The following is a 90,944-nucleotide window of genomic DNA, read 5'->3' on the forward strand; positions in this document are numbered from 1 at the left end:
CTGCACGGCGTCGGCGTCTCCGTCGTCAACGCGCTGTCGAGCAAGCTCGGCCTGCGTATCTGGCGCGACAACAAGGAGCATTACATCGAGTTCGCCCATGGCGATGCGGTCGCGCCGCTGAAAGTGGTCGGCGATGCGCCGGGCAAGCGCGGCACGGAAGTCACCTTCCTCGCCTCGACCGAGACCTTCAAGAACATCGAATATGATTTCGCGACGCTGGAGCACCGGCTGCGCGAGCTCGCCTTCCTCAATTCCGGCGTCAATATCGCCCTCACCGACATGCGCCACGCGGTCGAGAAGCGCGAGGAGATGTACTATTCCGGCGGCGTCGAGGAATTCGTCAAATATCTCGACCGCAACAAGAAGGCGATCGTGCCGGCGCCGATCATGGTGCGCGCGGAAAACAACGGCATCGGCGTCGAGGCCGCCTTGTGGTGGAACGACAGCTACCACGAGAACGTGCTGTGCTTCACCAACAACATCCCGCAGCGTGATGGCGGCACCCATCTCGCCGGCTTCCGTGGCGCGCTGACACGCCAGGTCAACGGCTATGCCGAGGCCAATGCGAAGAAGGAAAAGATCGCGCTGACCGGCGACGACTGCCGCGAAGGCCTCACCGCCGTGCTGTCGGTCAAGGTGCCGGACCCGAAGTTTTCGTCGCAGACCAAGGACAAGCTGGTGTCCTCGGAAGTGCGTCCCGTGGTCGAGAACGTCCTCAACGAGGCGCTCCAGGCCTGGTTCGAGGAGCACCCGAGCGAAGCCAAGATGATCGTCGGCAAGGTGATCCAGGCCGCGGCCGCCCGCGAAGCCGCGCGAAAAGCGCGCGAGCTGACGCGCAAGAGCCCGCTCTCGGTGTCCTCTCTGCCCGGCAAGCTTGCCGACTGCCAGGAAAAGGATCCGGCCAAATCGGAACTCTTCATCGTCGAGGGCGACTCGGCAGGCGGCAGCGCCAAGCAGGGCCGCAACCGCGAATTCCAGGCGGTCTTGCCGCTCCGCGGCAAGATCCTCAACGTCGAGCGCGTCCGCCCCGACAAGATGCTGTCGTCCGAGCAGATCGGCACGCTGATCACCGCGCTCGGCACCGGCATCAGCGACGAGTTCTCGGTCGAGAAGCTGCGCTATCACAAGATCATCGTGATGACGGACGCCGACGTCGACGGCGCCCACATCCGCACGCTGCTGCTCACCTTCTTCTACCGGCAGATGCGCGACATCATCGACGGCGGCTATCTCTATATCGCCCAGCCGCCGCTCTATAAGGTTTCGCGCGGCAAGTCCGAACAGTACCTCAAGGACGAGCGGGCGCTGGAAGATTATTTGATCGACGCCGGCCTCGACGACTGCGTGTACGTCCCCGGCACCGGCGGCGACCGTTCGGGGCGCGATCTGCGTTCGCTGGTCGACGACGCGCGCGTCGTTCGCAGCATCCTGCGCAACCTGCACAGCCGCTATAACCGCAAGGTGGTCGAGCAGGCTGCGATCACCGGCGTACTGAACAAGTCGGTCTATGGCAACCTCGAGAACGCCACCGCCGCGGCCCAATACATCGCAACCCGCCTGGACAACCAGGCCGAGGAGGTCGAGCGCGGCTGGACCGGTCAGTTCGTCGAGGGCCAGGGTTTTGTGTTCGAGCGCACCGTGCGCGGCGTCAAGGAATCGGCGATCATCGACGACGCGCTGCTCGGTTCGGCCGAGGCCCGTAAGCTCGACGAATACACGCCAAAGCTCCAGGACGTCTATGCGCGCTCCGGCAAGCTGCGGCGGAAGGACAGCGAGCACGTGGTGCACGGCCCATCCGACCTGTTCGAAGCGGTCACGGACGCCGGCCGCAAGGGCATCACGCTGCAGCGCTACAAAGGCCTCGGCGAGATGAACCCCGAGCAGCTCTGGGAAACCACGCTCGACACCGAGGTGCGCTCGCTGCTGCAGGTGAAGGTGAAGGAGGTCGACGAGGCCGACGACATCTTCACCAAGCTGATGGGCGACGTCGTCGAGCCGCGCCGCGACTTCATCCAGGAACATTCGCTCAGCGCGACCATCGATATTTGAGGCGTGTCGGCTTGATCGGTGCCAACCGCGGACGCAGATCACCTCTCCCGTAGGGAGAGGTCGGAGCGCATCGTCAGATGCGATCCGGGTGAGGGTTATGGTCCCACCGAATGCTGCGGCCCCTCACCCGGATTGCTGCGCAATCCGACCTCTCCCCTCCGGGGAGAGGTAATCGAGACAGCCTCCTGAACCTCAAGATCCGCCATCGCGACGAAATGGCATCAACTCAGAGGCCTGTTCCGGCCGGGAAGCAGCACGCCATGACCAGCTCGGCGACCACCAGTCCCGTCCTGCCGTCCCGCCGCCTCGGGATCATCGGCAGTATCGTCGGCGTGCTGGCGCTGATGGCGGCCGTGCTGCCGCACTGGGTGGTGCCGATCGTGTTTCCGCCGCCGCCGGCGGATAAGGTGATTGTCGATACCGGTCATCGCATCAAGGATCGCGTCATCGCACACGTGAAGGGCGTGGAGTATCAGGCGCCGAAGGTCGAGAAATCGGCTGGACGAAGCTGGAGTGAAACCGCGTCCGTCACAGCGATCTCGCTCGGCCTGCTCGCCATCCTGCTTGCGGTGCTCTCGCTGATTTTCCGGGAAGAGCGCCTGCTGGCGGGCGTAGCCGCCATTCTCGGCACCGGCGCCATCGCGATCGAAATCTCCTTCGTCATGATCGGCGCGCTGATCCTGATCGCGATCCTCTACGTGGTCGGCAATATCATCGGCCTGTTCTAGGCCCCGGCCGCCGCACGGGCGCGGGCTGCAGCCAGGCACAATTGCTCCCGCGCCCAAATCTCTGTAGTTTCCGCCAGAAACCGGCTGCCTCACCCAACCACAGAGCGAGAATCCATTTGGCGCCCATCCAGTACATCGTCGAGGGCGGTCACCGGCTCTCGGGCTCGATCGAGCCGTCCGGCAACAAGAATTCGGCACTCCCGATCATCGCCGCCGCCCTGCTCACCGAACACCCGGTGACGCTGGAGAACGTGCCGCGGATCCGCGACACCGAGACGCTGGTCGAGCTGATCCGCTCGGTCGGCGCGTCCGCCGAATGGACCGCTCGCAACACGCTGCATATCCACGCCAAGAGCATCCGGGCCGCCGACCTCGACCCGGAGCTCTGCGTGCGCATCCGCGCCTCGATCCTGCTCGCCGGCCCCCTGCTCGCGCGCTGCGGCGAGGTGATGCTGCCGCCGCCCGGCGGCGACGTCATCGGCCGCCGCCGGCTCGACACCCATGTGCTGGCGCTGGAGCAGCTCGGGGCCAAGGTCACCGCGACAGACCGGCTCGAGTTTCGCGCGGCCAGGCTCGCGGGCGCCGACGTGTTCCTGGACGAGCCGAGCGTCACCGCGACCGAGAACGCGCTGGTCGCGGCGGTCGCCGCCGACGGCGTCACCTATTTGCGCAACGCGGCCTCCGAGCCGCATGTGCAGGACCTCGCCAATTTCCTCGTCGCGCTCGGCGCCAGAATCGAGGGCATCGGCACCAACACCATGATCATTCATGGTCAGGCGACGCTCGGCGGGACGACCTACCGGATCCAGCCCGACCATATCGAAGTCGGCTCGCTGATCGGCCTTGCCGCCGTGACACGCTCGCAGCTGCGCATCACGCGCGCCGGGGTCGAGCATCTGCGCTCGATCCGCATGGGGTTCGAGCGGCTCGGCATCGTCTGCCGCATCGAGGGCGACGATCTCATCGTGCCGTCAAACCAGACTTTGAAGATCCAGGACGATTTCGGCGGCCACGTGCCCAAGCTCGAGGACCAGCCCTGGCCGGCGTTCCCTGCCGACCTGATGTCGATCGCGATCGTCACCGCCACGCAATGCGAGGGCGTGATCCTGATGTTCGAGAAGATGTTCGAATCCCGGATGTTCTTCGTCGACAAGCTGATCGCGATGGGCGCGCGCATCGTGCTGTGCGATCCGCACCGCGCCATCATCGCCGGCCCCAGCCGCCTGCGCGGCGCCTCGATGATCTCCCCCGACATCCGCGCCGGCATGGCGATGCTGCTCGCCGCGGTCTGCGCCGAGGGCACCTCCACCATCAACAACGCCGACCAGATCGAGCGCGGCTACGAGCGCATCGAGGAACGGCTGAATGCCCTCGGCGCGAAGATCAAGCGGGTGCCGGAGCGGAAGGGCTGAGGCTCTGCCACTTCCAGAAATGGTCTCGTGCCCCGGACGCAGCGCAGCACGTCAGTGATGCGCTGCTAAGCCGGGCCCCATCCAGCCAAGACCAGCGCTCGCAGCTTCTGGATCCCGGCTCTGCGCAGCAGCGCTACGCGCTGCAGCGCGTCCGGGACACGAGAGCCGTGTTTTCGTCGCCCTGCTGTGCTATTGCAGCGCATGCTCGACAACGTCCAACCACAACAGCCGCGGCAAACCGGCGTGCAAAACCATCTCGCGCAGGAATTCGTCGAGACGCTGCGGCTGGCCGTGCCGATGATGCTGACGCAGCTCGGGCAGATCGCGATGATCACGACCGATCTGGCGCTGATCGGGCGGCTCGGTGAGGAGGCGGTGGCAGCCGCCGCGCTGGCGCATACCGTTTATTTCGTCAGCTTCACTTTCGGGCTCGGATTGATGGCGGCGGTCTCGCCACTGGCCGCGCAGGCGTTCGGCGCCGGCGATGTCAAAAAACTCCGCGGCGCGTTGCGCGTCGGGCTGTGGGTCGCGCTCCTGATCTCGCTGCCGATGATGGCTTCACCGCTCTATGGCGAGCACATTTTGCTTGGACTTGGACAAGCGAAGCAACCGGCCGCGCTGGCCCAGCGCTATCTCAACGGCCTCGCCTGGGGTATCGCGCCGGCGCTCGGCTTCATCGCGCTGCGCGGCATGATGAGCGCGGTGAACCGTCCGCAGGCGCCGCTGTGGATCACGCTCGCCGCGATCCCGGTCAATGCCGTGCTGGTCTATTGCCTGATCCATGGCCTGTTCGGCCTGCCGGAGCTCGGCCTGTTTGGCGCAGGCCTTGCGACCACGCTGGTCAATCTCTGCACGTTCATTGCGGCGCTCGCCATCGCCGCGTGGCACAAGCCGTTCGCGGGCTACCACCCGCTCGCACATCTCTGGCGGATCGACTGGCCGCTGATGCGCCAGCTGATCGTCCTCGGTGCGCCGATCTCGTTTTCCCTGCTGCTGGAATATGGCCTGTTCTCCTCGGCCGCGCTGCTGATGGGATTGATATCGACCGCCGCAATCGCGGCGCATCAGATCGCGCTCCAGATCACGGCCGTGCTGTTCATGGTGCCGCTCGGCATCGGCATGGCCGCGACCGTGCGCGTCGGCCACGCCTTCGGCCGCAACGACCCGGCCGCCGTGAAGCGTGCCGGGCTGGTCGCCGGCGTGCTCGGGATCGCCCTCGTCTCCGCGCTGACGGTCGCCATCATCCTCGGCCGCTACCAGCTTGGCCGGCTGTTCTTCGGCTCAGGCGAGGCCAGCGCAGCGACGGTCGAGCTGACGGCGATACTGCTCGTGGTCGGCGCGACCTTCTTCATCGCCGACGGCCTCCAGACCATCGTGGGCGGCGCGCTGCGCGGCATCAATGACACCAGGATGACGCTGGTATTCGCGGCGATCGGCTATTGGGGCGTCGCCTTTCCGGTCGCCTGGCTGCTGGCCTTCCACGCCCGTCTCGGCGCGATCGGCGTCTGGATCGGATTCTCGGTCGGGACGTTCGTTTATGCCGGGCTCTTGATCTTGCGCTTCCGGATGCTGACGCGCAAACTGATGGGATGAGCACAGTCCGCGAAGTCACCCCGAATGTCGACGCCGGCACGGTGCTGGCAGGTGCGCAGTTCATCGACGCGTTTCGCGCAGACGTCGGCCAGGCCAAATTGAGCGCCCGCGAGGCCTGCACGCGAATGGTGCTGCACGGACCGCGCTGGATCGATGCACTGACCCGCCTGCGCAACATTCTGGTGACACCCTTCGGCTTGAAGACATCGGGTGAAGGCGCCTACGCGCCGGGCGGCCTGATCGGCCTGTTTCCGGTGGTGAGCGAGACGCCGGAGCGGCTGGTCGCCGGCTTCGACGACTATCATCTCGATTTCCGTATCGTGGTCGATGTCGCCGGCGAAGCGACGCTTCGCCACGTCACCGTGACCACCCTGGTGAAAACCAACAATTTGCTCGGACGGACTTACCTCGCGCTCATCACGCCGTTCCACAAGATCGTCGCCCGCGGCATGATGGGGAGGATCGCGGAGCCGGCGCGATGACGCTGTCCGTCGACCTCTTCTTCTCCTTTCGCAGCCCGTTCAGCTACCTGGCGCTGCCGAAGACGCTCAAGCTGGTCGAGGAATACGATCTTTCGGTGAACCTGCGGCCGGTCTATCCGCTCGCGGTCCGCGTGCCCGGCTTCTTCAAGCGGACCAATCCGAAATTCATCAGCTATGTGATCCTCGACAGCACGCGCGTGGCACAGTACGAGGGCATTCCATTCCGCTTTCCCAAGCCCGATCCGATCGTGCAGGACCGCACGACATTCGAGGTCGCGACCGAGCAGCCCTACATCCACCGCCTGGCGCGGCTGGGCGCCTGGGCGCAGCTCGAGGGACGCGCGCTCGATTTTACCTACGCCATCGCGCGCGTGCTGTGGGACGGATCGGTGGCACCATGGAATGAAGGCGATCATCTCGCGCGCGCCGCCGGGAAAGCCGGCTTCGATCTCGCCGCGATGGATGCTGCGATCAGCGCCGACGCCGATCGCTACGAGCAGGTGATCACGGAGAACGAAAAGGATCACGCCGCCTCAGGCCATTGGGGCGTGCCGACCTTCGTGTTCGAGAACGAGCCGTTCTTCGGCCAGGACCGCATCGACCTGCTGCTCTGGCGCATGCAGGGCAAGGGGCTGGCGAAGCGCCGGCCCGGCTGACGTGAACCGATATCTCCGAGCTCGCGACTGAGGGTGGTGCCCCGATGCCGGCGGCACGTTCGGAGGTCGCATGCATCTGGCAAAGTTCTTCCATCGCCCGCCCGGCGACGACGATCGCGAATTGATCCTGATCCCCGGCAGCGATCCCACCGTGCTCGGCATTCACATGAACTGGAAGGGTGATCCGGACGCGGACGAGTTTCTGCGCAAGGATTTTTCAAACATTGCGGACGCGATTTCGGCCTTCCGCCGGCTGGCCAGCGAGTTTGTCGCAGCAGGCTATTTCGAGACCATCCACACCAATTATACGCTGCGCGACCTACCGCCCGATCCGCAAGCCAAGCCGGACTGGCAGAAAGGCCTGGACGAACTCATGATGCTGGCCCTCGGCGCGCCGATGGAACGACAGGCAAGCCAGCTCGAGGCGCTCAGCGGCACGCCGGCCGAGCATGAGCCGCTCTATCTCTGGCATGCCGCCCGTCGCAGCTATTCTGCCGGAGACGACGCGGCACGGACCGTACGCCTTGCCGAGCACGCCCGCGACACGCTGGCCGCGCGCCGCGCTTCCGGACAGTCGCATTATGCGTGGTCGATCTACCAAGGCGATCTGGAAGGGTACATCCTGGAATTGCTGGGCGATGCATGGCTCAAGGCCGGCAATCCCGACGCCGCGCTGACGACGATCGAGCATCTGTGCAAGGTCGCCCCGAGCCAGACCCGCCTCATCAAGCGCGCCGAGCTGATCTGCGGCTATTTTCCGGAACGGCGGGAGGAAGCCTTTGACGATGCCTACCAATGGTCCCGGTTCGGCGGCTTCGAGGAGATCATGGCGCTGCCCGGCTATGCCGAGTATGTGGCTCGGCGCAAGGCGAGCAAATCTGCCAAAGGCTGGCGCTGGAAGCGCGGCAAGCCGGCGAGCGAAGCGGAGATCAGCGCGGCGGAGCAGGCGCTGGACACCCGGCTGCCTGACGACTATCGCGGTTTCCTGCTGAAGCGCGGCGAGAGCGAGCTGCTGGTACGATTGCCCGAGGCCTCCTCCGAACTCCGCTTCTATGCGCCGGGCGAGCTCGCCAGGCAGCGGCGCAATGTCCTTGATTTCATCGCCCATTCGGAGGACGAGCTCGCGGAGGCGTGCGCCTATTTCCGCAAACAATACGGAGTTTCGTTGAAGCACCTGGTGCCCATTGCCGAGCCGTCGCAGCTCAGCCGCTGTCTGCTGCTCCATGTCGAACCCGGAGCGCGCTATGGCCAGTGTTTCCAGTGGGATCATAACGGCGCATGGGAGCTGGAGCAGGAACAGCCGAGCTTCGACGTCGCACTGAAGGCCCTGACGGACGGCATCGCGCGGCGCGATGCGACCGCGCTCGCGTTCTTCGATCTCTAAAGCGCGATGAAATTGGGATGAATCGTCATCGCGCTTTAGGTTATTGTTTGAGCATGATCTCTTCGGAAAACCGCTTCACACTTTTCCGGATCATGCTTTAGATGATCTATTCCGCCAGACGCGCGGACTTGTCGCTTGTGGCCTCCGACCACTCGCCGACGACGCGGTCGAGGTCACAGAGATTCTGGTGCATCTGCTCCAGCGAGAAGCCGATCGCGAAGAAGCGCTCGGCGGTGTCGCCGGGCTGGCCGCGGATCAGGCCGTCCTGGCGCACGGAGGCAACGGCCTCGGCATAATGCTGAAGCGCGACATGGACCGGATGGATCGGCGGCGCGCCGGCCCCTTCGCGTAGCGCGCTGGCGGCCGAACGCAGGAAGCGCGCGATCACGGTCGAGACCTCCGACAGCGGACCTGCAAGCCGCATCTGCACCTCGACCGGCAGCGGTACGACCGTGGCGCGGCCGATCATCACGACGTCATGGCGCAGCCGCAGTACGGTACGCAGCAGCGGGCCGGTGTCGGGCCCGCTCGACAGGCGCGCGGCGCGCTCGCGCTCGGCCTCGGCGCCGATCGCATTCATACCGACCATCGCGGTGCCGATGCCGTCCTGGATCCGGTGCAGCGCGTCGTTGTCGCGGCCGCGCGTGAGGCCGGCCAGGAGTTCGGTGAAGGCATCCGCGATCAGCTCCAGCAGTTTTGCCGCGCTGGCGCGGATCTGCCGCACCGCGCGCGAGGGCAGCACCAGGAACGAGACCAGCAGGCCGGTAACGGCGCCGACCCCGACCTCGCTGACGCGATCGATCGCCGAGGTCATGGGGTCGGAATGGTGCATGGTCGGGACCAGAAGCACGATGATCGCGGTCACCGTCGCCGCGTTGAGGCTCGGGTTGATCGCGGCCACGAAGGCGAGCGGCGCGACCGCCAGCACCAGCAACCCCAACAGGCCCACCTCGGTCGAATACGGGATCAGGATCGCGATGGCGCCGCCATAGATGGCGCCGCCGATGGTGCCGAGCACGTAGTCGCGCGTCGCCTTCAGCGAGCGGCCGACGCTCATCTGGGTCACGATCAGCGAGGTCAGCACCGCCCAGAGCGGCAAGAGCAGATGCAGAGCGGTCGCGATGGCATAGGCCGAGGTGGCCGCGACCGTGACCCGGATCGCCAGCCCCAGTTGCGTCCGCCGCGCCCGCACCCGGTCGAACAGCTGCTTTGCCAGTGCCATCGTCGACTATCCCGGTCCGATCCCAAATCACCAAAAGCATGGCTGATGCCCGCGGCTCCAAGGCCGCTTGAAAGGCCAAATCAGCCCGCCTAACTTGCCCGCCAAAACGAGGAAACACGATGGCCCACGAAACCGCAACGCTCGCCGCCTATGTCGTCAATCTGAAATTCGCCGATATTCCGGCGGAGGTGCTGGATCGCGCCAAGGTGCTGACGCTGGACTTCCTCGGCAGTGCGATCCGGGCGAGGCGCGAGGCAGAATCGACCCCGTCGATGCTGAAGATGCTGGAAGCGCTGGCGCTCGACACCAAGGGCGAAGCCACCGTGTTCGGCGACAGCAAGACCTGGACGCCCGCAGTCGCGGCGCTGCTGAACGGCGCGCTCGGCCATTCCCTTGATTTCGACGATACCCACGCCGATTCCTCGCTGCATCCGAGCGCCCCGGTGGTCCCCGCCGCCTTCGCGGTCGGCGAGATGGTCGGCGCCTCCGGCCGCGACGTGCTGACCGCGATCGTCGCAGGCTATGAGGTCTGCTGCCGGCTCGGCAACGCGCTCGACCCGACCTCGCATTACGCGCGCGGCTTTCATCCGACCGCCACGGCCGGCACCTATGGCGCGGCGGCGGCGGCCGGAAAGCTGTTCGGTCTCACCGAGCAGCAGCTCATCTCCGCCTTCGGCGTCTCCGGCAGCCAGGCCGCGGGCTCGCTGCAATTCCTGATGAACGGCGCCTGGAACAAGCGCTACCAGGTCGGCGCCGCCGCCATGAACGGAGTGATCGCCGCGACGCTGGCGCGCAACGATTTCGTGGGATCGTCGGAATCGGTCGAGGGCAAGCACGGCCTGCTCGCCGGCTACACCGACGATGCGCATCCGGACAAGGCGGTCGCCGAACTCGGCAAGACCTACGAGACCATGAAGATCGGCGTCAAACCCTATCCGAGCTGCCGCTATACCCATGCCGCGATCGACGCGCTGATCGCGATGCGGCGCGAGCACAATCTGACGCCAGACCAGGTCAAGCGCGTCGAGATCGGCCTGCATCGGAACGGCATCACCCTCACCGGCGATGCCGCCACCAAGCGGCATCCGAAATCGATCGTCGGCGGCCAGTTCTCGATGTTCTTCACCGGCGCGCTCGCGCTCGACCAGGGCTCGTTCGGCTGGGACGATTACAACCGCCTCGGCGATGCCGCCATCGACGCGCTCGCCGACAAGTTCGACGTGGTGCAGGACGACCGGCTCGAAGTCGGGCGCACCCATCCGTTCGGCGCACGCGTCAGCATCACCACGGATGACGGCGTGCACGAGCGGCTCTATGCCGATCCCTCGGGCGAGCCGACCTCCTTCCCCGATGCACAGGCGATGCAGCAGAAGTTCCTGACGCTGGCCCGCCCGGTGCTGAACGCGCGGGCGGAGAAATTCGCGGACGCGATCATGACGCTGGAACGGTTCGACCGCGTGGCAAGCGCGACGGAGTTGGGGCGGTAACGGGCCACGACTCCGCTCACCCTCCCCCTCCAGGGCAGCGTACGAGACAGCGCCGGCGCGGCTGGCATCGACTGAAAGGCCTTCCTCAAGCCGCGCTTTCCAGGATGGTTCGCATCAGAGAAACCATCGCTCGCTCCTGTTTCCGGATTAGCTGTCGCCGAGATTGCACGATGTCGGCAAAAGGGCCGTCACGGCGGTGCGGAGGCGCCGCGACGGGACCATCAAATCCTGTTACGATCGCCGAGATAAAGAAGGAGTCCCACCATGAGCTGGCAGCCCTCGAACGATCCCGTGCTCGGCGATCCCATGTCCTGCGATGCGCTCGATCTCGTCATCGTGCCGCGCACGCGCGATCTCGGCGACGGGTTTGCGGTGCGGCGCGCGCTGCCGCATGGCAAGCGGCAGATGGTCGGGCCCTTCATCTTCTTCGATCATTTCGGACCGGTGCAGTTCGTCTCCGGCAAGGGCATGGACGTGCGGCCGCATCCGCATATCGGGCTGGCCACCGTCACCTATCTGTTCGACGGCGCGATCATGCATCGCGACAGCGAAGGCAATGTGCAGGAGATCGCGCCCGGCGCGATGAATCTGATGACGGCCGGCCGGGGCATCGCGCATTCCGAGCGCACACCGGATGCGCAGCGCGCCTCGGGGCAGAAGATGCTGGGCCTGCAAAGCTGGATCGCGCTGCCGGCCGGCTCGGAAGAGATCGATCCCTCGTTCCAGCATTATGCGGCGGGCGATCTTCCGATGATTTCCGAGCGCGACTTCACGGCGCGCGTCATCGCCGGCTCGGCTTTCGGCATCACCTCACCGGTGAAAATGGTCTCGCCCTGGTTCTACACCGAGGTCACCGCGGTGGCGGGCGCGAGCGTGCCGCTCGACCCCGACCACGAGGAGCGCGCGATCTATGTCGTCGACGGCGAGGTCGAGATCGCGGGCGAGCGCTACGAGGGCCCGCGGCTGTTGATTTTCCGGCCCGGCGACCGCATCACCGTGAAGGCGCTCAAGGCGACGCGGATGATGTTTCTCGGCGGCGATGCATTGGAGGGCCCGCGCCACATCTGGTGGAATTTCGTCTCCTCCAGCAAGGAGCGGATCGAGCAGGCCAAGCAGGACTGGAAAACCGGCCGCTTCGCCGCGGTTCCGCAGGAACATGAGTTCATTCCGCTGCCGGAATAGGCTAATCCGGTTTTCGGCCGCGCCATCAGGTGCGGCCGATTTCCTCCGCGAAGGCTCTTGCAATGACTACCATGCTCTCCAGCGACCTGCCCTTGCCCAAGATCGGCCGCGGCAAGGTGCGCGATATCTACGCTGTCGATGACGACCGCCTGCTGCTGCTCACCACCGACCGCATCAGCGCCTTCGACGTGGTGATGGGCGAGACCATCCCGATGAAGGGCGCGGTGCTCACGCAGATCAGCGCGTTCTGGTTCAATGAGCTCGAAGGCGTGGTGCCGCATCACATGATCAGCGCCGAGACCGACGAGATCATCGCCGCGGTGCCGGCCTTGAGACCACATCGTGCCGAGATCCTCGGCCGCGCCATGCTGTGCAAGCGCACGACCGTGTTTCCGATCGAATGCGTGATCCGCGGCTATCTCTCGGGCTCGGCGTGGAAGGAGTACGCGGCCAGCGGCACGCTGGCGGGCGAGAAGCTGAAGGCCGGCCTCGTCGAGAGCGAGAAGCTCGAGCCTGCGATCTTCAGCCCCGCCACCAAGGCCGAGAGCGGCCATGACGAGAACATCACGATCGCGAAGATGCGCGAGGTCGTCGGCGACGAGACGGCCTACACGCTCGAGAGCATGACGCGCGCGATCTACACGCTCGGCGAGGAACTGGCGCGCGAGCAGGGCATCATCATCGCAGATACGAAATTCGAATTCGGCCGCGACAAGGACGGCCGCATCATCCTGATCGACGAGGTCATGACGCCGGATTCCTCGCGCTTCTGGGCGACCAGTGCCTACAAGCCCGGCCAGCCGCAGGCGAGCTTCGACAAGCAGCCGCTGCGCGATTATCTCGACGTCGAACGCCGCGCCGGCCGCTGGAATGGCGACGCCCCGCCCCCGCCGCTGCCGGCGAGCGTGGTGGATGCGACGAGCAAGCGCTATCTGGAAGCGTATCGGCGGGTGACGGGGAAAGAGCTGAAAATTTAGCCACGGCTGCTAGCGCCGTCGATCTCTCGGGCTTTGGCTTCAACCATATGGTTGATCGTGCACGCGCGGCATTGTCCCGAACTATCGGGTATTTCATACTTGCAAGAATCCTGTTGCGCTAAAGCTGCAGTCGGCTACGTCTGCTGCAGGAATTTTCATGAGCGAGTGTCAAGACGTGACAGATCCGGCAATTGGCTTTGGTTCGGTCACTGGGATCACTCCGACCGCGAAGCGTGCGCTGAATGATATCCTCGGTGGGACCGCGGCCAGCGTACTGACGGTCACCTTTGGGCTCTCCTATGCGCTGCTGATCTTCGCCGGCCCGCTGTCGCCCTATCTGTCCTACGGGATCGCAGCGACCTTCATCAGCTCCGCGGTGCTTGCGGGCATCATCGCGCTGGGCAGCTCACTTCCCTTCGCCGTCGCCGCACCGGACAGTTCGACCGCCGCAGTCTCGGGCATCCTGGCGGCTTCGCTGGTGGAGCACATCCAGAGCACCGACCCCTCGGCGCCGTTGCTCTCTCCGATCCTGATCACGCTCGGCTTGTCGACCGTGTTGACAGGTGTCGTCCTTTGCGGACTGGGCCTGACGCGGATGGGCCGTGCAATCCGCTACGTGCCTTACCCTGTGGTCGGCGGCTTCCTCGGCGCCACGGGATTATTGATCGTGATGGGCGCGATCCGGGTCATCACCGATCATCCGGTGCGATTAGCAACGCTCGCGCATCTCGCCAATGGCACAGCCCTGGGCGAGCTGGGTGCAGCCTGCGCGATGGCGCTGGTGTTGTATTTGACCTGGCATCGCTCGCGCAGCCCGTTCGGATTGCCGATCATCCTGCTCGCGGGCCTCGTCACGGCCCATCTGACGTTCCGGATCACCGGCGTCTCGCTTGATGAGGCCCGAGCGCTCGGCTGGACGTTCATGTCGCCGCCGCGCGCGGAATTCATGTTGCCGTGGCACAGCGAGGGCGTGATCGGCTACCCGTGGTTTGCCGTGCCCGACTTGCTCGGCAACCTCGTTGCGGTCGGTCTTTGTCACCGCTTCGAGCACGTTGTTCAACACTACCGGAATCGAGGTCGCCCTGTGCACCGCGAGGCCAATCTGGAGCGCGAGCTGAACGTCACAGGCCTCGCCAATATCCTGACCGGCCTGCTTGGCGGCTATCCCGGATGCAGCTCGATCAGCCGCTCCATCCTCAACTTCTCCAGCGGCGGCCGCGGGCGACTGTCCGGCCTCACCGTCGCGGCACTATCGCTTCTGATGCTCGCGGTCGCGCCCGAGCTGCTCGGCTTCATCCCGAAATTCGTGATCGGCGGCCTGCTGCTCTATCTTGGCGCCGACCAGCTGCACAGATGGATCATCGAGTCGCGCAAGCGGCTTTCCAAGCTCGAATATCTCTCGCTGGTCGCCATCATCGCGATCATCGTCACCTGGGGCTTCGTGCCGGGCATCCTGATCGGCGTGATCATCGGCTGCGCGACCTTTGCGTTCAGCGCCGCGCGGGTGGAGTCGATCAAGTACAGTTTCGACGGCTCGGAATACCGCTCCTCGCTCGATCGCTCGCGCGACGACCAGGAGGTGCTGCTGGCCCATGGCGGCAAGATCCAGGGCCTCAATTTGCAGAGCTACCTGTTCTTCGGCTCCGCCAACCGGCTCTACCAGCACGTCAAACGGCTGCTGCAGGAGCGCCCTGAATGCCGCTATCTGCTATTCGATTTCAAGCTCGTCACCGGCGTCGATTCCTCGGCCGCCTACAGCTTTGCCCAGATCAAGCGCAGCGCGGCCGACCTCGGCGTCGAGTTGATCCTGGTGCATCTGTCGGCAGCGGCCGAGAAGGTGCTGCGCGCCAGCGACTTCGTCGGCGAGGGCGTCACCATCATCCGCGAGCTCGATCGCGCGCTGGAATGGTGCGAGAACGAGATCATCTCGCAGCATCAGGGCCTGGCACAGGAAGAGGCCAGCCTGCGCGACTGGTTCGCAGGGATCCTCGACAGCGAGGACGACGCCGACGCGCTGATCCGCCGCTGCCAGCGCATCGAGGTCGAGGCCGGCGAGATCATCGTGCAGGCCGGCGACCCCGCCGATTCCATGCACTTCATCCTCGAGGGCCGCGTCGGCATCATGGTCCCCGCCGAGGACGACCGCACCACGCGCGTGCGCAGCCTCGGCCGCTACACCACGATCGGCGAGATGGGCCTGGTGTCACACACGCCGCGCAGCGCGACGATCCAGGCCGAGGTCGACAGCGTGCTCTACGTGCTCAACACGCACCAGTTCGACGAAATCAAGCAAGAAGACCCCGCGCTCAGCCACAAGCTGCTGACCTATTTCGTATCGGTCATGGCGGAGCGGCTGACATTTGCGAACCGAACGATTGCGGTGCTCCGGCGGTGACGCCACCGCATTTCCGGCGTCCGCTCAGGCCGCCAATGGCCATGCCAACATCGCAAGTTCGATAGCCCGGCGAAGCTCTCCGGGCGTGGCACCGGCCTGCGGCAGGTTCATCGTGGCTTGCAATACGCCGAGGAAGTGCCACGACAGCCCCTCGACGTCGGAGTCCGGAGCCAATTCTCCGCCGGCAACCGCCTCTCGCAAAATTCCGCTGAGGATGGCGCGCTGTCCCATAAGCCCCTCTCGCGCAACCGCCTGGCTCGCCGATGGCAGATCCGCCATCTCGGTACAGGATCGAGCGAGCATGCAGCCGGGGGGACGCCCCGTCCTGCCGTCTCTGGGCAGGAATTCGTGCAACAGAGCCTCGAGCTGTTGGCGCTTCGTACCGGCTTGAACCGCATTCATCCGCTTCAAGACGCGCTGCGCGTAGCTCGAGAGAACTTCCTGGAACAATCCGTCCTTGTCCTTGAAGCGCTTGTACATGCTGGAGCGTGACAGGCCCATCGCCGTCGTCAGTTCATCGATCGACGATGCTGCGTAGCCGTGGCGCCAGAACACCTCCATCGCGGAGTTGATCACGGCACGGTCATCAAATTGGGGCTTCCCGCTCATCGAATTCTCGCTTGACATCTTGGAACGATCGTTCCAGATATGATGGACCGATCGTTCCAAAATAGACAGGTGTGTCCAATGTTCAAGCCCTCCGAGCCCAGTCGCAGCCGCCCCCGGATCGCCGTTGCCGGTGCCACGGGCCGCGTCGGATCTGCCCTGATTGCAGGCCTGGTGTCCGAACCTCTCGAGCTGGTGGCGCTGAGCCGGAAGCCGGACGCCCAACGCGTGCCCTCCGGCGTTTCGCTTGCAGCCGTCGACTTCGATGTGCCGTCCACTCTCCACGACGCCTTGCGCGGCGCCGACCGGCTCTTTCTTGCCCACGGCACGTCACCTCGGCAGGTCGCCAACGAGATTGCACTGATCGACGCCGCCGTTGCCGCGGGCGTCGGTCAAATCGTGAAATTGTCCACGATGGGTCCGCCGTCACGGTTGCATCCGATGGACTGGCACATGCAGATCGAGGCGCATCTCGCGACCACCGACATCGGCTACACGGTTTTGCGGCCATCGGCCTTCGTCGACATCCTCGCGCGGGCCGGCGCGCAAATTGCCCATGACTCCTGGGGCGGCGCGGCGGGCGATGGAGCGGTCAACCTGATCGACACGCGCGATGTCGCCGATGCAGCGCGCGTTGCTCTTCTCGACGACGCGCACCCGACTGCTCAGCGCGCCTATCATTTGACCGGGCCACGGGCGGTGAGTATGCCCGAGATCGCTGAAGAAATCTCGAAACTACTTGGTCGGACCGTCACATATCAGCAACGCAGCCCCAAGGAGCAGCGCGAAAAACTGCTCGCCTCGGGACTGAATGAATTCGTTGCTGACTTGCTGCTCGGATTGGATCGCCTCTTTTGCGAGTCGGCGCTCGCTGAAACGACGTCAACGATCGAGACATTGACGGGCCACGCACCGCGGTCTGTCGCGGATTGGCTGAGCGAAAATATCTCGAAGTTTCGGAAGTAGGCCAACGTTCGGAAGGCGCCAGTTGGGGGGCGGGAGCCCCAAACTGGCCTCACACCCCCGCCAGCCACAACACCCGCTCAGATGAGTTCCGCGGACCAGGGTTCGTGCCGGATTTCGAACGATTGCCCTGTCTTCGACAACCGCGCGAACCCCGGGAAATTCAGGTGCATTCCAGCGACGAGTTCTCCGGTCGCGGAGACCCTCTCCAGCACCCTCTTGCGCGTTTCCGCGGCTGCCTTCTGATCCACGTCGAAAGCGATCGTCACGTCGGGTCTGGGCACCTGGATATCCGGATAATGAACGATATCACCCCAGATCAGGAGGGACGCATCGCCACCATCGATCCGGTAGGCGCTATGTCCCGGAGTGTGGCCGGGGAGATGTTCGATCACGATGCCGGGCGCGACTTCTCCTGCGCTGATCGTCCGGCGCCGCGCGGCGTAGGCCTCGAACGCGCTGCGGGCGCCTTGGAAGAATGGCTTCATCGCATCTGGAGCCCGGCTGAGGTTCGCATCATCCGACCAGAAGGCAAATTCGGCCTCGTGCATCACGAGCTCGGCGTTCGGAAACTGCGGCGACGACAAGGCTCCGACGAGACCTCCGATGTGATCCGGATGCGCGTGGGTCAGCAGAATCCGGTCGATAGCGCGTGCGTCGACGTTGGCCGCGGTCAGCGAGGCGTGCAAACGCCCTCCCCGGCCGCCGATGCCGCCACCGCCACCATCGACCAGGATGGTCCGGCCCTTCCCTTCGACCAGATAGGTGCTCACAGTTATTGCGGATGACGGATGACGTCCCGCCGCCACCGTCATGCTCATCGCCTCGTCAGGCCCTATTCCAGAGAGAAGGTCGAACGGCGCGGCCACGAAGCCATCGACGATCGCGGTGACGGTGTAGTCGCCGATTTTCCTTCGGTTCAGGCCGACGGCCTGCCAGCTTTTCGAATTCGTCATTCCATCCCCATTAGGAAAGCGTGTCACGCACCATGGTGTCGAGGCTGCTCGCGGTCACACCCAGCAATGTCTCCGTTTGGCTGGCGTCGAGCAGAAGCGGCTTTTCGAACAAATAGGACATCTCGATTGCTTCGCTGAAGCCGACAGCTTCCAGATCGGCCGCGGTGAGGCGGAGCAGATTCGGACACTCGATGTTCAGCGCGAGCGCGAATCGTCGCAACAACTCGCGCACGGACGCCAATTGCGACGGCACATGAAAGGCGCGGCCCCATTCGCCGGTGAAGCGCGATGCGGCAACCAGCGTCTTCGCGACGTCCTTGCTGAAGGACCATGCGTGCGCCACGTCGGGATCGCCGAGGAACGAAACCGGTTCGTTCTTGAGCAGCGACGGGAGCGCTAGCAGCGAGAAATAGGTGACCGCGCCTTTGCCGAGATAGTCGCTTGCGCGAATCTCGAGAGCCGGAACGTTCGATCGCAAAGCGCGCTGCCACATGATGTGCCTGACCGTGCCCTTTCGGCTGGTCGGGTTCGGCTCCAGGTCTGGCGTGAGCGGGCTCGTGGCACCTTCCCCGTATCCATAGACATTCCCGGTGATCAGCAGCTTCGCTCCAACCTGCTCGGCCGCCTTGACCGTTCCGTCCATGATCGGAAAGAAGTCCGTCGGCCATCGATGATAGGCCGCCATGGCGCACATGAAGATCGCATCCGCGCCCTTGGCTAATCCGGCCAGCTGGGCGGCATCCGTGGCATCAGACGATACCGTGCGCACATCTCCGGCATCGAGCGACCCAGCATTCCTGCTGGTGAGGACGACGCTGTGTCCTTCGCCCGCCAGAAGGCGCGCGGTCTCGCGTCCGACCGGACCCGCTCCGACAATCACATAATGGCTCACCTTGCATCCTCATATGTCACGCGGCGACAGATGAGTTCTTTGGCGCCTGAGCCGTTGAAAATCGCGCACGATGCGCCAAATATCGAACACGTTCCGCCAAGCCGCTCTGGAGCCCGCCATGCGTGCGAGATCGAGTTCGATGTCATCATCGGTCGGCAATATCGCCGCAGCGATGCGAACGGAGTCTGATCCGGTTGCGCTCGAACCGATCGGCGATCACCGGATCATCATCCATCTCACGGCGACGATGCGCTCGCGTTGCATCGAGACTGGAAAAGAGCATCTCCGTCGCGCCGGCGATATCGATCTGATCCCCTCGGGCACGGCTGCAGGCTTCGTTGCGGAGACGCCCTATCGGTCGCTTCAGATCCGGCTCGCGCCCGGCATGCTCGATCATGCGGCCTCGCGGGCAGGACGATTGACCTCAGTCCGGCTCGGCACCCATCACATGCTGCGAAACGACCGCATCGTCTTGCTCGGACAGGCGCTCGAAAGCGACATCAAGGCGGGCTCGCCCAGCGGGCCGCTGTTCGCCGAGAATGTCGGAATGGCCTTGGCCGTCGAGCTGCTTGGGCTTGCAGATGATGCGCCGCGTGACATCACGCGCCTCTCCGACGCGCAGCTTCAGAGGATCGCGGTCTATGTCGACGAGAATTTGGACCAGCCGCTAACCGTCGACACTCTCTGCCGCGAGGCCGGCGTGAGCAGCTCGCACTTGAGGACGTGGTTCAAGGCGGCCATGGGCGTGACCGTGCACCGCTACGTCCTGCAGCGACGGCTGGAGCACGCACGCCAGTTGCTCCTCCAGGGCGATCGCAAGCTCAGCGACATCGCCCTGGAAGCAGGCTTTTCGCATCAGTCTCACCTGGCCAAATGGATGCGCCGGGAGTTCGGACGCAGCCCCGCAGAGCTCCGCCGAAGCAGGACCTGATGGAGGGTCCTAAACCCCCGCCATCATCACGTATTTGATCTCGACATATTCTTCCATGCCGTGGCGCGAGCCTTCGCGCCCCAGGCCGCTTTCCTTGACGCCGCCGAACGGTGCGACTTCGGTGGTGATGAGGCCGGTGTTGACGCCGACCATGCCTGATTCCAGCGCCTCGGCGACGCGCCAGACGCGGCCGACGTCACGCGAGTAGAAGTAGGAGGCGAGGCCAAACGGCGAGGCGTTGCACATCGCGATGACGTCGGCTTCGTCCTTGAAGCGGATCACGGGCGCGAGCGGACCGAAGGTTTCTTCCTGCGACACCAGCGAGTCCGGCTTGACGTCGGCGAGCACGGTCGGCTCGAAGAACGAGCGCCCGAGCTCGCTGCGCTTGCCGCCAGTGACGATTTTTGCGCCGCGCTTGACGGCATCGGCGATGTGGCGCTCGACCTTGTCGACCGCCTTCGCATTGATCAGCGGGCCCTGCGTGACGCCGGCTTCCGTGCCGTCGCCGATCTTCATCGCCGCGACCTTCGCCGACAGCTTCTTGACGAACTCGTCGTAGATCTTGTCCTGGGCGTAGATGCGGTTGGCGCAGACGCAGGTCTGGCCCATGTTGCGGTATTTCGAGACGATGGCGCCTTCGACCGCGGCATCGATGTCGGCATCGTCGAACACCACGAAGGGCGCATTGCCGCCGAGCTCGAGGCCGAGCCGCTTCACACCGACGGACGCCTGCTGATAGAGAATCTTGCCGACCGCGGTCGAGCCGGTGAAGCCGACGAAGCGCACCGCGGGATGCTCACACAACACCTTGCCGATCGGCGGCGCATCACCGGTGATGATGTTGAGCACGCCCTTGGGGATTCCGGCCTTCTCCGCCAGCACGGCCAGCGCGAGCGCAGACAGCGGCGTCTCGTTGGCGGGCTTGAGCACCACGGTGCAGCCGGCCGCCAGCGCCGGCGAGACCTTTCGGGTGATCATGGAGTTCGGGAAATTCCACGGCGTGATCGCGCCGCAGACGCCGATCGGCTGCTTGATCGCGAGCAGACGCGCATCGGCGCGCTGGGTCGGGATGGTCTCGCCATAGACGCGGCGGGCTTCCTCGGCGAAGAACTCGATATAGGCGGCGCCGATATCGACCTCGCCCAGGGCCTCCGACAGCGGCTTGCCCTGCTCGGAGGTCAGGATCAGCGCGAGATCCTCGCGGTTGGCGGTGATCAGCTCGAACCATTTACGCAGGATGTTGGAGCGCTGCTTCGCGGTATGCTTGGCCCAGGCCGGGAAGGCGCGCTGGGCGGCCTCGACCGCCCTGGTGGTGTCATCGGCACCAAGCTGCGGAACTTTCGCGAGCTCGACGCCGGTGGCGGGATTGTTGACGGCGAACACCGGCGTGCCGACCCAGGCGCCGTCGATGTAGCAGGCTTCCTTCAGCAGCGAAGGATCCTTCAGCCGGTCGCGCAGGGTGGCGGTGGCTTGCGGGGCGCGGGCGGCGGCAGTCGGGGTCATGACGTTACTCCCTGGGGGCTCGGATCGGCCCGGAATATAGGGGTGAGCGGCGCGCAATGCACCGTCCCGCAACGCACATCTGATGGGAGTTAAACCGAGAGCCGCTGGCGCTTCACCTCTCCCCAGCGGGGAGAGGTCGATTTGCGCAGCAAATCGGGTGAGGGGGCACAGGTCCTACGTGAGAGCGTAGCCCCTCACCCGCGCCTTCGGCGCGACCTCTCCCGATGGGAGAGGTGTGGGACCGCCGTTGCGGAGATGATCAGGCCGCGCCGCTCATATAGGTCTCGCGCCGACCGATCATGCGCTCGGCCGCGGCCTTGGCGTCGGCCTTCGAGGAGGTCGCGCAGGTGCGGTATTCGAGATCGGGCGCGACGGAGGTGTCGCGGCGACCGAACCACGACTTTGAACCGACCGGCAACAGCGCCAGGGCCTGCGCCAGATTGTCGACCGCTCCGAACGAATACAGCGCGCCGGTGCCGGCGATGCGAACCTCGTAAATGCCGGGCGAGATCGGCGCCTCGAGATTGTCGCCCCGTCCGGGACGGGGATAGCGCTTCCATTCGCTCCACGTCGAAATCATCTCAGGTCCCCTCGCGGCCGATGGAAGGCCGCCAAATTTGCGTCAAGTCTTAAGCGTCAGCCACCCATTGAGGCGAAGCCTAACGCCGCAACGCACCAAATGTTTCAAGTGCTCCAAACGCTCGAAACATAACGCCAGCGCCGATCAGAGGTCACGGCGAACCGCGGCCATCCACCGCAGATTGTGACGAAGTGTTGCAGATCAGTCGTCCCGCGTGGGGCGGAGACCGTCAAGTCACGACATCGCGACCGGCGCGGAGGTTGAGATACTTGCCGCACGCGACCTCCGGGAGGACAATCAATCGCGTCCAACAATAATCAAACCGGAGGAAACGCAGATGCAAAGCCAAGCCCAGATCGACGAGATCCTGCGCAGGACGAGCGAGGCCAGGGAGATTCCCGGCGTCGTCGCGGTCGCCGCGAGCGGTAACGAAGTGCTCTATCAGGGCGCGTTCGGCAGGCGCGACCTGTCGAAGCCAGATGCGATGACGGATGACAGCGTGTTCTGGATCGCCTCGATGACGAAGGCGGTGACATCGGCCGGCGCGATGCAGCTGGTGGAGCAGGGCAAGCTGTCGCTGGACAAGCCGATCGGCGAGGTGCTGCCGGATCTCGCCAAGCCGCAGGTGCTCGAGGGCTTCGAGGCCAACGGCGAGGCAAAACTGCGGCCGGCGAAGGGGCCGATCACGCTGCGCCAGCTCATGACCCACACCGCCGGCTTCGCCTACGACATGTGGAACGGCAATCTCGGCCTCTATCTCGAGAAGACCGGCACGCCCGGGATCATCACCTGCCAGAACGCCGCGCTGAAGACGCCCGTCATGAGCGATCCCGGCACGCGCTGGGAATACGGCACCAATATCGATTTCGTCGGCAGGGCGGTGGAAGCCGCCAGCGGCAAGACGCTGGACGCCTATCTGCGCGACAATCTGTTTGCCCCGCTCGGAATGTCCGACACCGGCTTCAAGATCAGCGACGACATGCGCAAGCGCCTGGTCGGGATGCATGCGCGCGGCGAGGACGGCCAGCTCGCCGCGATCCCGTTCGAGCTCGAGCAGAACCCGGAATTCCACATGGGTGGCGGCGGCCTGTATTCGACCGCGGCCGACTACATCAAGTTCACCCAGATGATCCTGAACAAGGGCCGCGGCAACGGCAACCAGGTGCTGAAGGCCGAGACCGTCGCGACAATGGGGCAGAACCATATCGGCGATCTCAACGTCACCAGAATGAATTCGGCGGCGCCGATGTACACCAACGACGTCGACCTCTATCCGGACCAGGCGAAGAAGTGGGGCCTCAGCTTCCTCATCAACACCGCCAAGACGCCGGAGGGCCGCAGCGCCGGCAGCCTCGCCTGGGCGGGCCTCGCCAACACCTATTACTGGATCGACCCTGCGCGCGACGTCACAGGCGTGATCCTGATGCAGCTACTGCCGTTCGCCGACGGGAAGTGCCTGGAGGCGTTCGCGGGATTCGAACGCGGGGTCTATGCCGGCCTCGATGCGGGGAGCGGGCAGAAGGCGGCGTGAGGCGCGCGCGCTCGTTCAACAGCGTCATGGCCGGGCTTGTCCCGGCCATCCACGCCTCACGACACGGTACAAAGAACGTGGATGCCCGGGACAAGCCCGGGCATGACGGCAGAGAGAAGTTGCCTTGCTAAACCGTCAGCCCGCGCTGCTGGGCGAGCTCCTTCAGCGACACCTGCGGCCGGGCGCCGATGTGCTGGATGACTTCGGCTGCGGCGAGCGCGCCGAGCTCGCCGCACTGCTTGTGCGACAGGTCGCGCGAGAGACCGTAGAGAAAGCCAGCCGCAAACAGGTCGCCGGCGCCGGTGGTGTCGACCAGCTTTGCGATCGGAGAGGCGGGCGCGGCGACCGCGTCGGTCGGGGTCACCACGACGCAACCCTTCTCGCTGCGGGTGACCACACCGAGCTTGACGTCGTTGCGCAGCTGCTTCAGCGCGGTGTCGAAATCCGAGGTCATGTAGAGCGAATGCAGCTCGGACTCGTTGGCGAACACGATGTCGACGGTACCGCTCCGCATCAATCCTAGAAATTCGTCGCGATAGCGGTCGACGCAGAAGGAATCCGACAGCGTCAGCGCGACCTTGCGCTTGGCCTCATGGGCGATGCCGGCCGCCTTGACGAAGGCGTCCTTGGCGTTCTTGGGGTCCCAGAGATAGCCCTCGAGATAGACGATGCCGGCGGATGCGATCTCGGCCGGATCGATGTCGGCGGGCGACAGATCCTGTGCGGCACCGAGATAAGTGTTCATGGTGCGCTCGCCGTCGCCGGTGACGAGGATGTAGGAGCAGCCGGTGGCGGGGCCACCGGTCGCGGCGGGCGTGTTGAAGGCGACGCCGGCCGAGCGGATGTCGTGGACGTAGAGCTTGCCGATCTGGTCGTCCTTGACCTTGCCGACATAGGCGGCGCGGGCGCCGAGGCTGCCGATGCCGACGATGGTATTGGCAGCCGAGCCGCCGGAGACTTCCGTCGCCGGGCCCATGTCCTTGTAGATGGCGGCGGCCCGCGCCTCGTCGATCAGAGACATGCTGCCCTTGGTCATCGCGTGCTTGGCCAGAAAGGCCTCGTCGGTCCGGACCAGCACGTCGAACAGCGCGTTGCCGATGCCGAGAACGTCATATTTCACGTCAGCCATTCACCTTGATCCTGCTTGCCGGATTGCGATTGCCGCAAGAATCCGCTTCCTGTCGGCCTGAAATCTGGCTCGCGGCCTATCACGACCGCCCCTGCCCGGGCAAGCAACGGTATTATAACAGCCACGATGATCCGCTCCTTCCTGACCGTCTCGACGGGAACACTGGCCTCGCGCCTTCTCGGCTTTGCCCGCGATTCCCTGATCGCGGCGCTGCTCGGCACCGGAGCGGTGGCGGACGCGTTTCTGGCGGCGTTTCAGCTCGTCAATGTGGTGCGTCGGCTGCTCAGCGAGGGCGCGCTGAATGCGGCGCTGATCCCGGCCTGGCTGCGCGTCCGGGACCGCGACGGCGAGGTTGCCGCCTCGGCATTCGCCGGTCGTGTGCTCGGCACGGTCAGCGTGAGCCTGATCGCAATCTCGATCACCATTGCATTGGCGATGCCGCTGATCATCGCGGTGATCGCGCCCGGATTTCTCGGCAGCGGCACGCTCGACCTCGCCGTCGCGAACGCGCGGCTGATGTTGCCCTATCTCGCCTTCGCCGGTCCCGTCACGGTGCTGATGGGGCTGTTGAATGCGCAAGGACGTTTTGCGCTGACGGCTTTTTCGCCGCTGCTGTTCAACATCGCGCTGATATCTGCCATTTCGGTGCTGCTGGTCTGGCATGCCGATGCCGGCTTCGCCGCATGGATTCTGGCGGCGACGGTTGGCGTGGCCGGCCTCCTGCAATTGCTGATGCTGCTGTCGCAACGAAGCGCAGGTCTCGCGGCGCCACTGCGCGCAAGTGTCGACAAGGCGATGCGCGGCTTCTTTGCAAAAGCCATTCCCGGCATGATCGCAAGCTCTGGGCCACAATGGCTAATGGTGGCGGGCGCGATCATCGCATCGGCAACGCCCTCCGCTGTCTCGTGGCTCTATTTCGCCAACCGCCTGATCGAGCTGCCGCTCGGCATCGTCGGCGTCGCCATGGGCACGGTGCTGGTTCCGGAGCTGACGCGCGCGGTGAGCAACGGCGACCGCGGCGCCGTGGCGCACGCGGAATCGCGCGCGCTGGAGCTTGCCACCGGGCTGGCGCTGCCGGCGACGCTCGGCCTGATCGTGCTGGCCGAGCCGATCGTGCGGCTGCTGTTCGAGCATGGCGCCTTCGGCGCGGAGGACAGTACGGCCACCGCGCATGCGCTGATGTGGCTGGCGCTAGGCCTGCCGGCACATGTGCTAATCAAGGCGTTGTCGCCCGCGTTCTTTGCCCGCAGCGACACGATGACGCCATTGCTCGCGACCGCCAAGGGTTTTGTCGTTGCGGTCGCCCTCGCCGTGCTGCTCGGTCATTTCTGGGGCGCCAGCGGGATCGCGGCGAGCATCGCCGTCGGCGCCTGGAGCAGCGCGCTCTCGCTGCTGCGGAAAGGCGCCAGCGAATTCGGCTTCTCGGTCGATGCCGCCGCGCGAAAACGGCTGCCACGGATCGTGCTCGCCGCCGCCGCCATGGGCGCCCTGCTCTGGCTGGCCGCGGGCCTGATGCCCCCGGAGGCTCACGGCCTGATCCGCTTCATCGTGCTGGGCTTGCAGATCGGGGCCGGGATCGCCGTTTATGGCCTGCTCCTGCAAATGCTCGGCGCAGCCTCCTGGCGCGAGGCCGCAGCCGCCCTGAAGCGGCCCGCCTGAACGGGCTGCGCCCTGCGAATTGCCCTTGACGGGGCAGCCTCGCTGTTGGAAACGACGACCGAATACCTATGGGAAGGCTCACCATGCCATTCGTTGAACGGGTTTTTTCGGGCGTCCAGCCGACGGGCAATCTGCACCTCGGCAATTACCTCGGCGCGATCGTCAACTTCGTGAAGATGCAGGAAACCCACAACTGCATCTATTGCGTGGTCGACATGCACGCGATCACGCAAGGCGTCGACGTCTGGGGCGGCCCGGTCGAGCTCGCGCGCAACACCCGCGAGGTGACCGCAGCGTTCATCGCCGCCGGCATCGACCCGAAGAAGCACATCGTGTTCAACCAGAGCCAGGTCTCCGGGCACGCCGAGCTCGCCTGGATCTTCAACTGCGTCGCACGCATGGGCTGGCTCGGCCGCATGACCCAGTTCAAGGAGAAGGCCGGCAAGGATCGCGAGAACGCCTCGGTCGGCCTGTTCGACTATCCCGTGCTGATGGCCGCCGACATCCTGCTCTACCGCGCGACCCACGTTCCCGTGGGCGAGGACCAGAAGCAGCATCTCGAGCTGTCGCGCGACATCGCGCAGAAGTTCAACAATGACTTCGCCGATTCCATTCGCGCGCAAGGTGCCAATGACGGCCTGTTCTTCCCGCTCCCGGAGCCCTTGATTCAGGGCCCGGCGACGCGCGTGATGAGCTTGCGCGACGGCACCAAGAAAATGTCGAAATCGGATGCCTCCGACAATTCGCGCATCAACCTCACGGACGATGCCGACACCATCGCGCAGAAGATCCGCAAGGCGAAGACCGATCCGGAGCCGTTGCCGTCGGAGGAAAAGGGCCTGGAAGCGCGTCCCGAGGCCGACAATCTCGTCGGCATCTTCGCCGCGCTCTCCGGCCGCGCCAAGTCGGACGTGCTGCGCGAATTCGGGGGCGGCCAGTTCTCCAGCTTCAAGAACGCGCTGGCCGAGCTGTGCGTGACAAAGCTCGCGCCGATCGCCGGCGAGATGAAGCGCCTCGTCGCCGACCCCGGCCATATCGACACGATCCTCAACGAGGGTTCCGACCGGGCTCGCGCGCTCGCCGATGAGACCATGAAGCTCTCGAAGGACATCGTCGGCTTCATCCGCCGGCGCTGAAGCGCGTTCGCGAACCGGCCTGCGCCGCAGCGCCGGCCGCTTCCCTCTCCCAAAGCAAGAGGGAGTGTGGCAGCATGCCGGCCGTGCACATCCGGGATAGGCATGACCAGCAAGCGACTTTGCTTCGAGCCGGGTCACAAGCCCAAATGCCTCGTCATCGTCGACGACACCGCCGAATGGGATCGCGCGGTGTATTATGCCAGCCGCTGGGCGATCCGTGCCGGCGGCGGCGTGGTGCTGCTGCGCATCATCGAGCCTGACGCACAGAGCCAGGAATGGCTGGGCGTCGCCGACATCATGCGCGCGGAAGCGATTGAAGCAGCGGAGGCCGCGCTCGACCGTGCCGCCGGGAGGGCCAACGGCATCGCGGCAATCACGCCGGAGCGCGTGATCCGCGAAGGTGCCGCGATGGAACAGCTGCTGGCGGTGATCGACGAGGACACTGACATCGGCATGCTGGTGATCGCCGCCAGCCCCGGGGCGGAAGGACCAGGGCCGTGGGTGGCGCTGCTCGCGCATGAACTCGGCACGTTCCCGGTGCCGGTGACGATCATTTCGGGGGCATTGAGTGACGAAAGCGTGGATTCGCTGTCGTAGGCTCGTCCCTCACCTCTCCCCGCAGGTGGGGCGAGGGAGAAGGGAGCGCCTAACCCGCTGATATAACGATGGAAGCCCCTCCGCTCCCCTTGACCGTGCGTTCGCCATCGCCATCTGCTAGGGAATAGGGCACGCGCCGGCCTTGAACCGGCGACGTCTGGAGAAAACCATGTTCATTCAAACCGAAGCCACTCCCAATCCCGCCACGCTGAAGTTCATTCCCGGCCGCGTCGTGTCCGATGGCAGCCCGATCGAATTTTCGAGCCGAGAAGCCGCTGGCCGTTCGCCGCTCGCGGAAAAGCTGTTCGACGTGCCCGGCGTCACCGGCGTGTTCTATGGATCGGATTTCATCACCGTGACCAAGGCGGACGGTGAATGGCAGCAGCTCAAGCCCGCGATCCTCGGCGCCATCATGGAGCACTACATGTCCGGCGCGCCGCTGCTCGCCGACGGTGCGGCCACCAGCGACGTCGATCTCGACGACGAGGACGAGTTCTTCGACGAGTCCGATGCCGAGACGGTCGACATGATCAAGGATCTGATCGAGACGCGCGTGCGGCCGGCCGTCGCAAACGACGGCGGCGACATCACCTTCCGCGGCTTCAAGGACGGCATCGTCTATCTCAACATGAAGGGCGCCTGTTCCGGCTGCCCGTCCTCGACCGCGACCCTGCAGCACGGCATCCAGAACCTGCTCAAGCACTTCGTGCCCGACGTCGTCGAAGTCCGGCCGATGTGACGACGAAGTCGATCATTCCGGGATGGTGCGCCAGCACCAGACCCGGAATCTCGGGATTCTCAGGCGCGCAGCATCGCTCGATGCGTCGCATCGCCCCGGATGACGCGAACTACACCCCCCGACCGATGCTCGCGGCCTCTTCCGCGGCCGTACGCATGTTCGCCGACATTTCCTGGGTCACCGTGCTCTGCTCCTCGACGGCGGCGGCCGTTGTGGACACGTACTCGCTGACGCCCTGAATCGCGCTCTTGATTGCATCCAGAGCTCCGACGACGTCGGCCGAGATGCCGTTCAGATTACCGATCTCCTGCTCGATCCGGTCCGCGGCCTGCTTGGCCTGATTAGCGAGATTCTTGACCTCCGAGGCGACCACCGCAAATCCGCGACCGGCCTCGCCAGCGCGCGCGGACTCGATCGTCGCGTTCAACGCCAGCAGATTGATCTGACCGGTAATGTCGCCGATCAATTGCACTATCGTGCTCATCGATTCCGCCGCTTGCGTTAGCCGTTGCGCCTGCTGGTCGGCCGCCTCGACCCGATCGACCGCGCTCGAGGCGGTCTCGCGCGATCGCGTCATGGCTTCGGCGATCTCGCGCACCGAGCTGTTGAGCTCCTCGGCGCCGGCGGCGACCGATTCCATCATGTTACGCACCTTCTCGCTGCGTTTGCGCGCGACGACCTGCGCGGTGGTATCGGAGGCGTATTTCACGATTTTGAACGGCTTGCCATTGAGATCGCGGATCGGGTTGTAGGAGGCCTGAATCCAGACCTCGCGGCCGCCCTTGCCGACGCGCCGATATTCGCCGGACTGGAATTCACCGGCGTTCAGCCTGGCCCAGAAGGCGCGATAGGCTTCGCCCCCGCGCTCGTCTGCGTCGACGAACATGCTGTGATGACGGCCCACGATTTCCGGGAGCGAGTAGCCGAGCGCATGCAGGAAATTCTGATTGGCGGTCAGAATCCTGCCCTCCATGTCGAACTCGATCACGGCCTGTGACTTGCCGATCGCCTCGATCTGCCCGGCGAAATTCGCGTTCATCAGCTTTTGTGCGGTGACATCGGTAGCGAACTTCACCACCTTGAACGGCCTGCCCGCATCGTCGAGGATCGGATTGTACGATGCGAGGATCCAGATTTCCTTAGCCCCCTTGCCGAACCGCTTGTACTCGCCGGACCGGAACTCGCCGCGGGCAAGTCCTGACCAAAGCTCGCGATAGGCGGCGCTGTCGCGCTCGTCGGCGCTCACGAACATGCTGTGGTGCTTGCCCTGGATCTCGTCGAGCCGGTAGCCCGTCGTGCTCAGGAAATTCTCATTCGCCGTGATGATGCTGCCATCGAGAGTGAATTCGATCACCGCCTGGGCGCGGCTGATCGCAGAGATCTTTCCGGCGTCTTCCAGGCTGCGGATCTTGCGCGCTGTGATGTCGGTCGCGAACTTGACGACCTTCACGGGTTTGCCGGCTGTATCGGTGATCGGATTGTAGGACGCCTGGATCCAGATCTCGCGGCCGCCCTTTCCGAGCCGCTTGTACGCGGCGGTTTGATATTCACCCCGGCCAAGCCGATTCCAGAACTCGCGATAGGCTGCGCTGTCCCGCTCCTCGGGCACCACGAACAGGGAATGGTGCTTGCCGGCGATCTCGTCCAGCCGGTAACCCATTGTGTTCAGAAAATTCTGGTTGGCGGTGATGATGGTGCCGTCGAGATTGAATTCGATGATGGCCTGAGATCTCGACAATGCGCTGACCTGGGCCATGGCCTCTCGGGCCAACGACCAACGTTTCCAGAATGACATTCATTGCAACCTTTCAAGGCACGCCCCGGATGGTACCTGTTACGTCGCAGCGCACCATTCGGATCTCGCGAGATCCAAATCGGCCGGAAGGTCTCAGTCCGTGGTGAACCTTCCCTTAAGATGACGAACTTTCGATGGTTTAAAGGTTGCAGAGTTGCGGATGGAGCAATCGTCTGCAAAAAGGGGCACGCATGAAGCGTTGACCATCTTCGCTGCCACGTAGAATTACGTAGCCGGTCATGGCCATGTCGAGAAAGCCAAACTAGGGCTGGTTTGAACGGTGCCCAACCGACTAAGCTGATTCGATGCTGATCCTTGCCATCGATACTGCGCTCGACGCGTGCGCGGCCGCCGTTCTGGACACCGAGTCCGGTGAGCTCCTTGCGCAGGAATCGCAGCTGATGAAGCGCGGTCACGCCGAGGCGTTGATGCCGATGATTGCGCGCGTGATGCAATCGGCGAATCTCGCCTTCACTTCGCTCGACCGCATCGCCGTCACCGCCGGACCCGGCAGCTTTACCGGCCTGCGGGTCGGCATTTCCGCCGCGCGCGGCCTTGCGCTCGCGGCGAAACGGCCGGCCGTCGGCGTGACGACACTGTCGGCCTATGCCGCGACCATCGTCGGCCAAAGCGGCACGGCGCCGGTGATCTCCGCGATCGACGCGCGGCACGATCACGTCTATTTCCAGATCGTCGCGGGTGACGGCAGCCAGTTGGTGCGGCCAGGCGTCGCCTCCATCGACGACGCCATCGCGGCCTCGCAATTCGGCGCGCCGCATCTGGTCGGCAATGCTGCAAACATCCTCGCCGGTCGCTGGCCGAAGGATGGGCCGCAGCCTGTGACGGTCGACGCGCCGCCCGCGCCCGACATCAGCTGGGTCGCATGGCTTGGTGCCGCGGCCAATCCCGAGACGAATCCGGCGCGGCCGTTCTATCTGAAGGCGCCCGACGCCAAGCCGGCGGCGCTGCCGCCGCTCGCACAAGCCGCAAGCTCATGATGCGATGGCTTTCGGAATGGTGGCGCGGCGGCACAGCCGCCGTCGAGCCCGCCTCCGCGCGCGACGCCGCGCGGCTCGCACAGCTCCACGGTGCCTCCTTCGCGCATGGCTGGGGCGAAGGCGAATTCGAGAGCATGATCAGCGAACCCAACACGCTGGTGCAGCGGCTGCGGCTTGGCCGCAAGACGATCGGCTTTGCGGTGTCGCGGATCGGCGCGGACGAGGCGGAGATTCTCTCGATCGCGGTCGACCGGGCCCAGCGCGGCCACGGCCTGTCCCGCACGCTGCTGATGACCCATCTCGGTCATCTCGCGGGGCGCGGCGTACGCACGATATTTCTCGAAGTCGAGGAGAATAACCAGCCGGCGCGGCGCCTCTACGACAGGGCCGGATTCATGGTGGTCGGACGCCGCGAACGCTACTATAAGCAGCCCAACGGGGAACAGTTGAACGCCCTTCTGATGCGACGTGACTTGTCGTAATATTGATGGCAGAAAGCGCCCCGTCAGGCAGACAACACATGACTGGACTTAAAGCTTCCGCCGCATCCAAGGCCTCGGGTATCGAGGCGCGCTGTGCCGCCACCGGCATGCGCATGACCGAACAGCGCCGCGTCATCGCGCGCGTGCTGGCGGAGGCTGTCGATCATCCCGATGTCGAGGAATTGTACCGGCGCTGCGTCGCCGTCGACGACAAGATCTCGATCTCGACCGTGTATCGCACCGTCAAGCTGTTCGAGGATGCCGGCATCATCGAGCGCCATGATTTCCGCGAGGGCCGCGCGCGCTACGAGACGATGCGCGACAGCCATCACGACCACCTCATCAATCTGCGCGACGGCAAGGTGATCGAGTTCACCTCCGAGGAGATCGAGAAGCTCCAGGCGGAGATCGCCCGCAAGCTCGGCTACAAGCTGGTCGATCACCGGCTCGAGCTCTACTGCGTTCCGCTCGACGACGACAAGCCGACGAATTGATGAAGGGATCTTTCGGCGAGTTCTCTTCACCTCTCCCCGTCGGGGAGAGGTCGATTTGCGCCTGGCGCTGCGAAGCATCGTCCAGTGCAAATCGGGTGAGGGGACTCAGGTCCCACGAGAAAGCTGATCCCCTCACCCGGCGCTTCGCGCCGACCTCTCCCTCCGGGAGAGGTGACACCGTCCGCGACGCGAGCTGAAGTGCCCCTCGATCTCATCATCTTCGATTGCGACGGTGTGCTCGTGGACAGCGAGGTGATCTCCTGTCAGGCACACGCGAATGCGCTGACGCGCCACGGCTATCCAATCACTGCGGCGCAAGTGTCCGCGCGCTTCCTCGGCCGTGCGACAAAACAGGCCAATCTCGAGATCGAGGCCGAACTCGGCCGCAAGCTGCCCGAGGCCTATCACGGCGATCTCCAGGACGAGCTGTTTCGCGCCTTCGAATCCGACCTCGAGGCGATCCGCGGCATCCACGACGTGCTCGATGTGGTGACGCAGGCGGTCTGCGTCGCCTCCAGCGGTTCGCATCAACGCATGCAGGTCAGCCTCGGGAGCACCGGTCTCCACGAGCGCTTCGCGCCGCACATCTTCTCGTCCTCGCAGGTGAGGAACGGCAAGCCGGCGCCGGACCTGTTTTTGTTCGCAGCCAGGGAAATGGGCGTGCCGCCCGAGCGCTGCGTCGTGATCGAGGACAGCCTGGCCGGCATTGCCGGAGCGCGGGCAGCGGGCATGAAGGTGTTCGGCTTTTACGGGGGCAGCCATTGCGGGGCCGGCCATGCAGAGACCCTGCGTCAGGCCGGCGCCGACCTGACCTTCTCGGACATGCATCAGCTGCCGGAGCTGGTTAGGCGGGTCGCAGCGGACGCCCTGACGGGCTGAATCCGGCGCCAAACCGCGCGATTCCGGCAGTCGCCGCCCGGAACGCGCCTTTTGACCCCCATTCGCTGGATTTTCGGCTCTCCAGCCTATATCTGAGGGCCGTCCTCCACCTCAATTCGGGTTCCATGACGCCGCCGCGCAAGCTGCACATCAAATCATATGGCTGCCAGATGAACGTCTACGATGCCCAGCGCATGGTGGACACACTGGCCCCGGAAGGATTCGTGGAGACGGCGAGCCCTGATGACGCCGACCTCGTCATCCTCAACACCTGCCACATCCGCGAGAAGGCTTCCGAGAAGGTCTATTCCGAGCTTGGCCGCCTGCGCGTCGCCAAGGACGAAGCGGCGCGCAGCGGCCGGACCATGCAGATCGCGGTCGCCGGCTGCGTGGCGCAGGCCGAAGGCGGCGAGATCACGCGCCGCGCGCCTGTCGTCGACGTGGTGGTCGGCCCGCAGAGCTATCATCATCTTCCCGAGCTCTTGAGGCGCGCGCGCAACGAAGGCCGCGCGATCGAGACCGAATTTCCCGCCGCCGACAAGTTCGGCTTCCTCGCCCAGCCGAAGCCCGACGCGATCCGCGCGCGCGGCATTTCCGCGTTCGTCACGGTGCAGGAAGGCTGCGACAAGTTCTGTACGTTCTGCGTCGTGCCCTATACGCGCGGCGCCGAAGTCTCGCGTCCCGTCACAAAAATCGTCGACGACGTGAAGCGGCTTGCCGACAACGGCGTGCGCGAGCTCACGCTGATCGGGCAGAACGTCAACGCCTATCATGGCGAGGGGCCGGACGGAAAAACCTGGACTCTCGGCCGGCTGCTCGAGCATCTGGCGAAAATTCCCGGCATCGTCCGGCTGCGCTATTCGACCAGCCATCCCCGCGACGTCGATGACAGTCTGATTGCGGCCCATCGCGATCTCGACGCGTTGATGCCGTTCGTGCACCTGCCGGTGCAGTCGGGCTCGGACCGGATTCTGGCCGCCATGAACCGCAAACATACCGCCGATGATTACCGCAAAGTCATCGATCGTTTCCGGTCAGCGCGCCAAGACATTGCTTTTTCATCAGATTTTATCGTCGGCTTCCCCGGCGAAAGCGAGCAGGATTTTCTCGCCACTCTCGCGCTTGTCACGCAAATCGGCTACGCTGCGGCGTATTCGTTCAAATACTCCGCCCGGCCGGGAACGCCGGCCGCGGATATGCAGGAGACGGTGTCCCCCGCCGAGATGGACCAGCGATTGGAGCGGCTCCAGGAACTGATCGACAGCCAGCAATCGGCCTTCAACAAGGCTGCGATTGGCTCAACGGTCGACGTACTGTTCGAACGTCCGGCGCGCAAGGACGGCCAGATCGTCGGCCGCACCGCCTTCCTCCAGCCTGCCCATGTAATGGCTTCGCCCGACATCATCGGACAGATCCTGCCGGTCAGGATCGACATTCTCGAACGCTACAGCTTCCTCGGCGAGCTCGTGACGCCGCGCAATGCGCGCGAGCCCGCTTTATCGCAATCCATCGGAGCCTGAACCCTTGCCCAAAAGCGCATCGGATTCGTCTTCTATCGCTCCCAGCCGCAAATTTGACCGCGACATGCAAGTTCCGCCCGAGACCCAGGTCGTCATCGACTTCGACGACAACCGCGCCGCATCCGCGCTGGTCGGCCCCTATGGCCAGCACCTCGCTCAGATCGAGCGGCGGCTCGGCGTCGTCGTCGATTCCAAGGGCAACCACATCACGATCGGCGGCACGCGCGACGGTTGCGATGCCGCGCGCCGCGTGCTTGAGATGCTCTATGCGCAAGCCGTGAAGGGTCACGATCTCGACCAGGGCGAGGTCGAGGGCGCGATTCGCGCCGTGATCGCGCAGGGCTCGCTGTTCGAGTTCGACGCCAAATCGGCCAAGTCCACCTTCGACAGCATCAATTTGCGCAAGCGCCCGGTGCGTGCGCGCACGGCGGCGCAGGATTCCTACATTCGCGCGCTGAAGCGTCACGAGCTGGTGTTCGGCATCGGCCCCGCCGGCACCGGCAAGACCTGGCTCGCGGTTGCGCATGCCGCGCAATTGTTCGAGCGCAAGGAGGTCGACAAGATCATCCTGTCGCGCCCGGCGGTGGAAGCCGGCGAGCGGCTGGGCTTCCTGCCCGGCGATCTCCGTGAGAAGGTCGATCCGTATCTGCGCCCGATCTATGATGCGCTCTACGACCTCATGGATGCACGCATCGTCGAGCGCGCGCTGCAGACCGGCGAGATCGAAATCGCGCCGCTCGCCTTCATGCGCGGCCGCACGCTGACCAACGCCGCCATCATCCTGGATGAGGCGCAGAACACCACGTCGATGCAGATGAAGATGTTTTTGACGCGTCTCGGCGAGAACAGCCGCATGATCGTGACCGGCGATCCCTCGCAGATCGACCTGCCGAACGGCCAGACCTCGGGACTTGCCGAAGCGACCAAATTGCTTGATGGCGTCGAAGGCATTGCGCAAGTTCATTTCAAAGCCGAGGACGTGATCCGCCACGAGCTCGTGGCGCGGATCGTCGCCGCCTATGAAGGGTCGCCGCAGCGGCCGGCGACCGGAAAATCCTGACGGGACAACAGCCGGATCCAGCGGGCGCGGACCGAGACGCCCTTTCGTTCCGAACAAAGACAATGTCACATCCGAACCTTCCCATCACCGAGGTCCTCGTCGTTGCCGATTGCTGGCAGCGCGAACCCGATTCCGAAGCCGTGATCCAGCGTGCGGTTGCCGCCGCCGCCGAAAGCGTCGACGAGGATGTCGCCGAAGCCGAAGTGGCCGTGATGCTGACCGACGATGCCGGCATCCGCACGCTGAACAGCAACTGGCGCGGCATGGACAAGCCGACCAACGTGCTGTCGTTTCCTGCGCTTCAGCCGGAGGGCGAATGGAAGGAAGGCGATGCACCGCGCATGCTCGGCGACATCGCGATCGCCTACGAGACCATGCGGCGCGAGGCGGACGAGGAGCACAAGCCGTTCGACCATCATCTCAGCCATCTCGCCGTGCACGGCTTCCTGCATCTGATCGGCTACGACCACGAGAACGACGACGACGCCGAGGAGATGGAAGCGCTGGAGACCGAGATCCTGGCGCATCTCGGCATCCCCGACCCCTATGCCGATCGCGCGGGGGCGCACTGAGATGCCGGATTCCGAACCGATCCACGACAATCCGCGCAACACGCCGAACCTGCCGGCGGTGGTGACGCCTGGCGAAGTCATACGCCCGACTGCGGACGGCTGGCTGCTGCGCGCGATCCGCACGCTGTTCGGCTGGAAGGCGGGCTCGGTGCGCGACGACCTTCAGGTCGTGCTCGATGCGACGACGCCGGACGACACCGGCTTCTCCGCGGTCGAGCGCACCATGCTGCGCAACATTCTCGGCCTGCACGAGCGCCGCATCGCCGACGTCATGGTGCATCGCGCCGACATCGTCGCGGTGAAGCGCGACATCCCGCTCGGCGAGTTGATGGACCGTTTCGAGAGCGCCGGCCATTCGCGCCTCGTGGTCTACAACGAGACGCTCGACGACCCCGTCGGCATCGTCCACATCCGCGATTTGCTCGCCTTCATGACCGCGCGCGCGCGTGTATCCGAGGCCACCAAGACCAAGCGCAAGAAACCGCCGCCGGCCGGGCTCGATCTGAAGGCCGTCGATCTCGCGCTGCCGCTCGAGGACGCGCGGATCATCCGCAAGTTGCTCTACGTGCCGCCGTCGATGCGAGCGATCGATCTGCTCGCGCAGATGCAGGCGACGCGCATTCACCTCGCGCTGGTCGTCGACGAATATGGCGGCAGCGACGGGCTGGTCTCGCTCGAGGACATCGTCGAGCAGATCGTCGGCGAGATCGACGACGAGCACGACAGCGACGAGCCGCCCTCGATTGTGCGGCTGCCCGACAACGCCTTCATCGCCGATGCTCGCGCCAGCCTCGATGATGTCCGCACCGTGATCGGCGAGGATTTCGTCACCGGAGAGGCCGGCGAGGAGGTCGAGACGCTCGGCGGCTATCTCGTCAGCTTCGTCGGACGCCTGCCGGTGCGCGGCGAGGTGATCTCGGGCCCCGGCAATTACGAAGTCGAGGTGCTCGACGCCGATCCGCGCCGCGTCAAGCGATTGCGGATTTCGACGCGCAAGGAACGGCCTGCACCGCGCAGCCAGCGCGAGCGAAGCCGCCGCGAGGCCACGCCGGACAGCGGTCAGCCGTCCGCCGGCGACACGCCCAGCCCGCCGCCGAGCGACGGGACCGGTCCGCAGTGAGCGCCTTCCAGCGATTTAAGCAGATTGCGCTCGCCATCATCCTGACCTGGGGATGGAAGCGCGCGCTGCTCGCGATGGGGTGCGGCGCATTGTCGGTGCTGGCGCTGGCGCCGTTCAACATCTTTCCGGTGCTGTTCATCACGCTGCCCGTGATGGTCTGGCTGATCGACGGGGCCGGCGCCGGACGCTACGGCGGAGTCCCCGCCGCGGCGCTGACCGGCTACTGGTTCGGGCTCGGCTATTTCGTTCCCGGCCTCTACTGGATCGGCAAGGCCTTCTTCGTCGATGCCGACATCTTCGCCTGGCTGACGCCGTTCGCCGTGCTGGGCCTGCCCGCCTATCTCTCGATCTTCACGGCGATGGGCTTTGCGCTGGCCCGCCTGCTCTGGACCAAGGATGCCACGCGCATCCTTGCGCTCGCCGCGAGCCTCACCGTCGCCGAATGGCTGCGCGGTCACGTGCTCACCGGCTTTCCGTGGAACGCGTTCGGCTATGCACTGTCCGAGCCGCTGCCGCTGGCGCAGACGGCGTCGCTGCTCGGCCTCTGGGGAATGACGTTCCTGGCCATCGCGATCTTCGCCAGCCCCGCGGCACTGATCGACCGCACGCCGGACCGCCGCCCGGCCTGGCGCGCTCCGGCGGCTGCGATTGCACTTCTGATTGTCATGAGCATCTTCGGCGCGATCCGGCTGTCGCTCAATCCAACCACGATGGTCGCGGGCACCAAGCTGCGCCTGATGCAGCCGGATCTCCAGCAGGACGCCAAATTCAACTACGCCGCCAAGGCGGAGGTGATGAAGAAATACCTCGCGCTGTCGGACCGCGCCTCGGGGCCGCAATCGACTGGCGTGCGCGATGCCACCATCCTGATCTGGCCGGAATCCGCTTTTCCGTTCTTCCTGACCCGCGAAGCCGACGCGATGGCTGAGATCGCCGATCTGCTGCCGAAGGGTACGGTGCTGATCACGGGCTCGGTCCGCGCACCGGATCTGCCGCGCGGCACGCCGGTCACGCGCGCCTATAATTCGATCTATGTGATCGATCACGACGGCAGCGTGCTCTCGGTCTACGACAAGCTGCACCTCGTGCCGTTCGGCGAATTCCTGCCCTATCAGGAGCTGATGGAGAAGCTCGGCTTCGAGCAACTCACGCGCATGCGCGGCGGCTTCATCCCGGGCACGGTGCGTCATGCACTGCCTGTGCCGGGCGCACCAAGCGCACTGCCACTGATCTGCTATGAAGCGATCTTTCCCGGTGAGGTTGCCGGGCGCAACGAGCGTCCGGGCTGGATCGTGAACCTTACCAATGACGGCTGGTTCGGCATCTCGACCGGACCGTATCAGCATCTCGAGCAGTCGCGGATGCGTGCGATCGAGCTAGGATTGCCGCTGGTCCGTTCGGCCAATACCGGCGTTTCCGCTGTGGTCGATCCGATGGGGCGCACCATCGCCAGCCTCGGTCTCGGGACTGAGGGCATTTTGGATGCAAACCTGCCCGCAGCGATCCCGCCGACCATCTATGCGCGCGTCGGCGACGTGCCTGCAGCCATACTGATCGCGCTGGCCGTGCTTCTCGCGGTCCGCCGACGTGTTGCCAAACGGCATCCGTGATTACACGGTCGCTGGCAGTTTTCGGTCGATCCGCCGGAATCCTTTGACAACCGTAGTCCCACGGTTGACAGACTGCACGCGGGTTCCTCATTCTGCACCCGCTGCGAAAGACAGTGGGCATTGCTAAATTTCTCCGCAATGTTTCCCAATAACAGGGTTTGATTTTTATGTTGCTGGCACCTGAGGCATTCCGGTCGATTGCGCTGAAGGTGGTGTTTGGAGGCTGAGGAAATGTCGAAAGCGCCCAACCCTGTTGACAAATATGTCGGCAGCCGCGTGCGCATGCGCCGCATCATGTTGGGCATGAGTCAGGAGAAGCTCGGTGAAGCTTTGGGCCTGACTTTCCAGCAGATTCAGAAGTACGAGAAGGGCACGAATCGCGTCGGTGCGAGCCGAATCCAGCAGATTGCCGAGATTCTCCAGGTGCCGGTGTCGTTCCTGTTCGAGGGCGGCCCGAGCGGCGTGGCTGGTCCCGACGGCTTCGCCGAAGGCGCTTCACCCTCCTACGTCTCGGACTTCCTCGCGACCTCCGAAGGTCTCGCTTTGACCAAGGCGTTCACCCGAATCACCGATTCGAAGATGCGCCGCTCCATCGTCGATCTCGTCGAGCAGATCGCGGCCCGCGAAGGCCCCGACAAGCGCTGAGGCGCCTGCTCGATCTGATTTGAGGCTTCGCCAAATCTGGCCTATGTCGTCACTTGCGGCCGCGTCTCGATGCGCGCCCTTTCAGATGATGCGACTTGAAGGCATAGATGCGCCCATGGCGAGCTACAACTGGTTCGATACCCAAACTATTCTCGACGGCATCCGGCGCTGGGTGGAGATCGAGACGCCGACGGAAGCGCCTGAACAGGTCAACAAGCTGATGTCGCTGGTCGCCGACCAGCATCGCGATCTACCCGTCACGCTCGAACGCGTCGCCGGCGTCGACGGCCGCGGCGATCATCTGCTGGTCCGTTCGGACTGGGGCCAGGACCAGCCGGGCATCCTGGTGCTGAGCCACCTCGATACCGTTCATCCCCTCGGCTTCATCGAGCGCCTGCCGTTCAAGGTCGAAGGCGACAGCGCATTCGGTCCCGGCATCTACGACATGAAGGGCGGCGCCTATATCGCCCACCACGCGTTTGCCGCGCTCTGCGCCGACGGCAATCGTCCGCCGCTCGGCATCACCCACATGTTCACCTCCGACGAGGAGATCGGCAGCCCGACCTCGCGTGCGCTGATTGAGAAGGAAGGACGCAGGGCCAAATACGTTCTGGTGACGGAGCCGGCGCGCGACGGCGGCAAGATCGTCACCGGACGCAAGGGTGTCGGACGGTTCGAGGTCTTCATCAAGGGCGTGCCGGCACATGCGGGCTCGCGACCCGAGGACGGCCGCAGCGCCATCCGCGAGCTCGCCAACATCATCACGGCGCTGGAAGCGATGAACGACCTTGAGCGCGGCGTCACCGTCAATGTCGGCGTGGTGCGCGGCGGTACGCGTCCCAACGTGACGCCGGAAGAAGCCTATGCCGAAATCGATCTGCGCGTGCCGAGCTTCAACGATGCGAACGAGTTCGTCGGCAAGATTCTCGGGCTGACATCGAAGACCGAGGGCGTCACCGTCAAGGTCACCGGCGGGCTCAACCGTCCGCCTTACGAGAAGGGCAATGCCGGCGCCTCGCTCTACGAGCACGCCAAGACTCTCGCCGGCGAGATCGGCTTCGAGCTAATCGACACCCATACCGGCGGCGGCTCCGACGGCAATTTCACCGCGCCCCACACCGGCACGCTGGACGGGCTCGGCGTCGACGGCAAGGGCGCGCACACCCATTATGAGCAGCTCTATGTCTCGTCGCTCGCGCCGCGCGCGCGGCTGCTCTATCGCCTGTATCAGACGCTGCGATGAGCGAGCGCAAGTCGGATCCCGATCGCGACGACAGCGAGCGTGCCTTCTTCGGGCGCCGCAAGGGCCACAAGCTCAGGCAGCACCAGGCCGACCTGATCGACAATCTGCTGCCGCATCTTGCACTCGACATCGAGAGCGAGAAGCCGGCTGACGCCCGCGAGATATTCGATCCCGCCGCCGAGGACGTGCGGCTCGAGATCGGTTTCGGCGGCGGCGAGCATCTTGCGGCGGAAGCGCAGAACTTTCCCACGACCGGGTTCATCGGCTGCGAGCCCTATGTCAACGGCATGGCCAAGATCCTCGCGCAGATCGAGGCCGCCAACATCGCCAACATCCGCCTGTTCGCGGGCGATGCCGCCGAGTTGCTGGCATGGCTGCCGCCGGCATCGCTGTCGCGAATCGATCTGATCCATCCCGATCCATGGCCGAAGCGGCGGCACTGGAAACGGCGCTTCGTCCAGGACAGGACGATCGCCGCGATGGCGCGCGTGCTCAAAGGAGGCGGCGAATTCCGCTTCGTCTGCGACATCGACGATTACTGCGCCTGGACGCTGTCGCACCTTGCGCGCTCTGTCGATTTCAAATGGCTTGCCGAGCGCGCCGACGATTTCCGGCAGCCATGGGACGGCTACACCATGACGCGCTATGGCCGGAAGGCCACCCGCGAGGGACGCAAGACGACTTATCTGCGGTTCAGGCGCGTTTAGATCGTCTGCCGGTTGCGCCAGAATTTCACGACGCGGTCGGCCGTCGACGGCATCAGGCGCGTGAAGTTTGCACGGGCCTGCTCGAGATCGGCATCCGCCGGCGTGCGATGCGGGCCGTGCCACATCAGGATCAGCGCGCGCACCGTGGGCCAGCCCAGGTTCAGCATCCGCCCAAGAATCAGAATCGGATCGTAGCGGTCGCCCGAGATCAGACGATCGAGGATCGAGAGGCGGATGCCGGCCATCGCCGAGAGCGAGGCGACCGCTTCCTCGTATTTGTGCGCCTTGGCAAAGCCGAGCAGCGCGCTTTCGCCGAGATGGCCCTCGCGGTGCAAGGTCAGCACGGTGCGCTGCGCCGCGGAGAAATCGCGCCGCGGCCCCGGCGGCAGTGCAGCCTCCTCGATCGCGGCCATCGCCCGCTTGATCTCGACCTGGCGCGCGGGATTGACCACGGTGGAGAGGCGGCGACGGATGACGTCGAGCGTGCCGTTGAGAAGCTCTTTCAGGTGCTCGCCCGAGAGATCATCGCGCTGGCCGATCTTCAGCGTCAGCACGCCGTCCCGCGCCGCGCGCTTGATCAGCTCGGAATAGCTGCCGGGCGAGAACACCGCGCCCGCATTGCCGGCGGCGCGCCGCACCACGTCGCGATCGCCGCGCTCGACCAGCACGTCGGTGATGACGGAAGACAAAGCGGGGCGCTCCGTCATCGCCAGCAGATGGCCCTGGCCTTTCAGCCGCGCGATCTCGACGAGCGCAGCATCATCGAGCACGGGCGAGCGGCGCAGCACGGGGCCTGCCACCATGATCTCGTTTTCGCGCGCGAGCTGGTTCACCAGATGCGGCGGCGCGTTGTCGAGGCGCGAGAAGCGTTCGGCGAGATCGACCCGCGAGGTCAGCTCGGCATGCGGGACAAGATCGATCAGGAGATCGTCGAAGAGATCGATCAGCTCGGGACGAAGCTTGGCGGGATCCTGGAAGAACAGATCGGAGATGGCGCGCGCGATTTCGCCACGACGCCGGGGATCGCCGCGTTTGACGATCTCGTCCAGTCCAGGGATGAGCGACGTGGCAACGGTCATGAAAACGCTAACTCGTACAGGGCACGCCGCGGGTGCGCCCTTGGTCCAAGCCGCCCCACAATCAGCGAATCTAGGCCTCGGAGGTGAAGGAAGCGTTGCGCGCGGGGGCCGCGAACCGGCGCAAAAAGCCCCGTTCGGCCCGCGATGGGCCTTGTCCAGGCGGGCGGAAAGGGCTATATCAGCGCCAATTCATCTTCTCATACGATCCGCGTAGTGAGAGTGGGCCCGAAAGGACCCGCTCTTTTTTATTACCTGAATGCGGCTCGGCGGAAGATGCGGCCCGACGCCGTCGGGTAAGTTCCGGAGCGGGCTCTGACGTTTAAGCAAGCGTTAACCATCGAAACCATCGAGCGCCTTGACCCCTGATATGACCGAACCGAACGCTGGTTCCACCGATGCCGAGTTGCTGGCCGAGCCGAGGCTCGTGGTCGAGCCCGGCGTCGCGGCGCGGGTGTCTGCGGTCGCAGCGCCGGTGCTCGAGGGCATGGGCTACCGCCTGGTGCGAATCCGCATCTCGGGCGAGGCCGGCTGCACCGTTCAGATCATGGCCGAGCGGCCGGACGGATCGATGCAGCTCGAGGATTGCGAGGCGATCTCGCGGGCGCTGTCGCCGGTGCTCGATGTCGCCGACCCCATCGATCGCGCCTACCGGCTGGAAATCTCCTCGCCGGGGATCGACCGTCCGCTGGTGCGCCGTTCCGATTTCGAGCGCTATTCCGGCCATCTGGTGAAGATCGAGATGGCGGTCGCCCATGAGGGCCGCAAGCGGTTCCGCGGCACGCTCGGTGCCGTCGAGGGCGACCGCGTCCATCTGCATCGCGACGACGCCAAGGCTGGCGACGATGCCGACGTCCTCCTGACCATGGAGGATATCGGCGAAGCCCGCCTGGTGCTGACCGACGAGCTGATCGCCGAATCGATGCGCCGCGGCAAGGCCGAGGAGCGCCAGATGCGCCGCGATCTCGGCCTCGCGCCGCCACAAGCGCCGCACGCCGAGATCAGCGCGAAGACCACCAAGAATACCAGGCCGAAGAAGAAGCCGGCCCCGACCAATACCAAGAAACATCGCCTTGCCGCCGAACGCGCGCGGCGCGGCGAAATCGATCCTGACCAAGGAGACTAGCCATGGCAGTCAGCGCCAATCGACTTGAATTGCTCCAGATCGCCGACGCCGTTGCGCGTGAGAAATCGATCGACCGCGGCATCGTCATCGCGGCGATGGAAGACGCCATCGCCAAGGCTGCCCGAGCCCGTTACGGCAGCGAGACTGACGTTCACGCCGAGATCGACCCGAAGAAGGGCGAGCTCAGGCTGTCGCGCCACATGCTGGTCGTCGACAAGGTCGAGAACCACTCCAACCAGATCTCGCTGGTCGACGCGCAGCGCGCCAATCCGGGCGCGCAAGTCGGCGACACCATCGCCGACACCCTGCCGCCGCTGGAATACGGCCGCATCGCCGCGCAATCGGCCAAGCAGGTCATCGTGCAGAAGGTGCGCGAGGCCGAGCGCGACCGGCAATATCAGGAATTCAAGGACCGCATCGGCGACATCGTCAACGGCGTCGTCAAGCGCGTCGAATATGGCAGCGTGATCGTCGACCTCGGCCGCGGCGAAGCCATCATCCGCCGCGACGAGATGCTGCCGCGCGAAGTGTTCCGCAACGGTGACCGCGTCCGCGCCTACATCTTCGATGTCCGCCGCGAGACGAGAGGTCCGCAGATCTTCCTGTCCCGCACCCATCCGCAGTTCATGGCAAAACTGTTCGCGCAGGAAGTGCCGGAAATCTATGACGGCATCGTCGAGATCAAGGCGGTGGCCCGCGATCCGGGTTCGCGCGCGAAAATCGGCGTGATTTCCCGCGATTCCTCGGTCGATCCGGTCGGCGCCTGCGTCGGTATGCGCGGCTCGCGCGTGCAGGCCGTGGTGAACGAACTCCAGGGCGAGAAGATCGACATCATTCCCTGGTCGCCCGACATCGCAACGTTCGTGGTCAACGCGCTGGCGCCGGCGGAAGTCTCCAAGGTCGTCATCGACGAAGACCGCGAGCGTATCGAGGTCGTGGTGCCCGACACCAACAACCAGCTCTCGCTGGCGATCGGCCGCCGCGGCCAGAACGTGCGTCTGGCCTCGCAGCTCACCGGCTGGGACATCGACATCCTGACCGAGCAGGAGGAATCGGAGCGCCGCCAGGCCGACTTCGAGAACTCCACCCGCGTCTTTATGGAATCGCTCAACGTCGACGAGGTGGTCGGTCAGCTGCTGGCGTCCGAAGGCTTCACCTCGGTCGAGGAACTCGCCATGGTGGACCTCAAGGAGCTCGCCGGCATTGAGGGTTTCGACGAGGAGACCGCGCAGGAGCTGCAGAGCCGCGCCCGCGAATATCTCGAGCAGCAGGAAGCCGAGATCGAAGCCCGCCGCAAGGAGCTCGGCGTCGAGGACGCCCTCAAGGACGTGCCCGGCGTCACCTCCAAGATGCTGGTGAAGTTCGGAGAGAACGACATCAAGACGGTCGACGACCTCGCCGGCTGCGCCACCGACGACCTGGTCGGCTGGACCGAGCGCAAGGAAGGCGGCGAGCAGACCAAATATCCGGGTGCGCTCGACGGTATCGACATTTCCCGTGACGATGCTGAAGCCATGATCATGCAGGCCCGCGTCAAGGCCGGCTGGATCACCGAAGCCGATCTCGCCAAGCCGGCCGAGGAGGCCGAGGCGACCGAAGATCAGCCGGCTTAAGGGCGAAGGAGATGTCGCCCGGATGCTTGCCAGCGCTGACAGCGAACTTGATCATGGACCGCGGGCCGAAAGGTCCGCGACCATGCGCATGTGTGCGGTCAGCCGCGAGGTCCGGCCGATCGACGAGCTGATCCGCTTCGTCGTTTCGCCCGACGGGCAGATAGTTCCCGATCTCAAGCGCAAGCTGCCCGGCCGCGGCATGTGGGTCACCGCCTCGCGTGAGGTGGTTGCGGAAGCCGTGCGGCGTCACCAATTTAGTAAGGCCTTCAAGCGCGAGCTGCGCACCCCTCAGACGCTTCCCGCCGACATCGAGGCGCTCCTGGTCAGGAGCGTGACGGAAGCCCTTGGGATCGCTGCCAAGGCCGGTCAGATCGTGGCCGGTTTCGGCAAGGTCGAGAGCGCCCTTCGGGAAGGCACGGTCGAGGTCCTGATCCACGCCGGCGACGGGGCCGCGGACGGAATCCGCAAATTGGACATGCTGGCGCGTCAAAATGCCGGAAATCGCGGCGCCAAGCCGCAGATTCCGGTCGTCACCGCGCTGAAATCGTTAGAATTGGATTTGGCACTGACCCGGTCAAATGTGATACATGCTGCCCTGCTCGCGGGCCCGGCGAGCAAGTCATTCCTGTCACGTAGCCAGATGCTGGTCCGATACCGGATGGCGGACGCTGACAAGACTGCCGAAGAGCCCGGCCAGGATTTCTGAGAGACAACGACGACCCGATAGGACGGTGCGGCAACGCACAACACTGATAAATCAGGATTAGGACTGCTGAATGGTTGATACCAAGACCCCTGACGACAAGAAGCTGAGCGTTCCGAGCAAGACGCTATCGCTCAAGCCGCGCGTCGAAACGGGCACTGTGCGCCAGAGCTTCAGCCACGGCCGCAGCAAGCAGGTCGTGGTCGAGAAGCGCGGCAAGCGCCGTATCGACGGCAGCCCTGAGCCGCAGACGCCCACGGTTGCCAAGCCGGCGGCAGCTGCGCCTGCACCCGCCCCGTCACGCCCGGCACCGCCGCCGCGCAACGCCGGCTCCGGCGTCGTGTTGCGCACGCTGACCGAGGACGAACGTTCCGCCCGCGCCAGCGCGCTGGCCGACGCCAAGATGCGCGAAATCGAAGAGCGCCGCATCGCCGAGGAAGAGGCCCAGCGCCGCGCCGTTCGCGAAGCCGCCGAGCGCGCCGAGCGCGAAGCTGCCGAATCCCGCCGCAAGGCCGAGGAAGAGCGTCACCGTCACGAGGACGAAGCCAAGCGCAAGGCCGAGACCGAAGCCAAGAAGCGGTTTGGCGAAGGCGAGCAGCCGTCTGCCCCGCGTCCCGCAGCTGCCGCTGCGGCCCCGGCCGCCCCGGCGCCGCGTCCCGGCGCACCCGCAGCGCGCCCCGGCGGCCCCGCGACGACCACGGCACGCCCGGGAACCAGCACGACCGCGCGTCCCGGCACGACCACGGCCCGCCCCGCCGGCGGTGGCCCGCTGGGCCGCGCTCCCGCGGTCGCAGCCGGCCCCGACGAGGACGATGGTCCGCGCCAGATCCGTCGCGGTCCCGGCGGCGCTGCACGTCCTGCGGCGGCCCCCAAGACCACCCACAAGCCCGGCCCGCAGAAAGAGCGCGGCCGCCTGACCGTCGTCACGGCGCTCAATGCCGACGAAGTGCGCGAGCGTTCGATCGCCTCGTTCCGTCGCCGCACACAGCGCCTGAAGGGTCATGCCTCGAACGAGCCGAAGGAAAAGCTCGTCCGCGAGGTGACGATCCCGGAAGCGATCACGATCCAGGAACTCGCCAACCGCATGTCCGAGCGCGCGGTCGACGTCATCCGCATGCTGATGAAGCAGGGCGCGATGCACAAGATCACCGACGTGATCGACGCCGACACCGCGCAGCTGATCGCCGAAGAGCTCGGCCACACCGTCAAGCGCGTTGCCGCCTCGGACGTGGAAGAAGGCCTGTTCGACCAGGTCGACGATTCCACCGACACCGAGACGCGTTCGCCCGTCGTGACCGTGATGGGTCACGTCGACCACGGCAAGACCTCGCTGCTCGACGCGCTCCGCCATGCCAACGTGGTCTCCGGCGAAGCCGGCGGCATCACCCAGCATATCGGCGCCTATCAGGTGCTCTCGCCCGAAAGCGGCAAGAAGATCACCTTCATCGACACACCCGGCCACGCCGCGTTCACCGCGATGCGCGCCCGCGGCGCCAAGGTCACCGACATCGTCGTGCTGGTGGTCGCGGCCGATGACGGCGTGATGCCGCAGACGATCGAGGCCATCAACCACGCCAAGGCGGCGCGGGTGCCGATCATCGTTGCCATCAACAAGATCGACAAGCCCGACGCCAAGCCCGAACGCGTGCGCACCGAGCTGCTCCAGCACGAGGTGCAGGTGGAATCGTTCGGCGGCGACGTCGTCGACGTCGAAGTGTCCGCCAAGAACAAGACCAATCTCGACAAGCTGCTCGAGATGATCGCGCTCCAGGCCGACATCCTCGAGCTGAAGACCAATTCGGAGCGCCCGGCCGAAGGCACCGTGATCGAAGCCAAGCTCGATCGCGGCCGTGGTCCGGTCGCGACCGTCCTGGTCCAGCGCGGCACGCTGCGTGTCGGCGACATCATCGTCGCCGGCGCCGAAATGGGCCGCGTCCGCGCGCTGATCTCCGATCAGGGCGAGACGGTGCAGGAAGCCGGTCCCTCGGTTCCGGTCGAGGTGCTCGGCTTCAACGGTCCGCCGGAAGCCGGCGATCGTCTCGCCGTCGTCGAGAACGAAGCCCGCGCCCGCCAGGTCACCAGCTACCGTGCGCACCAGAAGCGCGAGAACGCGGCGGCCTCGATCTCCGGCATGCGCGGCTCGCTCGAGCAGATGATGTCGCAGTTGAAGACGGCGGGCCGCAAGGAATTCCCGCTGATCGTCAAGGCCGACGTGCAGGGCTCGCTGGAAGCGATCCTCGGTTCGCTGGAGAAGCTTGGCACCGACGAAGTCGCGGCCCGCATCCTCCATGCCGGTGTCGGCGGTATCTCGGAATCCGACGTGACGCTCGCGGAAGGTTTCAACGCCGCGATCATCGGCTTCTCGGTTCGTGCGAACAAGGAAGCTGCCGCGGCCGCCAAGCGCAACGGCATCGAGATCCGCTACTACAACATCATCTACGACCTCGTGGACGACGTGAAGAAGGCGATGAGCGGCCTGCTCGCGCCGACCTTGCGCGAAACCATGCTGGGCAATGCCGAGATCCTGGAGATCTTCAACATCTCCAAGGTCGGCAAGGTCGCCGGCTGCCGCGTCACCGACGGCACCGTGGAACGCGGCGCCAATGTGCGCCTGATCCGCGACAACGTCGTCGTGCACGAAGGCAAGCTGTCGACGCTGAAGCGCTTCAAGGACGAAGTGAAGGAAGTCCAGTCCGGTCAGGAATGCGGCATGGCCTTCGAGAACTACCACGACATGCGCGCAGGCGATGTCATCGAGTGTTATCGCGTGGAGACGATCCAGCGCTCCCTGTAAGTCCAAATCTTACCGAAGCGCCCGGATCTTTTTGAGCTGAAATTGCGGGAGTTGCGATGGCCGGACTTGGTCCGGCCATCGCGCCGCATTCGTTTCAACAGGACAAATGACAATGCTCGTGTCCCAAACGCGGGCACGACGAGGTGATTTCCGACGATGCCACGGCACCATCAGAAGAAGAGTTCCGCGACCGGCGGCTCGCAGCGCCAGTTGCGCGTCGGCGAGCAGGTTCGCCACGCGATGGCCGAGATTCTGGCGCAAGGGAATGTGCATGATGCTGACCTCGAAGGTCACATCATCACCGTGCCGGAGGTGCGGATGTCGCCCGATTTGAAACTCGCAACAGTTTACGTGATGCCGCTCGGTGGACGCGACACCGAGATCGTCATCGCAGCGCTCGAGCGCAACAAGAAATTCCTGCGCGGCGAGGTCGCGCATCGCGTTAACCTGAAATTTGCACCTGACATTCGCTTCCGCGTCGACGAACGATTCGACGAAGCGGAACGGATCGAGAAGCTTTTGCGAACACCTGCGGTGCAGAAGGACTTGGACAAGAATTCGGAACAGGATCCGGATTCGGATCGGGAAGAAGAACAATGACGATGGACCCCGCACACGGCACGATCGGCGGTAACGAAGCCGATCAGCGCGACGTGCAGACGAATAATTTCGCGGAGCTCGGCGGCAATTCTCAGCCGCATCAGGAGCCGCGCCGCGTCAACAACGACCCGCGCGCCAAGCAGCAGAAGGGGAACCAGGTGCGCCGCGACCGCCGCGACGTCCACGGCTGGGTCGTGCTCGACAAGCCGATCGGCATGACTTCGACCCAGGCCGTCGCCGTGCTCAAGCGCCTGTTCAACGCCAAGCGCGCCGGCCATGCCGGCACGCTCGATCCGCTCGCCTCGGGCGGCCTGCCGATCGCGCTCGGCGAGGCCACCAAGACGGTCCCCTTCGTCATGGACGGCCGCAAGCGCTACCGCTTCACCGTGTGCTGGGGCGAGGAGCGCGACACCGACGACATCGAGGGCCAGGTCACCGCGACCTCTGACCAGCGCCCAACCCGGGAGGCCATCCTGGCCCTGCTGCCCCGCTTCACCGGCGTGATCGAGCAGGTTCCGCCGCGCTATTCGGCGATCAAGGTCCAGGGTGAGCGCGCCTATGACCTCGCCCGCGACGGCGAAGTCGTGGAACTGGCCCCCCGCCCGGTCGAGATTCACCATTTAACGCTTGTAGATCAACCAGATAACGACCGCGCCGTGTTCGAAGCCGAGTGCGGCAAGGGTACCTATGTGCGGGCACTGGCCCGCGATATGGGCCGGATTCTCGGCACTTATGGCCATATCTGCGCGCTGAGGCGGACCCTGGTCGGCCCGTTTGGCGAAAACGACATGATTCCGCTGGATCAGTTGGAGGCTTTGTGCGATAGAGCCCCGTCCGGCGAGGGTAGCCTCGCGGACGCGCTGATGCCCGTTGAGACCGCGCTGGACGACATCCCGGCACTGGCCGTCACTCGGGCTGATGCGGCAAGGCTCCACCGGGGCCAAGCCGTTTTGTTGCGCGGACGGGATGCGCCCACAAGTAGCGGCACAGTCTATGTCACGGTGGCAGGCCGCCTTTTGGCGCTTGCCGAAGTCGGCAATGGCGAAGTCATCCCCAAGCGTGTGTTCAACCTGACCGGCTTGACTGCCTCAACCGGTCGCAACGAGAGAAATTGACGATGTCGATTGCCGCAGAACGCAAAGCGGAAGTCATCAAGACGAATGCAACCAAAGCCGGCGACACCGGCTCGCCGGAGGTTCAGGTCGCGATCCTGTCGGAACGCATCAACAACCTGACCAACCATTTCAAGACCCACGTGAAGGACAACCATTCGCGTCGTGGCCTCTTGAAGCTGGTTTCGACCCGCCGCTCGCTCCTCGACTACCTGAAGAAGCGGGACGAGGCGCGCTACAAGGCGCTGCTCGAGAAGCACAACATTCGTCGTTAAGAGTTCCTGCGCGCGCCACCGGCGCGCGTTTTCGCGCGTGGTTTCGAACGAAAGCGTTTGTTTAAAGGTTTTTGATCGAGGCTGCGTGCGCGTCGGGTACGCGCCAAAGCGCGATAAGAATCGCACTTTGGATTGTTGTTTGAGCATGATCTTATCGGAAAACCGCTTCGCACTTTTCCGGATCATGCTTGAACGACGCGCATCCGAGGCATGAAGGGCGAAGACCGCAGGTTCGGTGTTCGCGTTCGTGCCGACTGACAGTCCAGCAGCAATCCGGCGGCTGGGCACAACGGGCAAGGCGCCCGTATGACCCGAAAGGATGGACGCCATCCGAAATCCGAAAACCATGGCAGGATCGCAGGACGCTGATCATTCGCTCCGATCAGCGTCCCGCAATCTTGCGCATGGTTTTTGTTTTTCGAAGCGTCCCCTCTTTCGAGAACCCATGAAAGAAGACCTCTATGTTCAATAAGCATTCAGTCGAGATCGACTGGGGCGGACGCCCTCTCAAGCTCGAAACCGGCAAGATCGCCCGCCAGGCCGACGGCGCCGTCGTCGCCACCTATGGCGAGACCGTGGTGCTCGCCACCGTCGTCGCGGCGAAGGCGCCGCGCGAAGGCGTCGACTTCCTGCCGCTGACGGTCGACTACCAGGAGAAGGCCTACGCGGCCGGCCGCATTCCCGGCGGCTATTTCAAGCGCGAGGGCCGTCCGACCGAGAAGGAGACGCTGGTCTCCCGCCTGATCGACCGTCCGATCCGTCCGCTGTTCGTCGACGGCTGGCGCAACGAGACCCAGGTGATCGTCACCGTGCTCTCGCACGACATGGAGAACGATCCCGATATCGTCGCGCTGGTTGCGGCCTCCGCCGCGCTGACACTGTCAGGCGCGCCCTTCAAGGGCCCGATCGGCGCGGCCCGCGTCGGCTTCGCCAATGACGAGTTCATCCTCAACCCGACGCTCGACGAGATGGTCGACACCCAGCTCGACCTGGTCGTCGCCGGCACCGCCGATGCCGTACTGATGGTGGAATCGGAAGCCAAGGAGCTGAACGAGGACATCATGCTCGGGGCCGTGATGTTCGGTCACCGCCACTTCCAGCCGGTGATCAACGCGATCATCGAGCTTGCCGAGAAGGCCGCCAAGGAGCCGCGCGAAGTCACCGTGATCGACAACGCCGCGCTCGAGAAGGAGATGCTCGGCCTGGTCGAGCAGGAGCTGCGCGCCGCCTACGCCATTCCGGTCAAGCAGGATCGCTACGCCGCGGTCGGCAAGGTCAAGGAAAAGGTGATGGCCCACTACTTCCCGGAGGGCCAGGAGCCGAAATACGACAAGCTGCGCGTCGCTGGCGTGTTCAAGGAGCTCGAGGCCAAGATCGTTCGCTGGAACATCCTCGACACCGGCAAGCGCATCGACGGCCGCGACGCCAAGACCGTGCGCAACATCGTCGCCGAAGTCGGCGTGCTGCCGCGCGCCCACGGCTCGGCGCTGTTCACCCGCGGCGAGACCCAGGCGATGGTCGTGACCACGCTCGGCACCGGCGAGGACGAGCAGTACATCGACGCGCTGTCGGGAACGTACAAAGAGACGTTCCTGCTGCACTACAACTTCCCTCCCTACTCGGTCGGTGAGACCGGCCGCCTCGGCGGCACCAAGCGCCGCGAGATCGGCCACGGCAAGCTCGCCTGGCGCGCGATCCATCCGGTGCTGCCGCCGCATCACGAATTCCCCTACACCACGCGCGTGGTGTCGGAGATCACCGAGTCCAACGGCTCCTCGTCGATGGCTTCGGTCTGCGGCGCCTCGCTCGCGCTGATGGACGCCGGCGTGCCGCTGAAGCGGCCGACCGCGGGCATCGCGATGGGCCTGATCCTGGAAGGTTCGCGCTTTGCGGTCCTGTCCGACATCCTCGGCGACGAGGACCATCTCGGCGACATGGACTTCAAGGTCGCCGGCACCGAGCAGGGCATCACCTCGCTCCAGATGGACATCAAGATCGAGGGCATCACCGAGGAGATCATGAAGGTGGCGCTCGGCCAGGCCAAGGAAGGTCGCATCCATATCCTGGGTGAGATGTCCAAGGCGCTGACCGCGGCCCGCGCCGAGCTCGGCGAATACGCGCCGCGCATCGAGACCTTCAAGATCCCGACCGACAAGATCCGCGAAGTGATCGGCACCGGCGGCAAGGTGATCCGCGAGATCGTCGAGAAGACCGGCGCCAAGGTCAACATCGAGGACGACGGTACCGTGAAGGTCGCCTCCAGCGACGGCGAGGCGATGAAGGCGGCGATCAAGTGGATCAAGTCGATCGCGTCCGAGCCGGAAGTCGGCCAGATCTATGACGGCACCGTCGTCAAGGTGATGGAGTTCGGCGCCTTCGTGAACTTCTTCGGCTCCAAGGACGGCCTCGTCCACATCAGCCAGCTTGCCTCGGCGCGCGTGCAGAAGACCACCGACGTCGTCAAGGAAGGCGACAAGGTCAAGGTCAAGCTGCTGGGCTTCGACGACCGCGGCAAGACCCGCCTCTCGATGAAGGTGGTCGACCAGACCACCGGTGAAGACCTCGAGGCCAAGGACAAGGCCGCCGAGGGCGAGAAGGCCCCGCGGGAAGCGGCCGGCGAGTAATCGCTTTCCGTCACATCAGAAATACGAAGGGCGGCCGAAAGGCCGCCCTTTTTGTTTGTGTTCGCTTCGGGTGAGCTGCGCCCTCTCCCACTTGCGGGAGAGGGCTGGGGAGAGGATTTCTCCGCAGAGAGCCTCCCAATGAGGAGAAAGCCCCACCCGCGCCTCCGGCGCGGCCTCCCCCGCAAGCGGGAGAGGCTGCACCGAACCCGAGGCGGGATCAGTGCCTCACGCCACGATGTCGTAGCGATCCAGGTTCATCACCTTGGTCCAGGCCTTGGCGAAGTCCTTGACGAACTTCTCCTTGGAATCCGAGGTCGCATAGACCTCGGCGAAGGCGCGGAGCTGCGAGTGTGCGCCGAAGATCAGATCGACACGCGTGCCAGTCCACTTGACCGCGCCCGTCTTGCGGTCGCGCGCTTCGTAGCTGCCGTCAGCGACCGGCGTCCACTGCGCGCTCATGTCGAGCAGGTTGACGAAGAAATCGTTGGACAGCGTGCCCACCTTGGAGGTGAAGACGCCGTGCTTCGATCCGTTCGCATTGGCACCGAGCACACGCAGGCCGCCGACCAGCACCGTCATCTCGGGGCCGGTGAGCCTCAGAAGCTGCGCGCGATCGACGAGCGCCTCTTCCTGCTGCATGAATTGATGCCGCTTGCCGACATAGTTGCGGAAACCATCGGCCCGCGGCTCCAGAACGGCAAAGGAGGCAGCATCGGTCTGCTCCTGCGAAGCATCCATGCGGCCCGGCGTGAAGCCGACCTTGACGTCGATGCCGGCATCCTTGGCGGCCTTCTCGACCGCGGCGGTACCGCCGAGCACGATGAGGTCCGCCAGCGAGACCTTCTTAGCGCCGGATGACGCATTTAAGTCCTTCTGGATCGCTTCGAGCTTGCCCAGCACCTTGGAGAGCTGCGCCGGCTCATTCACCTCCCAGTCCTTCTGCGGAGCAAGACGGATGCGCGCGCCGTTGGCGCCGCCGCGCTTGTCCGAGCCGCGGAACGTCGAGGCCGAGGCCCAGGCGGTCGAGACCAGCTCGGGGACCGAGAGACCCGAAGCCAGGATCTTGGTCTTCAGCGCGGCGATGTCCTGATCGCTGACCAGCTCGTGGTCCACGGCCGGAATCGGATCCTGCCAGATCAGCGTCTCCTTCGGCACCAGCGGGCCGAGATAACGCTGGATCGGGCCCATGTCGCGATGGGTGAGCTTAAACCAGGCCCGGGCGAACGCGTCGGCGAACTGATCGGGGTTTTCGAGGAAGCGGCGCGAGATCTTCTCGTAGGCCGGGTCCATGCGCAGCGAGAGGTCGGTCGTCAGCATGGTCGGCTTATGCTTCTTCGACTTGTCGAAGGCATCGGGAATGATCGCGTCGGCGCCCTTGGCGGTCCACTGGTTGGCGCCGCCCGGGCTCTTCGTCAGCTCCCATTCGTACTTGAACAGGTTCTCGAAGAAATTGTTGCTCCACTTGGTCGGCGTCGTCGTCCAAGTCACCTCAAGGCCGCTGGTGATGGCATCGCCTGAATGGCCCGATGCGTGCTTGCTCTTCCAGCCGAGGCCCTGATCCTCCAGCGCGCCTGCTTCCGGCTCCGGACCGACCAGCGAGGGATCGCCCGCGCCGTGGGTCTTGCCGAAGGTGTGGCCGCCGGCGATCAGCGCGACGGTCTCTTCGTCGTTCATCGCCATGCGGGCGAAGGTCTCGCGGATGTCTTTTGCCGCGGCGACCGGGTCCGGCTTGCCGTTCGGGCCTTCCGGGTTGACGTAGATGAGGCCCATCTGCACGGCGCCGAGCGGCTCGGCGAGCTGGCGTTCGCCGCTGTAGCGTTCATCGCCGAGCCAGGTGCCCTCCGGACCCCAGTACAGCTCTTCCGGCTCCCACACGTCGACGCGACCGCCGGCAAAACCGAAGGTCTTGAAGCCCATCGATTCCAGCGCGACGTTGCCCGCGAGCACCATCAGGTCGGCCCAGGAGATCTTGCGCCCGTATTTCTGCTTGATCGGCCAGAGCAGACGGCGCGCCTTGTCGAGGTTGGCGTTGTCGGGCCAGCTGTTGAGCGGAGCGAAACGCTGCTGACCGGCGCCGGCGCCACCGCGGCCGTCGGTGATGCGGTAGGTGCCCGCACTGTGCCAGGCCATGCGGATCATGAGGCCGCCATAGTGACCGAAGTCGGCCGGCCACCACTCCTGCGACTCCGTCATCAGAGCGGTCAGATCCTTGATGACCGCGTTCAGATCAAGCGACTTGAATTCCTTGGCGTAGTCAAAACCCTCGTCCATCGGATCGGACTTGGGCGAATTCTTGTGCAGCACCTCGATGCTGAGCTGGGTCGGCCACCAATCGCGGTTCACCCGCGTGGGTTTTCCGCCCGAAAACGGGCACTTCGAAGAGTCGTCCATGAATACCTCCTCTGGCGGCGTCGAACTCGCGCCTTTTGACCAGGTAGAAGCAGTCTAAGCCGGGCATTCGATCAGGGGAAGTTGACTTTAATGATCGCTGCGATAGGATTTTCTGATGGCGAATGTAACAATGCGCCAGCTCCGCTATTTCGACGCGCTGGCGCGCCACGGCCATTTCGGCCGCGCGGCAGAAGCCAGTTCGATCTCGCAGCCGGCGCTGTCGATGCAGATCAAGGAACTGGAGGACGCGCTCGGCGGCTTGCTGCTGGAACGCAGCGCCCGGCAGGTGGCGTTGACCCGGTTCGGCGAGGAGCTCGCGCCGCGCGTCCGCGACATCCTGCGCTCGGTCGACGAGCTCGGCGATTTCGCCCGGGCGTCACAGGACCGCTTCGCAGGCCGCCTCCGCATCGGCATGATTCCGACGATCGCGCCTTACCTGCTGCCCAAGATCACCAAGAATCTCACACGCATGCATCCGGAGCTCGACATCCGCGTGCGCGAGACCATGACGCCGCGCCTGATCCAGGAGTTGGTCGAGGGACGGCTCGACACCGCCATCGTCGCGCTGCCGGTGTCGGAGCCGTCACTGACCGAGGTCGCGCTGTTCGACGAGAAGTTTTTGCTGGTGCGGCCGAGTGCTGACGAGGGAACGCCGGCACCTTCGCGCGAGATGATGCGGGAGATGCGGCTGCTGCTGCTCGAGGAGGGACACTGCTTCCGCGACCAGGCGCTGTCGTTCTGCAACATGCAATCGGCGCCGCCGCGCGAGATGCTGGATGCGAACTCGCTGTCGACGCTGGTGCAGATGGTCAGCGCCGGCATCGGCGTGACCCTGATTCCGGAGATGGCCGTGCCGGTGGAGACGCGATCCGCCTCGGTCTCGCTGACGCGGTTTCGCGATCCCGAACCTTCTCGCACGATCGGCATGGTCTGGCGCAAGACCAGCCCGCTGGCGCGGCAGCTGCTGCAAATCTCCGAAGTGGTCTGCCTGTCGGCCGGCAAGGTGCGCGCGCGACAATCCGTCCGTAGCCAACGGGCGCAGGGCTCCTGATGTCACATCCCATCGTCCGCCCCGCCCGCGCGGATGAATATGACGAGATCGCCCGCGTCTGGATGGAGAGCTGGGTCTCGACCGGGCTCGCCGAAGCCAGCAACTTCCTGCTGGCGAACCTGCGTGCGCGCGTCAGGCGCGAGATCGAGGACGGCTGGACCTTGTTCGCCGCCGACGACAACGGCACCATCGCAGCGATGCTGGCGCTGCATCTGCCAAAGCTCTATCTCGACCAGCTCTTCGTCGCCCCCGCCTATCAGGGCCGGTCGCTCGGCCGCCAATTGCTCGCCTTCACGCGCGCGCAGATGCCCGACGAGATCTGCTTGCGCTGCGTCCGCGAGAACAAGAAGGCTTGGCGCTGGTACGAGCGCGAGGGATTCGTGTTCGAGAAGGAAGACATCTCCCCGGTCACCGGCTTTACGATGAAATGCTACCGGTGGAGACGGCAGAACTTCGCCCTATAATCGGCGGTGGCCGGACGCAGCTTGCTGTTGTCATGATCCCCACCCAGTGTGGTTTGGCCGATAACCTCCCGCCTCTGATCTCCTGGAATCCATGGCTCGAATTGCTGTCCCGCTGGTTGCGCTGCTGTCCGGGTTTGGCGCGGCGGTCGCGCAAACTCCTCCCGCACCCACCGCGCCTCCGCCTCAATCCGCAACGCCGGCCAAGCCGGCGGCCAAGAAGGCAGCACCGAAAGCCAAACCGGCTGCAAAGCAGCCGGTCGCGGCGGAGAGCGGCCCGTGCCGGCTCGGCGTCATCTCGGTGATCGGAGATCGCTACTCCGTCCAGAAGTTTGGCATCACGATCTTCGAAGCTGAAGCAACCGAGGTGCCGATCGACTGGGGCCTCGATGATCTCGTTTTTGCACGGGTGCGCGCAGTGGCAGGCAACGATCCTGGCGTACGCAGGATCGCCTATCCCAAAGGCGTCTTCGAGCCCTTCTATAATCCGAAAACGATCCTGATCCGCGATCCCGGGGAGCGGCTGCCGGACATCGTGCGGAGTTTCACCGCGAATGCGAATTGCGAGCGTTATCTTGTTGCGACCACCTTCAAGGCGGAGCTGCCGAATTCGCACATGATGCTGAACGGCATCGGCACTTACAATCAGGGGGTGGGCAGCATCCTCCGTCACTCGCATCTCTTCGCCATTGTTGCGATCACACTGATCGACGGAAGGAGTTATGAGGAAATCAAGCGCCCCTTTGTGAATTTCGGCGCCAACTTCGCAGCGGGAATGCGGTTGACCGAAGACCCGCTCAACAAACTCGACAACTCATTGTTTCCTGACCCGCCCGCGGCAGCTTCCGCCAGCGCGGCGCTGCGCGAGAGGACGCGTGCACTCGTCACAGACAAGCTCGACCGGGGCCTGCCGGGCTATCTCAAGGAAGATTGAGCCCCAGACCCTCGACCCAGACTGGGTACGTTGCCGTTTCGAGGTGCCGAACTCGACCGCAGCCTTGAGAGATGGCTGCAGGTTACTCCGGCGCCTTCAGATCGTCCGGCCGGGGCATCAGCACGATATTGTAGCCGCTATCGACGTAGTGAATCTCGCCGGTCACGCCGCCGGAGAGATCCGACAACAGATACAGCGCCGAACCGCCGAGCTCGTCGAGCGTGACGCCGCGGCGGAGCGGCGAGTGCTTTTGCATGAAGGCGAACATTGCGCGCGCCTCGCCGATGCCGGAGCCTGCGAGGGTGCGGATGGGGCCGGCGGAGATGGCGTTGACGCGGATGCCGCGCGGTCCAAAATCGGAAGCGAGATAGCGCACCGAGGCTTCCAGCGCCGCCTTGGCCACGCCCATCACGTTGTAATTCGGCATCGATCGCTCGGACGCACCGAAGGTCAGCGTGATCATGCTGCCGCCGTCCGTCATCAACTCGGCGGCGCGCTTTGCAACCTCGGTGAACGAAAAGCAGGAGATCACCATGGTGCGCGAAAAATTCTCGCGGCTGGTGTCGGCGTAGCGGCCCTTCAGCTCGTTCTTGTCGGCAAAGCCGATGGCGTGGATGACGAAATCGAGCTTGCCCCATTTTTCGCGCAGCACGTCGAAGGTGGTATCGACGCTGGCGATGTCCTCGACGTCGCAGGGCAGCACCAGCTCGACACCGAGAGACTCTGCGAGTGGCTTGACGCGCTTGCCGAGGGCCTCGCCCTGGAAGGTGAACGCAAGCTCGGCACCGTGGGCATGCAGTGTCCTCGCCATGCCCCAGGCGATCGAATGATCATTGGCGATGCCCATGATCAGACCGCGCTTGCCTTTCATCAAACCTTCCATGTGGTTCCCATTATCCTGAGGTCATCGCCCGCCTTGTGCGCACTTGCGCACTGGGGCGGGCGAGCCAGTATTCCAGAGAGGGTCGTGATGGATCGAGAAGCCGCGGCGTACTGGATGCCCCGCTTTCGCGGGGCATGACATCGTGCTGGCCTTACACATCCAGCCGACTGAACACCAGCGTGGCGTTGGTGCCGCCGAAGCCGAACGAGTTCGACAACACGGTGCCGATCTTGACGTTGTCGATGCGCTTGCGAACGATCGGCATGTCGGCGAACACCGGGTCGAGCTCCTGAATGTGCGCGCTCTCGCAGATGAAACCATTGTTCATCATCAGCAGCGAGTAGATCGCCTCCTGCACACCGGTGGCGCCCAAGGAGTGGCCGGTCAGCGCCTTGGTTGCCGAGATCGGCGGGCACTTCTCGCCGGTACCGAACACGCGGCGGAGGGCGTCGATCTCCGGCGGATCGCCTGCAGGCGTCGAGGTCGCGTGCGGGTTGATGTAGTCGACCTTGGTCTTCACCGTCGACATCGCCATACGCATGCAGCGCTCGGCGCCCTCGCCCGACGGCGCAACCATGTCGTAGCCGTCAGAGGTCGCACCGTAGCCGACGATCTCGCCGTAAATCCGCGCGCCGCGCGCCTTGGCGTGCTCGAGCTCTTCCAGCACGAGGACTCCCGCGCCGCCGGCGATGACGAAACCGTCGCGGTTGACGTCATAGGGACGCGAGGCGGTGGCGGGCGTGTCGTTGTACTTCGAGGACATCGCGCCCATGGCATCGAACAGCACCGAGAGCGACCAGTCGAGCTCTTCGCAGCCGCCGGCGAAGATGACGTCCTGCTTGCCGATCTGGATCGTCTCATAGGCATTGCCCACGCAATGGTTCGACGTCGCACAGGCCGAGGAGATCGAGTAATTCACGCCCTTGATCTTGAACCAGGTCGCGAGTGTCGCGGAAGCCGTGGACGACATCGCCTTCGGCACTGCAAACGGTCCGACGCGCTTCGGTCCCTTGGTGCGGGTGATGTCGGCGGATTCGACGATGGTGCGCGCCGAGGGGCCGCCGGAGCCCATGATGATGCCGGTGCGGATGTTGGAGACTTCGTCGGGCGACAGGCCGGAGTCCTGGATCGCCTGCTCCATCGCGATGTGATTCCACCCCGCCCCCTGGCCGAGGAAGCGCATCGCGCGGCGGTCGACCACGGTCGCAGGATCGATCGTCGGCGCACCTTGCACCTGCGAACGGAAGCCGAGCTCGGCATATTTCTCAGCCCGCGAAATGCCCGACTTCGCCTCGTGAAGGCTCGCAAGCACTTCCTGGGTGTTGTTTCCGATGGACGAGACGATGCCCATTCCGGTGACCACAACCCGCCTCATGACAGCCTCGCCTTAATCGTTGTCTTCTCGATGATGCGCGTCAGCCCAGGTTCACGCCCTGCTTGAACAGGCCGACCTTCAGATCCTTGGCGCGATAAATAATCTGGTCGTCGACCGAAAGCCATCCGTCGGCAATGCCGAGCACGAGCTTTGAACGCATCACGCGCTTGATATCGACGTTGTACACAACCTTGCGGGCGTCGGGCAGCACCTGGCCGCTGAACTTCAATTCGTTCAGGCCGAGCGCGCGGCCGCGACCTTCGCCCCCGGTCCAGCCCAGATAGAAGCCGACCATTTGCCACAGCGCATCGAGGCCGAGACAGCCGGGCATGACGGGGTCGTTCTTGAAATGGCAACCGAAGAACCAGAGGTCAGGCTTCACGTCGAGCTCGGCGCGCACCACGCCCTTGCCGAATTCGCCACCATTGTCGTTGATCTCGGTGATGCGGTCGAACATCAGCATCGGCGGCAGCGGCAGCTGGGCGTTGCCCGGGCCGAACATCTCGCCGCGGGCACATGCCAGCAGATCTTCGTATTCGTAACCGTTGCGCCTGTTCAGCATGTACGAGCCTCTGTTCAAATCCCGATTGAGCGGCGTTTCTGGGCAAAAATGGGCCCCGTCCCGGTTGGACGGCAACGCCGATCGCCAACCCTCAGGCGCAACTCCCGCACGCCCCGGTCGGACGGTGGGACCGGGCTTCCATGCCCGGCTGCGCCAAGATCGGCTAAGCGGAACCGCGGGCTCTCTAACACAGGCTATTTCGGTGGCAAAGCGCTCTCATGAAGGTAAAATGACGGGGTCATCGCCCGGTTCCAGAGCTGATTAGAACCTCTCTAGTTGCGAGAAACTTGCATCTGCATCTATCTGTTCTTATATTCACGGGAGATATTGTTCACGCGTGCCCGAAATCTGGAAATGAGCGAGAATACCGCGCCCCATCATGACGACGACGTCCATGCCGCGGCCCTCCTGTCCGGCCGCCAGCCGGCCCTGACCGGTTGCCCCTGGCACGACGTCAACGAGATGCTCCAGTCCGCCGGGCTCCGCCCGACGCGCCAGCGCATGGCGCTGGGCTGGCTCCTGTTCGGCAAGGGTGCGCGCCACCTCACGGCTGAAATGCTGTACGAGGAAGCAACGCTGGCCAAGGTGCCGGTCTCGCTCGCAACCGTCTACAACACGCTGAATCAGCTCACCGACGCCGGCCTGCTGCGTCAGGTCAGTGTCGACGGCACCAAAACCTATTTCGACACCAACGTCACCACCCACCACCATTATTACCTCGAGAACAGCCACGAGCTGGTCGATATCGAGGATCCGCATCTGGCGCTGTCCAAGATGCCGGAGGTGCCGGAGGGTTACGAGATCGCCCGCATCGATATGGTCGTGCGCCTGCGCAAGAAGCGCTGAGATCGTCCGACATCGCAGATTTGATCGTCATGGCCGGGGTTTCCCGGCCATTGTCGTTTCAGGCCGTCAATTGACCTGCTCGTCCGAGTAGACGCCCCAGAGGCGTTCCTGCTGGATCCAGCCGTCAAAACCGTTGCCGGTGACGCGGCACCAGTTTGCAGTGCACTTCTTGACCTGCGTGACGACGCCGGCCTGGAGCTTTGCTGCAACCGCACTGTCGGGATCGGGACGGTCGTAGATCGGCGCGAGCTCGTCCTTGTGCTTCATGGTGACGACCGCGGTGCGGCGGCCCGACAGCAGTGAATGATAAACCCAGCCCTCGGCGCCTTCGGAATCGCGCACCCGGCGCCAATTCTCGAACTCGGCGGTGATTTCGACCGGCAGGCCGGCGCGGGTGTAGACCCAGGCGACGTCATTGTCCTTGGTCGGGCCGGCCCGGACATTCACGTGATCCGATTTGAGACTGACATAGCGCGGCACCGGCAGGCCGCTGGCGGTCTGGGGGGTGGCGTCCTTGGCCGAATGCGAGGGACTGGCCGAGGCGCTCAACCAGGTGCAAACGAGCGCCATCACCGAACAAAAACGCCCCAACGCCATCAACCCGTCTCCTGTCGAAGACCTAGGCCTCATGCCCGGTCCTCACCCCAAATTCCAAACCCTGCCGCGTAACCCCTCTCGCCCCACGCTTGTGTTCCCGAAGCCAACTTGTCTTGGCCCGGCCTTCTGCTAGAGAGGACGGACTTCTGAACAACCAGTTTGCCCCGATTTTCCGGCCGGAAATGTCGGGAGAGCTTGAAGGAAACGCCGGGGACAGACACGGCAGAGGCAGTGTCGAACAACCGGGTTAATGAGGCCTCAACGGCCGGCCCTTGACGACAGGGGCAGGCCTGCAACGCCTCATGAGGGCAGGACATGTCGGTGAAGAAAAAGCCCCTCGTCGTGGTGACGCGCAAGCTGCCGGACTCGATCGAGACCCGGATGCGCGAGCTGTTCGACGCGCGGATCAATCTCGAGGACACGCCGCTGTCGGCCGAGCAGCTCGCGGAAGCCGCGCGCACCGCCGACGTGCTGGTTCCGACCGTCACCGACCACATTAGCGCGGACATCGTCAACCAGCCGGACTGCAGGCTGAAGCTGATCGCCAATTTCGGCAATGGCGTCGACAATATTGACGTCGAGGCCGCGCATGCCCGCGGCATCACCGTCACCAACACGCCGAAAGTCCTGACCGAAGACACCGCCGACATGACCATGGCGCTGATCCTGGCCGTGCCTCGCCGGATGATCGAAGGCGCCTCGGTGTTGACGGAAGGAAAGCCCTGGGCGGGCTGGTCGCCGACCTGGATGCTCGGCCACCGCATCGGGGGAAAGCGCCTCGGCATCATCGGCATGGGCCGCATCGGCCAGGCGGTCGCGCGCCGCGCCCGCGCCTTCGGCCTGCAAATCCACTATCACAACCGCCGTCCCGTCGCCCCTGTCATCGCCGAAGAGCTTGGCGCGACCTATTGGGAAAGCCTCGACCAGATGCTGGCGCGGATGGACATCATCTCGGTGAACTGTCCGCATACGCCGGCGACCTATCACCTGCTCTCGGCGCGGCGGCTGAAGCTGATCCGCAAGGACGCCTACATCGTCAACACCGCGCGCGGCGAAGTGACGGATGAAGACACGCTGATCAAGCTGATCGAAGGCGGTGAGATCGGCGGCGCCGGCCTCGACGTCTACGAGCACGAGCCTGCAGTCAATCCAAAGCTGGTGCGGCTCGCCAAGGCGGGCAAGGTGACGCTGATGCCGCATATGGGCTCGGCCACGATCGAAGGCCGCGTCGAGATGGGCGAGAAGGTGATCATCAACATCCGCACCTTCCTCGACGCCCACAAGCCGCCGGATCGCGTGCTGCCGAGCATGCTCTGAGGCTTATTTGCGCTTGCGCCAGTCGGCGACGAAATCGATGAACGCGCGCAGCGCTGGGGGCGTCTGGCGACGGCTCGGATAATACAGGAACGGGCCCGGAAACGGCTCGCACCAGTCTTCCATCAGGCTGACCAACGCGCCGGATTTCACGGCATCGCCGACATAGCCATCGAGGCTCGCCCAGATGCCGGCGCCGTCGAGCGCGGCGCGCATCGCAAGATTCATGTTGGTCGAGATCAGCTTTGCCGGCGGATCGACCTTTATGATCTGGCCGGCCTTCTCGAACTCCAGATCGTGCATGACACCGCTCGAATAGCGCGCGCGGATGCAATCATGCTCGAGCAGATCCTTCGGATGCTTCGGCCTGCCGCGGCGCGCGATGTAGTCGGGCGATGCGACGACGACGTAGCTCTGCGGACCGCTGAGCGGGATCGCCACCATGTCCTGCGCGAGATGCTCGCCATAGCGCACGCCGGCGTCATAGCCGCCGCTCACGATGTCGACGAAGCCGCTTTCGGAGACGATGTCGAGATCGACCTGCGGATGCGCGGCAAGGAACGGCCCGACCATCGGTGCCAGCACCAGATCGACCGCCGGCGGCGGCGCATTGATCCGCAGCCGCCCCGAGGCGACCTCGCGGAGGCCGCGGACCTGCTCGAGGGCATCGCCGACATCGCGCAGCGCCGGCGCCACCTTCGACAGCAGCAGCTCTCCCGCTTCTGTCAGCGCGAGACTGCGGGTGGTGCGGTTCATCAGGCGGACGCCGAGGCGCTCCTCCAGGTCCCGCAACCGCTGGCTTAGGCTCGACACCGACAAGCGAATTTCGACCGCCGCACGCCGGAAATTGCGGGTGCGGGCGACCGCCACGAAGGCATCCAGATCGCGCAGGTCGGGCTCAGCCATTGTTCGCCAATGTGAACAAGGCATTCCAGATTGTCCAGCTTATCGGCTCAATCGACCAGGCGCATATCTGGCCTCGTCACGCGGCACCATCAGCCGCCTTTTTGGGAGAGCCATCATGGAACAGCGCAAACTCGGGTCGGCCGGCCCGACCGTCTCAGCCCTCGGCCTCGGCTGCATGGGCATGTCGGAAGTCTACGGACCCGCGGATCGCGGCGAGGCCATTGCCACAGTGCACGCGGCGCTCGACGCTGGCATTACACTGCTCGACACCGGCGATTTCTACGCGATGGGCCACAACGAGATGCTGCTCCGCGAAGCGCTGAAGGGTGTGCCGCGCGAAAAATTGCAGATCAGCGTCAAGTACGGCGCTTTGCGTGGGCCGGCCGGCGAATTCGCCGGAATGGACACCAGACCCGCTGCGACCAAAAACTTCCTTGCTTATTCGCTGCAGCGCCTCGGCACCGACTACATAGACATCTACCGCCCGGCGCGTCTCGATCCCGGCATTCCGATCGAGGAGACGATCGGCGGCATCGCCGATCTCGTGAAGGCCGGCTACGTCAAGCATATCGGCCTGTCCGAGGTCGGCTCCGACACCATCCGCCGTGCGCATGCGGTGCATCCGATCGCCGATCTCCAGATCGAATATTCGCTGATCGAGCGCGGCATCGAACGCGACATCCTGAAGACCTGCCGCGAACTCGGCATCGCCATCACCGCTTACGGCGTGCTCGCGCGCGGCCTGATCAGCGGCCATTGGACGAAGGACTCCGGCAAGACCGGCCGCGACTACCGGCTGATGACGCCGCGCTTCCAGGGCGCCAATCTCGACTCCAACCTCGCACTGGTGGAGCAGCTGCGCGCCATCGCGGGCGAGATCGGCGCAACGCCGGCGCAGGTCGCAATCGCCTGGGTGGCGGCGCAGGGCAAGGAAATCATCCCGCTGGTCGGTGCGCGCACCCGCACACGTCTCACCGAAGCGCTCGGCGCGACCAAGGTGACGCTGACGCCGGCGCATCTTGCGACACTGGCAAAAGCCTTCCCGCCGAACGTTGCCGCCGGCACGCGCTACGCGGCCGAGCAGATGGCGCACCTCGACAGCGAGAAGCCGGCCAGCGCGTAACCGGTGTCATCAGGTGCGATGGGCGCCGAGATCCGACATCACGGGCCCATCGCCGTTGAGCGGATTGGCGGGATCACGCGCGTAACGCAGCGTCTCGAAGCGCATCGCGCGCGCATCGATCATCAGCAGGCGGCCGACGAGGCCCTCGCCAAAGCCGACGATCTCGCGGATCGCCTCCAGCGCCATCATCGAGCCCATCACGCCCGCGAGCGCGCCCATCACGCCGGCCTCGGCGCAGGCCGGCACCGTGCCGGGCGGCGGCGCTTCCGGGAACAGGCAGCGATAGGTCGGATTGAAGTCGCCCTGCTCGTTGGTCTCGTGGGCGCGGATCGTGGTGAGCGAGCCGTCGAACGTGCCGAGCGCCGCCGTGATCAGTGGCCGCTTCGCGAAGAAGCAGGCGTCCGAGACGAGATAGCGGGTCGAGAAATTATCGGAACCGTCGAGCACCAGATCGTAGTCACCGATCAGGCTGAGCGCGTTGTCGGCATTGAGCCAGGTGGCATGACCGACGAAGCGGACATGCGGATTGAGCGCCGCAATCCGTTCGGCCGCGCTCTCGACCTTGTGGCGGCCGATATCGGGCGTGGTGTGGATGACCTGACGCTGGAGATTCGAGAGCGACACCACGTCGTCATCGACCACACCGAGCGTGCCGATGCCGGCGGCGGCCAGATACATGAGCGCGGGCGCGCCGAGCCCGCCGGCGCCGATCACCAGCACGGAAGCCTTCTTCAGCGCAGCCTGGCCGGGACCGCCGACATCGCGCAGCACGATATGGCGGGCATAGCGTTCGAGTTCGTCCGGGCTCAGCACCTTCTCTTACTCCTGAACCACCCCAATCCTGTTCGCGACCAACGAGATGTGCTTCAATGGCAGCGCGTTCAATGGGCTGGCTGGATTTGTCATGAGATCGATGCTTGCGGCAACACTGATGTTGGCGTCTGCCACAGGCGCGAGCGGCCAGATGACGACGCCACAAATCCCCGGCCCCAAGCCGAAAGTGGTCCAGACCGTCCCCGTCAAGCCGCCCGCGCTGCAGACGCCGTCAGAAACGGCGGATGGCATGACGCAAGCAGAGCGGCTGTCGCTGCAGTCGGATCTGGCCTGGGTCGGCCAGTATAACGGCGCCATCACCGGCGACGTCTCTACGCGCATGGTCGAGGCCATCAAGGAGTACCAGAAGCTCAAGGGCAGCAAGCCGACCGGCGTGCTCAATCCGCAGGAGCGGGCCGTGCTCGCCGAGACCGCCCGGCGCAAGCAGGACAGCGTCGGCTGGAAGATCGTGACGGAGATGACCAGCGGCGCGCGGCTCGGCATTCCCGGCAAGCTGGTGCCGAATCAGACGACCGACGCCAACGGCTCGAAATGGACCTCGCCGACCGGAACCGTGCAGGTGCTGCTCAGCCGCCGCAAGGAAGCGAACCCGACCACGGCAAAACTCGCCGATGCCGAGAAGAAGGAGCCGAACCGCAAGGTCGACTACACCGTGGTGAAGCCCGACTTCTTCGTGCTGTCAGGGTTGCAGGGCCTGAAGAAGTTTTACGTGCGCGGCACCTTCAAGGGCGACGAAGTCCGCATCATGACGATCCTCTATGATCAGGCCACCGAGAATACGGTCGAGCCGGTCGTGATCGCGATGTCGAGCGCCTTCAACGCGTTTCCGACGGGGCCGCTGGCGGGGCCAGCGCCGCGCAAGACCGTCGAGTATGGCACCGGCATCGTCGTCAGCGACGACGGCGCGATCGTCACCGACCGCCTCGTCACCGACAGCTGCCTTGCGATCACCATCGCCGGCTTCGGCAGTGCCGATCGCCTCGCCGAGGACAAGGAGCACGATCTTGCGCTGCTGCACATCTACGGCGCGCGCGGCCTGAAGCCGCTCAGCCTCGCAGGCGGCTTGGCGAAAACGAGCGTCGATGTCGTCGGCATCGCCGATCCGCAGAGTCAGGGCGGCGCCGCCGGCGTGTCCAGCCTCAAGGGCGCACTGGCGCCGGTCACGTCAAGCGACTCTGCGCTGTCGCCGCCGCCCGCGGTCGGCTTCTCGGGTGCCCCGGCCATCGATAGCGACGGCAAGTTCGCGGGTGTCGCACTGTTGAAGCCGGCGGTGCTCGCAGGGCCCGCGACAGCGGTGCCGGCGTCGCAGGCGGTGATGGTGTCCGCGGAGACGGTGCGGGATTTCCTGAAAGCGAACGCCGTCACCGCGAACGGCACATCGACGGATGCGAAGGCTGCCGTCGTGCGCGTGATCTGCGTGCGGAAATAAGGCCGGCGGCAAACACAACTCTCGTGTCCCGGACGCGCTGCAACGCGTAGCGTTGCTGCGCAGAGCCGGGACCATGCATCCTAAAATTCTATGCAAGAAAGCTTCTGGGCCCCGGCTCTGCGCAGCGTCACTGCGTGCCGCAGCGCGTCCGGGGCACGAGATCAAGCGAGCCTGAACCTGACCCCGGCCTTCGCGAGGCCTCCAGAAATGCCGACCGGCGTGCCGTCGGCGCGCCAGCAGGCGGCGCCGGTCATGGTGCCGTCGTCGTGGAAGGCGATGCCGTTCATGCCGCCGGCGACGGTCGGAACGGGCTGCACCTTATGACCGAGCGCCGCGAGCTTTGCGCGCACGGCTTCCGGTACCTTCTGCTCGACTTCGAGCGCATTGCCCTCGGTCCAGACCCGCGGTGCCTCGACCGCTTCCTGCAAACTCATGCCATGGTCGATCAGATTGACCAGCGCCTGCATCGCGCTGGGGAAGATGCGCTTGCCGCCGGGCAGGCCGAGCGCATAGCGCAGCTTGCCGTCACGCAGCGCCATCATCGGCGACATCGAGGTCGTGACGCGCTTGCCCGGCGCGACCGACAATGCGTGGCCCGGACGCGGATCGAACAGGTTCATGTAATTGTTGGCGATGGCGCCGAGGCCCGGGATCATGATCTTGGCGCCGAGCAGATTGTTGATGGTCTGCGTGGTCGCGACCACGTTGCCAAAACTGTCTGCCGCCGTCATGTGGGTGGTGTGCGCACTTTCGAGCTGCGTCACGCCGGCGCCAAAGACTTGCGCGCGCGCCGGGTCGATGGCGCGGCGGCGTTCCTCGGCATAGGCCTTCGAGGTCAGCTTCTCGACGGGCACACCGACATAGTCAGGGTCTCCGCTGGCGGCGGCGCGGTCGGCGAAGGCAATCTTCAAGACTTCCGCAAGATAGTGAATGGTCTCTGCTGTACCGAAGCCGAGATTGCCGATGTCGTAACCCTCGAGAATGTTCAGCATCTGCGTGATATGCACGCCGGAGGCCGCGGGCGGCGGCGGGCCGAAAATGGTCCAGCCGCGATAGTCGGCGCGAATCGGCTGCCGCTCGACGGTCTTGTAGTTCGTGAGATCGTTGCGGCGGATGAAGCCGCCGGCCTTTTCCATGTAGTCGGCGAGAATGTCGCCGAGCGGCCCTTCATAGAGCGCCTTCTCGCCGTGATCGGCGATGTACCGCAAGGTTTCCGCATATTCCGATTGCACCACGCGCTCGCCGACCTTCAGCGGCTCGCCGTTGGGCAAGAACACCGCCGCAATCGGCTTGTCCTTGCGCATCTCAGCAGCGCATTCGCTGATGCATTCGTGCAGGTACGGCGTCGCCGCATAGCCGCGGGCGGCGTGCTTGATGGCAGGCTGCATCACGTCGGCGAGGCTCATGGTGCCGAACCTTTGCAGCGTCTCGCACCAGGCTTTCAGCGAGCCCGGCGTCGCAACCGCCTTCGCCCCGTTGAGGTTCTCGTTGCCGACGGTGTCGAACACGTCATGGGCCGAACCGGGCTTGGAGGTGTAGGTGGTGTCGCGCACCGACACGGGTGCGGTGCTCTGGCCGTCGATGAAGCGGTGGCTGCCGTCGGCAAGCCTGATATGCGCCATGCCGCCGCCGATGATGCCGACCATCATCGGCTCGACCACGGTGAGGGTGAACAGGGTGGCGATCGCGGCATCGATGGCGTTGCCGCCGGCGGCCAGCATCTCGGCGCCGGCGCTGGAGGCCAGCGGGTGATTGCTCACCACCATGCCGCGGCTGGAGACCGCCGGCATCTTCTGGCAGTCGAAGCTGGTTGCCGTCCGGTCGCGCCAATTTCCGCTCATGCCGCTCGCCTCTCTTATTCACGGCGGCGAGCACATCATAGGCGCGATGACGGGTCCAGTACTGGTACGGATTAACTGGCATTCCCGATTCTGCCATCATCGTATCAGTTGATTCGGACATCCGCGGTCCCCTTTGGATCGGGCAGGGCACGTCCTGAGCGAGAAGAGCTCAGCATCGAGAAGCGATGCACGTTCGCGTGGCGTTTTCCCGAGACCCAAGCAATCCAAAGGATTCATCTTCCAATGCACACGATCGTACTCGCCACCCAAAAGGGCGGCAGTGGCAAAAGCACCCTCGCCATCGGCCTCGCGCTGGCGGCCAAGCAGGCCGGCTTCACCGTTCGCCTGATCGAGACCGACCCGCAGGGCACCCTCTCCAACTGGCAGCGCCGCCGTAACAATGACGACCTCGTGGTCGAGCCGATCTATCACGCCGCCGACATCGAGCCGCGCCTGAAGATGCTGGCCGACAGCGGCCTGCAGCTCGCGATCGTCGACACTGCGGCCGGCCTGTCCGCCGCCACCACCGCCGCGATCCGCCATTCCGACCTCTGCCTGATCCCGGCCCGCCCGAGCGTCGCCGACATCGAGGCGACGGTCTCCACCGTCAGCGTCGCGCGCGCCTGGAAGCGTCCCTACAGCTTCGTGCTGAACCAGACCCCGATCCGCGGCCAGCGCATCGACAACGCCGCCAATACGCTTGCGGAGGAAGCCGCGCTCGATCTCGCTGAGGTGCTCGCGCGCCCGCTGATCGTGATGCGCAACGACCACCAGGACGCGCTCGCGAGCGGCCTCGCCGTCAGCGAGTTCGCGCCGAACGGCAAGTCGGCGGACGAGATCCGCGGCCTCTGGCGCTGGATCGAGACCCGGCTCGAGCTCGAAGCCACCACCAATGTCCTGATCGACCAGGTCATCTCGGCCGCCAACGGCGTGCTTCATATCGCCGCCGAACAGACGGCGGACGAGACCACGACACTGGCGTCCTGAGCGGGGCGATCGCTCGGACGACAGCTGGCCCTTCGCCATCCGGAAGGGCCTTTAGCGACGAAGCAATCCGGTCACCAGCCCGGCCGGATTGCTTCGCTTCGCGTTTGGGCGGTGGCGAACGCACCCTCGAACGAAATCTCGAAAACAACCCCGTGCACAGTAGAACCGCTGCCGGCGGAAGAATTGCGGCGACGGCGCGCAGACGTCTGAACTGTCAGGCAAAACGGCTGCGCTCGCAATGACGGGTGGAGAGAGGCAACCCGATCCTCACTTCTGACATTTCGGACACCAGAACGTCGACCGGCCGTTCTGGGTGAAGCGCTTGACCGTGCCGCCGCAGCCGGGCGTCGTGCATTTTTCGCCCTCGCGGTCATAGACCTTGAACGAATGCTGGAAATAGCCGAGCTCACCCGAGGTCTGGCGGTGATCGCGCAGTGACGATCCGCCGGCCTTGATGGCGTCGTTGAGCACGGTGTGGATCGCACCGACCAATCGTTTGGCGTAATCGGTCGGTTCGCCCCTCTTGGTCGAGAGTGTCGCGGCAATGCGGCGCGGCGACAGATGCGAGCGATGCAGGGCCTCGCAGACATAGATGTTGCCGAGCCCCGCGACCACGCGCTGATCCAGCAATGCGGCTTTCAGGCTGGTGGTCTTGTCCTGGCAGGCGCGTGCCAGCATCGCGGCGTCGAATTCGTTGCCGAGCGGCTCGGGGCCGAGACCGCGCAGCAGCGGCTCGTCCTCAAGCGCGTCGCGCGCGATCACTTTCATGTAACCGAAGCGCCTGGGATCGTTGAAGACGATGTCGGCGCCGGAGGACATCCGAAACAGCACGTGGTCGTGCGTGGAGTCCTTACCCTTGGGATAATGAAACTCACCCGGCGCGGCCTCGTCGTCCGGCTTGATGACGCGGAACGAGCCCGACATGCCCAGATGCATCAGCAGCACGTCGCCGGAGCCGAGATCGGCCATGAGATATTTTGCACGGCGGCCGAGCCCGGTGACGATCTGCCCCTTCAGCCGGGCCACGAAGTCCGGCTGGAACGGAAACCGCAGATCCGGCCGGCGGGCCTCCGCGACCAGGATCTTTGCGCCCTCCATGACGGGCTGAAGGCCGCGGCGGACGGTCTCGACTTCGGGCAATTCAGGCATGGTCAGGCATTCACCTTATGGAGGCGGTGTGATAGCGCCATTGCGGCGGGCAGGCTATGGTCCGCCCTCGTGGAGTAGAGTAATGGATCGGCCGGGCGAAACCACGCATTTTGGCTTCAAGGACGTTCCCCTCGGGGACAAGCAGACGCTGGTGAACGATGTGTTTCACAGCGTGGCGTCGCGCTATGATTTGATGAACGATCTGATGTCCGGTGGCCTGCACCGGGTCTGGAAGGACATCATGATCAACGCGCTCAACCCGCCCAGGGGCGACCGGCCGTTCGCGTTGCTCGACGTCGCCGGCGGCACCGGCGATATCTCGTTCCGCGCCGCCAAGGCGGCGGGCGCTGGCTTCCATGCTACCGTCTGCGACATCAATTCCGGGATGCTCGACGTCGGCCGCGAGCGCGCCATCAAGCAACATCTCGAGACCCAGGTCGATTTCGTCGAAGGCAATGCCGAAGCGCTCGCCTTCGCCGACCGCAGCTTTGACGCATATACGATCGCCTTCGGCATTCGCAACGTGCCACGGATCGATCTTGCGCTGCGCGAGGCCTATCGCGTGCTGAAGCCCGGCAGCCGTTTCCTGTGCCTGGAATTCTCCACCGTCGAGATGCCGGGCCTCGACAAGCTCTATGACCTGTTCTCGTTCAAGGTGATCCCGCCGCTCGGCCGCATGGTCACGGGCGACGCCGAGTCTTACCAATATCTGGTCGAATCGATCCGCAAGTTTCCGAAGCCGAACGCCTTCGCCGACATGATCCGCGACGCCGGCTTTGCCCGCGTGAGCTGGCAGACCCTGTCCGGCGGCATCGTCGCACTGCATTCGGGCTGGCGTTTGTGATCTCTGCCATCACCCACATTTCGCGCCTGATCCGCGCCGCGTTCGTGTTTGCGCGCGAAGGCGTGTTCGGCGCCGTCGATCCGAGCCTGGTGCCGCCGCCGGGACAGCTGGCGCTCAAGCTGGCGCGCATCGTCGAACGCCGCGGCGCCAAGTATGGCCCGCGGATCTCGCGCGCGCTGACGCGTATGGGCCCGGCCTATCTCAAGCTCGGCCAGTTCCTGGCGACACGCCCTGACGTCGTCGGCCTGAATATGGCGCGCGACCTCGAAAGCCTGCAGGATCGCCTGCCGCCGTTTCCGCAGGCCGAAGCCGAGGCCGTCATCGCGACATCGCTGGAGCGGCCGCTGAACGATGTGTTCGTCAGCCTCAGCCCGCCGGTTGCGGCCGCCTCGATCGCACAGGTGCATCGCGGCGAGGTCGAGCACGCCGGCATTCGCAAGCCTGTTGCCGTCAAAGTGCTCCGGCCCAACGTAGCCGCGCGCTTCCGTCGCGACCTCTCCGATTTCTTCTACGTCGCACACAAGGCCGAGGCCTATTCGGCTGAAGCACGACGGCTGCGCCTGGTCGAGGTCATCAACACCATGTCGCGCTCGGTCGCGATGGAGATGGACCTGCGGCTGGAAGCCGCCGCGCTGTCGGAGATGGCGGAGAATACGCAGGATGATCCCGATTTTCGTGTGCCGACCGTGGACTGGGACCGCACCACGCACAACGTGCTGACGATGGAGTGGATCGACGGCATCGCGCTGAACGACCACAAGCGCCTCGCCGAAGCCCAAGTCGATCTGCCCGATCTCGGCCGCAAGGTGATCCAGAGCTTTTTGCGGCATGCGCTGCGCGACGGCTTCTTTCACGCCGACATGCATCCCGGCAATCTGTTCCTCGACGACGCCGGCCGCCTGGTCGCAGTCGATTTCGGCATCATGGGCCGGCTCGGCATGAAGGAGCGGCGCTTCCTCGCCGAGATCCTGCTCGGCTTCATCACCCGGGATTATCGCCGCGTCGCCGAAGTGCATTTCGAGGCGGGCTACGTCCCGTCGCATCACTCGGTCGAGAATTTTGCGCAGGCGATCCGCGCCATCGGCGAGCCCATCCACAACCGCACCGCCGAGGAGATCTCGATGGCGCGGCTCTTGACGCTGCTGCTCGAGGTCACCGGCCTGTTCGACATGACGACGCGGCCCGAGCTGATCCTGCTGCAGAAGACCATGGTCGTGGTGGAGGGCGTGGCGCGCGGCTTCGATCCCAAGCTCGACATCTGGAAGATCGCCGACCCCGTCGTGCGCGAATGGATCGAGCGCAATCTCGGACCGATCGGCCGGGTGCAGGGCGCGCTGGCCGGTGGCGGCGATCTCGCCCGGGTGCTGATGCGCCTGCCCGACATCGCCCAGCGCTCGGTCGCCGTGCTCGAGCAGCTCGAGACCATGACGCGGGAGGGCATAAGGTTGTCGCCGGAGAGCATCGCCGCGATGGGCCGCAGCGAAGGGCGCAAGAACCGCTGGCGCACCGTCGCGCTCTGGATCATCGCCGCGACCTTCATCGGAATCCTGATCGCTGTCCGGAATCTGTGATTGCCAAACCACTTGATTGCATTGCAATCAAACAGATGATAGCAATGCCATCATCTGTGCTGGAGGGGCGTCATGGCAAGCCTGACCATCCGTAAGCTCGACGAACACGTCAAAACCTATCTGCGGCTCCGCTCGGCCAAAAACCACAGATCGGTCGAGGAAGAGGTCCGGGTCATCCTGCGGGAGCTGATCGAGGGTCGCGAGGAGCCGCTGACGCCGTTCTCGGCGCCGCCGGCTCCATCCACCGCCCCCATGGCCCAGCGCACCGGCGCTGTCCCCGAGGCCAGTGTCACCCTGATCATCGGCGGCGGCATCGCGGCCTACAAGTCGCTCGACCTGATCCGGCGGCTGAAGGAGCGGCGCATCGAGGTCCGCTGCGTGCTGACCAAGGCGGCCCAGCAATTCGTCACGCCGCTCGCCGTGAGCGCGCTGTCGCACGAGCGCGTCTACACCGATCTGTTCGACCCCCAGAGCGAGTCCGACGCCGGCCACATCCGCCTCGCACGCGACTGCGATCTGATCGTGGTGGCGCCCGCGACCGCCGATCTGATGGCGAAGATGGCGAACGGCCATGCCGACGATCTCGCCAGCGCCATCCTGCTTGCCACCAACCGCAAGGTCCTGATTGCACCGGCGATGAATCCGCTGATGTGGAACAACGCCGCGACACGCCGCAACGTCGCGCAACTCCAGCGCGACGGCATCCTGTTCATCGGACCCAATTCCGGCGAGATGGCCGAAGCCGGCGAAGCCGGTGTCGGCCGCATGTCGGAGGCGATCGAGATCGCGACCGCCGCCGAAAAACTGCTGCGGCCGCCGGTGCCGCGGCCGCTTGCCGGCAAGCGCGTGCTGATCACCGCGGGGCCGACGCACGAGCCGATCGATCCGGTGCGCTATATCGCCAACCGCTCGTCCGGCAAGCAGGGCTTTGCCATTGCCGCCGCGGCGCAGGCCGCCGGCGCCGAGGTGATTCTGGTGAGCGGCCCGGTCGATCTCGACGATCCCACTGGTGTCACCGTGAAGCATGTCGAATCCGCACGGCAGATGCTGGAACAGGTGCAGGCCGCGCTGCCCGTGGACATCGCGATCTTCGCCGCCGCGGTCGCCGACTGGCGCGTCGCCAATGAGGGCGAGCAGAAGCTGAAGAAGACATCAGCCGGCATGCCGCCGCTGCAGCTGGTCGAGAACCCCGACATCCTCGCCACGATCTCGAAGCTGACCGACAAGCGGCCGCCGCTGGTGATCGGCTTTGCCGCCGAGACCGAGCATCTCATCGACAACGCAAAATCAAAACTCGCCCGCAAGGGCTGCGACTGGATCGTCGCCAACGACGTCTCGCCGGCCACCGGCGTGATGGGCGGCGACCGCAACACCGTGCATTTGATAAGCCGCAAGGACGGTGAATTCGCAGTTGATTCCTGGCCGGTGATGACCAAGGAACAGGTCGCCATCGAGCTGGTCGCGCATGTCGCCAAAAGCGTGACCGGCAAATCCCTGGAGTCCGCATCTTGAGCACGAAGGTTACCGTCGAACTGCAGCAGCTGGCCCATGCCGAAGGCCTGCCGCTGCCGGCCTATCAGACCACGGATGCTGCCGGTCTCGACCTGATGGCCGCGGTACCCGACAGCGAGCCGATGACGCTCGCCCCCGGCCAATACGCGTTGGTGCCGACGGGACTCGCGATCGCATTGCCGTCGGGCTTTGAGGCGCAGGTGCGTCCGCGCTCGGGGCTTGCCGCCAAACACGGCGTCACCGTGCTGAACTCGCCGGGGACGATCGACGCGGATTACCGCGGCGAGATCAAGGTGATCCTGATCAATCACGGCCAGGCGCCGTTCGTGATCAAGCGCGGCGAGCGCATCGCGCAGATGGTGATCGCACCGGTGGTGCAGGCCAAGCTGGTTCCGGTGGCGACGCTGTCAGCGACTGATCGCGGCGCCGGTGGGTTTGGGTCGACGGGGCGGTAGCCGAGCTGCGAGTGAGGACACCTCTCCCGCTTGCGGGAGAGGTCGCGGAGCGAAGCGACGCGGGTGAGGGTTCTTTCCTCTGGGGGATTGTCCCGATGCGGAACGAGCCCTCTCCCCAACCCTCCCCCGCAAGCGGGGGAGGGAGCGCACCTACGTCGCGGAAACAATCTCGTTCACCCGCTAACACCCGACACCCCCAACCGAATCACCCGCAGAACTACGTGAGGCGGGAACCGCGCGCCCCGCATTTTTTTGGAGCCGCCTTTGCGTTCACGATCTGGACTCTTACCGGCGGAGTCACCGCGGGGTTATTGTCTTTTGATTCGCGCACGACGGGGGTCGCAGCGCGTACATTCGTGCGGTCTTGGGGCAACTATGTCAGGCGTGATCGTGTCGATGCGTCGGACGTTGCTGTCGTGCACATCTCTCGTGCGCAACGGCATTTTGGGAGGCGCTCTCGCAGCGCTGCTGCCGGCTGCGCCGGCTGAGGCCGCCGACCTCGTCGACACACTTTCGATAATGCTGGACTTCAACCGGCAGGAACTCGCGGTGCTCGCCACTGCGCTGGCCTTGCTCGGATTCTCGGTCGTGGCCGCGATCCTGCTGATGCGCACGCGCGTGGGCCGAGCCAAGACCGAGGCGCGGCTGCGCGCGCGGATCGGGGAACTGCAGCTCCAGGCCGACCGCTACGGCGCGCTGCTGTTCGCCGAGCCGCAGATCCTGATCTCCTGGCCGGCGGGCGATGACCGCGCGCAGATTTCCGGCGACATTGCGATGGTGCTGCCGCGCGACCCGACGCCGCAGCGCGTGCTCGCGTTCGGAACCTGGCTGCCGCCGGAACCCGCCCTGCAGATGGACCACGCCGTCGATGCGCTGCGCGATCGCGGCGACGGGTTCCAGCTCACGCTGACGACCGCCAACGGCCGCACGCTGGAAGCGCTCGGCCGCGCCATCGGCGGCCAGGCCATTGTCAGGATTCGCGAACTTTCGGGTCTGCGGCGCGAATTGGCCGAGACCAATCTGCGCTTCAAGGCGCTCTCAGACGAAACCGAGATGCTGCGCGGCTTCGCCACCGCCGCACCGTGGCCGATCTGGGCCAAGGCCGAGAACGGCGCGCTCACCTTTGCCAACCCGGCCTATGTCCGCGCCACCGAGGCGGCCAGCATCGCTGATGCCCAGGAGCGCAAGCTCGAGCTGCTCGACAGCGCCGACCGCACCGCGATGGAGCGGGGCCTGAAAGAGGCCGCCAATTTCACCTCGCGGCTGCCGATCGTGATCGGCGGCGAGCGGCGCATGTATGACGTGCGCGCCGTCAATGTCGGCAGCGGCAGTGTCGGCGTCGCCATCGACGCCAGCGAGGCGGACGGGTTGAGCTCGGCCCTGGTGCGGATGGCGGAGGCGCATCGCCGCACGCTCGACCAGCTCTCCTCGGGCGTTGCCGTGTTCGACGGCCAGCGGCGCCTTGCCTTCTACAACGACTCGTACCGCCGGCTGTGGGACCTCGACCGCAACTTCCTCGACACCCATCCCGACGATTCCAGCGTGCTCGACCAGCTGCGCGCCGGGCGCAAATTGCAGGAGCAGCCGGATTTCCGCGCCTGGAAGGCCAAGCTGCACGAGGCCTATCGCGCCGTCGAGACCGCTAAGGACACCTGGTACCTGCCCGACGGCCGCGCGCTCTCCGTCGTCACCACGCCGAATCCCGAGGGCGGCGTCACCTATTTGTTCGACGACGTCACCGAGAGCCTCGACCTCGCCCGCCGCTTCGACGGCATGATCCGGGTCCAGCGCGAGACGCTGGACAGCCTTGCCGAGGGCGTCGCGGTGTTCGGCAGCAACGGCAAGGCGCAGCTGTTCAACCCGGCCTTCGTGCGGATGTGGAAGCTGTCGGCCGACGCCATGCGCGACGAGCCGCACATCCAGACCGTCGAAGGCTGGTGCCATCAGCTGTTCGACGACCCACACGTCTGGCGGCAGATCCGCGAGGCCATCACCTCGATCGAAAACCGCGTCGACGTGCCGCTCAAGCTGGAGCGCAAGGACGGCAGCGTGCTCGACGGCATGATCCGGCCGCTGCCTGACGGCGCCACCATGCTGACGTTCCAGGACATCACCGACACCGAGAATGTCGAGCGTGCGCTGCGCGAGCGCAACGAGGCGCTGGAGACCGCCGACCAGATGAAGGTGGATTTCGTCCACCACGTCTCCTACGAGCTGCGCTCGCCGCTCACCACCATCATCGGCTTTGCGCATTTCCTCAGCGATCCCTCGACCGGGCCGCTGACGCCGAAGCAGGCCGAGTATCTCGACTACGTCACCAAATCGACCAATGCGCTTCTGGCGCTGACCAACAACATCCTCGATCTCGCCACCATCGATGCCGGCGCGATGAAGCTGGAACTCGGCCCGGTCGACGTCAGCAAGGCCATCGAGCTCGCCGCGGAAGGCATCCAGGACCGCCTCGCCACCGACCGCATCCGCCTCAAGGTCGAGATCGCGCCCGATGTCGGCAGCTTCGTCGGCGACGAGAAGCGCGTGGTCCAGGTGCTCTATAACCTGCTCGCCAACGCCGTCGGCTTCTCTCCCCAGGATTCCACCGTCGGCATCAGCGCGCGCCGCACCGAGCGCAGCGTAGTCTTCACCGTGACAGATTCCGGCCCTGGAATACCGGCCGACATGAAGGACAAGGTGTTCAACTGGTTCGAAAGCCGCTCGCAGGGCTCGCGTCACCGCGGCGCCGGGCTCGGCCTGTCGCTGGTGCGCTCCTTCGTCGAGCTGCATGGCGGCAAGGTGCGGGTGGATTCGATCGTCGGCCGCGGCACGGTCGTGATCTGCGACTTCCCGACCGACCAGGCGGCGCATCGCGACGCCGCCGAATGAGCGCGCCCGCCACATTCTCCGTCGCGCTCGTCAACGAGACGGCCACCGCGCAATTGATGGCCGATCTCGCGCTGCTGGTCGGTCCCGGCGATGTCATCACGCTCACCGGCGATCTCGGTGCCGGCAAGACTGCCGCCGCCCGCGCGCTGATCCGCTATCTCGCCGGCGACGACGAACTCGAAGTGCCGAGCCCGACCTTCACGCTGGTGCAAGGCTACGAGCTGCCGCCGTTCCCGGTAATGCATGCCGATCTCTACCGCGTCGAGGACGAGAGCGAGCTCGAGGAGATCGGGCTGTCGCCGCTGCCCGAGGCCACGCTGGTCCTGATCGAATGGCCGGAGCGCGCGCCGTCGGCGATGCCGGAGGATCGGATCGACATCGTTCTGACGCATCGTCCCGCGCTCGGCGCGAATGCGCGTGCCGCCGATATCACCGGTTACGGCAAGGCCGCCGCCACCGTCGCGCGGCTGAAGGCGCTGCGGGAATTCCTCGACGCATCTGGCTACATGGATGCAACGCGCAGGCGCATGGCCGGCGATGCCTCGATACGCTCCTATGCGAGGCTTTTACGCGACGACGGAATCGTCATCCTCATGAACTCGCCGCAGCGGCCGGACGGTGCGGCGCTCTACGACGGAAAATCCTATAGCGCGGCGGTGCATCTCGCCGAGAATATCAGGCCGTTCGTCGCCATCGACGAGGGCCTGCGCGCGCAGGGACTGTCCGCGCCCAAAATCCATCATGTCGATCTCGACCACGGTTTCCTGATCAGTGAGGATTTCGGCATCGAAGGCGTGATCGAGGGCGATCCGCCGCGGCCGATCGTCGAACGCTACGAGGCTGCGACAGACGCGCTCGCCATGCTCCACGGCAAGGCGCTGCCGGACACGCTGCCGCTGGACGGGCAGAGCTACGCCATTCCCGTCTTCGACATCGAGGCGATGCTGATCGAGATCGGATTGATGCCGGAATGGTATCTGCCAGATCGCAACGCGCCGCTCAGCGACGAGAAGCGTGCAGAATTCTTTGCGATGTGGCGCGAGCTGCTCAAGAAGCCGCTGGCCGCGCCGAAGACCTGGATCATCCGCGACTATCACTCGCCCAATCTGATCTGGCTCGCTGACCGCGCCGGCATCGAACGCGTCGGCGTGATCGACTTCCAGGACACCGTGCTGGGGCCGAAATCCTACGACGTGGTGTCGCTGCTGCAGGACGCCCGCATCGACGTGCCCGAGACCGTCGAGCTGACGCTGCTGTCGCGCTACATCAAGGCACGGCGCGCGGACGATCCGAGCTTCGATGCGGCCGGTTTCGCCGAGCTCTACGCCATCATGTCGGCGCAGCGGAACACGCGGCTGCTCGGCACCTTCGCCCGGCTCAACCGCCGCGACGGCAAGCCGCACTATCTTCGCCACCAGCCGCGGATCTGGACCTATCTGCAGCGTTCGCTGGCGCATCCGGCGCTGGAGCATCTGCGCGACTGGTATCTGGCGAACGTCCCGCCGCCGCAATCCGGAACCTGATTTACCGGCTGTTAGCCATCGCATCGGTATCATCGCCCGCAGGCAGCCGGACAAAGACGGGGCTGGAGCAAGGCAGATGGCGGTCAAGACGGACCAGCGTGGCAACAGCCGGGTTGTTTTCGAGCGCGGGATACCGGCCCAGATGATGGGCATTGACGGCACCTGGCGGCGCGAATGCACCATGGAGGACGTCTCCGAGAGCGGCGCCAAGCTGACCATCGACGGTTCGGTCGAGGGCTTGCATCTGAAGGAATTTTTTCTCCTGCTGTCGTCCACCGGACTTGCCTACCGGCGCTGCGAGCTGGCCTGGGTCAATGGCGACCAGATCGGCGTCAATTTCCTGAAGGTCGGCGACAAGAAGAAAAAGGCGCGTTCCACAGCCGTCGGGGCGTGAGCGCAACACACGTCGCACAACCGTCACGGCGGGTGATTAAGGCGGTTGAGACGCGATGCGGTTGATTAAATCCGTGTTAGGATTGCTGCGAACACGAAATTTGAAGGTCTGAGAAGGCCAAGGTCTGAGAAAGCGAAGGATGTCCGTCAAGCCGACCAAAGCCATGGTGCTCGCCGCAGGGTTCGGACTGCGCATGCGTCCGTTGACGGACAAGATGCCGAAGCCGATGGTGCCGGTCGCGGGCCAACCGCTGCTCGACCACGTGCTCGACAAGCTCGGTCAGGCCGGCGTGACCGAGGCCGTGGTCAATGTGCACTATCTGCCGGACCAGATCATCGAGCACACCGCGAAGCGCCAGCTTCCGCACGTCACCATCTCGGACGAGCGCGACCAGGTGCTCGGCACCGGCGGCGGCGTGGTGAAGGCGCTGCCGCTGCTCGGCAATGAGCCGTTCTTCCACGTCAATTCCGACACGCTGTGGATCGACGGCGTGCGCTCCAACCTGACGCGGCTTGCGGAAAACTTCGACCCCGCGCGCATGGACATCCTGCTGCTGATGGCGCCGACCGCGACCAGCATCGGCTATAGCGGCCGCGGCGATTACGGCATGATGGCCGACGGCGCCTTGCGCAAGCGCAAGGAGAAGGAGGTCGTGCCGTTCGTCTATGCCGGCGCGGCGATCTTCTCGCCGAAGATTTTCGAAGGCGCGCCGCAGGGCGAGTTCTCGCTGACCAAGATGTTCGACCGTGCGGGTGAGCAGGAGCGCCTGTTCGGCCTGCGCCTCGACGGCGTCTGGATGCATGTCGGCACGCCCGACGCGGTGCACGCCGCGGAAGAGGCGTTTCTGGAGAGCGTGGCGTAGCGCACTCTCGTGTCCCGGACGCGGTGCGGCGCGAAGTGCCGCTCCGCAGAGCCGGGACCCAGAGAGCTGCGGCAACGCGCGGCGGGATGGGCCCCGGCTCAGCGGCGCATCACTGCGTGCTGCGCCGCGTCCGGGGCACGAGTGCTGTGGTCGCGCGAACAGCGGGGAAAGTCACCGCTCCGCCCCATGACCATTCGACTCCACCTCCCTATATTGCCTGATCCTTCGAATCAGGCAGTCCATGCGCGTCTTCAGCGTTCCCCTCTCAGTTCCGTTCCTGCGCACGATCGTCTCGGCTCTGCTGGACGGCCGGCTGGTGGAGGGATTCGAGGCGCGCAAGGAACCGGCGCGGCTGGCCGACGCCACGCTGTATCTGCCGACCCGTCGCGCCATGCGCGTCGTCCGCGAGATCTTCCTCGACGAGATGAAGGCCGACGCGGTCGTGCTGCCGCGCATCGTCGCGCTCGGCGACATCGACGAGGACGAGCTCGCCTTCGCCGATGAGGGCGAGCAGCAGTTTTCAGGCAGCACGCCGCTCGACATTCCGCCGCGGCTCGGCGAACTCGAACGGCGGCTGACGCTGGCGCAGCTCGTCGCCGCCTGGGCGAGGCGTCCCGTACTCTCACCGCTCGTCGTCGGCGGCCCCGCCTCGACACTGGCATTGGCCGGCGATCTCGCGCGCCTGATCGACGACATGGTGACGCGCGGCGTCGACTGGAGCAAGCTTCGAGGCCTGGTGCCGGATCAGCTTGATCAATACTGGCAGCATTCACTCCAGTTCCTGAACATCGCCAGCGAGACTTGGCCCGCTCATCTCGCCGAGATCAACCGGATCGAGCCCGCGGCGCGGCGCGATCTGCTGATTGCTGCCGAAGCCAGGCGTTTGACCGCGCATCCTCATGGCCCCGTGATCGCGGCCGGCTCGACCGGCTCGATGCCCGCCACTGCAAAATTCCTGCACGCGGTCGCACAGCTTGCGCATGGCGCCGTGGTGCTGCCGGGCCTCGACACCGATCTCGACGACGATGCTTGGCGCAGCATCGGCGGCAGCAGGGACCTGCTGGGCATCACCGAGAATCCCACCTCGAACCATCCGCAATATGCCATGCATGCGCTGCTGGATCGCTTCGGCATCAAGCGCAGCGACGTCGAGATCCTCCAGTCGCCCGCCGAAAACGGCCGCGATCTGCTGGCCTCGGAATCGATGCGGCCTTCGGACAAGACGGAAGTCTGGCACGATCGGCTGAAGCAGCCCGATGTCGCGGCGAAGATCGCGAGCGGCATGAAAAACCTCGCGGTCGTCGAAGCGCCCAACCCCGAAATGGAAGCGCTCGCGATCGCCATTGCGATGCGCGAGGCGCGGCATCTCGGCAAATCCGCGGCGCTGGTGACGCCGGACCGCGCGCTGGCGCGGCGGGTGATGGCCGCGCTGACGCGATGGGATCTCGCCTTCGACGATTCCGGCGGCGACGTCCTGATGGAAACCTCAGCCGGCATCTTTGCGCGGCTTGTGGCGGAAGCGGCGACGAAGGGCCTGGAGCCGCCGACGCTGCTGGCGATGCTGAAGCATCCGCTGTGCCGGCTCGGCCGCGCGGCCGGCGGATGGAAAGCAGAGATCGAAGGCCTCGAGCTCGCGGTCCTGCGCGGCACGCGCCCGCCTGCGGCGAGCAGTGGCTTGCTACGCGAATTCAACCGCTTTCGCGACGAGCTGACAAAACTGGGGCGCGGCGAAGTCTCCGCGCTGCACAAGGCCGAGCCGCGCGCGCGACTCAAGGCGGAAGATCTCGATCGCATCCAGGCGCTGGTCGATGCCTTGCAGAAAGCCCTGGCACCGATCGAGAGCCTCGCACCGCTGAAACCGTTCGACTTCGCCGAGCTCGCGCACCGGCATCGCGAGATCATGATCGAGCTGTCGCGCGACGAGCAGGGCATTCCGCTCGCCTTCGAGGAGCGGGAAGGGCTCGCGCTCGCAAGCGCCTTCGACGATCTCCTGCGCGGCGGCACCACCAGCGGCTTGATGGTGACGCTGCCCGACTATGCCGACCTGTTCCAGACCGCGTTCAGCGACCGCGCGGTGCGGCGGCGCGACAAGCCGGGCGCGCGCCTGCAGATCTACGGTCCGCTGGAATCGCGCCTGATGCAGGCCGACCGCATCATCATCGGCGGCCTGATCGAGGGCGTCTGGCCGCCGGCGCCGCGGATTGATCCCTGGCTGAGCCGGCCGATGCGGCACGAGCTCGGTCTCGATTTGCCGGAGCGCCGTATCGGCCTCTCCGCCCACGACTTCGCGCAACTGCTCGGCGGCGAGGAGGTGATCCTCACCCATTCCGCCAAGGCCGGCGGTGCGCCCGCGGTGGCCTCACGCTTCCTGCACCGGCTGGAAGCGGTGGCAGGCGACGAGCTCTGGAAGGCGGCCGTTCGCGCCGGCGAGACATACGTGCGGTTTGCGAGTGCGCTCGATCAGCCCGCCGAGGTCAAGCCGGTCAAGCAGCCCGAGCCGCGGCCGCCGCGCGCGACGCGGCCGCTCGGCATGTCCGTGACCGCGATCGAGGACTGGCTGCGCGACCCCTACACGATCTACGCAAGGTACATTCTGAGGCTCGACGCGCTCGATCCCGTCGACATGCCGCTGTCGGCGGCCGACCGCGGCTCAGCGATCCACGATGCGATCGGCGAATTCACCGAGGCCTACGCGACGCGCCTTCCCGACGATCCCGCACGCCTGCTGCGCGCGATCGGCGAGAAGCATTTTGCACCACTGATGGAGCGCCCCGAGGCCAAGGCCTTGTGGTGGCCGCGCTTCCAGCGCATCGCGCGCTGGTTCGGCGAATGGGAGACGGCACGGCGCAAGACGATCGAAGCGATCAAGGCGGAGACGCGCGGCGAGATCTCGATCCGGCTCGATCCCGCGCGCAGCTTCACCCTGTCCGCCCGCGCCGACCGCATCGAGCGGCGCCAAGGCGGCGGCTACGCCATTCTCGACTACAAGACGGGCCAGCCGCCGACCGGCAAGCAGGTCCGCATGGGCCTGTCGCCGCAGCTGACGCTGGAAGCCGCGATCCTGCGCGAGGGCGGTTTCCCCGACATCGACGCCGGCGCATCCGTGAGCCAGCTCGTCTATGTCCGCCTCAGCGGCAACAATCCGCCCGGCGAGGAACGCATCCTCGAGCTCAAATACAGGCCGGGCGACGAGCCGCAGCCGCCTGACACGGCGGCGGCGGAAGCGCGCGCCAAGCTTGAGGCATTGATCCGCGCCTTCGACGACGAGAACCAGCCCTACACCTCGCTCAACCTGCCGATGTGGACCAACCGCTACGGCGCCTATGACGATCTCGCCCGGATCAAGGAATGGTCCGCGGCCGGCGGCCTGGGGATCGAGGAATGGTGAAGCTGCCCCGCCCCATCCCTGACGAGGTGCGTGCGCGGCAGGCGCGCGCATCGGATCCGACGGCCTCGGCCTTCGTGTCGGCCAATGCCGGCTCGGGCAAGACCCATGTGCTGGTACAGCGCGTGATCCGCCTCTTGCTGTCAGGCGTGCCGCCGGAAAAGATCCTCTGCATCACCTTCACCAAGGCCGCCGCCGCCAACATGGCCGAGCGCGTGTTCACCACGCTTGGCCATTGGGTGACGCTCGATGATGAGGCGCTCAACGGAGCGATCAAGGCGGTTGGCATTCCTCATCCCGATCGCGACTTGCGGCGCAAAGCGCGAAAGCTGTTCGCATGCGCGCTCGAGACCCCGGGCGGATTGAAGGTGCAGACCATCCACGCGCTGTGCACGCGCCTGCTTCAGCAGTTTCCGTTCGAGGCCAATGTGCCTGCGCGCTTCGCCGTCATCGACGATCGCGACCAGAACGACATGATGGAGCGCGCCAATCTGAAGGTGTTTTTGGAGGCCGCGCGCGCGCCCGATAGCATTACCGGCCGCGCGCTGCTGACCGCGATGGCGAGCGCCGCCGACGTCACCTTCAAGGAGGTCGTGCGCGAGGCTTGCCTGAGCCGCGATCATTTCATGGCCTGGACCGACGAAGCCGGCAACGCCGAAGCCGCCGCCGCGCAGATGGCGGCGGTGCTGGGCGTTGACGCCGCGGACCGCCTCGAGGACGTCGAGACGGAGATTCTCGACGGCCCGTATCTGCCGCGCTCGCGCTGGGACGATATCGCCCTCGCGCTGCAGGACGGCAGCAAGTCCGACAATGATCAGGCGAGCCGCCTTCGCGAGGCCAAGGTGTTTTCCGGCGCCGCGCAGGTCGATGCCTATCTCTGCGTCTTCCTCACCGACGACAAATCGCCGCGCAAGTCCGTGCTGACCAAGAAGTTTTGCGAGCAAAACCCATCCGTCGCCCGCCTGTTCGAGAACGAGGTGTCTCGCCTCGCCGGATTGATCGAGAAACGGCGCGCGGTCACGATGCGCGATCGCACTGCGGCCCTGTTGCACATCGCGACTGCCGCCGCGGCCAACTACCGCCGCGAGAAGCAGGAGCGCGGGCTGCTCGACTATGACGACCTCATCGACAAGACGCTGGCGATGCTCGACCGCGTCTCCTCGGGCTGGGTGCACTACAAGCTCGACCGCGGCGTCGATCACGTCCTGATCGATGAGGCTCAGGATACCAGCCCGCGGCAATGGGACATTGTCGCCCACATCATCTCGGAGTTCACCGCAGGCGAAGGCGCGCGCGAGGGGCTGAACCGCACGGTGTTCGCGGTCGGCGACGAGAAGCAGTCGATCTTCTCGTTCCAGGGCGCCGACCCCCACGAATTCGACGCGCGCAAGCGCGAGCTGCATCGCAAGTTCACGGCAGCCGGTCTGAAATTCGATCCGGTCGCCTTCACCTATTCGTTCCGCTCGGGCGCCGCGATCCTGCATTCGGTCGACCACGTCTTCCGCGATCCCCAGATCTACAAGAGCATCCATTCGGTCGAGATCGGCCATCCCCTGCACAATGCGCTCGCCGATGCCGGCCCGAGCGTGATCGAGCTGTGGGATCTCGCGGAGGCCGACGACCGGCAGGAGATCGAGGGCTGGCGCGCGCCGTTCGACGGCGTTGCCGCCACCAGCCCCGAGGTCAAGCTCGCGCGCAGGATCCAGGCCGAGATCAAGCGGCTGGTCGAAAGCGGCACGCTGACGGGACACGAAGGCGAGCGCCGCCCGCTCCGTTACGGCGACATGCTGATCCTGGTGCGCCGGCGCGGCAATGCGTTCGACGCGGTGATCCAGGCGCTGAAGCATGCCGGCGTTCCCGTCGCCGGCGCCGACCGGCTCAAGCTGACCGAGCATATCGGCATCATCGATTTGATGAACCTCGCAGACGCGCTGCTGCTGCCGCAGGACGACCTCGCGCTCGCGGTGGCGCTGAAGAGCCCGCTGTTCGGGCTCGATGACGACGATTTGTTTACGCTGGCCCATGGCCGCAAGGGATCGCTGCGCCGCGCGCTGGGCGAACACGCGGCGACGGCTGAGAAGTTCGCGACTGTTCTGCGTCGCCTCGAAGCCTGCGAGAGCCGTGCGCGCGAGGAGACGCCGTTCGCATTCTACGCTTGGCTGCTCGGCGGCGACGGCGGCCGCGCCCGCATCCTGCGCCGGCTCGGCCACGAGGCCAACGACGCGCTCGACGAGTTCCTTGAGCTCGCGCTGAACTATGAGCGCAAGGCGCCGGCCTCGCTGCAGGGTTTTATGGCTTGGCTGCGCTCGGCCGACACCGAAGTGAAGCGCGACATGGAGATTTCGCGCGACGAGGTTCGGGTGATGACCGTGCACGGCGCCAAGGGCCTGGAGGCCTCGGTCGTGTTCATGGTCGACACCACATCATCGCCGGCGGATTCGCAGCGGGTTCGGCTGATCAACGTTCCCCGCGGCAACGGCGGCGAGGTCGTGGTCTGGGCCGGCCGCAAGGCCGACGATCCCAAGCCCGTCGCCGACGCGCGCAAGGCGATGATCGAGGAGACCGAGGACGAATATCGCCGCCTGCTCTATGTCGCGATGACGCGCGCGGCTGACCGGCTGATCGTCGGCGGCTGCATGCCCGGCAACATGCGGACGGTGCGCAAGCTGAGCTGGTACGACCTCATCAACACCGGACTATCCGGCTCGGGGCTGAACAAGGAGACGATCGAGACGCCGCTCGGCAAGGTGACCCGCTTCGCCCGTCCGGAGGATGTCGTCGCGCTCGGTACACCCGCGACATCCCTAGACCAGTCCATCGCGCTGCCGGACTGGCTGCGGACGCCGGCGCCGAGCGAGACCATCGAGGACGATCCGGTGCGCCCCTCCGGCCAGTCGGCCGAGGAAGGCCGCAGCGTACGGACCGGCGAATCGGTGCAGTCGCGTGCCCTCGCGCTGCAACGCGGCACGCTGGTGCATCGGCTGCTGCAGTCGCTGCCCGACATCGCCACCGAACGCCGACGCGAGGCCGCGCTCGGCTTCATGAGCCGCAATGCCGCAGAGTGGGCGGAGGCCGACCGCACAGCGCTCGCCGACAAGGTGCTCGCCTTGATCGCCGAGCCGCGCTTTGCCGCCGTCTTTGCCGCCGGCAGCCGGGCCGAGGTCTCGATTGTCGGCAAGCTCGACCGCCCCGGCGGTTCGCCGGCCCTTGTGTCGGGGCAGATCGACCGGCTGGTCGTTCGCCCCGAGGAGGTTTTGATCGTCGATTTCAAGACCAACCAGGCGGCGCCCAGAAGCGCCGCCGAGGCGCCCGCCGCCTATGTCCGGCAGCTGGCGCTGTACCGGGCGGTGCTGGGACGGCTTTATCCCCAAAAGCCCATCCGGGCGGTCCTGCTCTGGACCGAGGCCCTTGAATATATGGAGATTTCAGCCCCCGCGTTGGACGCGGCGCTGGCATCCATTCATGTCGGCGTGAGCGTCCTTGACCCGGCAAGGGGCCGTTCATAGGTTGGGACCATGATCCCCGGCGCGATTCCACGTCGCGCCGATTCTCTTTCAACCGAGTGAGGTACTCCCATGGCCGTTGGCAAGGTTTCCGACACCGATTTCGAAGCCGAAGTGCTCAAGGCAAACGGCCCCGTCGTCGTCGATTTCTGGGCCGAATGGTGCGGCCCCTGCCGCATGATCGCCCCTGCCCTCGACGAGATCGCCGGCGCGATGGGCGACAAGGTCAAGATCGTCAAGCTCAACGTCGACGAAAGCCCGAAGACCGCGTCGAAGTATGGCGTGATGTCGATCCCGACCCTGATGATCTTCAAGGGCGGCGAGATGGCCTCCCGCCAGGTCGGCGCCGCGCCGAAGGCGAAGCTCCAGCAGTGGATCACGTCGGCGGTGTGAGCCGCGGTGAGATCGAAATGTTTTGGAACGGCCGGCGAAAGCCGGCCGTTTTGGTTTGCCGTGCCCGTTTTGTCCTGCCCGGCGCTACCTGCCGCGTGTCATTCCGGGGCACGCGAAGCGTGAACCCGGAATCCATCGGGCCGCATTCTCTGCGGTGAAATGGATTCCGGGTTCGATGCTGCGCATCGCCCCGGAATGACGGTGTAAGGAAATATGCGACGGTACTACCCGATCCACCCGGTCGCGAGTGCGTTCGCCAGCTCCGGCTGATTGTTGCGGCGCGCCAGCTGCGCCATCATTTCGTTATCGTAGGCGACGTGGCGAAACGTCACCTGCCAGCCCCCGACCGTCGGCTGAAGAATCGCATAGCGCGCATCCGGCGTGCCGGCTTCGACGACATGCGGGAACGGATGCACGTCGCGATAGCCGGGGCTGCCGACGCTGCCGGGGTTGACAATCAGCCGGCCATCTCGCAACTGCACCGCCCGCGCAAGATGCGTGTGAGCGCAGAGGATCAGCGACTGTGTGATGCCTTGCGCGAACTGCTCGATGCGATCGAGAGGCGATAGCGCGACCGTACCGTCCGGATGCACGGTGTCGAGCCAATAGATCTCGTCATCCTCGGGCGTCGCGTGGCAGAGAAAGACCTCGCCGCGGTAGATTCGCGTCATCGGCTGCGTGCGCAGCCAGTCGAGTTGCGCGGCATCGAGGGCTTCATAAGCGGGACGATCCCAAGAGCCCATCTTCTCGGGCGGACGGTCGAGCAGATAGCGGTCGTGATTACCGAGCACATTCACCGCATCGAGCTTCATCAAAATCTCGATGGTGCGCTTTGCGTCGAGCGGACCGCTCAGCATGTCGCCGAGATTGACGATGTCGGAGATGCCCTGCGCGCGGATGTCGGCAAGCACCGCCTCCAGCGCGAGATAGTTTCCGTGGACGTCGGCGATTGCGGCAAAACGCATCTTCATTTCCTGTCTCGTGCCCCGGACGCAGCGCAGCGCTACTTCAGCGGTGCGCTGCAGAGCCGGGGCCCATATCGCGGCATTCTGATGGTGTGGACGGCCCCCTACGGCATCAGTTGTGCCAGAATGAGGTTGTC

76 protein-coding genes (1 of these 76 cut by a window edge) are annotated in these 90,944 nt (G+C 65.2%); 57 read left to right on the forward strand and 19 right to left on the reverse strand.

What is annotated here, in order from left to right; translation table 11 throughout:
* From gyrB to HYH08_RS28155, 7 genes are all read left to right on the forward strand, one after another.
* Window positions 1–2,049, forward strand: the 3' portion of a protein-coding gene (gyrB, locus tag HYH08_RS28125; protein WP_220013081.1) for a DNA topoisomerase (ATP-hydrolyzing) subunit B. 387 nt of this gene lie to the left of the window's left edge; the window shows 2,049 of its 2,436 coding nt (coding positions 388–2,436); its start codon lies beyond the left edge, outside the window; its stop codon occupies window positions 2,047–2,049.
* A gap of 260 nt (window positions 2,050–2,309) precedes the next feature.
* Window positions 2,310–2,777, forward strand: a complete 468-nt coding sequence (yidI, locus tag HYH08_RS28130; RefSeq protein ID WP_220013082.1) for an inner membrane protein YidI — start codon at window positions 2,310–2,312, stop codon at window positions 2,775–2,777.
* A gap of 116 nt (window positions 2,778–2,893) precedes the next feature.
* Window positions 2,894–4,189 carry a UDP-N-acetylglucosamine 1-carboxyvinyltransferase gene (gene murA / locus HYH08_RS28135; protein ID WP_220013083.1) on the forward strand — a complete coding sequence of 432 codons (1,296 nt, stop codon included), beginning with the start codon at window positions 2,894–2,896 and terminating at the stop codon, window positions 4,187–4,189.
* 201 nt (window positions 4,190–4,390) lie between these two features.
* Window positions 4,391–5,782, forward strand: coding sequence for an MATE family efflux transporter (locus HYH08_RS28140; protein WP_220013084.1), 1,392 nt, complete (start codon window positions 4,391–4,393; stop codon window positions 5,780–5,782).
* Window positions 5,779–6,264, forward strand: a complete 486-nt coding sequence (locus tag HYH08_RS28145; RefSeq protein ID WP_220013085.1) for a DUF2867 domain-containing protein — start codon at window positions 5,779–5,781, stop codon at window positions 6,262–6,264. The genes HYH08_RS28140 and HYH08_RS28145 overlap by 4 nt, the downstream gene beginning before the upstream one ends.
* Window positions 6,261–6,920, forward strand: coding sequence for a 2-hydroxychromene-2-carboxylate isomerase (locus tag HYH08_RS28150; protein ID WP_220013086.1), 660 nt, complete (start codon window positions 6,261–6,263; stop codon window positions 6,918–6,920). Before HYH08_RS28145 ends, HYH08_RS28150 begins: the two co-directional genes overlap by 4 nt.
* Before the next feature lie 70 nt (window positions 6,921–6,990).
* Entirely contained in the window at window positions 6,991–8,304 is a 1,314-nt protein-coding gene (locus HYH08_RS28155) for an SMI1/KNR4 family protein (protein ID WP_220013087.1), read from the forward strand.
* 106 nt (window positions 8,305–8,410) lie between these two features.
* On the opposite strand, the gene HYH08_RS28160 is transcribed toward HYH08_RS28155, so the two are convergent.
* Complete coding sequence (locus tag HYH08_RS28160; protein WP_220013088.1) at window positions 8,411–9,526, reverse strand: FUSC family protein; 1,116 nt, start codon at window positions 9,524–9,526, stop codon at window positions 8,411–8,413.
* 119 nt (window positions 9,527–9,645) lie between these two features.
* On the opposite strand from HYH08_RS28160, the gene HYH08_RS28165 reads away from it, so the two are divergent.
* From HYH08_RS28165 to HYH08_RS28180, 4 genes are all read left to right on the forward strand, one after another.
* The gene (locus HYH08_RS28165; protein ID WP_220013089.1) at window positions 9,646–11,013 is read left to right on the forward strand and encodes an MmgE/PrpD family protein; all 1,368 of its coding nucleotides are present in this window, start codon (window positions 9,646–9,648) and stop codon (window positions 11,011–11,013) included.
* 264 nt (window positions 11,014–11,277) lie between these two features.
* Window positions 11,278–12,195 (forward strand): pirin family protein, encoded by a 918-nt coding sequence (locus HYH08_RS28170; RefSeq protein ID WP_220013090.1) that lies wholly within the window; start codon window positions 11,278–11,280, stop codon window positions 12,193–12,195.
* Window positions 12,196–12,257: 62 nt separating this feature from the next.
* Window positions 12,258–13,172: a phosphoribosylaminoimidazolesuccinocarboxamide synthase gene (locus HYH08_RS28175; RefSeq protein WP_220013091.1), complete on the forward strand. Its 915-nt coding sequence runs from the start codon at window positions 12,258–12,260 to the stop codon at window positions 13,170–13,172.
* A 157-nt stretch (window positions 13,173–13,329) separates the two neighbouring features.
* Window positions 13,330–15,567, forward strand: a complete 2,238-nt coding sequence (locus HYH08_RS28180) for an SLC26A/SulP transporter family protein (protein ID WP_228748110.1) — start codon at window positions 13,330–13,332, stop codon at window positions 15,565–15,567.
* A gap of 24 nt (window positions 15,568–15,591) precedes the next feature.
* Here the strand turns inward: HYH08_RS28180 and HYH08_RS28185 are convergent, their stop codons facing one another.
* A complete protein-coding gene (locus HYH08_RS28185; protein WP_228748111.1) occupies window positions 15,592–16,194 on the reverse strand; it encodes a TetR/AcrR family transcriptional regulator in 603 nt (200 codons plus the stop codon).
* A gap of 60 nt (window positions 16,195–16,254) precedes the next feature.
* Between HYH08_RS28185 and HYH08_RS28190 the strand changes: the two genes are divergently transcribed.
* Window positions 16,255–17,139 (forward strand): SDR family oxidoreductase, encoded by an 885-nt coding sequence (locus HYH08_RS28190; RefSeq protein WP_220013092.1) that lies wholly within the window; start codon window positions 16,255–16,257, stop codon window positions 17,137–17,139.
* A gap of 77 nt (window positions 17,140–17,216) precedes the next feature.
* On the opposite strand, the gene HYH08_RS28195 is transcribed toward HYH08_RS28190, so the two are convergent.
* The gene (locus HYH08_RS28195; RefSeq protein WP_349631466.1) at window positions 17,217–18,005 is read right to left on the reverse strand and encodes an MBL fold metallo-hydrolase; all 789 of its coding nucleotides are present in this window, start codon (window positions 18,003–18,005) and stop codon (window positions 17,217–17,219) included.
* 97 nt (window positions 18,006–18,102) lie between these two features.
* Complete coding sequence (locus HYH08_RS28200) at window positions 18,103–18,984, reverse strand: NAD(P)H-binding protein (protein WP_220013094.1); 882 nt, start codon at window positions 18,982–18,984, stop codon at window positions 18,103–18,105.
* Window positions 18,985–19,102: 118 nt separating this feature from the next.
* Between HYH08_RS28200 and HYH08_RS28205 the strand changes: the two genes are divergently transcribed.
* On the forward strand, window positions 19,103–19,915 hold the full coding sequence (locus HYH08_RS28205; RefSeq protein WP_220013095.1) for a helix-turn-helix transcriptional regulator: 813 nt from the start codon (window positions 19,103–19,105) through the stop codon (window positions 19,913–19,915).
* Window positions 19,916–19,924: 9 nt separating this feature from the next.
* On the opposite strand, the gene HYH08_RS28210 is transcribed toward HYH08_RS28205, so the two are convergent.
* A complete protein-coding gene (locus tag HYH08_RS28210; protein ID WP_220013096.1) occupies window positions 19,925–21,418 on the reverse strand; it encodes an NAD-dependent succinate-semialdehyde dehydrogenase in 1,494 nt (497 codons plus the stop codon).
* 259 nt (window positions 21,419–21,677) lie between these two features.
* Complete coding sequence (locus HYH08_RS28215; protein ID WP_220013097.1) at window positions 21,678–21,998, reverse strand: hypothetical protein; 321 nt, start codon at window positions 21,996–21,998, stop codon at window positions 21,678–21,680.
* Between the two features lie 337 nt (window positions 21,999–22,335).
* On the opposite strand from HYH08_RS28215, the gene HYH08_RS28220 reads away from it, so the two are divergent.
* Window positions 22,336–23,529 carry a serine hydrolase domain-containing protein gene (locus HYH08_RS28220; protein WP_220013098.1) on the forward strand — a complete coding sequence of 398 codons (1,194 nt, stop codon included), beginning with the start codon at window positions 22,336–22,338 and terminating at the stop codon, window positions 23,527–23,529.
* Between the two features lie 127 nt (window positions 23,530–23,656).
* Here the strand turns inward: HYH08_RS28220 and HYH08_RS28225 are convergent, their stop codons facing one another.
* Window positions 23,657–24,658: an adenosine kinase gene (locus HYH08_RS28225; protein WP_220013099.1), complete on the reverse strand. Its 1,002-nt coding sequence runs from the start codon at window positions 24,656–24,658 to the stop codon at window positions 23,657–23,659.
* 126 nt (window positions 24,659–24,784) lie between these two features.
* Between HYH08_RS28225 and murJ the strand changes: the two genes are divergently transcribed.
* The 4 genes from murJ (at window position 24,785) to HYH08_RS28245 (ending at window position 28,789) form a co-directional block, all read left to right on the forward strand.
* The gene (murJ, locus tag HYH08_RS28230; RefSeq protein WP_220013100.1) at window positions 24,785–26,317 is read left to right on the forward strand and encodes a murein biosynthesis integral membrane protein MurJ; all 1,533 of its coding nucleotides are present in this window, start codon (window positions 24,785–24,787) and stop codon (window positions 26,315–26,317) included.
* Window positions 26,318–26,400: 83 nt separating this feature from the next.
* Window positions 26,401–27,453 carry a tryptophan--tRNA ligase gene (gene trpS, locus HYH08_RS28235; RefSeq protein WP_220013101.1) on the forward strand — a complete coding sequence of 351 codons (1,053 nt, stop codon included), beginning with the start codon at window positions 26,401–26,403 and terminating at the stop codon, window positions 27,451–27,453.
* Between the two features lie 102 nt (window positions 27,454–27,555).
* Window positions 27,556–28,050 carry a universal stress protein gene (locus HYH08_RS28240; protein ID WP_220013102.1) on the forward strand — a complete coding sequence of 165 codons (495 nt, stop codon included), beginning with the start codon at window positions 27,556–27,558 and terminating at the stop codon, window positions 28,048–28,050.
* Between the two features lie 169 nt (window positions 28,051–28,219).
* Complete coding sequence (locus HYH08_RS28245) at window positions 28,220–28,789, forward strand: NifU family protein (RefSeq protein WP_220013103.1); 570 nt, start codon at window positions 28,220–28,222, stop codon at window positions 28,787–28,789.
* Between the two features lie 109 nt (window positions 28,790–28,898).
* Here the strand turns inward: HYH08_RS28245 and HYH08_RS28250 are convergent, their stop codons facing one another.
* Window positions 28,899–30,545, reverse strand: a complete 1,647-nt coding sequence (locus HYH08_RS28250; protein WP_220013104.1) for a methyl-accepting chemotaxis protein — start codon at window positions 30,543–30,545, stop codon at window positions 28,899–28,901.
* 344 nt (window positions 30,546–30,889) lie between these two features.
* Here HYH08_RS28250 and tsaB point away from each other — a divergent pair, with 344 nt between their 5' ends.
* From tsaB to trmB, 12 genes are all read left to right on the forward strand, one after another.
* A complete protein-coding gene (gene tsaB, locus HYH08_RS28255; RefSeq protein WP_220013105.1) occupies window positions 30,890–31,582 on the forward strand; it encodes a tRNA (adenosine(37)-N6)-threonylcarbamoyltransferase complex dimerization subunit type 1 TsaB in 693 nt (230 codons plus the stop codon).
* On the forward strand, window positions 31,579–32,064 hold the full coding sequence (gene rimI / locus HYH08_RS28260) for a ribosomal protein S18-alanine N-acetyltransferase (protein ID WP_220013106.1): 486 nt from the start codon (window positions 31,579–31,581) through the stop codon (window positions 32,062–32,064). Before tsaB ends, rimI begins: the two co-directional genes overlap by 4 nt.
* A gap of 38 nt (window positions 32,065–32,102) precedes the next feature.
* Entirely contained in the window at window positions 32,103–32,558 is a 456-nt protein-coding gene (locus HYH08_RS28265) for a Fur family transcriptional regulator (RefSeq protein ID WP_220013107.1), read from the forward strand.
* A 198-nt stretch (window positions 32,559–32,756) separates the two neighbouring features.
* Window positions 32,757–33,437, forward strand: a complete 681-nt coding sequence (locus tag HYH08_RS28270) for an HAD family hydrolase (protein ID WP_220013108.1) — start codon at window positions 32,757–32,759, stop codon at window positions 33,435–33,437.
* A 125-nt stretch (window positions 33,438–33,562) separates the two neighbouring features.
* Window positions 33,563–34,957: a tRNA (N6-isopentenyl adenosine(37)-C2)-methylthiotransferase MiaB gene (gene miaB, locus HYH08_RS28275; protein WP_220013109.1), complete on the forward strand. Its 1,395-nt coding sequence runs from the start codon at window positions 33,563–33,565 to the stop codon at window positions 34,955–34,957.
* A gap of 64 nt (window positions 34,958–35,021) precedes the next feature.
* Window positions 35,022–36,017 (forward strand): PhoH family protein, encoded by a 996-nt coding sequence (locus HYH08_RS28280; RefSeq protein WP_220013110.1) that lies wholly within the window; start codon window positions 35,022–35,024, stop codon window positions 36,015–36,017.
* A gap of 62 nt (window positions 36,018–36,079) precedes the next feature.
* Complete coding sequence (ybeY, locus tag HYH08_RS28285) at window positions 36,080–36,589, forward strand: rRNA maturation RNase YbeY (RefSeq protein WP_220013111.1); 510 nt, start codon at window positions 36,080–36,082, stop codon at window positions 36,587–36,589.
* A 1-nt stretch (window position 36,590) separates the two neighbouring features.
* Window positions 36,591–37,709, forward strand: coding sequence for a hemolysin family protein (locus HYH08_RS28290; RefSeq protein WP_228748112.1), 1,119 nt, complete (start codon window positions 36,591–36,593; stop codon window positions 37,707–37,709).
* Window positions 37,706–39,319 carry an apolipoprotein N-acyltransferase gene (gene lnt / locus HYH08_RS28295; protein ID WP_220013113.1) on the forward strand — a complete coding sequence of 538 codons (1,614 nt, stop codon included), beginning with the start codon at window positions 37,706–37,708 and terminating at the stop codon, window positions 39,317–39,319. The genes HYH08_RS28290 and lnt overlap by 4 nt, the downstream gene beginning before the upstream one ends.
* Window positions 39,320–39,550: 231 nt before the next feature.
* A complete protein-coding gene (locus HYH08_RS28300; protein WP_008131807.1) occupies window positions 39,551–39,964 on the forward strand; it encodes a helix-turn-helix domain-containing protein in 414 nt (137 codons plus the stop codon).
* An 85-nt stretch (window positions 39,965–40,049) separates the two neighbouring features.
* Window positions 40,050–41,207 (forward strand): M20 family metallopeptidase, encoded by a 1,158-nt coding sequence (locus HYH08_RS28305; protein ID WP_220013114.1) that lies wholly within the window; start codon window positions 40,050–40,052, stop codon window positions 41,205–41,207.
* Window positions 41,204–41,914: a tRNA (guanosine(46)-N7)-methyltransferase TrmB gene (gene trmB, locus HYH08_RS28310; protein ID WP_220013115.1), complete on the forward strand. Its 711-nt coding sequence runs from the start codon at window positions 41,204–41,206 to the stop codon at window positions 41,912–41,914. Before HYH08_RS28305 ends, trmB begins: the two co-directional genes overlap by 4 nt.
* Here the strand turns inward: trmB and HYH08_RS28315 are convergent.
* Complete coding sequence (locus HYH08_RS28315) at window positions 41,911–42,993, reverse strand: DUF2336 domain-containing protein (protein ID WP_220013116.1); 1,083 nt, start codon at window positions 42,991–42,993, stop codon at window positions 41,911–41,913. The genes trmB and HYH08_RS28315 overlap by 4 nt on opposite strands.
* Window positions 42,994–43,360: 367 nt before the next feature.
* Between HYH08_RS28315 and rimP the strand changes: the two genes are divergently transcribed.
* The 8 genes from rimP (at window position 43,361) to pnp (ending at window position 53,837) form a co-directional block, all read left to right on the forward strand.
* A complete protein-coding gene (gene rimP / locus HYH08_RS28320; RefSeq protein WP_220013117.1) occupies window positions 43,361–44,116 on the forward strand; it encodes a ribosome maturation factor RimP in 756 nt (251 codons plus the stop codon).
* Between the two features lie 2 nt (window positions 44,117–44,118).
* A complete protein-coding gene (nusA, locus tag HYH08_RS28325; RefSeq protein ID WP_220013118.1) occupies window positions 44,119–45,729 on the forward strand; it encodes a transcription termination factor NusA in 1,611 nt (536 codons plus the stop codon).
* Between the two features lie 22 nt (window positions 45,730–45,751).
* Complete coding sequence (locus HYH08_RS28330) at window positions 45,752–46,435, forward strand: RNA-binding protein (RefSeq protein WP_220013119.1); 684 nt, start codon at window positions 45,752–45,754, stop codon at window positions 46,433–46,435.
* A gap of 70 nt (window positions 46,436–46,505) precedes the next feature.
* A complete protein-coding gene (gene infB / locus HYH08_RS28335; protein ID WP_220013120.1) occupies window positions 46,506–49,226 on the forward strand; it encodes a translation initiation factor IF-2 in 2,721 nt (906 codons plus the stop codon).
* Window positions 49,227–49,382: 156 nt separating this feature from the next.
* The gene (rbfA, locus tag HYH08_RS28340) at window positions 49,383–49,826 is read left to right on the forward strand and encodes a 30S ribosome-binding factor RbfA (protein WP_220013121.1); all 444 of its coding nucleotides are present in this window, start codon (window positions 49,383–49,385) and stop codon (window positions 49,824–49,826) included.
* The gene (truB, locus tag HYH08_RS28345) at window positions 49,823–50,941 is read left to right on the forward strand and encodes a tRNA pseudouridine(55) synthase TruB (protein WP_220013122.1); all 1,119 of its coding nucleotides are present in this window, start codon (window positions 49,823–49,825) and stop codon (window positions 50,939–50,941) included. Before rbfA ends, truB begins: the two co-directional genes overlap by 4 nt.
* 2 nt (window positions 50,942–50,943) lie before the next feature.
* Window positions 50,944–51,213 (forward strand): 30S ribosomal protein S15, encoded by a 270-nt coding sequence (gene rpsO / locus HYH08_RS28350; RefSeq protein WP_018644188.1) that lies wholly within the window; start codon window positions 50,944–50,946, stop codon window positions 51,211–51,213.
* Between the two features lie 461 nt (window positions 51,214–51,674).
* The gene (pnp, locus tag HYH08_RS28355) at window positions 51,675–53,837 is read left to right on the forward strand and encodes a polyribonucleotide nucleotidyltransferase (RefSeq protein ID WP_220013123.1); all 2,163 of its coding nucleotides are present in this window, start codon (window positions 51,675–51,677) and stop codon (window positions 53,835–53,837) included.
* A 225-nt stretch (window positions 53,838–54,062) separates the two neighbouring features.
* Here the strand turns inward: pnp and katG are convergent, their stop codons facing one another.
* The gene (gene katG, locus HYH08_RS28360; protein ID WP_220013124.1) at window positions 54,063–56,228 is read right to left on the reverse strand and encodes a catalase/peroxidase HPI; all 2,166 of its coding nucleotides are present in this window, start codon (window positions 56,226–56,228) and stop codon (window positions 54,063–54,065) included.
* A 115-nt stretch (window positions 56,229–56,343) separates the two neighbouring features.
* On the opposite strand from katG, the gene HYH08_RS28365 reads away from it, so the two are divergent.
* The 3 genes from HYH08_RS28365 to HYH08_RS28375 all read left to right on the forward strand — a co-directional run bounded on the left by HYH08_RS28365 (window position 56,344) and on the right by HYH08_RS28375 (window position 58,674).
* Window positions 56,344–57,279, forward strand: a complete 936-nt coding sequence (locus HYH08_RS28365) for a hydrogen peroxide-inducible genes activator (RefSeq protein WP_220013125.1) — start codon at window positions 56,344–56,346, stop codon at window positions 57,277–57,279.
* Window positions 57,279–57,743 carry a GNAT family N-acetyltransferase gene (locus HYH08_RS28370; protein ID WP_220013126.1) on the forward strand — a complete coding sequence of 155 codons (465 nt, stop codon included), beginning with the start codon at window positions 57,279–57,281 and terminating at the stop codon, window positions 57,741–57,743. Before HYH08_RS28365 ends, HYH08_RS28370 begins: the two co-directional genes overlap by 1 nt.
* 298 nt (window positions 57,744–58,041) lie before the next feature.
* On the forward strand, window positions 58,042–58,674 hold the full coding sequence (locus HYH08_RS28375; RefSeq protein WP_228748113.1) for a hypothetical protein: 633 nt from the start codon (window positions 58,042–58,044) through the stop codon (window positions 58,672–58,674).
* 82 nt (window positions 58,675–58,756) lie between these two features.
* Here the strand turns inward: HYH08_RS28375 and fabI are convergent, their stop codons facing one another.
* The 3 genes from fabI to fabA form a co-directional block, all read right to left on the reverse strand.
* Window positions 58,757–59,557, reverse strand: coding sequence for an enoyl-ACP reductase FabI (gene fabI / locus HYH08_RS28380; RefSeq protein ID WP_220013128.1), 801 nt, complete (start codon window positions 59,555–59,557; stop codon window positions 58,757–58,759).
* A 151-nt stretch (window positions 59,558–59,708) separates the two neighbouring features.
* The gene (gene fabB, locus HYH08_RS28385) at window positions 59,709–60,932 is read right to left on the reverse strand and encodes a beta-ketoacyl-ACP synthase I (protein WP_220013129.1); all 1,224 of its coding nucleotides are present in this window, start codon (window positions 60,930–60,932) and stop codon (window positions 59,709–59,711) included.
* Between the two features lie 40 nt (window positions 60,933–60,972).
* Window positions 60,973–61,494, reverse strand: coding sequence for a bifunctional 3-hydroxydecanoyl-ACP dehydratase/trans-2-decenoyl-ACP isomerase (gene fabA, locus HYH08_RS28390; RefSeq protein WP_220013130.1), 522 nt, complete (start codon window positions 61,492–61,494; stop codon window positions 60,973–60,975).
* A 354-nt stretch (window positions 61,495–61,848) separates the two neighbouring features.
* Here fabA and irrA point away from each other — a divergent pair, with 354 nt between their 5' ends.
* Complete coding sequence (gene irrA, locus HYH08_RS28395) at window positions 61,849–62,340, forward strand: iron response transcriptional regulator IrrA (RefSeq protein ID WP_008131763.1); 492 nt, start codon at window positions 61,849–61,851, stop codon at window positions 62,338–62,340.
* Between the two features lie 66 nt (window positions 62,341–62,406).
* Here irrA and HYH08_RS28400 read toward each other — a convergent pair whose 3' ends face one another.
* The gene (locus tag HYH08_RS28400) at window positions 62,407–62,937 is read right to left on the reverse strand and encodes an SH3 domain-containing protein (RefSeq protein WP_220013131.1); all 531 of its coding nucleotides are present in this window, start codon (window positions 62,935–62,937) and stop codon (window positions 62,407–62,409) included.
* Between the two features lie 315 nt (window positions 62,938–63,252).
* On the opposite strand from HYH08_RS28400, the gene HYH08_RS28405 reads away from it, so the two are divergent.
* Window positions 63,253–64,254 (forward strand): 2-hydroxyacid dehydrogenase, encoded by a 1,002-nt coding sequence (locus HYH08_RS28405; protein ID WP_220013132.1) that lies wholly within the window; start codon window positions 63,253–63,255, stop codon window positions 64,252–64,254.
* A gap of 3 nt (window positions 64,255–64,257) precedes the next feature.
* Here HYH08_RS28405 and HYH08_RS28410 read toward each other — a convergent pair whose 3' ends face one another.
* Window positions 64,258–65,157 carry a LysR family transcriptional regulator gene (locus HYH08_RS28410; RefSeq protein ID WP_220013133.1) on the reverse strand — a complete coding sequence of 300 codons (900 nt, stop codon included), beginning with the start codon at window positions 65,155–65,157 and terminating at the stop codon, window positions 64,258–64,260.
* A gap of 115 nt (window positions 65,158–65,272) precedes the next feature.
* On the opposite strand from HYH08_RS28410, the gene HYH08_RS28415 reads away from it, so the two are divergent.
* Window positions 65,273–66,280 (forward strand): aldo/keto reductase, encoded by a 1,008-nt coding sequence (locus HYH08_RS28415; protein ID WP_220013134.1) that lies wholly within the window; start codon window positions 65,273–65,275, stop codon window positions 66,278–66,280.
* A 9-nt stretch (window positions 66,281–66,289) separates the two neighbouring features.
* Here HYH08_RS28415 and HYH08_RS28420 read toward each other — a convergent pair whose 3' ends face one another.
* Window positions 66,290–67,093, reverse strand: a complete 804-nt coding sequence (locus HYH08_RS28420; protein ID WP_220013135.1) for a HesA/MoeB/ThiF family protein — start codon at window positions 67,091–67,093, stop codon at window positions 66,290–66,292.
* A gap of 91 nt (window positions 67,094–67,184) precedes the next feature.
* Here HYH08_RS28420 and HYH08_RS28425 point away from each other — a divergent pair, with 91 nt between their 5' ends.
* Window positions 67,185–68,543, forward strand: coding sequence for a serine protease (locus HYH08_RS28425; protein WP_220013136.1), 1,359 nt, complete (start codon window positions 67,185–67,187; stop codon window positions 68,541–68,543).
* Between the two features lie 161 nt (window positions 68,544–68,704).
* Here HYH08_RS28425 and ggt read toward each other — a convergent pair whose 3' ends face one another.
* Window positions 68,705–70,384, reverse strand: coding sequence for a gamma-glutamyltransferase (ggt, locus tag HYH08_RS28430; RefSeq protein ID WP_220013137.1), 1,680 nt, complete (start codon window positions 70,382–70,384; stop codon window positions 68,705–68,707).
* 243 nt (window positions 70,385–70,627) lie between these two features.
* Between ggt and HYH08_RS28435 the strand changes: the two genes are divergently transcribed.
* Window positions 70,628–71,371 (forward strand): nucleotide-binding protein, encoded by a 744-nt coding sequence (locus HYH08_RS28435; protein ID WP_220013138.1) that lies wholly within the window; start codon window positions 70,628–70,630, stop codon window positions 71,369–71,371.
* 267 nt (window positions 71,372–71,638) lie between these two features.
* Here the strand turns inward: HYH08_RS28435 and mutM are convergent, their stop codons facing one another.
* Window positions 71,639–72,520 (reverse strand): bifunctional DNA-formamidopyrimidine glycosylase/DNA-(apurinic or apyrimidinic site) lyase, encoded by an 882-nt coding sequence (mutM, locus tag HYH08_RS28440; protein ID WP_220013139.1) that lies wholly within the window; start codon window positions 72,518–72,520, stop codon window positions 71,639–71,641.
* An 82-nt stretch (window positions 72,521–72,602) separates the two neighbouring features.
* Here mutM and ubiE point away from each other — a divergent pair, with 82 nt between their 5' ends.
* The 11 genes from ubiE to trxA all read left to right on the forward strand — a co-directional run bounded on the left by ubiE (window position 72,603) and on the right by trxA (window position 89,842).
* Window positions 72,603–73,364: a bifunctional demethylmenaquinone methyltransferase/2-methoxy-6-polyprenyl-1,4-benzoquinol methylase UbiE gene (gene ubiE / locus HYH08_RS28445; protein WP_220013140.1), complete on the forward strand. Its 762-nt coding sequence runs from the start codon at window positions 72,603–72,605 to the stop codon at window positions 73,362–73,364.
* Window positions 73,361–74,935 (forward strand): 2-polyprenylphenol 6-hydroxylase, encoded by a 1,575-nt coding sequence (gene ubiB / locus HYH08_RS28450; protein ID WP_220013141.1) that lies wholly within the window; start codon window positions 73,361–73,363, stop codon window positions 74,933–74,935. The genes ubiE and ubiB overlap by 4 nt, the downstream gene beginning before the upstream one ends.
* Before the next feature lie 72 nt (window positions 74,936–75,007).
* Entirely contained in the window at window positions 75,008–76,447 is a 1,440-nt protein-coding gene (coaBC, locus tag HYH08_RS28455; protein WP_220013142.1) for a bifunctional phosphopantothenoylcysteine decarboxylase/phosphopantothenate--cysteine ligase CoaBC, read from the forward strand.
* On the forward strand, window positions 76,444–76,902 hold the full coding sequence (gene dut, locus HYH08_RS28460; RefSeq protein WP_220013143.1) for a dUTP diphosphatase: 459 nt from the start codon (window positions 76,444–76,446) through the stop codon (window positions 76,900–76,902). Before coaBC ends, dut begins: the two co-directional genes overlap by 4 nt.
* Before the next feature lie 375 nt (window positions 76,903–77,277).
* Window positions 77,278–79,782 (forward strand): PAS domain-containing sensor histidine kinase, encoded by a 2,505-nt coding sequence (locus HYH08_RS28465; RefSeq protein WP_220013144.1) that lies wholly within the window; start codon window positions 77,278–77,280, stop codon window positions 79,780–79,782.
* Entirely contained in the window at window positions 79,779–81,305 is a 1,527-nt protein-coding gene (gene tsaE / locus HYH08_RS28470) for a tRNA (adenosine(37)-N6)-threonylcarbamoyltransferase complex ATPase subunit type 1 TsaE (protein ID WP_220013145.1), read from the forward strand. The genes HYH08_RS28465 and tsaE overlap by 4 nt, the downstream gene beginning before the upstream one ends.
* Before the next feature lie 76 nt (window positions 81,306–81,381).
* Window positions 81,382–81,699, forward strand: a complete 318-nt coding sequence (locus tag HYH08_RS28475) for a PilZ domain-containing protein (RefSeq protein ID WP_220013146.1) — start codon at window positions 81,382–81,384, stop codon at window positions 81,697–81,699.
* Between the two features lie 139 nt (window positions 81,700–81,838).
* The gene (locus HYH08_RS28480; RefSeq protein ID WP_220013147.1) at window positions 81,839–82,561 is read left to right on the forward strand and encodes a nucleotidyltransferase family protein; all 723 of its coding nucleotides are present in this window, start codon (window positions 81,839–81,841) and stop codon (window positions 82,559–82,561) included.
* A 241-nt stretch (window positions 82,562–82,802) separates the two neighbouring features.
* On the forward strand, window positions 82,803–85,949 hold the full coding sequence (gene addB, locus HYH08_RS28485; RefSeq protein WP_220013148.1) for a double-strand break repair protein AddB: 3,147 nt from the start codon (window positions 82,803–82,805) through the stop codon (window positions 85,947–85,949).
* Window positions 85,943–89,452, forward strand: coding sequence for a double-strand break repair helicase AddA (gene addA, locus HYH08_RS28490; RefSeq protein ID WP_220013149.1), 3,510 nt, complete (start codon window positions 85,943–85,945; stop codon window positions 89,450–89,452). The genes addB and addA overlap by 7 nt, the downstream gene beginning before the upstream one ends.
* Before the next feature lie 69 nt (window positions 89,453–89,521).
* Window positions 89,522–89,842 carry a thioredoxin gene (gene trxA / locus HYH08_RS28495; protein ID WP_007598398.1) on the forward strand — a complete coding sequence of 107 codons (321 nt, stop codon included), beginning with the start codon at window positions 89,522–89,524 and terminating at the stop codon, window positions 89,840–89,842.
* 224 nt (window positions 89,843–90,066) lie between these two features.
* Here trxA and HYH08_RS28500 read toward each other — a convergent pair whose 3' ends face one another.
* On the reverse strand, window positions 90,067–90,807 hold the full coding sequence (locus HYH08_RS28500) for a metallophosphoesterase family protein (protein WP_220013150.1): 741 nt from the start codon (window positions 90,805–90,807) through the stop codon (window positions 90,067–90,069).
* Window positions 90,808–90,944: the final 137 nt, after the last annotated feature.

This window comes from Bradyrhizobium sp. BR 10289, assembly GCF_019455385.1.
GTDB lineage: Bacteria > Pseudomonadota > Alphaproteobacteria > Rhizobiales > Xanthobacteraceae > Bradyrhizobium.

Bases quoted from the DNA above. Each gene is read 5' to 3' on its own strand.
- HYH08_RS28415 (WP_220013134.1), top strand. From the start codon at position 65,273: ATGGAACAGCGCAAACTCGGGTCGGCCGGCCCGACCGTCTCAGCCCTC.
- HYH08_RS28225 (WP_220013099.1), bottom strand. From the start codon at position 24,658: ATGGCTGACGTGAAATATGACGTTCTCGGCATCGGCAACGCGCTGTTC.
- HYH08_RS28425 (WP_220013136.1), top strand. From the start codon at position 67,185: ATGAGATCGATGCTTGCGGCAACACTGATGTTGGCGTCTGCCACAGGC.
- HYH08_RS28205 (WP_220013095.1), top strand. From the start codon at position 19,103: ATGCGTGCGAGATCGAGTTCGATGTCATCATCGGTCGGCAATATCGCC.
- HYH08_RS28265 (WP_220013107.1), top strand. From the start codon at position 32,103: ATGACTGGACTTAAAGCTTCCGCCGCATCCAAGGCCTCGGGTATCGAG.
- pnp (WP_220013123.1), top strand. From the start codon at position 51,675: ATGTTCAATAAGCATTCAGTCGAGATCGACTGGGGCGGACGCCCTCTC.
- HYH08_RS28220 (WP_220013098.1), top strand. From the start codon at position 22,336: ATGCAAAGCCAAGCCCAGATCGACGAGATCCTGCGCAGGACGAGCGAG.
- trxA (WP_007598398.1), top strand. From the start codon at position 89,522: ATGGCCGTTGGCAAGGTTTCCGACACCGATTTCGAAGCCGAAGTGCTC.
- addB (WP_220013148.1), top strand. From the start codon at position 82,803: ATGCGCGTCTTCAGCGTTCCCCTCTCAGTTCCGTTCCTGCGCACGATC.
- rimP (WP_220013117.1), top strand. From the start codon at position 43,361: ATGACCGAACCGAACGCTGGTTCCACCGATGCCGAGTTGCTGGCCGAG.
- trmB (WP_220013115.1), top strand. From the start codon at position 41,204: ATGAGCGAGCGCAAGTCGGATCCCGATCGCGACGACAGCGAGCGTGCC.
- HYH08_RS28315 (WP_220013116.1), bottom strand. From the start codon at position 42,993: ATGACCGTTGCCACGTCGCTCATCCCTGGACTGGACGAGATCGTCAAA.
- HYH08_RS28145 (WP_220013085.1), top strand. From the start codon at position 5,779: ATGAGCACAGTCCGCGAAGTCACCCCGAATGTCGACGCCGGCACGGTG.
- HYH08_RS28365 (WP_220013125.1), top strand. From the start codon at position 56,344: ATGGCGAATGTAACAATGCGCCAGCTCCGCTATTTCGACGCGCTGGCG.
- HYH08_RS28140 (WP_220013084.1), top strand. From the start codon at position 4,391: ATGCTCGACAACGTCCAACCACAACAGCCGCGGCAAACCGGCGTGCAA.
- rbfA (WP_220013121.1), top strand. From the start codon at position 49,383: ATGCCACGGCACCATCAGAAGAAGAGTTCCGCGACCGGCGGCTCGCAG.
- HYH08_RS28210 (WP_220013096.1), bottom strand. From the start codon at position 21,418: ATGACCCCGACTGCCGCCGCCCGCGCCCCGCAAGCCACCGCCACCCTG.
- addA (WP_220013149.1), top strand. From the start codon at position 85,943: ATGGTGAAGCTGCCCCGCCCCATCCCTGACGAGGTGCGTGCGCGGCAG.
- tsaE (WP_220013145.1), top strand. From the start codon at position 79,779: ATGAGCGCGCCCGCCACATTCTCCGTCGCGCTCGTCAACGAGACGGCC.
- fabB (WP_220013129.1), bottom strand. From the start codon at position 60,932: ATGAGGCGGGTTGTGGTCACCGGAATGGGCATCGTCTCGTCCATCGGA.
- fabI (WP_220013128.1), bottom strand. From the start codon at position 59,557: ATGGAAGGTTTGATGAAAGGCAAGCGCGGTCTGATCATGGGCATCGCC.
- infB (WP_220013120.1), top strand. From the start codon at position 46,506: ATGGTTGATACCAAGACCCCTGACGACAAGAAGCTGAGCGTTCCGAGC.
- HYH08_RS28370 (WP_220013126.1), top strand. From the start codon at position 57,279: ATGTCACATCCCATCGTCCGCCCCGCCCGCGCGGATGAATATGACGAG.
- irrA (WP_008131763.1), top strand. From the start codon at position 61,849: ATGAGCGAGAATACCGCGCCCCATCATGACGACGACGTCCATGCCGCG.
- yidI (WP_220013082.1), top strand. From the start codon at position 2,310: ATGACCAGCTCGGCGACCACCAGTCCCGTCCTGCCGTCCCGCCGCCTC.
- HYH08_RS28305 (WP_220013114.1), top strand. From the start codon at position 40,050: ATGATGCGACTTGAAGGCATAGATGCGCCCATGGCGAGCTACAACTGG.
- HYH08_RS28250 (WP_220013104.1), bottom strand. From the start codon at position 30,545: ATGGCCCAGGTCAGCGCATTGTCGAGATCTCAGGCCATCATCGAATTC.
- mutM (WP_220013139.1), bottom strand. From the start codon at position 72,520: ATGCCTGAATTGCCCGAAGTCGAGACCGTCCGCCGCGGCCTTCAGCCC.
- HYH08_RS28180 (WP_228748110.1), top strand. From the start codon at position 13,330: ATGAGCGAGTGTCAAGACGTGACAGATCCGGCAATTGGCTTTGGTTCG.
- tsaB (WP_220013105.1), top strand. From the start codon at position 30,890: ATGCTGATCCTTGCCATCGATACTGCGCTCGACGCGTGCGCGGCCGCC.
- HYH08_RS28165 (WP_220013089.1), top strand. From the start codon at position 9,646: ATGGCCCACGAAACCGCAACGCTCGCCGCCTATGTCGTCAATCTGAAA.
- HYH08_RS28435 (WP_220013138.1), top strand. From the start codon at position 70,628: ATGCACACGATCGTACTCGCCACCCAAAAGGGCGGCAGTGGCAAAAGC.
- HYH08_RS28465 (WP_220013144.1), top strand. From the start codon at position 77,278: ATGTCAGGCGTGATCGTGTCGATGCGTCGGACGTTGCTGTCGTGCACA.
- rpsO (WP_018644188.1), top strand. From the start codon at position 50,944: ATGTCGATTGCCGCAGAACGCAAAGCGGAAGTCATCAAGACGAATGCA.
- HYH08_RS28150 (WP_220013086.1), top strand. From the start codon at position 6,261: ATGACGCTGTCCGTCGACCTCTTCTTCTCCTTTCGCAGCCCGTTCAGC.
- fabA (WP_220013130.1), bottom strand. From the start codon at position 61,494: ATGCTGAACAGGCGCAACGGTTACGAATACGAAGATCTGCTGGCATGT.
- HYH08_RS28155 (WP_220013087.1), top strand. From the start codon at position 6,991: ATGCATCTGGCAAAGTTCTTCCATCGCCCGCCCGGCGACGACGATCGC.
- miaB (WP_220013109.1), top strand. From the start codon at position 33,563: ATGACGCCGCCGCGCAAGCTGCACATCAAATCATATGGCTGCCAGATG.
- ybeY (WP_220013111.1), top strand. From the start codon at position 36,080: ATGTCACATCCGAACCTTCCCATCACCGAGGTCCTCGTCGTTGCCGAT.
- ggt (WP_220013137.1), bottom strand. From the start codon at position 70,384: ATGAGCGGAAATTGGCGCGACCGGACGGCAACCAGCTTCGACTGCCAG.
- HYH08_RS28400 (WP_220013131.1), bottom strand. From the start codon at position 62,937: ATGGCGTTGGGGCGTTTTTGTTCGGTGATGGCGCTCGTTTGCACCTGG.
- HYH08_RS28280 (WP_220013110.1), top strand. From the start codon at position 35,022: ATGCAAGTTCCGCCCGAGACCCAGGTCGTCATCGACTTCGACGACAAC.
- truB (WP_220013122.1), top strand. From the start codon at position 49,823: ATGACGATGGACCCCGCACACGGCACGATCGGCGGTAACGAAGCCGAT.
- nusA (WP_220013118.1), top strand. From the start codon at position 44,119: ATGGCAGTCAGCGCCAATCGACTTGAATTGCTCCAGATCGCCGACGCC.
- ubiE (WP_220013140.1), top strand. From the start codon at position 72,603: ATGGATCGGCCGGGCGAAACCACGCATTTTGGCTTCAAGGACGTTCCC.
- HYH08_RS28410 (WP_220013133.1), bottom strand. From the start codon at position 65,157: ATGGCTGAGCCCGACCTGCGCGATCTGGATGCCTTCGTGGCGGTCGCC.
- HYH08_RS28190 (WP_220013092.1), top strand. From the start codon at position 16,255: ATGTTCAAGCCCTCCGAGCCCAGTCGCAGCCGCCCCCGGATCGCCGTT.
- HYH08_RS28300 (WP_008131807.1), top strand. From the start codon at position 39,551: ATGTCGAAAGCGCCCAACCCTGTTGACAAATATGTCGGCAGCCGCGTG.
- HYH08_RS28405 (WP_220013132.1), top strand. From the start codon at position 63,253: ATGTCGGTGAAGAAAAAGCCCCTCGTCGTGGTGACGCGCAAGCTGCCG.
- HYH08_RS28185 (WP_228748111.1), bottom strand. From the start codon at position 16,194: ATGTCAAGCGAGAATTCGATGAGCGGGAAGCCCCAATTTGATGACCGT.
- HYH08_RS28290 (WP_228748112.1), top strand. From the start codon at position 36,591: ATGCCGGATTCCGAACCGATCCACGACAATCCGCGCAACACGCCGAAC.
- HYH08_RS28215 (WP_220013097.1), bottom strand. From the start codon at position 21,998: ATGATTTCGACGTGGAGCGAATGGAAGCGCTATCCCCGTCCCGGACGG.
- HYH08_RS28175 (WP_220013091.1), top strand. From the start codon at position 12,258: ATGACTACCATGCTCTCCAGCGACCTGCCCTTGCCCAAGATCGGCCGC.
- coaBC (WP_220013142.1), top strand. From the start codon at position 75,008: ATGGCAAGCCTGACCATCCGTAAGCTCGACGAACACGTCAAAACCTAT.
- katG (WP_220013124.1), bottom strand. From the start codon at position 56,228: ATGGACGACTCTTCGAAGTGCCCGTTTTCGGGCGGAAAACCCACGCGG.
- HYH08_RS28330 (WP_220013119.1), top strand. From the start codon at position 45,752: ATGCTTGCCAGCGCTGACAGCGAACTTGATCATGGACCGCGGGCCGAA.
- HYH08_RS28500 (WP_220013150.1), bottom strand. From the start codon at position 90,807: ATGCGTTTTGCCGCAATCGCCGACGTCCACGGAAACTATCTCGCGCTG.
- HYH08_RS28245 (WP_220013103.1), top strand. From the start codon at position 28,220: ATGTTCATTCAAACCGAAGCCACTCCCAATCCCGCCACGCTGAAGTTC.
- murJ (WP_220013100.1), top strand. From the start codon at position 24,785: ATGATCCGCTCCTTCCTGACCGTCTCGACGGGAACACTGGCCTCGCGC.
- HYH08_RS28480 (WP_220013147.1), top strand. From the start codon at position 81,839: ATGTCCGTCAAGCCGACCAAAGCCATGGTGCTCGCCGCAGGGTTCGGA.
- HYH08_RS28240 (WP_220013102.1), top strand. From the start codon at position 27,556: ATGACCAGCAAGCGACTTTGCTTCGAGCCGGGTCACAAGCCCAAATGC.
- rimI (WP_220013106.1), top strand. From the start codon at position 31,579: ATGATGCGATGGCTTTCGGAATGGTGGCGCGGCGGCACAGCCGCCGTC.
- HYH08_RS28160 (WP_220013088.1), bottom strand. From the start codon at position 9,526: ATGGCACTGGCAAAGCAGCTGTTCGACCGGGTGCGGGCGCGGCGGACG.
- HYH08_RS28170 (WP_220013090.1), top strand. From the start codon at position 11,278: ATGAGCTGGCAGCCCTCGAACGATCCCGTGCTCGGCGATCCCATGTCC.
- HYH08_RS28475 (WP_220013146.1), top strand. From the start codon at position 81,382: ATGGCGGTCAAGACGGACCAGCGTGGCAACAGCCGGGTTGTTTTCGAG.
- trpS (WP_220013101.1), top strand. From the start codon at position 26,401: ATGCCATTCGTTGAACGGGTTTTTTCGGGCGTCCAGCCGACGGGCAAT.